Source organism: Sorangium sp. So ce363 (genome assembly GCF_051520435.1).
In the GTDB taxonomy this organism is placed as follows: Bacteria; Myxococcota_A; Polyangia; order Polyangiales; family Polyangiaceae; genus Sorangium; species Sorangium cellulosum_B.
The window spans coordinates 4,011,545-4,126,887 of sequence record NZ_CP150333.1 but is presented as its reverse complement, the minus strand read 5'-3'; the positions used below and the strand labels follow the sequence as shown (position 1 = coordinate 4,126,887).

Sequence of the window (115,343 nt, the reverse complement as noted above, 5' to 3'; positions counted from 1 at the left end):
CTTGAACATCACGGCGATGCTCGACCTGATGACGATCATCCTCGTCTTCTTGCTGAAGAGCGTGGGATCGTCGGCGGCATCCATCCCGCAGTCGAAGGACCTCACCCTGCCGAAGTCGGTGATGCAGGCCGAGCCCTCCCAGGAGGGCGTCGTCGTCATCGTCTCGAAGTCGCAGATCCTGGTCGGCGAGGATCCGACCCCGATCGTCATGCTGCCCAACCGCGAGCAGCTCGCGCAGTCGGGCGTCGACGCAAAGTACAAGCGCAGCGGGCCGAACGATCTCTACATCGTGCCGCTGGCGAACGCCCTGTCCCACGCGCGCGAGACGGACAAGGCCATTCGCGCAGCGAAAGGGCTCGATCCGTCGTCGTCGGAGGCGATCATCGTCGCCGACGCAACCACGCCGTACCGCCTCCTGATCGAGGTCCTGTTCACCCTGGGGCAGAGCGAGTTCGGCAAGTACCACCTGATGGTCCTGAGCGGCGGCCGCAAGCCGTAGCCCCCCTCCCCCGCCCTGCGGTGCCGGAAGGCCCCGCGAGGGCCACTCCGAGCGCCGCCATGGATCCACCCGTGCCCCCATGAGGGCGCGCTCCCCTGCGCGCCCTCATGGATCGGCCGGTGCTCCGCGACCGGCGCGCTCCCCCTGCGCGCCGCCGTTCTTTCAGTCCACCGCGAACAGCTCTTCCAGGTCGGCCTTGGTGAGCTTCTTCGCGCCGCCCGCGTCCTCGCTGAGGACGGAGGCGACGAGCTGACGCTTCTTGTCCTTGAGCAGCAGGATCTTCTCCTCGATCGTCCCCTCGGCGATGAGCCGATAGGCCGTCACCACCTTCGTCTGCCCGATGCGGTGGGCGCGGTCGGTGGCCTGCTGCTCGACCGCCGGGTTCCACCACGGATCGAAGTGGATGACCGTGTCGGCCGCGGTGAGGTTCAGGCCCGTGCCGCCCGCCTTGAGGCTGATGAGGAAGACCGGCACGCTCGGATCGTTCTGGAAGCGGTCGACGCGCTCCGCCCGGTCCTTCGTGGAGCCGTCGAGGTACTCGTAGGCGACACCATCCTCCTTCATCGCCTTCTCGATGAGCCTCAGCATCATCACGAACTGGCTGAAGACGAGGACCTTGTGCCCGCCCTCGACGGCGTTCGCGATGAGCTCCCGGACCGCGACGAGCTTGCCCGAGTCGTCGTCGCCGAACTCCCGCGGCAAGCCGAGCAGCCGCGGGTCGCAGGCCGCCTGCCGGAGGCGGGTGAGGCCGGCGAGGATCTGCAGCTGGCTCTTCGCCAGGCCGACGCGCTCGACCTCGCCGAGGACCTGCGCCCGCACCTCGCGCGCGACCTGCAGGTAGAGCGCCCGCTGCTCGCCGGTGAGATCGCAGATCTGATCCATCTCGATCTTCTCGGGAAGATCCTTGGCGACCTCCTGCTTCGTGCGGCGCAGGATGAACGGGTGGATGGCGGCGCGGAGCCGCTGCGCGGTCTTGTAGTCGCCCGCCTCGATCGGGCGCGAGAAGCGGGCCTCGAACTTGTCGAGCGAGCCGAGCAGGCCCGGCGAGACGAAGTCGAAGATGGACCAGATCTCCGAGAGCCGGTTCTCGATGGGCGTGCCCGTCAGCGCGAGCCGGCGCTTCGCGCGGAGCCGCTTGGCCGCCGCGGCGGTGGCGCTCATCGGGTTCTTGATGTGCTGCGCCTCGTCGAGGATGGCGTAGCTCAGGTCGAGCTGCGCGAGGAAATCCTCGTCGCGACGGAGGAGCGCATAGCTCGTGATCACCACCTCCGCGGCTTTCACCTCGTCGATCTGATCCTTGCGATCGGCGCCGTGCCAGAGGGCGACCGACAGCGACGGCGCGAACCGGGCGAGCTCGCGCTCCCAGTTCGTGACGACGCTCGTCGGGGCGACGATCAGCGCGCGCATGTGCTTCTCCTCCTGCTTGACGGCGAGCAGGAGGGCGAGCGTCTGGACCGTCTTGCCGAGGCCCATGTCGTCGGCGAGCACGCCGCCCGAGCCGATGTCATGGATGAACTTGAGCCACGAGAGGCCCGCCTCCTGGTAGGGACGGAGCGTCGCCTTCAGGTTCCTGGGCCGCTTGGTGCTGCCGATCTCGTCGATGTTGCTGAGCTTCTGGAACAGCTCGCGCGCGGAGGCGGTCACGCTCGATCCGCTCGCGTGCTGGAGGAGCTCGTGCACCCGCCCGGCCTGCGCGAGGGGCAGCCGGCCATTCTTGCCGGCCGCCATCATCAGCTCGACCTCGCGATCGAGCATCGCGCGCACGGCGTCGGGATCGAACGCGGCGAACGACCCATCCTCGAGGCGGACGTAGCGCTTGCCCTCGGCGAGACAGCGGCGCAGCTCGTCGCGATCGACGCCGATGCCCTCGCTCTCGAAGCTGAGCTTGACGTTCAGCCAGTCCATCCCCGAGGTGACCTTGGCGAACACGCCGATCGGCCTGCCGCGCACCTGCGTGTCGACGAGATCCTCGGGGACGAAGAGGTCCCAGTCGTCGGGGAGCTCGGCGAGCCCCTCGGTCCAGAAGGTGAGCGCCTGGTCGCCGTTCGCGATGAAGCCCTGGCCCGTCTCGTCCGGCTTGAGCCCGAGGGCGAGCAGCTTGCTCGCCGCCTCCTGCTGCGCGGCGATGTCCACGCGGATGCAGCGGGCGCGCTTCATCCCCTCCTCGGGCGGCTGCACGAGCACCGGGGGCGACATGCCGTCGGCGCGCACCGCGACCTCGGCGTCGCCGTAGGCCGCGGTCAGCGTGACGCGCGCCTCGATGAGCGAGCCGCCCGCGCGCATGCGGAACGTGGGCACGAGATCGACGACCTCGGCGATCTGATTCAGGTCGGGCAGCTCCGCGCCGACCTCGAGCGCGATCTTGGGCAGCCCCTGCATGATGATGCGGGCCAGCTCGCTCATCGGCTCGCCGATGGTCGGCGAGCGGAGCAGGCGGCGCATCGCCGCGGGGGAGACGCGCTTGTCGATGCGGCGCGCGAGCCCCTCCTGCGTGTCGATGTGCCAGCCCGGCCAGCCCTCGAACCACCCGCCCTGCAGCAGCGAGAAGCGGCGCTTGTCGTTCCCCCGCTCGAAGCTCGTCTTCACGATGATGGTGTCGCCGCCGACGGTCTCGAGATCGAAGCGCGGCCGCAGGCTGTCGTCGCCGAAGCGGAGCTGCATCAGGGCCGGCTCGAGCAGCACGCGCTGGCCCTCGAGCAGCGGGAGCAGCTCGGCCACGTCCTCGCCGCGGATGTCGACGGCTGGGTGGCGCGGGTTGCCGCTCTCGAACCGGGCGAGCAGCCGGAGCGCTTCGCGATCCGGCGTCGGATAGAGCGCCTGCCAGGCGAGCGCCGCAGAGGGCAGCACCGGGACGCGCGCCTCGGCGTCGAGGACGGTGACGGTCAGCGCCCCTTGCCGCACGTGGAGGCGGAATTCCACGCGCCGTGCCCCGGTGACGCCCTCGGGCGGAAGCCAGGCGCCGATCCCGGTCTGCTTGGCCGTCGCGTCCAGGATCGGCGCCGCGAGGGCGACGGATGAGCCCGGCGGCCCGTGGGTGCCGACGACGGTCGGGACGGGCGCCGACGGCGTGATCGCCAGGCGCCCGCGGCGGTCGCGACGGCGCACACGCTTCAGGGCGTCACCGCCGGCGTGGGCGGTCTGCGGGACGAGCGCCGGGATCGGCGGCTCGCGTCGCGGCTGCGCGCCGCGCGCCTGGTCGCGGATGCTGATGAGCAGCGCCGCGACGTGCTTGCAGTGCTGCCCAGCCTTCTGGAACGCCGGACAGGAACACTGCGACTGGATGCCATCGGGCGATAGCTCGACCTTGACCGGATACGGCTCGGAGTCGGCGGCGCGGACGGTGCCGCTCGCCATCGTCTCGTTGATGGAGATGTCCTCGACGACACGGCGGCGGAAGTACTCCAGCCCGCGGAGGAAGGTGCGGGCGCCAAGCAGCCTTCGCAGGCCACGATCGCTGAGGGTGGAGAGTGCGTCGGAGATCGGAGGCGGCACGTCGTGGGCTCGGGATACAGGTGCGGCGGTTATTCGCCGGGATGGGTCGGGTGAACGGGATCTCTTGGCAAATCCCGCTGGGTGAAGAACCGTCATCAGATGAAGAACGGCAAGAACACGATGATCACGGCGGGGAGCATCTTGATGAGCACGTGGATCGCGGGACCGGCCACATCCTTGAGCGGATCGCCGATCGTGTCGCCAACGACGGCGGCACCATAGGTGGGGTTGTCCGCCCGCGCCCCCGTCTCGTCGACAAGGTAGCGCCCACCGTGCGCGCCGGTCGCGATGTACTGCCTCGCATTGTCCCAGATCGCCCCGGTATTCCCCAAGAAGAGCGACCCGAGGACGCCTGCGACCGTCCCGGCCATGATCAAGGCCGCGACTGAATCGGCCGCGACCAGAGGATTATCTTCCGTCCTTGCAAAGCGCAAGGCAAGTCCCACGACGACGGGCACCACCGCGGAGACGAGGGCTGGCGCGATCATATGGCGCAGCGCGGCCCGAGAGACGATCTCGACGCAGGGCTCGTGGTCGCCGACGAAACCCGGCGGGCGGGCGCGGGCCTGGCGCCTCACCTCGTCGAGGACGCGTCGGCCAGCCTGGAGGACATTGCGAATGCAGCGGCCGGCCAGCCAGAAGACAAGCAGGATCCCCACCAGGGCGCCGAGATAGACCTCGGGCCGGTCGAGGCGCAGGACCATCGCGGTCGTCTCGCCGCGGATCGGCGCGCTCGACGTCAACGCGCGGCGCCGGGACTCATCGAGGTAGCCGGCGACGAGCAGCAGCGAGGCGAGCGCGGCCACGCCGGCCGTGTACGCCTTCGTGAGCGCCTTGGTCGTGTTGCCGACGGCATCGAGCACGAGGGTGCGGCCACGCACGTCCGGCCGCTCGCGGGCGACGGTCACGGCGACGATGCCGCCCGCGTTGTCCACGATGGGGCCGAACGCATCCATGGCGAGGACGTACCCCGCGGTGCCCAGCATCCCCATCGTCGCGACCGCTGTGCCGAACAGGCCCCCCCCGGCGAGCCCGGAGCGGGCGCCGAGCAGGTAGGAGCCGAAGGTGGCGCCGACGACGACCAGGAGCGGGGGAACCGAGCTCTCGAGACCGATGGCGAGCCCGCGCAGCACCGCCATCGCGGAGCCGCTGCGGGCCGCCTCGGCGAGCTCGCGCACCGGGCGGTGCCGCTGCTCGGTGTAGTACTGCGTGACGTGCAGCACGCCGATGCCGGTGACGATGCCGATCACGCCGCAGGCGAAGAAGATGACCCAGTGGGCGTCGAGCAGCCACTTGGCGGCCCCGGCGATGCCGACGGCGTGGAGGGTGGCCGTGACGTAGAGCCCCCGCACGAGCGCGTTGAAGGCGTCCTCGCGGTCGTCGGTCTTGACGACCATGACGCCGAAGAGCGTCGCGATGAGGCCGAACGCGCGGCTGACGAGCGGGAAGAGCACGACGGCGAGGGCGCTCGGGAGCCCGGCGTTGTTGCGGAAGAGCATCGCGCCGACCACCATGGCGCCCGCGCTCTCGGTGACGGTGGAGGCGAAGACGCCGGCCGCGCGCCCGGCGCAGTCGCCGACCGTATCACCTGCCAGGTCGACGATCGTGGCCGGGTTCTGGAGGTCGTCCTCGTCGAGCCCGACCTCCGCGCCGGCGAGGTCCGCGCCGAGGTCGGCCGCCTTGGAGAAGGTGCCGCCGCCGAGCTGCGCCATCAGGGCGGCGAAGGAGGCGCCGAGCGGGTAACCGGCGATGACCCAGGGGATGGTCGGGGCGAGCGCGAGCGCCTCGGCCGGCTCGGCGCCGAAGCCGCCACGGAACGCGAGGACCGCGGCGAACAGGCCTCCGAGGCCGAGGAGGCTCATGCTCGCGACGAAGAGTCCCGACACGGCGCCGCCACGGAGGGCGATCTGCAGGGCGAGATCGAGCGAGCGGCGGGCGCCACTCGCGGCGCGCACGCTGGTGCGGGGCGCGATCCAGGCGGCGACGCGGCCGGTCGCGACCGCGCTGGCGGCCCCGACCGCGAACGAGAGCGTCAGCCAGACACCGAGCTCCAGCGCTGGCACCGGGTTGTTCTCCCCGGTGCGCCGGAGGAGGCCGTAAGCGAGGAAGATGGCGCCTCCGAGCATCGCGGAGACCGCGCCGATCACGCTGCTCTGGCGGCGAAAGTACGCCTCCGCGACCCCCTGGATGATCGCGGCGATGCGCTGCATCTCGGGCTCGACCGCGGGGCGTGCGACGACCCAGCGAGCGAGGTAAGCCGCAAAGGCGAGCCCGAGCAGGCCGCCGCTGATGATGAGCGCAAGCTCCGTCATGACGGGCGGACCGGGCGCGCACCGTGGACGCGCTGCCTCGGCCGGTGAGGGATGATGCGGGTGATTGCCGCGGTGTCGACAAAGGCGCCGCAGGAACCCGCGCTGCAGCGGCGCACGCCTTCCCTACTCCGGCCAGGAGGGCCGCGCAAGCGAAGAAGACGCGCGCAGCGAGGTCATTTCAGGTCCTTCGCGTCGCGTCCGACCACGTGGTCCAGCCGGGTCTTGGCGACGAGCGCGCCGACACGCGCGTTGAGCTGCTGGAGCCGCGCGCGCGTCACCTCGCCCTCGGCGTCGACCACGTCGACGCTCGTGGCTCGCCCTGCCCGGAACAGCTCCGACCGGACGCGCATCGACTCCGTGGCCGCCGCGAGCTGGCGCTCTGCAGACTCGATGCTGCTCGCGGCCTTGCTCAGCTCGGAATACGCCGAGACCACCTCGAGGCGGAGGGCGTCGCGCAGCGCGGCCTTCTGCTCCGCGATCTGCGTGGTGCGGGCGTTCGCCTCGGCGGAAGCGCCCGCGGTGGTGAAGATGTCGTTGACGACCCACGTGGCGCGGACGCCGGCGGACCATGTCAGAGCGAACTTGTCCTGCGTCGGGAAGACACGCTGGTTGGGGTTCGCGTAGGTGAGATCGGCGAACCCATCCACGCGCGGAAAGTAGCCGGCCCTCGTGACCGCCTCGGCCTTCTCGAGCGAGTACTGCGTCTCGTCGAGCGCTCGGATCTCGAGGCGCTTCTGGAGCGCCTCCTGGACCAGCGCCGGGAGCGCCTCGGCGGGAGGCTTCGCGGGCGCGCTGCCCATCACGTCGATCCCCAGCGTGAGCGGCCTGTCCTGTGCGGCGCCGAGCGCGATCCGGATCTGGTCATCCGCGACCAGGAGCGCGGCTTGCGCCTCGTTGAGCACCTGCTCCGCGCCGGCCACCTGAGCCTCGAGCCGGAGCACGTCGGCGCGTGAGAGCAGACCCACCTCGAAAGTGCGGCGCGCGTCCTCGACGTGCGCCTTCGCCTGAGACACCGCCTCACCTGCGACGACGACCTGCCCCCTCACGCGGACCCAGTTGAAGAATGCGACCTTCGCGTCGGCCGCGGCCTGAAGCGTCTCCGCCTGGAGCTCGAGCTTCTTCGCGCTCTCCGCGTGGGACGCAGCCGCATATCCCTGGGAGATGCGGAACACGTAGTCCGAGATGGGGACGGCGAGATTCGCCGCGAGCGAAATGCTGTTGAGGGGCGCCGGAAAGGACAGCGAGGCTGCCCCCACCGGCTGACCGCCGCTGTCGACGACACACTGCCCTTGCACGCCAGGCGGACACGGACCGACCTGGATCAGCCCCGTGTTCTGCGCGCCGACGACGCCCCCGAGCCCTGCGCTCTCGACCTCAGACAGACGCGTGTACGTCGCCGTCAGGGTCACCCGCGGAAAGAAATTGACCATCGCCTGATCGACCTTGGCAGCGGCCGCGCGGAGATCGGCCTGCTTGGCGCGGAGCGACGCACGCGTCCGCAGCGCAGCCTTCGCGACGTCGTCCGGCGTCAGCCCTCCCGGCTGCGGCGCAAGCGCCGTGGCGAGCGGATCGGCCTTCGTCGCCGCCGGCTGAGCCGCAGCGACGGCCGCCCCCGGAGGCTGCGGTTGGCCCGCGGCAGGAGGCGCCGGGGTGGGCGGCGGGGTGACCGGCTGCGGAGCCGCCGGTCGGGGAGCGGCCGGCTGCCCCGCGGCCGGTGAGGCGATGAGCCCGAGGGCGAGCAGCCCGGCGAGCGTCGAAGCCAGCGAGATGCTGCGTCGAGACGAGGGTGCGGTGCTTTTCATGACCGGTGGGTCACTTATGGGCGGCGAGAGCACCCGTCAAGTCACAGGCGATCCCACGCATCGCGTCTCGGCGATCGCTCGCCTCGCCGTCTGGCGAAGGTGACCGGGAAGCCCGCGCTCTCAGCCCACGGCGCGCCTGCGCCCCCAGGCCCGCGTCATGCCGCGACCGCGACGGGAACCGTCCCGGGCCGCGCCGGACACGATGGTCTGGCGCGCTCGTCGTGCCGTGCCGCAATGGGCCACGACAGCAGGGACGTCATCACCGATGCGCAGCACGGGACCCTCGCCAGACACGCCATCCAACCCCCGCTCACGCTCGCTATGGACGGCAGGAATACGTCGCTCTCTCCGCGGCAACACGTATTGCCGCGCGCGATCGGATGGAAGAACATCGAATGAAGTGGCCGCCATCTTGCTTGGCGGCGGACCGGAGGCCCTCATGCATCGACTGCTTGCGTCGCGCCGCAGCTTCTCCCCGTTCCTCGCCATCCTTGTGATCGCATCACCCTTTGCCGCCTGCGCCCCGTGGGAGCTCGGTGAGGACGACACCCCCGACATCGGCGATCCTGGGAGCGTCGCGGTCGCGGCGGAGCCGCCGCCCGCCATCAGCGGCGGAACGCTCGCCGTGAGCAAGAGCGCCCTCCGGGCGGTGGCCGCGGATCCGGATCGCGACCGGGTGTGGATCGTCGATCTCCAGGCGCAGAAGCTGACCGCGGAGATCGCCCTGCAGAAGGGCGACGAGCCGGGCAGGGTCGTCGAGGACGACGCGGGTCGCTTCCACGTCGCGCTCCGCCGCGGCGGCGCGATCGTGACCGTCGACGCGGAGAGCGGGACGATCATCGACCGGCGCGACGTGTGCCCGGCCCCGCGGGGGGTCGCCTACGATGCGCAGACCGACGCGCTCCATGTCGCGTGCCTCGGCGGCGAGCTCGTCACGCTCCCGGCCGGTCCCGGCGCGGCGACGCGCCGCCTGAAGCTCGATCGCGACCTGCGCGACGTGGTCGTGGACGGGGACCGGCTCCTGGTCAGCAAGTTCCGGTCTGCCGAGCTGCTCACCATCGGGGCGGACGGCATCGTGATGGAGCAAAAGAAGCTCCCGAATTTCAACCTGTTCGGGCAGGAGTTCGCGCCGACCGTCGCCTGGCGGACGATCAAGCTGCCGACAGGCGGTATCGCGATGGTCCACCAGCGCGCCTTGATCGCGCCCGTCGAGATCGTGGAGGGGGGCTACAGCTCCGGCGGATGCGATGGGAGCGTCGTCCACGGCACGGTCTCGGAGGTCGGGACGCCCGACTCCGACGGCCAGCCGAACCTGGCCGCTGCCCTCCCCTCCGCGACCCTGCCGGTCGATGTCGCGGTGTCCGATGACGGTCTCTCGTATGCGGTCGTCGCGGCCGGCAGGAGCGAGATCCTCATGACCAGCCGCGCGAACTTGAACGTGACGATGGGTGCCCCCGAAGGAACGTGCGTCGAGGCGGAGCAGCGCGTGGTCGTGGAAGGCGAGCCCACGGCCGTCGCGTTCGCCGGCGGCTCCGTGGTGGTGCAGACCCGCGAGCCCGCGGGCATCCAGGTCCTCGGGGCTCCCAACACCGCCGGCAACCGCGTCGCCAAGGTCATCACGCTCCCCGGGGAGAGCCGCAGGGACACCGGCCACGAGATGTTCCACCGGAACACTGCCGGCCCGATGGCGTGTGCGTCGTGCCATCCGGAGGGAGGCGAGGACAGCCATACCTGGCACTTCAACCCCATCGGACCGCGGCGCACCCAGTTCGTCAGCGGCGGGATCCTCAACACGGCGCCGTTCCACTGGGACGGCGATATGTCGGGTATCGAAGCCATCATGGACGAGGTCTTCGAGCGGCGCATGGGCGGCATGCACCAGGGACCGCGCCGGGTGAAGGTCTTCGCCCGGTGGATCGACAGCCTCCCCGCTCCGCCGGTGTCGTCGGCGCCCGACGCAGAGGCCGTCGCGCGCGGCGAGGCCCTCTTCCACGACAAGGCCGTCGACTGCGCGAGCTGCCACGCGGGCGCTCAGCTCACGACCAACGACTCCTTCGACGTCGGTACGGGCAAGCCCTTCCAGGTGCCGTCGCTGGTCCGCATCGGCGCGCGCGCGCCGTTCATGCACGACGGATGCGCGCCGACGCTGAAGGACCGGTTCACCAACCCCGCCTGCGGTGGCGGCGACCGGCACGGCAAGACGTCCCAGCTCTCGGACGCCCAGCTCGACGATCTGGTCGCCTACCTCGAGACCCTCTGACCCCTTCCAGCGGGATTTTCCGCCGGTGAGCCCGCCCGATCGCGCCCCTTCACCGCGAATGATGTAACGAGCGCCGAGCCGCGATATGCTGGCGCGGCGTGAACGTCGCCGAAAAAGTCGCCACCCTCGAAGCGCTCCTCCACCGGGTGCAGCGGAACGCCGCTGCGCCTCGCACCCGGGCGCAGCTCGCGGCCTCCGCCGAGCTCGTCCCGCATCGCGGCGAGGCGCCCGGCGCCATCGCCAACGACACGGCGGGCGCGGCCTCGCCCGACCCCAGGTTCAGCTCGACGGAAACGTCGCCGGCGAATGAAGCACGGCCGGCAGCGGTCGCCTCGAGCGGACCGTCTGCGCCGCGCGCCATCGAGCCCGTCTTGGACGACGTCGGTGGCATCGACGCCTTCAGCCCGGCGGCCGCGCAGGCATCGCAGACCGCGGCGGCCAGCGCCGCGAAGCAGCCCGGAGCGGCCGCGAAGGCACCGCAGCAATCTCCGGCGAAGACGCCGCAACAGCCGCCGGTGAAGGCGGCCGCAGCGGCCACGCCCGCAGCGAGCGGGGTCAAGGCCGCGGCCGTCAAGCCGGCTGCGGCGACGCCGGCGCGCAACCCTGCGCCGCCTCCCAGCTCACCCGGGAAGCCGGTCGCGAGGCCCGCCGCCTCCATCGATCTCCCGCGGGCTGACGCCGGCCCCTCCGCCGGTGCTCAGGAGACCTTCCGCCCTCCCGCGGAGGCGGCCGAGCTGAAGCCGAGAGAGGCAGCCAGGACCGCGGCCAAGGTCACGGCGCCTGCGGCCAGGTCAGCTGCCCTGGGCAAGGACGCGCCCGGTGCAGGCCCGGCGATGCCCCCGGCCCGGGGCTCCAGCCCGCGCGCAGAGACGAAGCCGTTCTTCCCTCACGAGGACGTCGCTGCGCGGCCGAAGGTGGTGGAGGGCGACAGCGAGCTCTCGTTCGCAGGGCTCCTCCCCGACGAGCCGGAACCCGGCCAGAAGCCCGCTGCAGCGCTGAAGCTCCCGGCCGAGCGCAGGGCGGCGCCGGATGCCGCGGTGCCCGAGGCGCGCGCGGAGCGCAGATCCCTGCCTGACCGCGCGGAGGTACACGCCACGACCGCGTCGGCCGCCGCGGACGACGCCTCCACGCTCGAGGCGGTCACTGCCCGTGGGCCGTCCTCTTCTGGTGAGCCGGTCACCCCCAAGGCGCCGGATCCGATCGCCGCCGCCACGCGGCGCGCGATGGGGGAGCCTGCCACCGAGCGAGAGTTCAGCCGCGAGATGGTCGACGACGAGCCGACCGTGATCCGCGGCATGCTCGAGGACGAGCCCACCGTCATTCGTTCTCGCCCCGAGGGCCTCGAAGACGAGGAGACGGCGATCCGTTCCGCGCGGTCCGAAGCCCAGGCCGTCGCGCGCTCGGTCGCGGAAGAGACCGGCGATGCGTCGCCTGGAACGCTGTCCAGAGACGCGAGCGACGAAGCGGATCGCAGGTCCAGGCCGAAGGCGGCCGACCGCGACCTTCTCCCGAAGGTCATCACCAAGGACCCGCCCCTCCCGGCCGACAAGGACGTGAAGCCTTCCGACCACGTCACGACGCGGCCCGCCGCGGACGCCGGCATCACCGTGCGACCGCCGCCGCGCCCGCGCTCCCGCGTGGGCATCGTGATCGCCGCCGTGGCGCTCCTCGTGGGCGGCGCAGCGGTCGCGTACCGGCTCAGCGTGTCTGACCCCGAGCCCGCGCCCCTCCCCGACGTCGCCCCCGACACGTCTCCGGGAGCGACCCAGAGCGCGACCGCGCAGCCGCCGGCCACCGCGCCGACGCCGACCGCCGCGCCCACCGAGACGGCGCCCGCTGCACCGTCCGCGGCCGAGACCGCGACGCCGGCAGCGAGCGCTGCACCCGAAGCGAGCGCTGCGCCCGAGGCGAGCGCTGCGCCCGAGGCGAGCGCTGCGCCGGCCGCAGGCAAGGCGGAGGATCTGCCGCCGAGCCGGGGCCACCTGACGGTCAATTCGCCAGAGCGCGCGTCGGTGTATGTGAACGGCTCGCTCGCCGGAAGCACCGGAGAGACGCTCGACGTGCCTTGCGGGACGCGTTACGTGCGGCTCGGCAAGCTGACGACGGAGAAGACGTCGACCCCCGCGTGGCTCTCCGCCGGCCAGGCGGTCATCGTCGGTTGCCGCAAGCAAACGGTCGTGTCGATCACGCCCTCCGCGGCGAGCCCGACGCCCGACCGCCCCACGAAGCGGAAAGGCAGCCCCGCCGGCACCGCCACCCCGGACGGTGAGGGCGCTGCGCCCGCGCCCGCTGAAGAGACCGCGCCTGCGCCTGATCCCGCTCCGTAGAAACCCGCGCCCCCGGCCGGTCCGGTCGGGGCCTGCTCCCTAGGGGGCGCAACATGCCCCATGCAGAGGGGCAGGAGCGCGGTGCTAGGCTCCGCGCCCGATGGATTCCGAGACGACTCCCCTTCCCCACGAGGCCGGTGCCGCAGCTGGCGACGCGGCGTCGTCGGCGTCCGTCAGGGTAGCGAGCTCCGGCCCCTTCCCTCTGCGCAGCCCGGCAGGGGGAGCGCCCCTCGACGGCGTGGCAGAGACCGAGCCCAGCGCCCTCGCGACGATCGTTGCCAGCGCGCGGGCGGCGCAGATCGCCTGGGCGGAGGTCCCGATCAGGGAGCGCGCCGAGCTCATCGCGCGCGTCAAGAAGCGCCTGCTCGCGCGGGCCGAGGAGATCGCGACGCTCGTGCACCGCGAGTGCGGCAAGCCGATCGAGGAGGCCGCGCTCGCTGAAGTGCTCCCGAACGCGGATCTCATCGACTACTGGACCCGGTCCATCGAGGAGCTCCTCGACGACTCCCCCGTCGCGCTCGACCCGCTCGCCTACCCCGGCAAAGTCGGGCGCATCCAGAGGGATCCGCGCGGCGTCGTCGCGCTCATCACGCCCTGGAACTACCCTGTCGCGATCCCGCTGCGCACGATCGTGCCGGCGCTGCTCGCGGGCAACGCCGTCGTCTTCAAGCCGAGCGAGGTCACGCCGCGCTCCGGCGCGCTCGTCACTTCGCTGTTCGACGGGCTGCTCCCGGACGGCGTCCTCGCCGTCGCGCAGGGCGGCAGCGACGTCGGCGCCGCGCTCGTCGGGGCCGGCGTCGATCTCGTCGTCTTCACCGGCAGCGTCGCCACCGGCAAGAAGATCGCCGTCGCGTGCGCCGAGCGCCTCATCCCGACGTCCCTGGAGCTCGGCGGGAAGGACGGCGCCATCGTCCTCGGCGACTGCGATCTGGAGCGCGCCGCGCGCGGCGTCCTCTGGGGCGCCTTCACGAACGCCGGACAGAACTGCGCCTCCATCGAGCGCGTCTACGTCGAGCAGGCGATCGCGGACCGCTTCATCGCGCGCGTCATCGCGCTCACGGGGCAGCTCCGAGCCGGCATCGACGTCGGCGTGATGACGACGGCGCGGCAGGCGGAGATCGTGCGGCATCAGCTCGAGGCGGCCGTCGAGGGCGGGGCAGAGATCCTCGCCGGCGGCGCGCCGGAAGAGGGCTCGCTCGCCTTCCCACCGACGGTCCTCAAGGTGGAGCGAGAGGACACGCCGCTGCTCCGGGACGAAACCTTCGGCCCCGTTCTTCCCATCATCGTGGTGAAGGACGCCGAGGAGGCGATCGCGCGCACCAACGCGTCCCGCTTCGCGCTCACGACCAGCCTCTGGACCCGCGGCTACGAGCGGGCCCACGCGCTCGCGCGACGGCTGCGCTCCGGCGTGGTGACGATCAACAACCACGGCTTCACGGGCGCGCTCCCGGCCGCGCCGTGGACGGGGGCGGGAGACAGCGGCTACGGCGTCACGAGCAGCCCACACGCGCTCGCGGAGCTCACGCGGCCGCGCTTCTTGCTCGAGGACCGCAGCAGGGCGAAGAGCGAGCTGTGGTGGTACCCTTATACGCCCGCGCTCCGGACGGTCGCCTTCGCGATGGCGCGGGCGCGAGGTGGAGCCGGATGGTTCGGCCGCGTCAGCGCCCTCGTCGAGCTCGTCGCCGCGCTCGCGAGGCGCCTGCTCGGTCGCTGATCCTGAGACCCATCGAGCGAACGCATGCGCCCTCTGATCCTCCTCTCCAACGATGACGGCTACTCAGCGCCGGGTCTGACCGCGGTGCGGGACGAGCTCGCCCGGCACGCCGACGTGGTGGTGTGCGCCCCCGCGGTCAACCAGAGCGCGACGAGCCACTCCCTGAGCCTGCACCGCGTCCTCCGGCTGCTGGAGGCTGCGCCCGGCGTGTTCGCGGTCGACGGCACGCCCGCCGACTGCATCTACGTCGCCCTTCACGCCGGCACGCGCGTGCTGCCGCGGCGCCCCGATCTGGTCGTGTCGGGCATGAACCACGGGCTCAACCTGGGCGCCGACATCTTCTACTCGGGCACCGTGGCCGCCGCGCGCGAAGGAGCGCTCCGCGGCGTCCCCTCGATCGCGCTCTCCGCCGATGCAGGCGCGTCGCTCCCGGCCGCAGCGGCGCTCGGCGTCAAGCTCGCCCTCGCCCTCCACCGCGCCGCCGGGAAGGAGGGACGCCGGCCAGCGCCGCTGCTCAATGTCAACATCCCTGCGGGCAGCAGCTGGCCCGTGCGGGCCACGCGCATGGGCGCGCGCTTGTACACCGAAGAGGTGATCTTTCGCCGGGATCCGCGCGGGCACGAGTACCTCTGGATCGGCGGCGCGGGCGTACGCCACGACCTCGTCCCCGGCTCGGACACCGAGGCCTACGACGCAGGGGCCGTCAGCGTCACGCCGCTGACCCTCGACCTCTTCGCCGCGCAGCACGAGGGCATCGCAGGCCTCCTCGCCGCGGAGCTCAACGACGGCCACATCACCTGACGTAGCTCGCGTCGCGACGCGTGGAGCGCTTTCCGGCTCGAATGCGCTCGCCTACGCTCGGCGTCATGTTCAATCACGACGCCCTGCCCTCCGAGCACGCGCTCCGTTATCTCAAGGCGCACCTCCGGAGCGTCCCGGATTTTCCGAAGCCCGGGATCCTCTTCAAGGACATCACGCCGCTCCTCGCGGATCCGCGGGCGCTCCACATCACGCTGGATCTCCTGGCCCAGCGCTTCGTCGGCGAGCACGTCGACGTCGTGGTCGGCGTCGAGTCCCGGGGCTTCATCTTCGGCGGCGCGCTGTCGGCCCGGCTCAACGCCAGCTTCGTGCCCGTGCGCAAGCCAGGCAAGCTCCCGGCCGCGACCGATCGCGTGGCGTACGCGCTCGAATACGGCAAGGCAGAGCTCGAGATGCACAAGGGCTCGATCAGGCCGGGGGCCAGGGTCCTCATCGTGGACGACCTGCTCGCGACCGGCGGCACGGCCTCGGCCGCGGCCGAGCTCGCGCGCAAGCAGGGCGGCGAGGTCGCCGGCTTCGCCTTCGTCGTCGAGCTCGATTTCCTCGGCGGTCGTGCGCTCCTCGCGGAGCGCGCCGGCGACGCGGCGCCGGTCTTCTCGATCGTGCACTTCGCCGCGGGCGAGTGAGCGTTCACTCCTGGCCCACGCCGACCTGCAGCTTGCGCGCGACGGTGCGGCTCGCGGTCGTCGCCCGGGTCGGCCCGCCGACGGGGAACGTGATGACGACCGCGCCTGACCCGCCCTTGGTGATGCCCCCGCCGTGCGCCCCCACCAGCTTCCCCAGGCTCGCGGCATCGAGCGAGGCGCCAGCGCCGCGCAAGGCGTCGATCGGCCCCACCCCTGGCAGCGCGGCGAGCGCCCCTCGATCGACCGCCGACATCTCGGCGAAGAGTCCGGACGCATAGACGAGCGCCGTCGCCGCCGTGGCCGGATCCGAGCCGCGGAACCAGGCGCCGGCGTCGTGGTAGGGCAGGTGCGCGCAGCGCGCGTACAGGGCGCCCAGCGCCGCGGCGGCCGCGTCGGCCATGCGATCGCCGAGCGCGACGAAGCGCGCCCGGTGCGCGGGATCGAAGTATGCCCGCGCGTATCCGCCGGAGAAGCGCGCGGTGATCGCGCGCCACGACGGAGAGCGCCTTGCCTCCTCCGCATCGAACCCGGGGACGATCTCGACGGCCCCGTCGGTGATCGCGGCGAGCTCGGCGTCGGCGCCCGCCGTCAGCTTGCCCTGCGCGATGAGCGCGCCGAGCCCCACGGACTCGGCGGTCAGGGCTGCTGGTTCCCCGGCGCCGGCGGCGAGCTCCGCTGCAGCGGCGCCGCGCGGCATCGCCAGCCAGAGCTCGGCGACCCAGCCCGCGAGCTCGAAGGGCCCCATGGAAGCGCCGGCGTAGATCCGCTTGCGCGCGGCCTCGCAGGTGCGCGCGTTCCGCGCCGCATCCTCGCCGGCGGTCGTCTCCGGCTCTGTGGGCGAGGCGGCCGGCGCCTCTCGCGATCGGAGTATGCGCGACGCGAAGAGCGCGCCGACGACCACCAGCGCGAGCACGCCGACGGGGATCACGAGGTGCCGCGCTGGCCGGACCCGGGCGGCCGGCGCAGGCGGCGCGAGCGAGCTCACCGCGCGGTGCGCCTGAGCGAGCCGCCGCGCGATGTCGGACGCCTTACGCGTGCGCAGCTCTTGTGGCAGAAGCGGCCACTGCTCGACCAGCTGCTCCAGATCGATGGCCACGGGCGCACCGCGCCCACGCAGCGCGATCTGGCGTCCCTGCACGCTCACCGAGCCCGATGTTCCAAACAGGCCCAGGGCCTCCTGTACAGCCGCCTCGATCTCCCGCGCGCTGGGGTCGTCCACGATCGCAGGGTAGCCGGATTTGCCGCCGGCATGCCGCCGCTTCTTCACGCCGCCCGGCCGTCACGGTCGCAGGCGCGGGCGGCGATGGAAATGCCGCGGAGGGCCGGCGGACATGGCACATTCCCGCGCGTGCAGAAGACGCGCGTCTACCTGTCGCCGGGCATGTTCGGCTTCGCGACCCTCGCCTCCCTCGAGTATTTCGAGCACTTCATCCGCGCGATCGAGGAGCGGTTCCGCGATCGCGGCCGTATCGTCGAGATCCACGTCTGCGAGGTCCACCCGACGGCCTCCATCCTCCGCCGGGCGGCGAAGCTCGCCCGCCTCGTGGACGAGAGCGCCGGGGACGACGACGGCCCCATCCACATCGTAGGCCACTCGACCGGAGGCCTGGACGCTCGCCTCGTCGCTTCGCCGACGGCGCGGCTCCCCGGGAACGCTCACCGCCGGCTCGGCTGGACGAGCCGGCTGCGGTCCGTCACCACCATCAACACGCCTCATTTCGGCACCCCGCTCGCCGCCTTCTTCGCCACGGTGAGCGGCCAGCGCCTGCTCTACGCCGTCACCGCGCTGACGGTGGCCGGCCTCAAGCTCGGCGCGCCGCCGCTCGCGGCCGCGTCGGCGCTGGTCGCCGCGTTCGGCCGGGCGCAGCTCGGCTTCTTCGAGATCGAGCTCATCGATCGCGCGGTCGAGAGCTTCATCCGCGTGCTCGACGACGCCTCGAGCCGCGAGCTGCGCGCCTGGCTGAAGCTCTTGCGCGACGACCAGGGCGCCATCGTCCAGCTCATGCCCGAGGCGATGGATCTGCTCCACGCCGGCCTCGAGGACCGCGCGGGCTTGCGGTACCAGAGCGTCGCGACGTACGCGCCACGCAACGCCGTCCGCGACTGGGTATCGGCGCTCCGGTCGCCGTGGGGAGCGATGTCGGCTGCCATCTTCACCGCGCTGTCGAACATCACCGCCCGCCTGAACGAGCACTACCCTTGTCGCTCCCATGACGGCTCGATCGAGCAGAAGCTCGCGCGCGTGCTCGGCGAGCTGCCGCCGCCGGACGCCAACGACGGCGTGGTCCCGCTGGCCTCGCAGGTCTGGGGGGAGCTCATCTGGGCCGGCAAGGCCGACCACCTGGACATCGTCGGCCATTTTCCGGGCAAGGGCGGGCACATCGACTGGCTGGCGAGCGGAGCCCGCTTCAATCGCCTGCGCTTCGACGCGGTGCTCGACCGCATCGTGACCGGGATGGTGGCCGGCGAGCAGAGCGGCCTGACAGAGCATGCGGCGGCGCCGCCGCGCCCGCTCGCGGAGGCGCGCGCATCGGAGCGCAGCGTGGACGTGGGGCAGAGCAGCGCCTCGACGAGCTCGGGCGGCGAGCCCGCTGCGTGAGCCGCGGCGGCGCGGCGCGCGCGCTCGATCTGATCACGGCGGAGCTCGTCGAGTGCCGGCGCTGCCCGCGGCTCGTGGCGTGGCGCGAGGACGTCGCGCGAGAGAAGCGGCGCGCTTACCGGGACCAGACCTACTGGGGCCGCCCTGTGCCGGGCTTCGGCGATCCGGATGCGCCGCTCGTGATCGTCGGGCTCGCCCCGGCGGCGCACGGCGGGAACCGCACCGGCCGCATGTTCACGGGCGATCGATCGGGTGACTTCCTCTACGCGGCGCTCTATCGAGCGGGGCTCGCCTCGCAGCCGACGAGCACCTCGCGCGACGATGGGCTCTCGCTCCGGGGCGTGTTCATCACCGCCCCCTGCCGCTGCGCTCCCCCGGACAACAAGCCCACGATCGCCGAGCTCGCGGCGTGCCGCGGGTGGATCGACCGAGAGCTCGCGGCGCTGCATCGGGCGCGCGTCTACCTCGCGCTCGGCAAGATCGGCTATGACGCCGTCGGCGCGCTCGCCCGCTCGCGCGGCGCGTCCGCGGGGGATCGCGCGGAAGCTCACCCACGCCTCCCGCCGTTCGCGCACGGCGTGGAGGCGGCGATCCCCGATCCGCGCGGCGGCGCCAGGGCGGCGCTGCTCTTCGGCAGCTACCACGTCAGCCAGCAGAACACGCAGACGGGGCGGCTCACCGGCGACATGTTCGACGAGGTCCTGCGCCGCGCCGTCAGCGCGGCGGGGCTTCGCGCCCCCGAGCGATCCGGACGTTAGTCCTGCTTCGAGAGGAGCTTCTGCAGATCGCCCGACTGGAACATCTCCGTCAGGATGTCGGAGCCGCCGATGAACTTCCCGTCCACGTAGACCTGCGGGATCGTCGGCCACTGCGAGTAGTCCTTGATGCCTTGGCGCAGCGAGGGATCGGACAGCACGTTGACGTCCTTGAAGTCCACGCCGCACTTTTTCAGGATGTCGACGGCCCGCGCCGAGAACCCGCATTGCGGGAAGGTCTTGGTGCCCTTCATGAAGAGGACGACGCGGTTGCTCTCGACGGTATCCTTGATCGCCTGGTGGATGTCGCTCATGGCTCGTTCCTGATCTCCCGCCGCGAGCGGGATCGCCCATTGTTCAATCTACACAGAAGCGGCGCGTGACTGCCGGGCCGCACGCCGTGGCGTGCCGGCGGGGCTCGCGACGGGACCGCGCTGGGCTCGCCAAGCAGACCACGTGACCGCCCCGCCCCGCGCGGTTGTGAACGGGGTTTCTGGTGTCGCCCTCCGCCCGCGTCAACTGGGCTGGAGCGCCGCAGGGGTCAGATGGACGTCTGCAGGGACCAGTGTATCCTCGGGCGGGTGCGCTGACGGCTTGGTGCGTCTTCGCAAGGGACGGGGGCGGTAGGCGGCGCCGGCCAGGCTCAGCGCATCCATCGGGGGGCTCGATGGCCACGGCCGTGCGGGGACACGGCGGGCGATCGACACACCACGCGCGCCGGCCCGCGAACACGGAAACGTCGAACGCTGGTCGACAACGTGCTCCAGGACCTGTGTACCCACGCCGCGGCGATGCCGCTTTCCGCTCGCTGAACGCGCATCGTGCCATCTGCACCGCAGCGTCTGGCCTTGCGCCGCCAAGTCGTTGTAGAACACGCCCCCACCTCGGCCGTCTTACCGACCGTGACCAGCGGCGGTGAGCCGCCGCGGGTGCGGCGAGCGTCCCATTGTCGCGGCCTCACCCGCACAACCCTGAAGGAGCCTCGTATGCGCTTGCACGTCCTCATCCCAGCGGCCCTGCTCGGCCTCGCGCCCCTCGCCTGCGGCGGCAGCGACCCGGAGCCGAACAACCCGTCGCAGATGCAGAACCAGTACGGGGCGTCAACCCAGTACCCGCCCGGACAATACCCGCCCGGACAGTACGGTCAGCCCACCCAGCCGGGCCAGTACGGCCAACCCACCCAGCCGGGCCAGTACCCGCCGCCGGCCACCACGACCCCCACCCCGACGCAGACGACGCCGACCGCAACGGGCACGAGCACCGGCCAGGCGACCCCGATCGCGCCTGCCGCGGTCAGCGCAGCGACCCCGGTCCTCACCGCCATGGCGGCCTCCGAGGTCCAGGGCATGCAGCCGGAGGGCGGCGCGTTCGCCGGGCAGTTCCAGGACGGCCAGACGCTCGAACAGCCGTTCAATATCCAGCCGGGCAAGTGTTACTCGGTGATCGGCGTGGGCCTCGGCGTCCAGGAGCTCAACCTGCAGATCGTCGCGCAGCCCGCGCCGATGCTGCCGCCCGTGGTGCTCTCCCAGGACAACACCACGGGACCGAACGCCACGCTCGGTGGCAAAGGCTCTTGCTTCAAGAATCCGCTCCCCGTGGGAGGCCCCGCGAAGGCCGTCATGACCGTCCGGGGCAGCGGCCTCGCCGTCGCCCAGATCTACGTGAAGTAGTCGCGTCCCTGCGGGCCGGCGCCGTTTGCCTCACGCATCGAGGCGCGGCGCCACCGCTCGCGCCTCGGGCCCTCCGTCGTACGTTTGCCCCTCCACTGTTCGCCGGGGGAGATGCAAGGTACACTCCAAGGGTGAGCTTGCCTTGGAAGTACTCGGCTCCCTGGATCGCCATCGTCGGACTGGCGTCCTGCTCTTTTCGTATGGCCGATGAGTCGACGGGCGGCCCCGATATGCCCGGGGACGCCGCTCGACCCACCGTCCTGGCGTTCGAGGAGGAAGGTACGCTCCAGCTCGTGCCAGGGGAGCTGCGCACGGTCTGGGTCACGGGGCAACCGCCGGCGCCCTACGAGGTGAGCTTCACCCTCCTCGGCGAAGCTGCAGGTGCATGGGTCGACCGCACGACGGCCGTCGCGGACGAAAATGGCAGGGCCTCGGTTCAGCTCCACGCGTCGACCCTGGGAAGCACGTTTCGGCTCCGCGCCGCGACGAAGGGCGGGCCGTCCGCGGAGCTCGGAGTTTCGGTGAGCGCGGAGGGCTTCGGCACGCTCCGCGTCATCCCGGTCTACGAGGGGACGCGCGTCGCGAAGGACTGGACGGCGAGCGTCGTCGCGGAGGCCACCTGCGAGGAGATCGCAGCCGCTGCGCCCGAAGCACCCGTGGGCGCGCTCGTGGCGCACGGCGGTCCAGACGAACCGGTGGTCGTCGAGGGCGCGCCTGTAGGGCCGAGCCTTACCGTCGCTCTGCACAGCGGTCGGATCGTGTGGGGTTGCGTGAGCGAACGAGAGCTGCAGGCCGGCTCCGCGCGCGACGTCTGGGTCCCGATCAAGGACCTGCCGATCGATATGGCGGCGACGCGTCTCGACACGAAGCTGACTTTCGTGACGGCGGAGGGGCTGACCGCGATGCTCGAAGCAGCGACCGAGCAGCTGCTCGACGCATTCTTGCCTGCCGGCGCGGAAGCCGCGTCCCTGCTCGACGCCATGCAGCGCGCGGCGCCGCCGGACCAGGCGCGCGCGTTTGCCGCGCAGCGGATCGAGCGTGACTGGGACGCTGCAGCACAGGCGCACCTCGCCGCGCTCCCGCTCCCCCTGCGCGACAGGTGTCGTGGATGGGCGCGTACCGGGCTCGCGGGTACGCCGCTCGCGCTCGACGGCAAGCTGAGCGGCGTGGCAGACATGCAGGGACGCGCGCTCTTCGAGGCGAGCTGGCTCGGCAGCGTGACCTCTGACAACGCGAGCGTACCACCGGCACATTTCATGTCATGGACGGCGGATCCCGGCGACGTGCTCCGGCTCGCGGGGACGCTGACGTGGTCGCCAACCCGAACCATCGGCGGAGTGACCGGGCTCGGGGTCGCAGCGGAGGCGGCCGCGGAGTCCGTCCCCGCAGCGCTCGCCGCTGCTGCAGAGTGCCACGCGCTCGGCGAGCTGCTCGGCGGCTACTCCGACTGCACGAGCGACTGCATGGCGATGCTGTGCGCTGGCGGGCTCACGCTCCTGTGGCGCGCTGGAACCGAGGCATCGGAGACGGCCGGGATGATCGGCGAGATCGTCGTGAACGCTTCAGGCCCTGCGCAGCTCAACAGCTCCGCCGCGCCGATCGCATGGACGGCCGACTGGCTCGGGACCATCCGCTACGGAGAAGGCGAGGCGGTCGGCGTCGAGGGACGGGTGAACGCCGTTTCGCCGGAGGCCATCACCCACTAGCGGATCATCTGGCGGCGTCCTTCGGCTCGCAGCGCAACCGCCACCTCCGGCCCGTTGCGCGCTCGGTCGCAGCGAGCGGGATCGCGCTGGCGCCAACGTCGTTCTGCTTCTCGGGTGCCTTCGAGAAGGCGCCCTGCAGCCTCACCGCCATCGCCTCGACGCACGCGCTGCCTGGATCCAGGCGAAGCCGGAACTCGGCGCCGTCGACGGAGGGAGCGCTTCCGCCGACGTCGAAGCTCGGCGAGCCCTCCAGGCTCGTGTCGAGGAGCCAGCCGTCCTGACCCGGAGCGCAGCGCTCGAGCCGTATATCCGCGAGGTCCTTGCGGCCGAGCGGCACGGCCTCGCCGAGCGCGCCGGTCTCACGGTCGATCGGGAGCACGTGCCAGGAGCCGGCGCGCACGCCAGGGTCGGGAGCCGCCGAGATGAGCAGGCCGACGCCGCCGCCCAGCGCACGCCGGACCAGGCGCGGAGGATCCACGCCGTAGCCCGTGCGGCCAGGGCGATAATAGGTCGCAAGCTGCCGCGCGATCCCGAGGTCGGCGCGCCACAGCGCCACGACGTCATACGAGCCGCCGGGCGTCACGAAGAACCACGTCTCGCCGAGCCGCACGGCGCCGTTCGGAAACGGCCGGAGGAAATTGCCGGCGCGGCCTGCGCTGTCGCGCAACGGAAGGATCGGCAGCCCTTCAGAGGCTGCGAACAGGCTGCATCCGGCGCCCCGACACACGTGGGTCAGCGCGGCCCGTCCGCCAGGATCGAGGTACGCGCCCCAGGACGCCGCCCCCTGAGTCACCACCCCGAGCGCCTCAGCGGCCGACGCCTCATCCGACCAAGGCGAGGCGCTCACGCCGCTGGAACGCACCCCGCCATCCGGGTCGAAGCGATCGTCGAAGCGGAGGAGCCAGCGCCCGGCGCGCGCCCAGTCTGCGCCTCGCTTGCCCCATGCGTAGGCGCGCATCGTCACGATGTCGTACGGAGCCCCGTTATCGAGGCCGATCTCGTCCGCCCCACGCTTCGGCGGGGGCGTGTTGCGGAAAGGAGCCCACGGCGACGTCGGAATCTCCGTCGACGCCGAGCGCGTGACCGACGAGGCCGGGCGCGCTCCCTCGGCGCGCGCGGAAGGCGCGGCGGGAGGCTTGTCCGGCAGCGGTGGCGTCGAGGAGCCGAGGGCCTCGCAGCGCATCGCGATAGGGCTCCCCGCGCGGAGCGGCGTCTGGAGCACCGGCGGCGGCTTCGCCTCGGCGAGATCGTCCGGCAGCGCCGTCTTGCCCCAGCCGATCCGGATCCAGCCCCTGAAGACGCAGCCGACGGGGCCGCACGCGCGCGTCCTCGACGCCGCGGTGTCGTCGTCCCGCTCCGGCAGATCGAGCGAGCGCCAGGTCATGCCGCCGTCCGTCGACTCGGCGGCGCGCTCGCCTTCTCCGAGGGAGAACGCGAACCGCCCAGACAACAGCGCGCCCGTGCCGTCCTGGCGCGGCGCCCCCGCGGTCACCTTCCCGCTCTTCGCGTCGATCCGAACGCCCACGATCGGGCCGCCTGCCTCCACCCAGCCGCCGATGACGCCGGGCTCACGCTCCTCGAACCCTTCGATCCACATACCGCGCTGCAGATCGCGCGCGGTGCTGCGCGGCTTGGGCGGGAGGATCAGCGGGACGGTCGTGACGTCGCTCCCCTTGAGCAGCGTGAGCTGCCCCGACGCGTCCAGGCGAGGCGGCGAGAGGACGGCGATGCGGCCGTCGGACAGCGCGACGACGCGCTCGATGCCGACGTCTCGCGCGGGCGCGCGGACGTGGATCTCGCGGGTGCGCCCGTCGGCGGCGACGACGCAGTACGCACGCCCGGCGCGCACCGCGCTGTCTTCGCTGCAGGAGCCGCGGATCACCAGCGCGCCGTTGCCGCTCGCGACCACGAAGCGGGGCTCGTCGAAGCGCATCAGCCGGCGCATGCCGAGCGGCGGCTGGAAAGCGTACAGGGTCGTCGGCCCCTCGCGCTCGCCGCACACGAACCCGAACGACGCCCCCGCGCGGATCGCATGGCAGGCCGCCTCTCGCTCCGGATAGGCGTCGGGCGCGACGTCGATGACCGCCCCGTCGCGCAGCGAGACGCGCGCCAGGGCGCCGCCGCGAGCCACCACCGCGGTCGTGCTCGAGTCGGGCCACCCGTCCTCGACCGCGGCGCGGAGCGGGCGCCTCCCGAGAGGCCCCTGGGCGCGCGCCGGCGGCTCCAGCACGTCGTCGGAAGCATCCAGCGTGCGGTACGTCACGCCGCCGCGCGCATCGACCGCGTAGAGCCCGCTCGCGGTCATGACGGCAGGATCGCCGCCGACGACGGCGACAGAGGTCGGCCGCGCGTCGATCTCGACCTCACGCCAGGTGGCCCCGGCGTCGAACGTGACGAGCAGGCCGCGCAGATCGGCCTCGACCAGGGCGCGCCATCCGTCGGCGAACGCGATCTGACCGTACGTGCTCGCCGGTGGGAGCGGGCCGAGCGGCATCGCCGCGCCCGTCTGCGCGTCGATCGCGAGGAGCCGGTGGCTGTGCGAGAGCCGAGCGTAGAGGCGATCGAACCCCGCAAGGATCTCGTTCGCCTCCGACGGCAGCTGGACGAGCGGCTCGAGCGGGGCGAGCCACGCCTGGGCCCGCCAGAGCTGCGCGCTGCCGCGGTTCGAGGCGTGGAACAGGTACCCGCCACCCAGGCGCGTCGGCAGCTTGAGCGAGGTGACCTGACCTGACGGCAACAGGTCGGCGGCGCGCTCGAGCGATCCGTCGTCGTGCGCGACGACGCGCATGCGATCGATGAGCACCCGCTTGGCCCCCGCCTCGCTGGCCACCACGCCGCGCTCTCCGACGAGATCCGGGAGCAGCCGCGATGGAGTGACCATGGTCACGAGCGCCCCCTGCGAGGATCGCCCGCCCGGAGCCGGGCGCGACGCTTGCCCGGAAGCGCTGCGATCGCGCGACGCCGGTCCTCCGGAGGGCGCCATCGCCGCCTGTCCACCGCACCCTGCCGCGCTCGCGCAGAGGAGCAGCGCCATCGTGGAGCGCCGCGCCGCGCCCGGCATCCGCCGAGGAACCGGCGCGCGCAGCCGCCCGTCGGGCTCACTCATGACGGACGATGCTAGCGCGGCGGTCCAGGCGCCGCACCGTCCTTGCAGGCGCCCACGCCAAGGTTCAGCCGCGGCTCGCGTCGTGCGTGTCTGCAGCGGCTGGCTCACGCCGGTCGCGCATCGCACGCCCAGCGCCGGAGCAGCCGCTGCACGCGCGGCTCCGGCGACGAGGATCTCCGCTCACCGATCGGACGACGGCCGACGCGCGTTCACTTGCCCTTTGCGGAGCACTGCATCGCGCACATCAGATCGCCGACCGCGCACCCGCAGCCGCCGCGCTTCGCGGGGGCCGGAGCGGCCGGCGCCGGGGCGGCCGCAGCAGGCGACTGCTTGCCTGCGGTGCTGCCGCCGGTGCTCGGTCGCGACGGGGGCCTCGTGTTCGGACGCGCCCCTGCTGCCGTCGGCGTGGCGCTCGGCGCGGCGCTCGCGACCGGCTCTGCCGTCGCGGTCGCCGACGCCGTCGCCGACGCGGTGGGCGCCGGCGCCGGCGCCGTGTCGAGGGGCGCCGTCGTCGCCGGCGCGGCGGCCGTGGGCGGCGCGGTCTCGACCGCGGTGGGAACCGGCGTGCTGCCCCCGCCCTTCATCAGGAAGAATACACCTGCGATCGCGATGCCCGCGATCGCGATGCCCGCGGCGATGATCAACGGGGCGCGGTTCTTAGAAGGGGCCTCGCCGACGTTCGGCGGCGCGACCGACGGCGCTCGCGCCGTGGTCACGATCGGCGCGCTGAGCTGGAACAGGCCGCCATCGTTGGCGACGATGCTCGCGACGGGCGACGGCGCTCGGACGCCAGCTCCCGACGCGAGGGCCTTCAGGTCGATGAGGCCGGAATCGTCCGAGGCGCTGACGGCCGCCCGCGCCGGGGCCGGAGCGGCGGCCTTCGCCGTGAGGGCGCTCAGCGAGAACAGCATCGAGTTCTCGTCGCGCTGGCCAGGCGCGGCGCCGCTCTTGAAGAGCGGAGCGCTCGTGGCCACGTCGTCGGAGCTGGGTCGGTGCGCCTCGACGCCCGGGCTCGCGCCGAAGAGATCCTGCGTCGGACGCGCCGGATCGCGACGCACCGCCGCTGCTCGAGGAGCGGCCGCCGCGACCGACTCGACGCCCGGGGAGGTCTGCCCGAGGGCCGCTCCCCCGCTGGGCACCGACGTCGACTGCACCGGCGCCGCCTCCTGCGCGGCCACGGAGGCAGGAGCGCTGCCTGCATGCAGGGCCGCGACGATCGTGTCGATCTGGCCGAGCGGCTGCCAGTCGGCCATGCCGTCCGCCCAGACGTACGTCTCGGCGTTGATCACCCCCGACTGGTAGCTCGTGACGATCTCGGCCAGCGCCATCGAGCGCTGATCGCCGTCCGCCACGTTGACCAGGTACGTCGTCCCGTCATTCGGAACGCTCGTGCCGGAGACCGGATCGGCGAGCCCGCCGTTGGTCGTCACGCCCGAGCTGTTCACGAGGATCGTCGCGCCGCATTTGCGGCACTTGATCTTGACGGTTCTGCCTTGGACCTTCTCGTCCGAGACGGTGTATTTCGACTGACAGGACTGGCAGGTGATCTTCATTGGGGGCTGGCCCGCTGGGGTGTAGTGCCGGCGAGGCGTCGCGTAGAGTTTACCTTGATGCCGCGCCGGTGGCCCGCTCTCTGACGTGCCAGTCGCGCGTCTGATCTCGCAGCTCCGCTTTACGATAGCCGAGGTCGTCGTCCCTTCGTAAAGCACAAAGGGACGGACCTCCGACGGGACCGTTGTCGGGGTGCGGCGCAGCAGCGCGCAGGTCGGGCTCCGGAGTGCGACCAGCCGCCTGGCGGCGCGGCTCAGGCGCCCATCCGCGCGGGGAGGCGCCTCACACTCGACGCGCCCGCGCGACCCGTGATTGCTGCCGTACTGCGAACCTGCGGTGTGGCGGTGTGAGCTCGCGGCGCGGCGCGGTGAGGCCTCGCGGCGCAGAGCGGCAAGGAGGCTCCGTCAGGCGTCGCCGCGCGCGGAACCGAGCTCTTCCAGGGCGGGCTCGTCGGTGACGACCGGCACATCGTCGACCGGGTCTTGCGGCTCGGCGCTCTCGCTGTGCCCCTGGGCCTCGTGGCTCCCCACGTGCTCCCCGTACGCCTGCAGCTTCGAGTACAGGCCGCGGCGGCTGATCCCGAGCACGCGGGCGGCGCGCTGTTTGTTGCCGCGCACCGCCTCGAGGGTCAGAAGGATGAGCTTGCGCTCCGCGTCCGCCAGGCGCGTTCCGACCGGAAGGCGCAGCACGAGCGGGTGCTCGGCCGCTTCGCCGGCGTCCCGCGACGGCTCGGCCTCGTGCGTGCCCGCCTCCCCCGGCCTCCGCGGCATCGAGGCTGGGCCGATGGAGGACGGCACAGGCTGCGCGCCGACGTGCGACGGCACGGGCTCGGAGGGAACCACCAGGTCGGCGGCATGAACGATCGGCACCGAGAGCGGCTCGGCCGGCTCGGCGGGGACGACCGGCGCCGCCACCCTCGCCGACGGGATGCTGTCATAGGAACGCCGGCCCGAGCGCCGCTCGATCCGGCCCTGGCCGAGCTGGACGTCGTTGGCCGAGACCAGCTCGTTCGAGGCGAAGAGCGCCGTCTGCTCGATGACGTTGCGCAGCTCGCGGACGTTGCCCGGCCAGTCGTGCTCGGCCAGCCGCTCGACGGCGGCGTCCGAGAGGCGGCGGGCCGGGGTGCCGTAGCGCTTGGCGAACTTCAGCAGGAAGCGCTCGGCGATGGGCAGGACGTCCTCCCTGCGCTCGCGCAGCGGGGGCAGCGTCACCGTGAACACGTTGAGCCGGTAGTAGAGGTCCTCGCGGAAGACGCAGTCGTCGACGAGGTCGAGCAGGTCCTTGTTCGTGGCGGCGACGACGCGGACGTCGGCCTCGATCTCCTTGCGGCCGCCGACGCGCGTGAACCGGTACGTCTCGAGCACGCGGAGGAGGCTGACCTGCACGGCCGCGTCCATCGTGCCCACCTCGTCGAGGAAGACGGTGCCGCCCGCCGCCGCCTCGAACTTGCCCTCCGCGGCCGCGAACGCGCCGGTGAACGAGCCCTTCTCGTGGCCGAAGAGCTCGCTGCCGATGAGCTCGCGCGGGATCGCGCCCGTGTGGACCGGCACGAACGGGCCCGCGCGGCGGCGGCTCCGGTTGTGGATGGCGCGCGCGACGAGCTCCTTGCCCGTGCCGCTCTCGCCGACGATGAGCACCGGCGCCATCGTCGCGGCGACGCGATCGATGCGGGTGAATACCTCCCGCATCCGCGGCGAGCCGCCGATCATCCCCTCGAACACGAGCTGCCCATGGAGGGGATCGTCGTCGTCGAACTCGGTCGGCGGCGACGAGAGAAGCTCGCGCACGAGCAGCACGAGGCGCGCCGGGTCGAGCGGCTTCTGGAGGTAGTCGGCCGCTCCCAGCTTGAGCGCGTCGACGGCGCTCGTGATCGACGCCGCGCCGGTGACCATGACCACGTGGGGCGGCGGCGCCTTCGGCTCGGGCCCCTCGAGCTCGCCGGGCGAGAGCCGGCGCATCAGATCGACCCCCGTCATGCCCGGCAGGTTGAGATCCGTGACGAGCACGTCAGCCGGCGTCCGCTGGTGGATCTCGAGCGCTTGCTCGCCGCTCGACGCAACGACGACGTCGAGCCCTTCATGGCGCAGCACCGCCTCGAGGATGGCCGCCTGATCGGGCTCGTCCTCGACGAGGAGCACACGGCCGTGATGGCTGTGGCTCCGATGCGGCGAGCGCGCTTGTCCGCGCGGAATTGCAGCTGAAACTGCGTTCGGTCCCAAAGCTTCCCTCCCAGCTCGGCGGACGGACGGCTCGGCCCCGTGCGAGTTGAAACGTGCCGTTAAACTTGTACCTCGCGGGGGCCTCGTATCAACTCGGGAGTTGCCTCCTTCTCGAGTGCAAAGCCCCCCTCACATACCGTCCGCGACATGCCGTGCCTGCCCGACGGATGTGGCGCCCCTGGCTCACTGACTCCTGTGGTGACACGCCGCCGCGCGCATCACCAGCGCTCGATGATGCAGCATGCGATGCGATCGGCCAGCGCCATGCACGTAAGCATCGGATTCACTGCAGGACTTCCAGGAAAGATGCTCGTGTCAGCGACGTACACATTGTCCAGATCGTGGCAGCGCCCCTCCTCATCGACCACCCCGTCCCGCGGGCGCCTCGACATCCGCGCCGTACCGAAGGCGTGATTCGCCGCGGTGATCGTGTCGCGCCCGTCGAGCCGTTTGCTCTTCAGGATCTCGGCTTCTTTCGGCGACGTCAGCTCGTCGGGCACGCCGTGCAACCCGGGCAGTATCGACGAGGCCCCCGCCGCCCAGCAGATGTCGGACAAGATGCCGAGACCGCGCTGGATCTTCTCGACGTCGCGCGGCGCGTAGTCGAATCGCACATCAGGGTCCCAGCTGCCGCGCTTCGGACGCACCGTCCCGCGCGACTGCTCGGCTGCAATGATGACGTCGAACGGCGCCATCCGGTTGTATGTCCGGAGATGACGCTGGTAGTCGTGCCCGAGGCCGGGAAATCGCGCGGCGAGCACGGCCGGCGGTGACCAGAGGACCTCCAGCTTGATCCCTTGCTCGATGAAGTGGAGCGAGTGATAGCCCTGGGTCGCGCCCTCCCATGGATCGATGGGCTCCGGGAACACCGCCATGATGGCGAGCCCAGGGTGGAGCTGCAGCTCGTTGCCCACATGGCCGCTCGAGCCGGCGGCGCCGCTGCGGAGCAGGATGAGCGGGGTCGCCATGCAGCCGGCCGCGAGCACGACGAGCTCCGCCCGTATCTCGACGGGCGCCCCCTCGCGCCAGGTGAACGGCTCGATCGTGCGCCCGCGCATCCCGGCGGCGCGCCTGCCGGAGAGCAGCAGGTGCTCGGCGCGCACGCTTGTGAAGACGCGCGCGCCCGCCCGGATCGCGGCGGGGACGTACGACACGTCGGTCGACATCTTTGCGCGGTTGCGACACCCGGTGAAGCATTCGCCCGAGCCGCGGCAGCCGCGCACGTTGCGGTGGGTCGGCTCGCTCGACAGCCCCAGCGCGTCGCAGCCGCGCTTGAAGCGCAGGTTGCGCTCGCCCTGCACCTCCATCGGCGTGGGTGAGACGCCGAGCAGGCGCTCGACGCGATCGTAGTGGGGCAGCAGCGCGTCCAGGGTGAGCGAGGACGTGCCGGTCCGCTCTGCCCACTTGTCGAACACCCAGGCGGGCGAGCGCGCGCAGATGGCCGAGTTGACGACCGAGCCGCCCCCGAGCGCGATCGCCTGCATGGTCGGGATGAGCATGCGCCCGCGGGCGGCGCGCATCCCCCCCTCGCGCAGCGTGCGCGAGAGCGACTCGCCCGGCTCCTGGCGGAAATCCTCCACCCCGAACGGCGGCCCCTCCTCGACGAGGATCACGTCGCGTCCCGCCTCGGCGAGCTCCTTGGCGACGACCGCGCCGCCCGGCCCCGAGCCGACGACGAGCACCTCGCACGACGCCCGCACCTCGCCCTCGTAGTCGGCGAACACCTTCACCTGCGAGCGCGGCTCGTCGGGCGCGAGCGGCTCCACCGCGCCCCTCGATCGGAGCGTCGCCTCGGAGAGCGAGCGCCGCTCGCCGCGCTCGCGGCCCACGGCGCGAGGCGGCTCCGGGAAGACGGGGAGCTTCACGCCGTCACCCCCGGCGCGAGCGACGGGGGCGCCGCGGCGGCGGGCTCACCCGCCGCTCTCCCGGCGGCGCGACGCTCGAAGGGCGTGGCGCAGCAGGCAACGCCGATCGCGCCGGCGACCTTCTCGTTCGCGAGATACCCCATCGAGAGCATCGTCCGCAGCGAGAGGAACGTCACCCGCCGGAGGTAGATGCAGCTCTGCGCCATCGACGCGAGCACCGCGATGCGATCGGCCTGCGGGAGGCGCGTGAAGCGTGCGCGGCGCGGCCCGAAGACCCAGGGCGAGAGCTCGACGAAGTGGAACAGCAGCCGCATGTAAGGCCGGAGAGGCCGCGGTGTGCGCGCGACGTAGCGGTCCACGTACTCGACCAACCCGGCCTCCGTGCCGGAGACCGGGATCGGGCCCCCGGCCGGGAACAGGGCGTCAGCGCAGGCCGCCACGATGGCCCGCTCCTTCACGGACAGCGCGGAAGAGGGCGCACCGGGGGCCGACGCCCTGCGCACGAGGAAGACGGCGGCGAGGGCGAGCGCCGCCAGGACAACGACGGGACCGATCACGGGCAGGTGCGCAACGAGCTCGCTCATCACTCGACTCCTTCCTTGTCAGCACGGGAAGCCGTCGCCGTGGCTGCCTCGACAGCGTAGCCCTACAGTCAGAGTGCGCAATTTCGTTCGCACTGCGTCCGGGTGTTCGCACACCATCCTGTCCCGATTTACGCAGCTCGACGTTGTGGCTGTGACAATCGCGGTATGGTCGGCGCCCGATGAGCGACGAGCCCGTGACCGCAGTGGGGAGGAGCGAGGAGGTGGGACACGACGAGTCCATCGAAGGCGAGGAGCCGTCGGGAGCCGAGCGCCACACCTCGCCGGCGCGCGATCTTCGAACCTGGCTCGCTGGCGCTCCCCTCCCCGCCTCGCTGGAGCTCACGCTCGGGCTGCTCGCGCCGATGGTGATCACGATCGCGGCTGCGCTCCGCGTCGCGAGCTTCACGATCGACGACGCGTACATCTCGTTCCGGTACGCGGAGAACCTCGCGAACGGAAACGGGCTCGTTTACAACGTGGGCGAACGCGTCGAGGGCTACACGAACTTCCTCTGGACGGTGCTCCTCGCCGCGGCGGTGAAGCTCGGCGCGGCGCCGGCGGCGGCGTCGAAGGTGCTCGGCGCCGCCTGCGCCGCAGGTGCGCTCGTCCCGACCTACCTCCTCTCCCGGCGGCTGCGTCCGTTCTCGAACGTGCCCTGCCTCGCGACCTGGCTGCTCGCGATGAGCGTCCTCTTCTCCGGCTACGCGGTGTTCGGGCTGGAGACGCCGCTGTTCCTCCTGCTCACGCTCGCGGGGACCGAGCTCTTCTTCCGCGAAGAGGACGCCGCCAGCGACGACAGCGGCGCTCGGCCCGCGCTCGTCTTCTCATGGTTCCCCTGGTTCCCCTTGTCCGGCGCGGTGTTCGCGCTCGCCGCGCTCACCCGCCCGGAGGCGCCGCTGTTCCTCGGGCTGCTCGTCGTCTGGCACTCGGAGCAGGCGCTCTCGCGCCGGAGCGTGCTGCGCCTGGTCGCGTTCGCGCTCCCGGTCGCCGCGCACCTCGTGTGGCGGCACAGCTACTACGGCGCGTGGCTCCCGAACACGCTCGCCGCGAAGACGGGCGACTTCGCGCAGCAGATCCAGGGCGGGGGCGACTACGTCCGCAAGTACGCGCAGCACGCCGGCGCCTTCCTGTGGCTCGGGATCCTCTCGGTCGCCTCATCCATCGTCCACCGGCGCCGGAGCGGCCTCGCGATCGCGTCGATCGCGCTGCTGTTCGGCGTTTACGTCGTCGCGGTGGGCGGCGACTGGATGCCTTATTTCCGGTTCCTCGCGCCCGCGGAGCCGTTCGCGTTCCTGCTCGCCGACGACGCGGTCCGCGCGATCGCCGCGCGCCGCGAGCGCGTGGCGTCGCTCGCGATCGCGGCGTTCGGCGCGATCACGATCGCGACCCGCGCCGGCGAGCTCGTGCGGGCCCAGCGGAACCTCCTCGTCAACGACAAGGGCTTCTGGGACGACGCCGCAGGGCGCTCCGCGGAGTGGCTCGTCCAGAACGCGGAGCCTGGCCCCATCGCGCTCGCCGACATCGGCTACGTCGGTTACCGCACGGGCTTCCCGGTCGTGGACATGCTCGGGCTGCTCAGCCCCGAGGTCTCCCGCCTGCCGGGCGCGTACACGCACAAGGTCGGGGCCGGCTACACCGACGCGATCTTCGCGAAGAACCCGCGTTACTTCTTGCTCATCTCCTCCGGGATCGACTGCAAGACCCCGACGGTGCCCTCCTCCCGCGCCTCGTACGAGGACCCCAGGTTCAAGGCGGACTACAGGCTCCGCCAGGTCATCGCCCTCCGGAAGGGCGGCGCCTGGTGCATCTATGGGAAGGCGTCGTATCCCTGACGATCGCGCCGACGCAGCGCGCGCGTCGCCGGAGCGCGCGCCTCATCCCGCGCTTCGCCTCGCAGCCCCTTCGCGCCGCGCCTCACGTCCGCGCCGGCGCTCCTCCTCGCTCCGCTTCCGCGTCGGCCGCGCGGGCCGCCCAGAAGGCGCGCACGTCCTCGATACGGTCGGTCCGGCGTGCGTCGGGCAAGCTGTCGAGCAGCACGCGGCCGTAGCCGCGCGTGCGGATCCTGCGGTCCAGGATCGCGACGATGCCGCGATCGGTCCGCGCGCGGATCAGCCGGCCGAAGCCCTGCTTCAAGGTGATCGCGGCCTGCGGCACGCTGTAGGCGATGAACGGGTTGCCGCCGCCCTGCTCGATCGCCGTGCACCGGGCCGCGACGACGGGATCGGTCGGCACCGCGAACGGGAGCTTCTCGATGATCACGAGGCGCAGGGCCTCGCCGGGGACGTCCACCCCTTCCCAGAAGCTCATCGTCGCGACGAGCACCGCGTGCCGCTCTGCGCGGAAGCGGCGGAGCAGCGCGCCCTTCGGCGCGTCCCCCTGCACGAGCAGCGGAGCCTGCCGCCCCGGAGCGCTGCCGTTCGCCCGGGCGACCGCCGCGGCGCGCCCGAGCCGGACGCGGAGGGCCGCGGCGAGCGCGTTCATGGCGCGGATCGACGTGCAGAGGAGGAACGCGCCGCCGCCCGTGATGCCGATGAGCTCGGCCGCGCGATCGGCGGCCCGCTCGACGAACGCCGCGTCGGTCGCCTCGGGGAGGTCGCGCGGCGTGTAGAGCAGCGCGGCGGTCGGGTAGTCGAAGGGCGAAGGGACCTCGAGCTCGTCGACAGGGACCGACACGTCCTCGTCGAGGCCCATCCGCGAGCGGAGGAAGCGGAACCCCGCCCCGGCGGAGCCGCCCGTCGTCAGCGTGGCGCTCGTCAGCACCACGGCGCCGATCCGCTCGAAGACGTGCTCGCGCAGCATGTCCCCGAGATCGACCGGCGACGCGCCGAACGAGACGGCGCGGCCGCGAACCTCGACCCACGTGACCTGGTTCGTCGCGGGGTCGACGATCCGCGCCGCGTCGTCCCGCAGCTGCGCGGCGCGGTTGCCGACGAGCTGCACCGCCTCGCTGATCGCGTTCGCGCTCGCGTAGGCCGCGAGCGCCTCGAGGTGGTCGTCGAGGCGGTGGTACGCGTCGAGCAGCTCGCCGGACCAGGCGTCCCTGGCGAGCGGGCTCCGGGCTTCGCCGCGATCCCCGCTGCCGGCGGCGCCGCCCAGCGAGGCGAGCCGATCGAAGAGCGCGTCCGCGGACTCGCGCACCACGGCCGTGATCGCCGTCCCCTCGCCCCGCCCGAGGATGCGATCGGCGAGGCCCGACGCGATGAAGGCCCGGTCCGCGTCGCGCAGCATCGAGTCGACCCGCGCGCGAGAGACGCGGACGCCGAAGAAGCCCGTCGCGATGTCCTCGAGCTGGTGCGCCTCGTCGAAGATGACCGCGTCGTACGGCGGGAGCGCGCCGGCGCCGGCGAAGCCGCGGCGCGCTCCGGCGATCTTCAGCGCGAGATCCGCGAAGAAGAGGTGGTGGTTGACGACGAGGAGGCGCGCCGCCTCGCTGTCGCGCTTCATCCGCGTGACGAAGCACCTCTCGAAGTACTCGCACGAGGCGCCGAGGCGCGTCTCGCTGGACGACGCGACCTCTCGCCAGAGCGGATCCCCCTCGGCGAGGTGGGCGAGCTCCGCGACGTCGCCCATCTCGGTCTCCTGCGCCCACGCCTCGATCAGCGGCAGCGAGCGCCCCGCGATCCCGGCGCCCGCGCCAGGGCTGGTCCGGAGCTCGCTGAAGCGCCGCAGGCACAGGTAGTTGCCGAGCCCCTTCACCAGCGCCGCGCGCGGATCCAGCCGGAGGTGCTCGGCCACGAGCGGCAGGTCCTTCGTGTAGATCTGGTCCTCGAGCGCCTTCGTCGCGGTCGAGACGACGACCTTGCGACCGCTCAGTATCGCGGGCACCAGGTAGGCGAGCGTCTTGCCGGTCCCGGTGCCCGCCTCGCAGAGGAGGATGCGGTCCTCCGCGAGCGCCCGCTCGACGGCGCTCGCCATCGCCACCTGCCCCTGTCGGTCCTCGTACCCGTCCAGGCCACGCGCGAACGGGCCCGAGGGCCCGAGCAGGCTCGCGGCGCGGTCAAAGGGCATCGCGTACCGCTCAGCGCGGCAGGGCAGTCTTCTCCAGCGAGAGGGCGAACCCCACCTCGCTGACGGCGAGCTCGAGCGACGCCACGCGCTTCTCGAAGTGGACCTCGCACCACGTATCGAGCGTCCGCTCGGCGTCGCCGGGGTCGCGGACGTGGCGGAGGGCGGCCTCGGCCTCGGCGTAGCCACGCGCCACGGCAGGCTCGGCCATTCCGCGCGCCCGCTCGAAGAGCTGCTCGTCCGCCGCACCCGGGAAGTCGTTGCGCTGGGCGCGCACGACGAACCCGACCCGCAGCGGCTCGGCGCCCACGACGATCCCCGAGTCCATGAGGAGGTTCTCCCGCACCCGCTCCGCGACCTGCACGGCGTCGCCCCGGGTGCGGTAGACCTCGAATCCGGCCTGGAGCAGGGCCTTCTTTATCTCCGCGGGTGTCGGCATCTTCCGCTGGTTTCCGGCTACCCCCAGCTGTCAGCAGGAACATCCATCGCAAAATTGCGGGTGCCTCGTCAAGCCGACAGCGCCGACCACGTGTGGCGCTCTGGCGCGCCGGCGCGCTCCTGTGGGCTCAGGAGCTCGATCGCGGCGATCTCGAGGGGCCTCTTTCCAGGCCCCCCAGACCGTTGATGCCCTCCCGAGTCTCCAGACCATCGAGGAAACACACCCCGACGATCGATCCATCGGGCTCGTCCTGGACCCACATTATCCTACCCGGACGTGGGCTTCTGCCGTCGAGCCAGACCGTCAGCTCGGTACCGGGATCGAGTGAATTTTCTATCACCACCCTGAGCCCGCCGACGCTCACGTTCAGCGTCCAGCCGGCGACGGCGCGCTCGCCGGTCTCCAGGCGTACCCGTTCGCTCAGCTCGCGGCGTGGGCTCCTGCGACGGTTGGCCAGGAGCTCAGGTGGAATCTGGAGTGACGGGGGTGTGAGGGTTCTGCGTCGAATCACGAAAGAAAATTACAAGCACACGCCGTGCCCGGGGGACAGAATTGTGGACTCCGGTCGATATTCAGCATGGACGGGAGCTGCGTCCTGCGCGGTGCACGAGGATGCGCCCCCTACGGCGGCCGCTCAGTGCGCGTCGGCGTGGTCGGGCTGGTGGCCGGAGCCGTCGCTCGGTTCCTCGAAGACGGAGACGGGCTCGAGCAGGGACAGCTGCTCGCGCTTGATGCCTACGCCCTTGTCGGAGAAGAAGAGGTCGTTCTCCTGAAGCCGCGAACGCACACGGGCGATGAACAGGATAGGCATGCCCGCCTGCGTGTAACCGAGCTGCACGAGCGTGCCCTTCGGCCAGTTGCCGCCGTCGAACGCGAGCTCCTTGCGAAGCGTGTAGAACCCTTCGGCGGGGAGGCGCTGCAGGGAGTCTGCCCACGTCGTGCCCCGGAACGCGACGGCAGGGCCGTGGAAGTGCCAGCGGTTGTGGACGTTGTGGTCGGGCGTCGTGACCGTCGGCAGACCGTTGTCCGAGTGGTTGTGGAAGGAGACGAGGGTGCCAGCAGGCACCTTGTCCTCGTGTCCGGGGAGCGGCTTTGTCGTCAGGTAGAGGCCGCAATCAGGGAGCTGTGACTTCGAGCTTGCCATGGCATGTGCCCCTAGCCCCGCTCCCGACCGCCGTAAAGACACGCCGTCGACGCCGTGCTATGCCGCGCCAGGCCAAGGCGGGAGGCCGCTCGAAGAGCGAGCGGCGCACGCCCCGGGAGCGAGCCCTTCGTGAACAGACTGAGCCAAATCTTCGGCGCCGCCATCATCATCGCGATCGCCGTCGTCTTCATCGTCCAGTTCCGCCCGAGCACGGGGCCCGTGCAGTCGGCCGGGAGCACCTGTGCGGTCGAGGTCCGAGGCAGCTGCATCTCCTCGATCGACTTCAACGCGTCGAAGAACCTGCTCGCGATGCGGAGCGTCGACGAAAACCGCCTCCGGGCGATGGGTTACCGGCGGCTCACGGCGGAGGGGCTCTACGAGCGGTGGCTCCTCAACGAGGACGCGAAGCGCCTCGGGATCAGCGTCTCGGACGACGAGCTCACGAACGAGCTCGTGGCTGGCAGGGTGCATGTCTCGCTCCCGGCAGACAAGATCCGCCAGGTCGGTTACGCCCTCAGCCTCCGGGAAGACCTCACTCGCTACCTGGACGTCCGCAACCGGCAAACGAAGAAGTTCGACAGCAAGCAGTACGAGAAGCAAATCCGGAACATCACGAAGATGAGCCCCACGGACTTCCGCGATTACCAGCGGAAGGAGCTCATCGCCGCCAGGATGCGCGAGCTCATCCGGGCGCGGGTCCGGGTCGGCGAGAATGAGGCGTTCGAGCAGTTCTCGCGCGAGAAGTCCACCAGGACGCTCGCCTATGTGCGCTTCGACCGGCGCTTCTACAGCGATCTCATCGTGGACACGTCGGAGAAGGCGATCCAGGCCTGGGCCGACAACAACAAAGAAGAGCTCGACAAGGCCTGGGAGGGGCGGAAGGCGCAGTATCAGCCCGAGTGCCGCGTCGCCCGAGTCCTCGTGGTCGAGGTGAAGCCCGAGGAGGCCGAGCAGGGGCCGGAGGCGGGCAAGGCGTCCGCGAAGGCGCGGATCGAGGGCGCGGTCCAGCGCCTCAAGAAGGGCGAGAGCTTCGCCGACGTGGCCCGCAGCGCGAGCGACGATCCGAGCGCGGCGCGCGGCGGCGAGCTCGGATGCGTGGCCAAGGGGCGCCTGAGCAAGCCTGTCGAGGACAAGCTCTTCGAGATGAAGGCGGGCGATGTGTCGGACCTCATCGAGACCGAGGACGGCTTCCACGTGATCAAGCTCGAACAGATCGCGAAGGACGCCGAGGCCGAGAAGATCGGCCGGCAGGAGACGGCGCGCGATTTCTACATCGCCCACGAGTCGGAGCGGCTCGCGGCCGAGGCCGCGAAGCAGGTGCTCGCCGCCGCAGCGGGCGGCAAGTCGCTGGAGGACGCGCTCGCCGCGTACATGGCCCAGCTCACGCCGGCGAATTCGAAGGAGAAGGCAAGCGCGAAGGAGGGTGCCGCCGCGCCGGGCGCAAAGGCGGGCGGCGGGGCCGCCGCAGCGAAGCAGGACGGCAACAAGGACGCGGGCGCGAAGGAGGGTGGCCAGGCCGAGGCCGGGGAGGCGCGAGCTCCCTACACGATCGCGACGCACCCGAACCGGCCCACCGTCGAGACGAGCCTGCCGTTCAACGTCTCCGGCTCACCCGTCGCGGACGCGAAGGACAGCACCGAGGCCGCGCGCATCGCCTTCCAGCTCGACAAGCCGGGCGACCTGCCCAAGGACGTCGTGGCGCTGGCGAACGGTTATGCGGTGATCCAGCTCAAGGAGAAGACCTCTGCGAGCCAGGAGCAGTGGGACAAGGATCGCGAGTTCTACACGTCGGCGATGCGCGCCGCGAAGCAGAACGACGCGCTCATCGGGTACGTGCGCCGGCTGAAGTCGACGATCGGCAGCGAGGTGAAGTACGACCAGAACCTCCTGAAGGAGTCCAAGCCAGCCGAGGATGGCTCCGGCGAGCCGCCGCTGCCGCTCGAAGACGAGGGGGAATGACGTCGCTCCCGCTGCGTGACGCGCGCGACGTCGTCCTCTCGAACGGCCTCAAGGTCGTCCTCGTCCCGCAACCGCACGTCCACCGGGCGGTCGCCTCGCTCTACCTGCGCGTCGGCTCGCGGTTCGAGAGCCAGCAGAACAACGGGATCTCCCACTTCCTGGAGCACATGGTGTTCCGGGGGACGCCGACGCTGCCGACCGCGCACGCGCAGGCGCTCGCCTTCGAGCGCCTCGGAGGGACGCTCTACGCGGCGACCCACGTCGACCACGGCGTGATGAGCATCTCCGTGCCGCCGACGAACCTGGAGCCGGTGCTCGCCCTGCTCGGCGAGGTGGCCACGTCGCCTCGCTTCACCGCGATCGAGGTCGAGCGCGGCATCGTGCGCGAGGAGATCCTCGAGGACCTCGACGACGAGGGGCGCGACATCGACGCGGACAACAACGCGCGCGCGCTCATGTACGAGCGACACCCGCTCGGGTTCACGATCACGGGCGACATCGAGGCGCTCGATCGCTTCGACGAGCCGATGCTGCGCGCCCACCACGCCCGGCACTACACGACGGCGAACGCGGTGCTCTGCCTTGCGGGGCGGCTCGATCCCGAGGCGTGCGCGCGGGTCGCCGAGCGGCACTTCGGCGCCATGCCGCGCGGCGAGCAGGTGCCCGCCGCGCCGCCGCCCAACGGGCAGAAGAAGCCGAGGTTCCGCTTCATCGAGAACCAGTCGAGCCAGACCGATCTGCGGATCGCGTTCCGGGGCGTGAGCGAGCGCGATCCGCGCGAGCCCGCCGTGGAGATGCTGCTCCGCGTCCTCGACGACGGCATGTCGACGCGGCTGTACGAGCGGATCTGCGATCGGCTGGGCCTCTGCTACGACGTGTCGGGGATGTTCGAGGCCTACGAGGACGACGGGGTCGTCGACATCGCCGCGGGCGTCCAGCACGACCGCGCGACCGTGGTGGTCAGGGAGATCTTCGCGCTGCTCCGCGAGCTCGCCGAGGTCGGCCCGCGCGAGGACGAGCTCGCCAAGGCGCGGGACCGCCACCTCTGGTCGGTGGAGGCGATGCTCGACGACGCCGACGCGACCGCCGGCTTCCATGGGCTCGCCGCGCTCGCCGACATCACGCGCACCCCGGAGGCGCGGCACGAGGAGCTCGCGCGCGTCAGCGTCGCCGATGTGCGCGACGCCGCGCGCATGCTGTTCCGGCCAGAGCGCCTCACCGTGGTGGCCGTGGGCCTGCTCCGCTCCTCGGAAGAGGCGAAGCTGGAGAAGGCCGTCCGCTCGTTCGGTTGACGCAGCGCGAGCCAGGCGCCGCGGCGCACAACGACAGCGACGATCGCAGAGGAAGCGGAAGGAGCCCCGGAAGGAGGCGGCCGTTGAAGGCCGCCCCCCCGTGCGCATCGCTGGACACGGCTGCTCGCTGCACGGGAGCCTGCCCCGCCGCGCGAGCCGGGAGTGCCCGGGCACACATGTCAGTCGGGCTTTCGAGGCAAACCGAGCGCGTTCAGGGCCTTGCTCAAACTATTTGCATTAATGCGCATCAACACATATAGATAATCCATGGTCTCGGTCGCAGAGACGCCGGCTCAACCGGAGGAGGCGGTCGCGCGGTGCGAGCTGTACCGGCTGCTGGCGGATCCGGTGCGGGTGCGGCTCCTCGGCCTGGCCGCGGCGGAGGAGCTCGCCGTCGGAGAGCTGGCCGAGCTGCTCCGCGAGGGCCAGCCGAAGATCTCGCGCCACGCGGCCGCGCTCCGCGAGGCGGGGATCCTGCTCGCCAGGCGCCAGGGGACGTGGACGCTGCTCCGCCTGGATCCGCGGGCCACGACCGATCCCGTGATCGACGACGCGGTGCGCGCGGGCCAGCGCGCCTGCGCGGCGGACGGGACGCTCGCGCGCATCGAGGAGGTGCTGGCCGCGCGCGACGCCGAGACGCGCGAGTTCTTCGCGCGCGGCGGGCGGCCGTTGCGCTCGGGGCCGCCGGCCGAGCTCGCCGCCTACCTCGCGGCGCTCGCGCCGCTCCTGCCCCATCGGCGGCTGGCGGTCGACGCGGGCACCGGCGACGGGGCGCTGCTCGAGGTGTTGTCGCCCGTCTTCGATCGCGTCGTCGCGCTCGATCGCGCGAGCGCACAGCTGCAGCTCGCCGGGGAGCGCCTGCGGCGGCGCAGCCTCGAGAACGTCGAGCTGGTGTGCGGCGAGATCGACGGGCCCGAGGTGATCCGGGCCGTGGCGCGCGCGCTCGGCGGCGATCCTCCGGAGGCCGGCGAGGCCCTCTCCGGGGGCGCTGACGTTGTCTTCGCGGCGCGCGTGCTGCACCACGCGCCTCAGCCGGCGAAGGCGATGCGCGCGCTCGTCGAGCTCGCGCGCCCGGCCGCGCCCGGCCGCGGCGACGGCGCTCACGCCCGCGGGGGCGCGGTGTGCGTGCTCGATTACGAGGCGCACCACGATCAGGCCCTCCGGGAGCAGGAGGCGGACATCTGGCTCGGCTTCTCGCCGGGCGACCTCCGGGGCCTCGCCGAGGAGGCCGGGCTCTCCGGCGTCGAGCTCCGGCGGCTGCCGTCCGCATGGCAGGGCGAAGGCCCGGATCGACACCTGGTTTGGCAGCTGCTCGTCGGCTGGCGCGGCGCGCGCTCAAGCGCATTCACCGAAAAGGCAAAGGGACACCATGACTGCTGAGAAGAAGCTCTCCTACAAGGTCGCCGACATCACGCTCGCGGACTGGGGTCGCAAGGAGATCCGCATCGCCGAGAAGGAGATGCCCGGGCTGATGGCGCTCAGGGCGGAGTACGGCCCGACGCAGCCGCTCAAGGGCGCGCGCGTCGCCGGCTGCCTCCACATGACGATCCAGACCGCGGTGCTGATCGAGACGCTGGTGGCGCTCGGCGCGGAGGTCACCTGGACGAGCTGCAACATCTACTCGACGCAGGATCACGCCGCGGCGGCCATCGCGGCGGCCGGCATCCCGGTCTTCGCGTGGAAGGGCGAGACCCTCGAGGAGTACGACTGGTGCATCGAGCAGCAGCTCTACGCCTTCAAGGGCGGCAAGGGGCCCAACATGATCCTCGACGACGGCGGCGATCTCACGATCGTCGCCCACGAGAAGCACCCGGAGCTCTTCACCGGCGCCGACCCGATCCGCGGGCTCTCCGAGGAGACGACGACCGGCGTGCACCGGCTCTACGAGATGCACCGCGCGGGCAAGCTGAAGGTGCCCGCGATCAACGTCAACGACTCGGTGACCAAGAGCAAGTTCGACAACCTCTACGGTTGCCGCGAGTCGCTGGGCGACGGGATCAAGCGGGCCACCGACGTGATGTTCGCCGGCAAGGTCGCCGTCGTGTGCGGCTACGGCGACGTCGGCAAGGGGTGCGCGCAGTCGCTGCGCGGCCTGGGGGCGCGCGTGATCATCACCGAGATCGACCCGATCTGCGCGCTGCAGGCGGCGATGGAGGGCTACGAGGTGAAGCGCCTCGAGACCGTCGCGCCCGTCGGCGACATCTTCGTCACGGCGACCGGCTGCGCCGACGTCGTCCGGGCGGAGCACATGATCGCGATGAAGGACGAGGCGATCCTCTGCAACATCGGGCACTTCGACTCGGAGATCCAGATCGCGTGGCTCGAGAAGAACCCGGAGATCAAGGAGGAGAACATCAAGCCGCAGGTCGATCACTTCATCTTCCCGGACGGCAAGCGGCTCATCGTCCTCGCGCGCGGCCGGCTCGTGAACCTCGGATGCGCCACCGGCCACCCGTCGTTCGTGATGTCGACCTCGTTCTCCAACCAGGTCCTCGCGCAGATCGCCCTGTGGACCGAGAAGCACACGATCGGCGTCCACCTGCTGCCGAAAAAGCTCGACGAGAAGGTCGCGGCGCTGCACCTGCCGAAGCTCGGGGTCGAGCTGACCCAGCTCACGACGGAGCAGGCGAAATACCTGGGCGTCCCCGCCGAGGGCCCCTTCAAGGCCGAGAACTACCGCTACTGAGCGGCGGGCTTTCGGCGCCTCCGCCGCTGGGGTAGGCGGCCGATCGATGGATCCTCGCCACAGCAAGGACGAAGCCCAGCGCTACCTCGACACCTACGCCTCGACCTGGGGCGAGGATCTCGCCCTCCGCGTCTACACCTCCCGCCTGCTCGGCGCCGATCCGTCGCTCGTCCTCCACGGCGGCGGGAACACGAGCGTCAAGAGCACGGCCGTCGACCTGCTCGGCGATCGCGTCGAGGTGCTCTTCATCAAGGGCAGCGGGTGGGACCTCGCGACCATCGAGCCGCGCGGCTTCCCGGCGTGCCGCCTCGCGCCGCTCCAGCGCGCTTGCGCGCTGGAGGCGATGACCGACGAGCAGATGGTCGCGCTGCTGCGCGGCCAGATGCTGGATCCGGCGAGCCCGACGCCGTCGGTCGAGGCGCTGCTGCACGCGATCATCCCCGCGAAGTTCGTCGATCACACGCACGCGGACGCCGTGCTCGCGGTCATCGATCAGCCCGGCTCGGCCGAGGTCGTCCAGGCGATCTACGGGGACGGCGCGCTCTTCGTGCCGTACGTCATGCCGGGCTTCGCGCTCGCCCGCCGCGTCGCCGAGCTCGTCCGGGAGCGCCTCGCGCAAGGGGCGCTCCCGTCGCTGATGATCCTCGACAAGCACGGCGTCTTCACGTGGGGAGACACCGCCGAGGAGAGCTACACGCGCATGATCGACGCCGTGACGCGCGCCGAGCACTACATCGCCGAGCGCAGCGTGATCGTCTCGCACCCCACGGTCGTGGCGGATCCGGACCTCCGGGCCGCCATCGGGCCGGTCGTCCGCGGAGCGCTCGCCCGCGTGTCGGGGCGCCCCTGGGTCTGCACGCTCCGCACCGGCCTGGAGCTGCTCGCGTTCTGCGCGCGCGACGATCTGGCCAGGGTCTCGCAGATCGGCTGCGCCACGCCGGATCACGTCATCCGCACCAAGGCGCGGCCGCTCATCATCCACGGCCACGACATCACCGACACGGCGCGCTTCCGCGCGACCGTCGAGCAGGCCATCGCGAGGTACGTGGACGAGTACCACGAGTATTTCCGCCGCTCCTGCGCGGCGCGGGGCGTCGTCCGCGACGAGCTCGATCCGTTCCCACGTGTGCTGCTGTTCCCCGGGGCGGGCGCGCTGTGCGTTGGCGGCTCCCGCGCCGAGGCGGAGATCGTCGCGGACGTCTACGCCCATACCGTCTCCGTGATCGAGGCCGCCGAGGCGCTCGGTGGGTACCAGCCAGTCCCGGAGCTCGATCTCTTCGACATGGAGTACTGGAGCCTCGAGCAGGCGAAGTTGAAGCTCGGCGCAGGGCAGCGGGGCCCGCTCGATCGGCGGATCGCGCTGATCACGGGCGCCGCCTCGGGGATCGGCCACGCGACGGCGGCGGCGTTCCTCGCCGCGGGGGCGCACGTGGTGCTGGCCGATCGCGACGAGGAGTCGCTCGAGAAGGCCGCCGCCGAGCTCGGGGGCCGCTACCGCGGCCGCTGCATGAAGGTCGCCTGCGACGTGCGCAGCGAGGCGAGCGTGCACCGCGCGTTCGCGCAGAGCGCGGCGCACTTCGGCGGCGTCGACGTCGTCGTGTCGAACGCCGGCCGCGCGTTCTCTGGATCCCTCCACACGTCCGAGGGGCACGAGGCCCTGTGCGCGTCGCTCGAGCTGAACCTGCTCGGCCACCAGAACGTCGCCCGCGCGGCGGCGCGGGTGCTGCTCGCGCAGGGCTCAGGCGGCGCGATCCTGTTCAACGCGTCGAAGAGCGCGTTCAACCAGGGGCCCGATTTCGGTCCCTACGGCGTCGCCAAGGCGGCGCTCGTCTCGCTGATGCGCCAGTACGCGGTGGACCTCGGACCTCAGGGCATCCGGGCCAACGCCGTGAACGCCGACCGGATCCGCACCGCGCTCTTCGGCGCCGGCTTGCTGGAGGCGCGCGCCCGCGCCCGCAACGTCTCGGTCGACGACTACTTCCGCGACAACCTGCTCCGGCGCGAGACCACCGCGGCGGACGTGGCGCAGGCGTTCCTCTATCTCGCGACGGCCGAGGCCACGACGGGCTGCGTCGTGACCGTCGACGGCGGGAACGCCGCCGCTTTCCCCCGCTGAGCCGGTCGGCTCAGAGCCCCTACGCGCTCGCCCCGCCGCCGCCCTCGCCGAGCGCGGCTCCGTCGAGGGGCCTCTGGGCGTCGAGATGGATCTTCTTCCAGTCCCCGGAGCGGAACTTCCACACCATGGTCGCGGCGAGGAGGACCACGTAGACGACGCCGGCGCCCCAGATGCCCATCAGGCCGAAGCCGAGCGTGATGCCGAGCAGCCACGCCAGCGGCACGAGGCAGGTGAAGTGCAGGATGAGCTCCACGACCATCACGAACATCGTGTTGCCCGCGCCGAAGAGCGCCTGCGTGAGGATCATGCCGACCGCGACGAGCGGCGTGCAGATGCCCATGATCTGGAGCGGCCGGAGCGCCGCGGCCTGGACGAGCTCGCTGCTGCTGGCGAACGCGAGGATCTGCGGCGCGAAGATCGCCTCGAGCAGGCCGACGACGCCGAAGATCGCGAGCCCCAGCCGGACGCTGGTCCAGCCGAAGCGCGCGGCCTTGTCGCCGTCCTTCTCGCCGAGCGACTGCGCGACCAGCGTCGCCGTCGACGTGCCGAAGGCGAGGCAGGCGGTGAACGTGAGCTTCAGGATCCCGACGATCACCGTGGTCGCGGCGCCGTACACCGGCTCCGCGCGGCCGCCGGGACAGAGCGGCGAGACCACGCCCGCCGGCGCGACCTGGTCGAGCTTGCTGGCGATCGCGTAGAAGAGGGCGAAGCCCGTCATGATCGCGACGGTCGCGACGGCGCTCGGGATCGACAGCCTGAGGATGGACCAGACGAGCGGGGCCGACAGCTTGCTCGTGGCGAACGGGCGGTAGCGGCGCCGGTACTCCGGCAGGAGCGCGTACGCGAGCATGATCGCGAGGCCGACGTAGGTCGAGATGAAGCCGGCCATGCCCGCGCCGGCGATGCCGTACTTCGGGATGCCGAGCGAGGCGTTGCCGAAGATGAGCAGGAGGCAGAGCACGATGTTCAGCCCGTTCATCGCGAGGGCCGAGACCAGGTGGATGTGCGTCTTGCCGATCCCGTCGAAGAACGCCTTCAGCGCGAACGTCGCCGCCATCGACGTCACGCCGAGCAGGCGCCAGCCGAGGTAATCGAGCGCCGCCTGCCGCGCGTCCGGCACCTTGATGATGACGGACAGGATGTACGGCATCGTCAGGTACCCGATCGCGGAGAACACGACGCCGGCGACGATCGCGAAGAACAGGGCGTTGGCGAGGACCGCGCCAGCGTCCCCGGGGCGATTCTCGGCGAAGCGGCGCGCCGTGAACGCCTGCGTGCCGACCGAGATCGCGCTGAGCGAGCCGCCGAACAGCCACAGGACGATCAGCGACGGCAAGAGCGCCGCGTGCGCGTTCGATGACTCGGGGCACGGCAGGTGCGCGAAGAAGACGATGTCGACCTCGTTGACGATGCTCTGGGTGAGCATCGCCGCCACGGTCGGCAGCGCGAGCCGCAGGATGGCGCGATGGGGTGGGCCCGAAGTAACGGCGTTCGAACCCGGCGCGGACAAGGCGATCTGAGCCATCGCAGGCTGCGCGGTATACAACGCCGCAGCCCATGCGCGAGCGAAATGCGCCGCGCGACGCGCGGCTACTCCGCTTTCGCGACCCGGGACCGCCGCTTGTGACGGCGCCGCTTCGCTTCGCTGCGATCCTCGTGCGCCTCTTTCGCCGCAGTGTCAGCCTCGCCACGCGCGGGTGTCGGCGCGGCCGACTCGCGCGCCACGGACGAGGACGATCGCTCGCGCGCCTTCGGCTCGCGCTTCGCGACCTCGCGGGAGGCGCGATCCGCCGCGCCGCGCGCCGCAGGTTTGGCGGCCTTCGGCGCCGGCGCGCGCGCGGTCATCGCCGAGGAGCGCCGGGCGGACTCGTCCCTCGCAGGCGGCTTCGCCGCGTCGCTCTTCGCGATGGCGGCCTGCGCAGGCGACACGACCGCCGCAGGCTGCGCGGCTCCCTCTCGGGGCGCGGCGGCATCGGAGCCGGCGGCGGGCACAGCCGCGAGGGCCGAAGGCGTGGCGCTCCCCTGCCCTGCCGCGCTGGCCGCTGCGAGAGCTGCCGCGACGGACGCCGGCGCGTAGGAAGCTGCCGCGAGCGCGCCGCCCGCCGGCGCCTCCGCGGCTGCCGCCGGCGCCTCCGCGGCGATCGCCGGCGCCTCCGCGGCGATCGCCGGCGCCTCCGCGGCGATCGCCGGCGCCTCCGCGGCGATCGCCGGCGCGGCGGGCTGCGCCGCATCACCCGACGTCGCGGCCGCCTCGCCCGCAGCGCCGACGAGCGCAGCGACCGCGGGGACACGGGCCACCAGCTCGCGCCCCTTGCCGACGACCAGCACGCCCGCGAGCGTCATCGCGGCGGCGACCGCGGCGAACCCCAGCGCGCGGCGGCGGGTGCGCGCGCGAGCAGGTCGCCCCAGCGCCTCCAGGATGGCCGTTCGCATCTCGGCGGCGCTCTGGAAGCGGACGCTCGGGTGACGGGCCAGCGCGCGCATCACCAGATCGTCGACGAAGGTCGGGATCTGCCGGGTCGGCGCGCGCTCGCGGAGGCGCTCGGGGCTGCCCTTGATCTTCGCGTCGATCAGCGCGACGAGGCTCTGCTCGACGAACGGCAGGCGCCCCGTGAGCATCTCGTAGAGGACGCAGCCGAGCGCGTAGAGGTCGGCGCGCCCGTCGATGCGCCCCGACGCGGCCTGCTCGGGGGCCATGTACTCGGGCGTCCCGACGATCGCGACCGCGGCCCGGGCCGGCCCTTCGCCGGCGCCCGTCTCGTCCGCGACGCCATAGGCCTCGCCGCGATCCTCGGAGAGGCGCTTCGCGAGCCCGAAATCGAGCAGCTTCAGGCCGGCGTCCGCGAGGGAGAGCGCCCCCTCGGCGCCGCGCGGGCGCGTCATGAAGAGGTTCTCGGGCTTGATGTCCCGGTGGACGAGCCCCTCGGCGTGCGCGAGCTCGAGCGCGCTCAGCACCTTGGCGGCCATCGCGAGCGCGTCCCTCCAGTCGATCGCGCCGCCGCGGACGAGCAGGGCGTCGAGCGTCTCGCCCTCGAGGAGGTCCATGGCGCAGAACAGCCGGCCGTCCGCGGCCATGCCGAAATCGTGGACCTTCACGAGGTGCTCGTGGGAGAGGCGCGAGAGGACGCGGGCCTCGCGGCGGAAACGGCTCGCGATCAAGTCGGTCGCCGAGTGCTCCGCCGAGACGACCTTGAGCGCCACGCGGCGCCCCAGATCGACGTGCTCCGCCTCGTGGACGGTGCTGCTCGCGCCCGTCCCGATCTCGCGCAGCAGCCGGTAGCGCGTCCCGGGCAGCGTGCCGTCGTCCACGCGCTCGGCGGAGGCCATGGCCTCCGCGCGCGGGCTCACCGGCGTCACGGCCGTGGCGCGATGGGCCTTGGCGGCGGCGACGAGGGCCGCGAACTCGCCGCGCGAGCGCCCCGGCTCGCCAGGGAACAGGCGCTGCATCAGGTGCGCGGCCCGCGCGCGCACGCCGCGCTCGCCGCCGGGCAGGGCGACCGCCGCCCCGAGGAGCGCGGCGAGGTCGCGCGCGGCGGCGCGGCTCGACGGGTACCGGGCCTCGCGGTCGAAGGCCGTGAGCCGCCCGATGGCGGCGTCGAGCGCCGACGGGGCCCCGAGCGACAGCGCGATCGGCGGCGGGTCGTTCTGGTTGCGCGCGACCGCGGCCATGTGCGTCTGCGCGTCGCCCTGGAGGAACCGGCGCCCCGCGCACAGCTCCCAGAGCATGATCCCGAGCGCATAGAGATCGACCCGCGCGTCGCCCGGGTCGCCGTTGGCGACCTCCGGCGCGACGTAGCCCGGCTTCGCGAAGACGACGCCCGCGACCGTGTGGCAGCGCCGGTTCTGCCCGCGGGCGGTGCCGAAATCGATGATCTTCACGTCGCCGGCGAAGCCGAGCATCACGTTCTGCGGCGACAGATCGCGGTGGACGATGGCGAGCGCGGCGCCCGACGGGTCCCTGCGCTCGTGCACGTGGGCGAGCGCCTCGGCGATCATCGTCGCGATCGCGACCGCCTCCGCCCAGTCGAAGCGGTGCCCGAGCTGCACCGCGCGGGCCCGGACCTCGCCGAGGCTCCGGCCCTCGACGTGCTCGACCACCGCGTAAGGCTCCCCCGTCGCGGGGTCGACGTCCGCCTCGATGACCTGCGCGACACCGGAGTGCTGGAGCTGCGCCTGCACCCGCGCTTCGTCCAGGAAGCGGGCGATGTAGCTCGGATCGGACGCGTGCTCGCGACGGATGATCTTCACGACGACGGGGCGCTCCGCCCCTTCCAGCCCGGTCGTGGAGGCGAGGAACACCTCCCCCATGCCTCCCCGAGCGATGCGTCGCAGGAGCACGTAACGGCCGAGCGGCCGGGGAACATCGTCCGCAGCGAAGCCGCTCTTGGTGGGCTCGTGCGAGGGCGGAGGAACCGGGCGAGGCACGGTCGCGGAGGAGTTCGCCATGGAGCGAACCTACCGGATGTAGGACAAGGTGGGCCAAGTTCGCGCGAACCGCTGCGCGACGCGGAAACCGGCCGTGCTCCTGCTGGCGCGGGCCGCTCGAACCACCGTTTCGACACAGGGGATCTCCAACTTATCCACAGGGTTATCCACACCCTGTCGACAAGTGGCGTCCTCCGGGCGGTATCCTGGAGAAGCGTCGGGATCCGTCCAGGAAGACCCCGAAGTGCCGCGTTCCCGCGGGGATCCGGGCCATTGCTCTCCCTGCACGCCTCGGCTAATCCTTGACGAGGGATGTCGCGACACGCTGTCCAGCGCCTGATGACCGTGCTGACGTTCGCGTTGGCGCTGGTCCTGCCGCTGACAGCGCGCGCTGCGATCGTCCCGGTGTGCGAGGACGACCGGATGACGATCGTCGCCCCGCCGGACGAGCCGTCGTGCACCGTCTTGACCAGCGTCGACGGCGCGACGGGCGAGACGAGGGACGCGCCGATCTGCGATCCCCGCGGAGCTTCCTCGGTCGCTCCGCCCCGCACCCTCCCGATCACCGACGCGCGGATCGACGCGGCGCCAGGCTGCGCCAGGAGCGATGGCGGCCCGATGGTCGGGCCGAACTCGCGGCACCCCGGCCCTGTGAGCGAGCTCTCCAGCGCCCCGCAGCAGGCGTTGCTCCTTCCTGACCTCGTCCTCCCTGCCCCGTGCGCGCCGCTCTCGCTCTTCTCGTTCGCGGCGGTCTCCGGAGGACCGCGTCCCGGCATCGCGCAGGGCGTTTACCACCCGCCTCGATGAGGCGAGCTCGCCGGCAGCCCGCACCCGCTCGCGCCGCGTGGTCTCTCGTGGACCGCAGCTCTCGGCGCGAGGGCGGCGCTGCCGCGAGGTCCGGAGCGCTTGCCGGTCTGACCCGAGCCTCCTAGGCGCTGGTCCGGTCCCACGTCGCGCAGGCTCGCCCTCTCGAGGTGACGTGCCAGCCGCGCCCGAGGCCGGTCGCTGGCGCCGGCGTGAGGGGTCGAGAGCGGCCCTGGCGCTCCGCCGGGGGCTGCGCCGCGCGCACGCGGCGACGGCTCCCTTGGCCCGGGGTGGTTCGCCGCCCCGGGAGCTCACGATTGGCGATCTTGTCGCGGGCGCTGCACCCGGTGCCGCGCCCGCGTTGAAGGAGGGGCCCGCCTGGCGGAGCCCCACCACGTTGAGAGAGGAAACATCATGAACAAGGGAACAGCCATCGTCGGCTTTCTTCTCTGCTTCATCGCAGGGATGGGGCTGATGTGGAGCATCGATCGGAGCGCCGGCTCGCGCGGGCATGAGATCTCGGCGGCCGTCGAGGATGGTCAGCCGTGGACCGACGAGGACGCGGCGGTCCCGGTGTCGTCGAAGGACCCCATGTGGGGCACGCGGGCGGCGCCGGTGACGATGGTCGTCTTCAGCGACTTCGAGTGTCCGTTCTGCAGCAAGGTCGAGACGACGATCAACCAGCTCAAGGACAAGTACGGTCCGGAGAAGCTGCGCATCATCTGGAAGAACAACCCGCTGCCCTTCCACAAGAACGCGCGCCCGGCGTCGCTCGCGGCCGAGACCGTGTTCCGCCTCGGCGGCTCGAAGGCGTTCTGGAAGTTCCACGAGCTCGCCTTCCAGAACCAGAAGAGCCTCACGCCCGAGAACTTCGAGAAGTGGGCCGGCGACGCCGGCGTCGACAGGGCGAAGTTCAAGGCGGCGTTCGATCGGCAGGAGTACATGGCCAAGATCGACGCCGACATGGCGGTCGGCAAGAGCTCGGGCGTCACCGGCACGCCCGCCTCGATCATCAACGGCGTGTTCCTGAGCGGCGCTCAGCCGATCGACAAGTTCACGTCCGTCATCGACGAGCAGCTCAAGGCCGCGCAGACGGCGGTCGCCGCCGGGACCAAGCCCGACAAGGTGTACGCGAAGCTCGCCGCGGAGAACAAGGCGAAGGCGCCGCCGCAGAAGGACCGCGAGCGCCCGCAGGAGGACGACAAGACCGTCTGGAAGGTGCCCGTCGGCGACGCCCCCGCGAAGGGTCCGGCCACCGCGCTGGTCACCATCGTCGAGTGGTCCGACTTCCAGTGCCCGTTCTGCTCCAAGGTCGTCCCGACCCTCGACGAGATCCTCACGACCTACGGGGACAAGGTCCGGTTCGTCTGGAAGAACAACCCGCTCCCGTTCCACCAGCGCGCCGAACCCGCGGCTGAGCTCGCCATGGAGGCCCGCGCGCAGAAGGGCGAGAAGGGCTTCTGGGACGCGTACTACCTGCTCTGGAAGAACCAGCAGAAGCTCAGCGACGACGACCTGCTCGGCTACGCCAAGGAGCTCGGGCTCGACGTCGAGAAGGTGAAGGCCGCGATCGCCACCAAGAAGTTCGGCGCGTCCATCGCCGCCGATCAGGAGCTCGCGGACGACCTGCAGGCGTCCGGGACCCCGCACTTCTTCATCAATGGCCGCCGGCTCGTCGGCGCGCAGCCGATCGACAAGTTCAAGACGATCATCGACGAGGAGATCAAGAAGTCGGAGGCGCTGCTCGCCAAGGGCGTCGCCGCCAAGGACCTCTACGCCGAGATCATCAAGGACGGCAAGGAGCCGCCGCCGCCCGAGCGCAAGGAGGTCTCCGCGCCGGCGCCGAACAGCCCGTGGAAGGGCGGCGAGAAGGCCAAGGTCGTGATGCAGGTCTTCTCGGACTTCGAGTGCCCGTTCTGCAAGCGCGTCGAGGACACGGTCTCCCAGATCTCGAAGACCTACGGCGACAAGCTGAAGATCGTGTGGCGCCACCGGCCGCTGCCGATGCACAAAAACGCGCCGCTCGCGTCCGAGGCCGCGCAGGAGGCCTACACGCAGAAGGGCAACGCCGGGTTCTGGGCGTACCACGAGGTGCTCTTCAAGAATCAGGGGCAGCCGGACGCCTTCTCGCGCGCCTCGCTCGAGAAGTACGCCGAGGAGCAGGGCCTCGACATGACGAAGTTCAAGAAGGCGCTCGACGCGAACACCCACAAGGCGTTCGTGGACTCCGAGAACTCCGTGGCGGACAAGGCGGGGATCAGCGGGACGCCGGCGTTCGTCGTGAACGGCTACTTCATCAGCGGCGCGCAGCCGTTCTCGAAGTTCAAGAAGCTCATCGACAAGGCCATGAAGGAGGCCGGCGAGACCGCGCCTGCCGGGCTGCCCGTCAAGAAGCCGGCGCCCGCCACGCAGCCGGCCGCCGCCCCCGCCGCGCCGAAGTGAACCGCCGCTGCGCGGTTCGCTCTCTCCCCTTCCCCTGACCCTCCCTGATCCCACCCGACGGGCGGCTCCCGCTGAGCGGCTGAGCCGCCCGCCTCCCCGCGCGACGCGGGCTCAATCTCCTTCTGCGCGCGTCGCCCGTGAGGCGTCGGCGCGCCGCTCCCACGAGAGGCGGCGCCGCGAGCCGCCCGCCCGCCGCCACCCGCTCCGTGGTTGCGGCCTCAGCCGGTGGTGCGAAACCGTGAGCGCCCCTCGGAGATCCACCACGCGCGGTAGCGCTCCTGGGCGGCCTCCCGCTCCTGCCGCGGCAGGTCCTCGTAGTAGCCGAAGTACTCCTTGGTGACGCCCTTCAGCTCGTCGATCGCCGCGCGGCGGATGGCAGGCTTCTCGTGCGTGAGCGCGTCGATGATCCACTCGATGCGATGGCGCTCGCCGTTCCTCGACCACCACGACAGCCACCTGCGCGCCTCTCGGCCGTGATCGTCCCGCGTGATGACGACCAGCGCCCGCGCCGCCGCCTCGACGATCGCCTCGTGAGGATCGGTGAGCGCGCTGATGAGCGCCGGCACGCTGGCTCCGGAGCGGATCTCGGACATCGTCTCGATGGCCGCGAGCCGCCGCGCGGACGCCTCCTCGCGGTCGCGCGCAATGTGATCGAGCCCCTGCAGGATGGGGCCGCCCGCAGGCGGCGCCGCGATGAGCGAGGCGGCCGACTGGATCGCGATCCGCCGCACGGCGATGCTGTCGTCGAAGAGCCGTGGGAGCAGCGCGTTGGCGGCCTCCGGGTACGTCAGCTCGCCGAGCACGTGCGTGGCCCACAGGCGCACCTCGGGATCGGGCGAGGCGCTCCGCACGGTCATGAAGGGCAGCGCCGGGCGCCGGATCGCGACGATGAGCTCGAGCAGCGGCCCGCACTGGGAGGCGGGGGGCACGGTGGCGACGATCGCGGCGCCCTCCGGGCCGGCGAGCTGCTCACGGAAGCGCTGACGATCGACCCGGAGCGGACCGGGAAACCGCGCGGCGACGATTGAGATCGCCGTGTCGCCGTTGCGCACGAGCTCGGCGAACGCCCTCGCGCCGGCCTCGCCGCCCGCGAGGACATGTTGAAGGAGCGAGTTGTATTCCGCGCGCAAGTCGCCGGCCGGCGACGGCGAGACCGCGGCGCGCCGCTCGGACGGGGGCCTCGCGTACGCCGTGGCGCTCTCGACGGCAACAGGCGTACGGCGGCGCCATGAGGGCCGCCCCGCGGCCGGCGCCGGCCCGAGCTCCCGGTGCTCTTCTGCGCCCGGCGTGATCGAGCTGTCGAGCATCCACGGAGGCCGTGAGTACCGCTTCGTCCGCGCCTCTTCCGGCTCGCCGAGATCGAGGTCCTCCGACGCCGAAGGGACCGGCGCCGCAGGGATCTCGAGGTCGGGGATCTCGTCGATGATCGCCGGCGCCGACGACGCCGCGGCGCGCGGCGCAGGCAGCGGCGTGACCGTCGGCATCATCGGCGCTGTGACCGCCGGCATCATCGGCGGCGTGACCGCCGGCATCATCGGCGCCGTGACGGCCGTGCCGGACACGACGTCCGCGTCCACCTCGAGGCCCGAACGGAACTGCGGCTCGGAGCCCATGCGCTGCGCGTGCTGCGTCGGGGCCGGCGGGATCGTCGAGCTGAAGGCCATCGCATGCGCGACACCTTCGTCCGGCCGCACGGGCTCGGTCTCCACGCCGGTGCCGCGAAGGCCGAAGGCCCGCGCGACGGCGTCGATCCCAGAAGCGCCGTCCTCCGTGGTCCAGCCGCCCTGCGGCCGCACGGCTTGCGGCGCGACGTCGGAGGAGCCGGCGGGCGGGGGCTCTCCCGCGTCGCGGTCTGCATCCGCCGCAGGCAGCTGCGCGCCCGCGGCGGCGACATGCGCGTCCGCGCGGACCATGCTGCTCAGCTCCATGAGCGCGGCGCGGGTGCGCAGGGAGAGCGGTCCCTCCGTGGCCTGCTCGTCCATCGGCGCAGCGGCGTCCTCCGAACGCGCGGCGGCGTCCTCCGGAGGCACGGGCGCGGGATGCTGCGGCGCGGGCGCCTTCTGCTGAGGCGTGACGGCCTCGTGGGGCGCTGGGCCGTCGCTTTGCTGGGCTCCGCCGCTGCGGTTCTGCTTCTTCCGCAGGATGAGCCGCTCCAGCACCGTCGCCGCGATGCCGGCGAGCGCGATGAGGTCTCCGATGCTCGAGAGCTCGACCGAGGTGGCGCCGTCGTCGCCGTAGACGAGCGCTACGACGCGGCCGCGCACGACGATCGGGACGACCGCCACGGCGGCCGCATGGACCTTCCTGCCGAGCTCGCGCTGGAGCTCGGCGTCAGGCGCGCTGCCGGCGACGGCGGTGACGACCGGCGCGCGGAGCGCGCGCGCCCTGGCGAGGGCGCTCGGACGTTCGAAGGGCACGGCGATCTTCGTGACGCGCTCGCGCTCGGCGCCTGGACCTGAAGCGTTGCGGCCTTCAGCGCGCTCGCCGTGCACCGTGAACAGGACCGTGTACTCGAAGTACTGTTGAGCGAAGTCGAAGAGGACGCCGAGCACCTCTTCGCTCGATCCGACGGCGGCGAGCGCCTGCTCGGCCATGGCCAGCGTGAAGGGGCCCTTCCGCCTCTGCGAAGCGGATGCAGACCGTCCCGCCTCGCGCATGGCGACCTTCGCCGCCGGTGCGCTCGAGGAGAGCTCGCGTCGCTCCGCCGGAGTTGCCGCAGGTGCCGACGCCGCGGGTGCCGGCGCCGCAGGCGCTGACGGCACGGGTACCGGCGCCTCAGGTGTCGATACTGCGGGTACCGATGCCGCCGTTGTCGACGCCGTGGATGCGGATCCGTGGGGCTGCTGCTGGAGCGCCGCAGCGGCTCGCGGCAGCGGCTCTTGCTGAGGCCGGTGTGCAGCAGAGGCCCGCTTCAGCCAGCCCGTCAGGAGCTGAGTGCCTGGCACTGGCGAACGCACGCCGGACAGCGCCGGCGCCGGCGAGGCCGCTGCTGTTGCCGCCGGCTCCGGGATTTCGACCGGCGGCCCCGGGGCTTCCACGCGCGGCGACGTGCGCACGGCCTCCGATGGCGCCAGCAGCGAAAGGTTCGGCGCGAGCTGCTCGGAGCGCGGCGTCGGCACTGCCGGCTCGATCGCCGGCTCTTCCTGCAACGCGGCCGCCTGGCGGGTATGCGCGGCCGCCTCACCAGGAGCTGGCGCGGCGCGCTGTGAAGCGACCGCCTCGACCCGAGGCATGTGCGCCTCGGGATAGCGGAGCGAGGAGAGATCGAGCGGATACGCAGCGACGACCGTCGGCTCGTCATCCATCTCGTGGAGCGGCGGCTTCCTCGGCGTGGGAACCGCCTCGTTGAGCGCGACGTCCGCGACGACCGTGTCCTCGTCGTAGATAGAGGTCAGCGATTCGACCGTCGGTGCATCCTCGATGCTGGGTCGCTTTTGCTGGGTCTCAGCGGCATCCTCGGGCTCATCGACGCTGGCCAGCGTAGCCGCCTCGACTCCTGGAGGCGACGTGGGGCGGACGCCTGCAGGTGAATCCGCATCGGCGCCAGGGGGCGAGGCGGCAACGAGCTCGGCCGATGGATCCGCGACGACCTCGGCGGGCGAACTCGTGTCGATCTGCGCGGACGAGCTGGCGTCGACCGCCGCGTGTGGAGCCGCGTCGGTGCCGGCAGGTGAGGCGGGCGGCGGCGCCGCCGTCGGCGGGACCGCAGCGGCGACCGCAGGGCCAGGCTGGTTCGCCAGGTTCGACGCGCTCGACTCGTTGGGGCTCGGCTCGGCGCGCGCGTCGAGCTGCTTCACCAGCCGCGACAACCGCCGCTCCAGGGCCACGCCGTAGTGCTCGGCGAGCGCCTGGCGGATGCGCACCAGCGGCGCGGCGAGCTGCCGCAGGCTGACCCCCAGCGCGAAGCTCAGCTCCTCCGCCACGGGCAACGCGAGGGGCTCTGCCGTGGCGATGACGAGCGTCGCCTCGCGCTGCGGGGCTCCCGTCGCTGCCACGTCGAGGCCCGCGCGTACGTCGAGGGGGAACACGCGGTGCTGGACCGCGAGATCGACGGGGATCGTCCGGAGCACCTCGGGCGACGCGGGCCGCAGCCGGCCCACGGCGGGCGGGAGCCCGAGGCTCTCCGCGAGCAGCGCCGTGAGCTCTCGCTCACGCACCGCACCCAGCTCCAGCACATTCGTGGCGAGATCGCCGCCGTGGAGCACTTGGCGGGCGATCGCCTCCTCGACCACCCGCATCGAGGTAACCCCATGCTGCACGAGGAGAGAGCTCAGCGTCGGCATCGAGGCGCATTCATCGGTGGGCGGTGGAAGTTGGAGCACGCTCGCGACGTGCGACCCCGTCCATCCTAGACGAAGTCTTCATCGGACACGATCCGCGCGTTGCGAGCCCAGGGCGGGATCTCATCCGTCATCGCCGCTCGCGTTCGCCGCGCGGCCGCGACCCGTCGTTTCGGGCGAGCCGGGGGGAGAGCCCCGCCGAACGCCGCCGAGAGAGCACGTGAATCGCAGCCCCGTCGCGGAGAGCCCCGAGGCCGGCTCCGTCGAGCCGCCGTCCGCGCGCTCGGACGACGGCTCCACGGTCAGCCCGCCCCCGTGCGCACCGAGGATGCCACGCGCGATCGCGAGCCCGAGGCCCAGCCGCTCTCGACGGCGCGGCGCGACAGGGTCGGCGGGGATCGCCCCCCGCTCGCCGAACGGATCGAGCAGCCGGGCGAGCGGCTCGGGCGCGACGGGGCCGGCCTCGTCGATGACGGTCACCACCGCCTCACCGCCGGAGATCGAGACACGCATCTGCACGGGGCGATCGCGCGAGCGCAGGATGGCGAAGCCGAGCACGTACTCGATCGCCACCCGGAGCAGCTCCGGATCCCCCTCCACGGGCGCGCCCCCGTCGGGCTCGGCATCGAACGAGATGCGCACGCCACGCGCGGTGGCCGCTTCCTCGAGATGCCCCGCCGCGCGGCGGGCGAGCTCGCCAGCATCGCACGAGGCGATCGCCATGGGACGGCTCGCGTCCGCGCGGAGCCAGATGGAGTTGTCGAACTCGTCGAGCAGCCGCTTCAGCCGCTCGCCCGCACCGCGCACGCGCTCCAGCATGTCCCGCGGCGCCGCCCCGAGGTCCTTCTGGTAACGCAGGAGATAGTGGACCCCCGCCAGCATGGTCGCCAGCTCGCCCCGAAGATCGTGGCCCACACGCGCGAAGAACTCGTCATCCATCCACATAAACGCCTGCTCCGAATATGCAGCAGCGCGGACCGCGAGCATCAGACGAGCAAGCCAACTGTCGTCGGGGCTGCCCCGAAACAGCGGTCGCCGGAGGCTGGGGGTGAACCGCGCAGAGACCCCCATCTGCGCTGGACAGTTGATGGTTGCGGATAAGCGACCTGGGCACAAGGTGTACCTGGGGTTCAGGTTCCGCCTCCACCAGCGCGGGGGGGCCTTTCCAGAAACGCCGGCGGGAGGCCGTTGCTCTCCTTCCATGGTTCCATGGTCATGCTTCCGCGCATCAGCGCATCGAAGCCCGAGCACCTGGGGAGCGCTGTCAGCCGAGCCACGAGCGGGGGAGCATGTCCGAGGCAGAGCGCAGAGAGTTCACCGAGCATCACGACGAGCAGGGAGACGAGGATACCCTGGTGATCGAGCGGCGGCGCCGGGTCCTCATCGTCGATGATGATCCCGATTTCCTCGTCATGGCGGAGGCGGCGCTCGCTGCGCACGGCTTCCTGGTAGAGCGGGCCGCCGGCGGGTTGCGTGGCGTGTTCCTCGCGACGCAGGACGTGCCGGATGTGATCCTGTGTGACCTGAGGATGCCCGGCATCGACGGCTTCGTCGTCGCCGAGGCGCTGCGCGCCGATCCGGCGACCCAGCACGTCGCCATCTTCGCGTGCACTGGCCGGCGCGATCTCGAGGCCCGCGCCGCCCTCAACGCCTCGGCGTTCGACGGTGTGCTCGTGAAGCCGGTCGACTGGGACAGCGCCGCTCGTTTGCTCCACGAGATCGTCGGCGTCCGCCGACCCTACGGACCTACCTAGGCCACGTCAGGAGCAACCTGAAACCCCTTCAGGGCAAATGCAGGATAACCCCTGCGCGGGAGGGGAAATGCCCGGCATTATGCCCGCAATCAGGTATACAAACATGACGTGACCCGAGCGGATCGCCCCCCTACATGACCCTGCGTGAGAGGCCGGGCGAGCGATGCCGGAGCCCCTTACGACCGATCGGGCGGCGCGGCGCGCCGAGGAATGGAAAGGTTCACTGGGATGGAAGTGAAGTCTGATGACAACGCGGTCTCGCCGCTCGTCCTGGTCGTGGACGACTTCCAGGACAACCGGGAGATGTTCGCGGAGTACTTGTCTTTCTCCGGGTTCCGCGTGGCCGAGGCGGCGACGGGGCGCGAGGCGCTCGACCGCGCCTTCGAGCTGATCCCGGACCTCATCCTGATGGACCTCTCGCTCCCCGAGATCGACGGCTGGGAGGCGACGCGCCACCTCAAGAGCGATCCTCGCACCATGAGGATCCCCATCGTCGCCCTCACAGGTCACACGCTCGCGGGGCACTCGCGCGAGGCGAAGGACGCGGGGTGCGACGCCTTCCTGACGAAGCCGTGTCTGCCGGACACGCTCGTGCTCGAGATTCGCCGCCTCCTGTCGCGCGGCAGCGCGTCATCGCAGCCGGAAAGCGCGCCCTGACGCGCCGCGAATCCCCTCTCCACGGAATCGACGAAACCTACACAGCGCTCGCGAGATCCGCGAGGCGCGAGACCGCGGCGAGACCGCGGCGAGACCGCGGCGAGACCGCGAATAGCGCACCTGCGCTCCCGCGCTGCCAGGACTTGACTGCGGCACCACCTGACTATTCTCGGTGCGGTCTTTCTGGCTAACTGAGGGCTTGAGAGGCACAAGGGGACAAGAATGGCGGGGGTGACGAGAAAAAAAGCCGGGAAGAACGCAACGGACGGCGCGGACACAGCGCACGGCCGCACGCTCCGCGGGCGCACCACGGCGGCGCCCCTGCGCGCTCCGAAGCGGGGCTCGACGTCCGCTGCGGCGAGCGGGCCTCGATCCGCGGGACCGGCGACCCTGCGCGCCAGGGCGCCCAGGCGATCGAAGGCGGACGCGGAGCGGCTCGCCCCGCGGGGCGACGCGGCCAAGCGCGAGCGCATTATCGAGGAGCAGCGCCAGCTCCTCGAGCGCCGCGCGGAGGCGGCAGAGCGCATCCTGCGCGAGACCGTATCCACCATCTCTCACGACCTCAGGAACTCGTTGAGCGTGATCGTCGTGAGCGCCCGCATGCTGATGCGATCCGTCCCTCAGGAGGGCCCGGGTAGGCGGCAGCTCGAGGCGATCACCCGCGCAGCGGACGAGATCAACCAGCTCGCGCAGGACCTGGTCGACGCCATGAGCATCGAGAGCGGCTCGCTGAAGGTCGGCAAAGGCGCGCACGAGGTCGAGCCGATCCTCGACAAGGCGATCGAGCTCGTGGCGCCCACGGTCGCGCTGAAGCCGCTCGAGATCGCGAAGGAGCTACCGCACGAGCTGCCGCCCATCGCGTGCGATCGGGAGCGCATCGTCCAGGTCATCGCCACCCTGCTCGGCAACGCCATGCGCTTCACGCCGAAGGGCGGACGCATCACGGTGCGCGCCGAGCCGTCGGGCACCGACGCGCGATTCTCGATCTCCGATACAGGACCTGGCATCTCCCCGGATCAGCAACCGCTGCTCTTCGCCCGCCACGCGCCCCCTCGAAGGCCCATGGGACAAGGGATGGGGCTCGCGGCGTTCGTCACCAAGGGCATCGTGGAGGCCCACGGCGGTACGATCTGGGTCGAGAGCTCGCCCGGCCAGGGCAGCACGTTCTTCTTCACCATCCCCGCCGCCGGGCTCTCGGTGCGCACAGCCACCTGAAGGGCACGAGAGTCACCGGGGCGCGCCCCGAACGCTGCGCGCGATCAGGCGGGCTCCCCCCCTGACACGGAGCGCGCGCAGCGGGTGCGCGCGGCGTCAGGCCGGTCCGAGCGCCGAGAGCCAGCGGCGGAGGATCGTGCGACCCTCGGACAGCTTTCGAAGCGACGACCACTCGTTGCGCTGGTGCGCCTGGGCGTTCTCGCCGGGGCCGAAGTTGACCGCAGGCACTCCGAGCTCCGCGAAGCGGGCCACGTCGGTCCACGCCTGCTTCGGCTCGACCGCGGCGACGCCCGCCTCGCGCAGCGCGACGACGAGCGGGTGCGACGCGTGCGGCGGCGCCGAAGGGCTGAGGTCGCGCCAGGCGATCTCGGCGCGGCCGTCCACGAGCGCCTCGATGGTCCGCTGCGCCTCCTGGATCGACGTCCCAGGCGGGAAGCGGTGGTTCAGGTTCATCGTGAACTCGTCCGGAACGACGTTCCGCCCGCGCCCGCCCTGCGCCATCGTCGCCGTCGTCACGGCTCGGTAGACGAAGCCGTCGATCTCGACCTCGCGCGGCGCGAGCGCGGCGAGCTCGCACAGGAGCGGGCCTGCCTTGTAGATGGCGTTCTCCCCTTGCCACGGCCGCGCGCTGTGCGCCGTCCGCCCGCGGAACGTCAGCCCCGCGTGGAGCGACCCGCTCGCGCCGAGGCTCAGCCGGTTGTCGCTCGGCTCGAGGCACACCGCGAGATCGAGCGCGCGGAGGTCCGGCTCGCGCTCGATGACCAGCGCGAGCTCGTTCTCCAGGTACGGGCCCTCCTCCCGCGCGTAGAACACGAGCGTCAGATCCACGCCCGCGATCGCCTCCCGCTCGCCCTCGACGAGGTCGAGCATCAGCGCGAGCCCTGACTTCATGTCGCTCGCGCCGGGGCCGTAGAGGCGATCCCCCTCGATCCGCGGCGGCCCGTCGTGCGAGGTGCGCACCACGTCGAGGTGCCCGGCCAGCGCGATCTTCGGGCCGCCCGTGCCCTGCGTCACCTGCACGACGAGCGAGTCGCCGTGGCGGCGCACCGGCGCGGCGAGCCGAGCCCGACCGAGCCGCTCCGCCACCGCGCAGCACAGCTCCTGCTCTTCGCCCGTGGGCGACGGGACGGAGCAGAGCCAGAGCAGCGTGTCCGCGAGATCGGCCGCGGCCGCCGCGGCCGCGTCGGAGCGCGCGCTCACACCGGCACCGCGAAATCTCGCAGCGCCGCGTTCAGCGACACCTTGCGATCCGTCGCCTCGCTCCGCTTGCCGATGATGAGCGCGCAGGGGATCGAGAACTCCCCTGCGGGGAAGCGCTTCGGCCGCGTTCCCGGGATCACCACGCTGCGCGCGGGCACCCGGCCGCGGTGCTCGACGACCTCCGGCCCCGTGACGTCCAGGATCGCCGTCGACGCGGTGAGCACCACGCCGGCGCCGAGCACCGCCTCCTCCTCGACCACGACGCCCTCCACGACGATCACGCGGGAGCCCACGAAGACGCCGTCCTCGATGATCACCGGCCGCGCCCCCGGCGGCTCGAGCACCCCGCCGATGCCGACGCCCCCGGCGAGGTGCACCCCTCGCCCGATCTGCGCGCAGCTGCCGACCGTCGCCCAGGTGTCGACCATCGACCCCGAGCCGACCCACGCGCCGATGTTCACGTAGCCGGGCATCACGATCGCGCCCTGCTCGAGGAACGCGCCGTAGCGCACCGTCCCCGGCGGGACGACGCGCACGCCCGCCTTGTCGAGGCCGCGCTTGAGCGGGATCTTGTCGTGGAACTCGAAGGGGCCGACCTCCATCACGCTCATGCCGCGGAGCGAGAAGTAGAGCAGGATCGCCTCCTTGATCCACGCGTGCGTCACCCACCTGTGCGGGGCGCCCTCGCCGGTGGACGCCGCGCCTTCGCCGCCCGCCTGCGCGGTCTTGTCGGGTTCGGCGACGCGGAGCAGGCCTTGATCGAGACACTCGATCGTGCGGAGGACCGCGGCCTCGTGCGCGGGCGAGCGGAGGAGCTCGCGGTCGCGGAACGCCGCCTCAACGAGGGACTTCATGGATTCTTCGGTGGCCATGGCGCCGCCTTTAGCACGGCCGAGCCAGCACCGGCACCGGGGTCAGAACGTCATGGTGACGACGCGCCCGCCCGTCCCTTCGACGAGCTCGATGCGCGCGCGGCGCGCGACGACGCGGGCCACGGCGGCCGCCCGCTCGCCGCCGTCGCGCAGCACCACGTCGAGGGCGACCGCCGGCGCGCCCTCGCGCGGGCCGCGCTCGGCGATGCGCACCATCGAGCGCCCGTCCGAGAGGCGAGACACGGTGAGGTGCGGGCTCGCCACGCCCGCGGCGCTGACCATGCCGACCGCGAGCTCCATGAGCCCGCTCACGGCGCGCACGTCGCCCTCCACCTCGTTGGCGCGGCCATCGGAGGAGGCGATCGAGATGCCGACCACGGGCCGCCCCTCGGCCGGGGCGGCGCTCCAGTTGCGGAGCACGTCGATGAGATCGAGCGGCGTCGGGCGCAGCTCGAGGGTCGCGATCACGAGCTCGGACAGGCGAAGCGCGCCGCTCAGCTCCCGGGCAGTCCTGCGCACCGACGCCTCGAGCCCGAGGCGCTGCCGCGCGTCGATGCCGCGCTCGGAGCCGCCGCGATCCGCGCGGCCGCGGCCAGAGCCGCGCGGCGGCGAGGCGCCCGCCGCCGCGCGGGACAGCTCGTCCGTGAGGCGCGCGACCTCGACGCCCGCGTGGCCGAGGACCGCGCAGGCGGCGTCGGCCGCCGCGGCGTCGGCCGCCGCGGCGGAGTCTGTCTCGACGAAGCCGTCGCGGACCGCCGCGGACAGGCTGTCGAGGGCAACGACGAGCGCCGCGCACCCCTCGCACACCTCCGGCAGCGCGAGCGCGACCCCGCGCGGCCCGACGCGGCGCGAGCCGAGCAGGTGCGCGAAGCTCTCGATGCCTGCCGCGCCGTCCCGCGCCGCGCCGAGCGCAGCCGCGAGCCGCTCGCCGAGCATCAGGCCGTCGCGCTCGGGGCGACCTCGTAACCCGCGAAGAAGTAGGCGATCTCCCGCGCGGCGGTCGCCGGTTTGTCGGACCCGTGGACCGCGTTCTCGCCCACGTTCGCCCCGTAGAGCTTGCGGATCGTCCCCGCCGCCGCCTTGGCCGGGTCCGTCGCGCCGATGACCTCGCGGTACTTCGCCACCGCGTCCTCGCGCTCGAGCGCCATCACCAGGATGGGGCTGCGCGACATGAACGTCACGAGCTCGTCGAAGAAGCCGCGCCCCCGGTGCTCCGCGTAGAAGCCCTCGGCCTCCGCGCGGGTAAGCTGGATGCGCTTCATCGCTTTGACCGTGAAGCCCTCCTGCTCGAGGCGGGCGACGATCGCGCCGGCCGTGTTCTTTTCCATCGCATCAGGCTTGATGATTGAGAGAGTTCGCTCGAGGGCCATGGGCGGCCCAGTTAGGCGAAAACGCCGAGCGTTGCAAGCGCCACGCATTCCGTCCTGGGAGTCCGCCGCCCGCCTCGCTGCACGATCCGCCGCCCGGCCGCGCTTCCGTCATCGCTGTCCATCCCGCCGCACCGCTCCAGGCTGCTCTCCCGGCCGCGCCCCCGGATCGGCCGCGTCCGATCCGCCCGACGTCTGTCTCGCCTCTCCGCGCTCTCCTCGCGCTCGCGCTCCACCTCGTCCTTGTCGCAATTCCGTCTCGCGAGGGCGACGCGCGACACGCGCGATCGCCATCAAGCTGTCACAATGCGCTGCTACATACATCCGCCATGCCGAGCCATGTGCTCATCGTGGAGGACGAGCGCGACCTGCAGCGCGTTCTCACCTACAATTTCCGTCAGGCCGGGTTCGATGTGGTGTCCGCCGGGAGCGGAGAGACCGCGCTCCGGGCGGTCAAGGAGGAGCGGTTCGATCTCGTCCTGCTCGACCTGATGCTCCCGGACATGTCGGGCACGGAGATCTGCCGCCGCCTCAAGCAGAACCCGCAGACCTCGGCGGTGCCCGTCATCATGGTCACGGCCAAGGGCGAGGAGATCGACCGGATCGTCGGCTTCGAGCTCGGGGCCGACGACTACGTCGTCAAGCCGTTCAGCGTGCGCGAGCTCATCCTGCGCGCCCGGGCGATCCTCAAGCGCTCGGAGAGCCCGGCGTCGGCGCCGGAGAAGTTCGACTTCGGCATCTTGCGGGTCGACCGCGCCGCGCACCGGGCCTGGGTTCAGGAGGCCGAGATCGCGCTGACCGCGCTCGAGTTCCGCCTGCTCATGATGCTCTACGATCGCCGCGGGCGCGTGCTGTCGCGCGATCTCCTGCTCGACGAGGTGTGGGGCTCGCACGTCGACGTGACCGCGCGCAACGTGGACACCCACGTGAAGCGCGTCCGCGAGAAGCTCGGGGCGGCGGGCGATTACATCGAGACCGTGCGCGGCGTCGGCTACCGGTTCCGCGCCGAGCCCGAGGTCGCCTAGAGGGCCCATGCGCTTGCCGAGGGGGCTGGGCATCGGCGCGAAGCTCGCGGCGGGGACGGTGCTCGCCCTCCTCGTCGCTGGCGTCCCGATCGAGCGCCTCGCCGCGCGCGATATGGAAGCGGCGCTGCTCGCGGAGCATAGCCCGCGCGCCGCCGTCGACGCCGCCCTGCTTCGCTCGCGGCGCGCCCTGCTGCTCGGCATGGGCGCCGTGATCGTCGTCGCCGTCTCGGTCGGCGCCGCCACGGCCTTCTTCGTCACGCGCCCGATCCGGAGGCTGACCCGCTTCGCGCAGGCGATGTCCGAGGGCGACCTGTCGACGCGCGCCCCGCTGCGCGGCTCGGGCGAGCTCCGCCAGCTCGCGCGCGCGCTGAACCACCTGACGAGCGAGCTCTCCCGCTCGACCGCCGAGGTCCGGACGGAGCGCGCCCTGCTCGCGGGCATCCTCGACGGGATGAGCGAGGGCGTCCTCGTGCTCGATCGCGACGGGAGGATCCTCCTCGCCAACCGCGCGCTCCGCGCGATGGCCTCCCTCGGCGAGGACGCGCTCGGTCGATCGGTCATCGAGTCGATCCGCAACGCGCGGCTCACCGAGGCGATCCAGCTCGCCGGCAAGCGGGACGAGCCGGTCGACGTCGAGGTCGAGCTCGGGCGGACGCTGCCGAGGCGGCTGCTCGTGCGCGTGTCGCGCCGGAAGGGCCCGGAGCGGCTCGGGCACGATGAGCGCGAGGCCCTCGCCGCGTGGGGCGCGGATCACGACGGCGCGTCCGCCGAGCCGGGGCTCATCGCGGTGTTCCACGACGTCACCGACCTCCGCCGGCTGGAGACAATCCGGACCGACTTCGTCGCCAACGTGTCCCACGAGCTGCGCACCCCGGTCACCGCGATCAGCACCGCCGCCGAGACGCTGCAGCTCGGCGCGCTGAAGGACCCCGACGAGGCCGCCGAGTTCGTCGACGTGATCGATCGGCACGCGAAGCGCCTCCGCCACCTCGTCGACGACCTGCTCGACCTCTCCAAGATCGAGGCGAAGAACTTCCGCCTCGCGCTGTCGGAGCTCGACATCGCCCCCGCTATCGAGCACGTCACGCAGCTGCTCGCCGAGGCGGCGCGCCGGCGCAGGGTCACGCTGACAGTCGACGCCTCCGCGCTCCCGCCCGTTCGGTGCGACCGCCGCGCGCTCGAGCAGGTGCTCATGAACCTGCTCGACAACGCCATCAAGTACGCGGGCGAGGGAGCTCACGTCACGGTGAAGGCGCGCTCGGCCGATCAGCAGGTGACGCTCGCCGTCGCCGACGATGGCCCCGGTATTCCGCCTCACCACCTGGGCCGCATCTTCGAGCGGTTCTACCGGGTCGACGCCGGCCGCTCACGCGATCTGGGCGGCACCGGTCTCGGCCTCGCCATCGTGAAGCACCTGGTCGAGCTGATGAACGGCTCGATCGAGGTCGAGAGCGCCATCGGCCGCGGCACCCAGTTCACCGTCCGCCTGGCGCGCGCCGGGTGATCCACGCGAACCACGCAAAGCCAGGAAAGCGCGGTGCTCGCTGTTCCACCTTGCCGTCACGGAGCTGTCACAAACCTCGACTACGCCTTGCTGTGCATGGCTCGAATTCTGCTCACCCTGGCGATGTTCCTCCTGACCGCGGCGTGCGGTCGCTCCGATGCCCCCCAAGAAACCGGCTCTCTCCCCGGCGCGAAGAAGGACACCGCGCCGCAGCCGACCGCTGACGGGGACATCACCTTGACGGGCGCGGGTGCGACGTTCCCGTACCCTCTCTACACGAAGTGGATCGCTGAGTTCCAGAAGGCCAACTCCAAGGTCAAGATCAACTACCAGTCCATCGGCTCCGGGGGTGGGATCCGGCAGATCACCGAGCGGACCGTCGACTTCGGCGCCTCCGATGCGCCGATGAACGAGGAGCAGCTCGGGAAGGCCGCCGGCCTCCTTCACCTGCCGACGTGCCTGGGCGCGGTCGTGCTGACCTACAACCTCGAGGGTGTCGCGTCTGGCCTGAAGCTCACGCCGGAGGCGGCCGCGCACATCTTCCTGGGCAAGATCAAGAAGTGGAACGATCCGGCCCTCCAGAAGGAGAACCCGGACGTGAAGCTCCCCGACAAGGAGATCGCGACGGTCCACCGCTCGGACGGCAGCGGAACGACCAAGATCTTCGTCGATTACCTGAGCGCGGTCAGCCCGGAGTGGAAGAGCGGACCAGGGACCGGGACAAGCGTCAACTGGCCTGGCGGCCTCGGCGCCAAGGGCAACGACGGCGTCTCCGCCCTCATCACGAGCACGCCCGCCTCGATCGGCTACATCGAGCTCGCGTACGCGATGCAGAACAAGCTCACGTTCGCCTCGCTCAAGAACAAGAGCGGGAAGTTCATCACCCCGTCGCTGGAGAGCACGACCGCCGCAGGCGCCGGCGCCGCCGCCAAGATGCCGGACGACCTCCGGATCTCGCTCGTGAATGCCGAGGGCGAGGACGCATACCCCATCGCCGGCTTCACGTACCTCCTTGTGTACCAGGAGCAGAAGGACCTCGCGAAGGGCAAGGTGCTCTCCAACTTCATCAAGTGGGCGATGCAAGACGGCCAGAAGTTCACGAACGACCTCCATTACGCCCCGCTGCCCGCGGCGGTCGTCGAGAAGGTCAACAAGAAGCTCGCCGCGTTGGTCGGCCCTGACGGCAAGCCCCTGCTCGTCCCATGACCCCAGGAATGCGCGTCAGCCGCGCGAACGGCGCCCCGCCGTGCGCGGCTGGCGTGCGCGCAGGAGCGCAGGATAGGTCCATGAGCACCGTAGAAGTCCCGATGCAACAAGCCGCCTCGCCCGCGCCACAGAGCGATGCGCCACATGGCGCGCGCGGAGCAGATCGAGCGTTCCGCGCCATCCTGACGATGTTCGGCCTGACGGTGCTCGCGGTGCCAGCGCTGATGGTGCTGGAGCTCATCCGATCGTCGCGGCTCGCCATCGACAAGTTCGGGCTGGGGTTCCTCGGCGGGACCGTGTGGGACCCTGCGCGCGAGGAGTTCGGCGCGCTCCCGTTCGTCTACGGCACGGTCGTCACATCGCTGATCGCCGTCGTGATCGCCGTCCCCGTCTCGCTCGGTCTCGCGATCTTCCTGTCGGATCTGGCCCCCCACCGGATCCGCAAGCCGCTCGGGTTCATGGTCGAGCTCCTCGCGGCGATCCCGAGCGTCGTCTACGGCTTCTGGGGCATCGCCGTGCTCCGCCCCTGGCTCCGGGACACCGTCGAGCCGGTCATCATCAAGTACTTCGGCTACATCCCCCTCTTCGAGGGCCCGCCGCTCGGCTTCGGCATGTTCGCCGCAGGCGTCATCCTCGCCATCATGATCGTCCCCACGATCACGTCGGTGTCGCGCGAGGTGATGCAGGCGGTGCCCCAGCTGCACCGCGAGGCGGCGGTCGGCCTCGGCGCGTGCGCGTGGGACACGATCCGCTACGCGGTCCTCCCCTCGGCGCGCTCGGGCATCATCGGGGCCATCATCCTCGGTCTGAACCGGGCGCTCGGCGAGACGATGGCCGTCACGATGATGATCGGCAACGTCCCGAAGGTGAGCGCGTCGATCTTCCACCCCGGCTATTCGATGGCGAGCGTCATCGCCAACGAGTTCGTCGAGGCGACCAGCGACATGTACGTATCGGCGCTGTCCAAGATCGCGCTGCTCCTCTTCGGGGTCGCCCTCCTCCTCAACCTCTTCGCCCGGTGGCTCGTGAGCTCGACCAAGAGCAAGCTGGAGAAGCGCGCATGAACAGCGACACCCCTGTCCCCGTGGCGAGCCCCACGAGCGCCCCCCGGCGCACGCTGCTCGAGCCCGCGCCCGGCGAGACGCTGCGCCGCGTACGCAGCTACTTCTTCGAAGGGCTCTGCGTGTCGAGCGCCGTCGTCGTCCTGGTCCCGCTGTTTCTGATCTTCGTCTACGTCGTCAGCAAAGGCCTTAGCGGGCTGTCCCTCGACTTCTTCACCCAGCTGCCGAAGCCCGTCGGCGACGAGCGGAGCGGCATGGGCAACGCGGTCGTCGGCACGCTCATCCTCGTCGCCATCGGCTGCGGCATCGGGTTGCCGACGGGCATCCTCGCCGGCATCTACCTGGCCGAGATCGGGCGCGGCAAGCTCGCTGCCGCCATCCGGTTCATCGCCGACGTGCTCGGCGGCGTCCCCTCGATCACCATCGGCGTGTTCGTCTACGCCCTCGTCGTGGTCACGATGAAGCGCTTCTCGGCGCTCGCGGGCGGCATCGCGCTCGCGATCGTGATGCTCCCGACGGTGACCCGCACGACGGAGGAGCTGCTCAAGCTGGTGCCCGCCCACCTCCGCGAGGCGTCGCTCGCCCTCGGCGTGCCGGAGTGGCGCACGAGCCTCCTCGTCGTGCTCCGGACCGCCTCGCCCGGGATCGGCACCGGCGTGATGCTCGCCGTGGCCCGCATCGCCGGCGAGACCGCGCCGGTGCTCCTCACCGCGCTCGGCTCATCGTACTGGAGCTTCGCCATCGACCGCCCCATCGCCTCGCTGCCGGTGCAGATCTGGCGGAACGCTACTTCGCCCTACCCGAAATGGCAGCAAGAGGCGTGGACCGGCGCCCTGGTGCTGATCGTCATCGTCTTCCTCCTGAACTTGCTCGCGCGTATCGCCACGTCGCGAAGCGTCAAGGCGCGCTAAAGGCACTCGATGAGCTCGTTTGACTCACTGCACAACAAAGTACGGTCCGGGGAACGTCGCAGCGGGCTCGACACGGACGGCATCGACAGCCGCTCCATGGAGCCAGAGGACGAGGCGCCGCCAGCCAAGATCAGCGTCACGCGGCTCAACGCCTATTTTCATAAGTTCCACGCCATCCACGACATCACGCTGAACATCCCCGACGGCCAGGTCACGGCGGTCATCGGCCCGTCCGGGTGCGGGAAGTCGACGTTCCTGCGCTGTCTCAACCGGATGCACGAGCAGGTGCCCGGGGCCTCGGCGAAGGGCTCCGTCATGATCGACGGCGTGAACATCTATGACAAAGCCGTCGACCCGGTGCGGCTGCGGCGCCGCGTCGGCATGGTGTTCCAGAAACCCAACCCGTTTCCAACGATGTCCATCCGCGAGAACGTCCTCGCCGGACACAAGCTGAACGGCATCTCCGTCAAGGATCCCACAGGCCTCGTCGAGAAGTGCCTGCGCCAGGTGGCGCTCTGGGACGAGGTGAAGGACAAGCTCGATCAGTCCGGGCTATCCCTCTCGGGCGGCCAGCAGCAGCGGCTCTGCATCGCCCGCGTCCTCGCGGTGGAGCCGGAGGTGATCCTGCTCGACGAGCCGTGCTCGGCGCTCGATCCCATCGCGACCGCGCGCGTCGAGGAGCTCATCGACGAGCTGAAAGAGCGATATACTTGCGTGCTCGTAACACACAACATGCAGCAGGCCGCGCGGTGCTCTGACTATACCGCCTTCTTCTACATGGGGGACTTGGTGGAGTTCGACAGGACCCAGACGATCTTCACCAACCCCAAGGAGAGCAAGACGGAAGACTACGTCACCGGGAAGTTCGGCTGATGGAAGCGGGGGATAGAATCATGCCGACGTCGCACACGAGCAAGGTCTACGAGCACGAGCTACGCACGCTTCGCGAGAAGCTGCTGCTCATGGGCAGCCTCGTCGAGGAGATGATCCAGAAAGGCTCGACCGCGCTCACGACGCGCGACACGGGCCTCGCCAAGGCGACGATCCGGCTCGATCGCCGGATCAACCGCCTCGAGTGCGAGGTCGACGAGCTCTGTATGAGGATCCTCGCGACGCGCCAGCCCGTCGCGTCCGACCTGCGCTTCGTCACCACGGCGCTCAAGATCGTCACCGATCTGGAGCGGGTCGGCGATCTCGTGGTGAACGTCTGCGAGCGCGTGCAGGAGCTCAACGAGGAGCCGCCGCTCGCGCCGGTGGCGGATCTGCAAGGCCTCGCGGACGAGGCGATCGAGGTGGTGCACGAGGCGCTGGACGCGCTGGTCGCCCGCGACTGCGAGCGAGCGAACCAGCTGCTCACGCGCGATGACGTGATCGACGAGCACTACGCCCGCATCTTCCAGGAGGTGCTCCTCGTCATGAGCCGCGACCCGAGCACGGTGTACAGGGCCACACGCATCCAGTCGATCGCCAAGTACCTGGAGCGCATCGCCGATCACGCGATGAACATCGCCGAGTCGGTCGTCTTCCTCGTCAAGGGGACGGACATCCGGCACCACAACCGCCTGAAGGAGAACGACCCGCTCTCCTCGCCTCCGCCGGCCGGGCTTCGCCTGCGCTAGGCGCCAGCGCCGCCCGGCCGGCGCCTGCGCTAGGCGCCAGCGCTGGCCGGAGGCGCCGTCCCACCGTGGCCGTGGGGCTCCTCGTCGCCGTGCGTGTGCCCGTGGGGCACCTCGTGCCCGTGCTCGCCGGCGCAGCGGGCGTCCTCCCATCCGACCCAGTAGGGGCCGTCCGGCCCGTGCTCACGCTTCCAGATCGGCAGGCGCTCCTTGATGCGGTCGATGAGCAGGCGGCACCCGCGGAATGCCTCTCCCCGGTGCGGCGCGCTCGCGGCGCAGGCGACGGCGACATCGCCGACGTGGAGCGCGCCTACCCGGTGCGTCGCGGCGACGCGCACGCCAGGGAGCTCTGCGGCGATCTCCGACAGGATCCGCTCGAGCTCGGCCTCGGCCATCGTCCCGTAGGCCTCGTACTCCAGCAGCGTGACCGAACGGCCCTCGTTGACGTCGCGCACCACGCCCAGGAACGTGGCGATGCCGCCCGCGCCAGGGTGAGACACCGCGGCGATGAGCTCGTCGAGACCGAGCGGCTCGGCGCGGATCCGGCTCACGGCGCGCTCCGCTGGAAATGGCCGGAGCGGCCCCCGCTCTTCTCGAGGAGCTTGATGTCCGAGATCACCATCTCGCGATCGATCCCCTTAAGCATGTCGTAGATCGTCAAGCACGCGGCGCTCACCGCGACCATGGCCTCCATCTCGACCCCTGTGCGATCCACCGCCTCCGCGGCGGCGGTCACCCGGATCGTCGCGGAGGGCTCGTCCACGTCGAGCGAGACCGAGACGTGCGTGAGCGCGATGCCGTGGCAGAGCGGGATGAGCTCCGGCGTGCGCTTCGCCGCCATGATCCCGGCGATCCGCGCCGCGGCCAGCACGTCGCCCTTCGGGGCGTCGTCGCGCGCGACCCGGGCGATCGTCTCGGGGCGCATCATGACGGCGCCGGACGCGACCGCGCGGCGGTGCGTGACGGGCTTGCCTTCGACAGGCACCATGCGGGCCTCGCCGCTCGGAGAGAGGTGAGTCGAGAGCGCTTCGCCCTCGCCGGGTCGATCAGGGGTTCGCGGCATCGCCCCGGAATCTGACACGGCAGCCGTGAGGACCGGAAGCCGAACGTGATCCGGTCCCGCACGGATCCGCCCGCTCCGTCAGCCGCCGATCGCGCGGATCGACACCGCGGAGGCCGTCTCTTCGGTGCAGCCCTTCCAGACCTTGCCGTCCGGCTTGAGGCGCCACGCCTCGTCCAGGCGCAGGCGGATCGCCGCGTGATCGCCGAGCTTCGCCTCGCGCGAGGCGTCGACGCCATCGTCGGTGGCGAGGCACGGCCGGAGCACGCCCGTCGAGGAGACGCGCAGGCGATCACAGCTCTCGCAGAACGTGTCGCTGGTGCCCGTGATGAAGCCCACGCGGAGCGACGGGTCGCGGCGAGCGCGGACGTACCTGGCCGGGCCGAGGCCGGGCTCGGCGGCCGCCTCCTCCGGGAGGAGGTGCTCGGCGAGGCGCGCCCTCATCTCGGCCGCGGTGACGAGGTGCTTGCCGACGAGCCGAGCGCCCTCGGCGATCGGCATCACCTCGAGGAAGCGCGGCACCATCCGGCGCTCCCAGGCCCACAGCGCGAGCCGCTCGATCTCGTCGTCGTTCACGCCGCGGAGGACCACCGTGTTCAGCTTGATCGGCGAGAAGCCCGCCGCGATCGCGGCGTCGATGCCGTCGAGCACCCGGGCGAGCTCGCCGCCCCGGGTCATCTCGCCGAAGCGCCCGGGATCGAGGGTGTCGATCGAGACGTTCAGCCGGTGCAGCCCGGCGGCGCGCAGCGCCCCGGCGAGCCGCGCGAGCTGCGACGCGTTCGTCGTGAGGGCCAGATCCTCGAAGCCGAGCGCGGCGAGGCACCCGACGATCGACACGATCTCGGGGTGGAGCAGCGGCTCGCCGCCGGTCAGGCGCACCCGCCGGACGCCGGCGTCGCGCAGCGCCTCGAACATGGTGCGCCAGGCGGCCGTCATGAGCTTGCCGTCGGCGTAGCCGTCGTGCCGCGACGGGCGGCAGTAGGTACACGCGAAGTCGCACCGATCCGTGACCGAGATGCGCGCGCTCCGCGGCGCGGGCCCCGCGTGCTCGCCAGCTGCCTCGCGGGCGCCGTCGCGGTACGGGATCACGGCGGCGCGTCGGCCAGCGTCTCCGCCGCCGACGAGCGGCAGCGATCGCCGCCGCTGAGCCGATGCGTCGCCCGCATTGCGCGCAGGATCGAGGCCGCCGATAGAAGAAGCCATGGCGCGTCCCTCTCGGGTCCTCTCGCTAGCCGCCCGCCACCGGCGGGATCAGCGCGACCTCGTCACCGAAACCTACAGGATCGCTCGGCGTCGCATAGACGCCGTTCACCGCCACCCGGATGGATCCCTTGTAGGGGCCGAGCCCCGGATAACGAGCACAGACGTGCTCCAGGAGCTCCGCTGCGGTGCAGGGGCCAGCCAGCGGCAGCGCCACTTCTCCGGTACCCAGCACATCCCTCGCGCCAGCGAATGCAAGCACGCGTACCGCTGCATCCATCACCGCAACCTAGCATCGCTCCGCGGACCCGACACGACGAACTGCCGCCGAGCGACCTCGGGCCGCCCAGGCGCCTGGGCCCTGGCCCCTGGCCCCTGGCTCCTGGCCCCTGGCCCCTGGCGAGATTCGAGTCTACCGAGCCCGGCCGGCACGGCTATCATCGGGCGGCTCACCGTCATGTCGGAAGAAGGCTTTTTACCGGGCACGATCCTGGCCGGTCGCTATCAGGTCCGCCGAGAGCTGGGCCGCGGCGGCATGGGGGTCGTCTATCTCTGCCGCGATCTCGTGATCGACGAGCGCGTGGCCGTGAAGCTGCTCGACCGGCCAGGCGCGGCGGCCCGCCCCGAGGACGCCTGGTGGTTCCAGGAGGAAGCCCGGGCGCTCGCCGGGCTCTCCCATCCGGCGCTCGTCAAGGCCCGCGACTTCGGGGCGCTCACCAACGGGACGCCGTACCTCGTGATGGACGCCGTCCCAGGTCGATCGCTCCACGAGTGGCTCTACCTCGCGCGGCTCGAGGACCCGCTGCCCTGGCCGATCATCTGGAGCGTCATCGACCAGGTGCTCGGCGCGCTGGCTCACGCGCACGCGCGCGGCGTGATCCACGGGGATCTGAAGCCGTCCAACGTCCTCGTCGATCTGCAGCACGGGGGCGAGCCGCCGCTCGTGCACGTGCTCGACCTCGGGCTGGCCTGGCTCATCCAGGACCGGGTCGATCACCGGCTCGACGGCTCCAGGGAGAGCGAACCCACGGTGCGCTGGGGCGCGGGCACCCCAGGCTGGATGGCGCCCGAGCAGATCCGCTTCGCGGCGCCCCACGTCGGACCGCCGACGGACCTCTACGCGCTCGGCTGCATCCTCTACGCCCTGCTCGCCGGCGGCGAGGTCTACGACGGCAACAACGACGAGCTCCTCCAGCAGCACCGGAGCGCGTCGATCCCGGACCTGCCGCTCCCCCCGCCGGTGCCGGGCGACGTCGCGAAGTTCGCGAAGCGGCTGCTCGCGAAGCGGCCCTGGCACCGCTTCGACTTCGCGGGCGACGCGCGGCGGGTGTGGAAGCGGTTCGAACCGCGCAACAACGCGAACGTGACCGCGACGCCGCTGCCGATCGCCCTCCTGACGAGCGGCCGTCTGCCCCCGAGCCGCAAGGAGTTGCTCACGCCCGAGCTCATCGAGCCTCCAGACGACGACCCGCCGCCCTCCGTGACGACCACCGGGCTGCTCGCGCTCCGGCCGAGCCCGTTCGTCGCGCGGACCGGGGAGCGGGCGCGGCTCATGGAGGTCGTGGCCGAGATGGTCGACGCGCCGAAGGCGATGCACCGGTTCGTCCTGCTCGCGGGCGAGGCCGGCGTCGGCAAGAGCCGGCTGGCCGAGTGGCTCTGCGAGGAGGTCCACGAGCGGGCGCTCATGGTGCCGCTCCGCGCGCGCTACCGGCGCATCGCGGCGCCGCTCGACGGCGTGCTCGGCGCGGTGACCCAGCACTACCGGCTGGAGCGGGCCGAGCGCGAGATCGTCGAGAAGGTGCTGATGAACCTCTGGGAGGTCCCGCCCGAGGACGAGGTCGGCAAGACGTGGGTCGCGGCGACCGCCGAGTGGATCAAGCCGTCGCCCCCGGGGAGCGAGGCGGTCGGCCCGACGGGGAAGCGCTTCCGCCTGGATCGCCCCGAGCTCCGCTGGCTGATCATCCGCAAGACGCTGGAGAGGATCGGCCGGGACCGGCCGGTGCTGCTCTGGCTCGACGACCTGCACTACGCCTCGTCGACGACGTTCGAGGGGCTCCTCACGCTCCACCGCGACGCGCCGAACCTGGGCCTGCTCGTCGTGGCGACCGTCAGGAGCGAGGCGGTCGAGTGCGATCCGGTGGCGGCGAGGCGGATCGAGGGGGCGCTCGCGGCCTACGTCGGGGAGCGGCTCGACGTCGCCCCGCTGAACCCCACGCAGACGCACGCGCTGCTCCGGGAGACGCTTCCGCTCGACGACGCGGCGGCCGAGGCGGCGACGGCCCGCAGCAAGGGGAACCCGCTCTTCGCGCTGCAGCTGCTGCACGCGTGGGCGGGCGGCGGGCACCTCCAGCTCCGCGCGGGCAAGTACTTCGTGCCGAGGGCGTCGATGGCCGTGCAGGCGGCGACGACCGCCGACCTCTGGGAAGAGCGCCTCGCGGCGCTGCCCGAGGAGCTCCGCACCGGCGCGCGCGCCGCCGCCGCGCTCGGCGGCGACATCCGGCGCGAGATCCTGCGCGCGCTGCTCACCTCGCTCGATATCTCGGCGGACCGGGCGCTCGCGTCCATGCAGCGCGCCCAGATCCTCCTCGCCGTGGGCGATCGCCTGCGCTGGCCGCACGCGCTGCTCCAGGAGCACCTCCTCTCGCAGCTCTTCCTCGAGCCGGACGCGGCCCGCGTGTTCCGCGCCGCCGCCGACGCGCTCGGGGCGCACCCGGCCGCGTCGAGCCGCCGAATCCTCCGGCACCGGGTCGTCAGCCTCCTGCGCGCCGGCGACACCGACGAGGCCGCGGCGCTCATGCACGCGCACGTGGCGGCGCACTGGCAGAGCTCGCGCGACATCGCGGCGACGCTCCGCGATCTCGCCGTGCTCGACGGCAAGCTGCCCGGGGGGAGCGACTCGCGCCCGGGCCTCCGGGGCGGGGTGGACGCGCGGCCCGTGCTGACGGGGACGCGCCTCGGGACGCAGCTGCGCTTCCGCGGCGAGGCGCTGCGGCTGGCGGGGAGGCTCGACGAGGCGCGGCGCGACGCGGAGGACGCGCGGCGCATCTTCGAGCAAGCCGGCGACCGCGAGAACCAGGCGCACTGCCTGCGCCTGCTCGGGCACATCGCGTCGGACCTCGGCGCGGAGGCGCAGGGCCGGCGGCTCGTGGCGCGGGCGCACGCGATCTTCGACGAGATCGGCCACGGCCACGGGCAGGCGCAGTGCGAGGTGCTGCTCGGCGAGATCGACTACCTGCTCGGCGAGCACGCGCGGGCGCGGGCGGTGCTCGCGTCCGGGGCGTCGAGGTTCATGGAGGTCGGCGATCGGCTCGGCCGAGCGCAGTGCCTGCTGCTGCAGAGCATGGTCGAGCAGGCCGGGGCGACCTCGGAGGCGGCGCGCGCGCTGCTCACGACCGCGCACGCCGATTTCGACGCCATCGGCTACCGGCTCGGGCTCGCGCAGTGCGACCTCGCGCTGTCGCACTCGGACCACCGCGCCGGCAACTTCGAGGCGGCGCGCTCGGGCGCGCTCGCGGCGCGGCAGAGCTTCCGCGACGTCGCGAACCCGCGCGGCGAGGCCGGGTGCGAGCGCCTGCTCTCGATGGTGGCCCTCGACGCGGGCGCGCCGGAGCTCGCCGAGGAGCACGCGCTCGCCGCCGGCAGGCTCTTCGAGCGGCTCGGGGATCCGTGGGGCCTGGTGGAGGCGCGGCTGCTCTTCGCGCAGATCGCGCTCCACCGCGGGGAGGCGGAGCTCGCTCGCGAGCACCTGATGGCGTGCGAGGCGGTGGCGCTCGCGGAGGCGGAGCCCCGGCAGCACCGGCACCTGACGCTCGCCTGGCTCGCGTACCACGAGGGGCGCTTCCACGAGGCGGCGCGCGAGCTCGACGCGGCGCGCGCGGCCTTCAAGGACAGCCGCACCGGAGACCACACGCCGCAGCTCCTCGAGCGCTTCGCGCGGATGGGCTGGCCCAAGCCGGCGGGGGCGCGGATCAGCGGCTGGATGCGCACCCTCGAGAACACCTGAGGCGGAGTCCGGAGACGGGGAGCGCCCGCGCACGGCAACTCCCCTCCACGAGAGCTTTCCAAGGGGATCAGAGGCCGTCGATAGCTGACGTTCTCACGAGCTGCGTCGCCGAGCGGGTCTCACCCGCACAGGAGACGGGTCCAGATCGGCGTTTTCGGCGCGCAGGCGCACTCCCGTGCGCTGAGCACCGAAAACGCCGAGATGGGCCCGTATCCGAAGCGGGTGAGCCCCGCTCAAAGAGGGAGCCAGAAGTCGGGACCGAAGAGTCGGCGCGCGTCCTCGATGGTGCGGAGGGCACGCGGTAGATCGAGCTTCGCCTGGTGCTCGGCCAGCTGCACGACGTAGGGGATCCAGAGCGGCCTGCAGACGACGAGCGCGGCGAGGTGGAACTCCGCCTCCTCGGTCTGGCCGAGATCCATCGCTACACGCGCCAGGAGGCTGTGCACCGGGACGGGCGACCCGAGCGGCGCGATGGCCGTGGCGCAGCGCCGCACGCTCTCCGCGGCCTCCTCGCTGGGGTGCCGCCGGAACTCCTGGAACGTCTCCTCGAGCTCGTGCTCGTCGCTCACCTGCTCCGGCAAGTGCTGCGCGACGAGCGCCTTCCAGTGATCGACGAACGGCAGATCGGCGAGGGCGCTCGAGCTGTCGGCGTGGGCAAGGAGCATATCGGCCTCCTTCCAGTCGCCAGCCTCTCGGGCGAACTCGAGCCCCGAGACGACCCGAGCCTCTTCGTGGAGCCCAGGCTCCTTCGTCAGGAGCCAGCGCTGCCAGTAGAGCGCGCCCCGGAAGGCCACGCGCGCGAGCGGCTCTTTGTCGTCCGCACGCATCTGCAGCGCCATGTCCAGGAGCGCACCCTTGTGCCGCTGCACGTCGTCGACGACGAGGCTCGCTGGCCAAGCACAGAGCCCGCACGCCTCGGAGATCATCGCACCCCCCTCGCACCGCGCGAGAGCTGCCTGCCGACAGGCAGCGCAGAAGGAACCCCCCGCGATACAGACCAACGCTACCACGGCGCCCGCAGCAGGCGAGAGGTCGTCGCCAGCGGGTGGCAGGCAGACAACATCGACGAAGGCAACAGCGCTCGAATGCCACCGCCCGAGCGGCCTGCACCGGACGGATCCCGGACCAGGAGACGACGACAACAACCCCCCGCGCCGAGCCGCGCGCGGGCTCATGGACCTCGATCTCCACCGAGGCTTCCTGCACAATGCGCCGCTGGCGGCAGCGGCAGAGAGGGGGTGTCGGCGGCCGCTCGAGGTGCTGATTGGCGATCGAGATCGAGAGGACAACGCGGCGGCACGGCGCTCCTGACCCCCTGCGGCGCCCACGATGAGCCAGCCTGATCTGCACCGCGCCGCATTCGAGGCGGCCGAAGACGCGATCCTCCTCCTGGAGAACGGCCGCGTGATCGACGCCAACCCGAGCGCGATCCGGCTGCTCGCCGGATCCGCGGACGGCCTCGTCGGACGGGAGCTCGCGGACCTCGCGCCGCTCCTGCAGCCCGACGGACAGGCCTCCGCCGAACGCCTCGCGCAGCGGCTCGACGCGGCGGGCCGGGGCGAGCCGCAGCGGTTTCGGTGGCTCTACCGGCGCCCGGGCGGGGACTTCATCCAGGCCGACACGCAGATCGCGCGGCTCGCCCTCGCTGACCGCGCAGGGCCGATCCTGCGCGCGGTCGTGCGCGAAGAGGACAAGGAGCAGCGGCGGCTCTACGCGCTCGCCGTCGACATGCTCGGCGCCGCGACGCTCGACGGGCGGTTCAAGGAGCTCAGCCCCTCGTGGGAGCGCACGCTCGGGTTCAGCCGCCAGGAGCTGATGGCGCGGCCCTACCTCGAGTTCATCCACCCCGAGGACAAGGCGCGCACCCTCTCGGAGACAGACACGTTCTCGACGGGCGCGCAGACGATCACCTACGAGAACCGCTTCCTCTGCAAGGACGGCTCGTACCGGTGGCTCGAGTGGAACGCGATGCTCGCGCTCGACGAGGGGCTCGTCTACTTCGTCGCCCGCGACGTCACGCGGCGCAAGACCGCCGAGATCTCGCTCCGTGAGTCCGAGGAGAAGCTGCGGGCGCTGTACGACGGCATCCCGCACTACCTGGTCGTCGTCGACAAGGGCGCGCGCATCGTCTCGGTGAACCGGCCGTATCCCGGGGTCCGGGAGGAGAGCATCGTCGGCCGGAGCCTCTACGATTTCACGTCGCCGGAGTACCACGACACGGTGAGGGAGGCGCTCCAGACGGTGCTCCGGGAGGGAGGCCGCGCGAGCTACGAGGTGGTCGGCCTCGGGGTGAACGGCGGGCGGGCGTGGTACGCGAACCACGTCAGCGCGATCCGGGGGGTGGACGAGGTCACGAACGCGCTCATCGTGGGGGAGAACATCACCGAGCGCCGGCGCGCCGAGGAGCAGCGCCGGGAGAGCGAGGCGCGCTTCCACGCGGCCGTCGAGGCCAGCATGGACGCGTTCCTCACGCTGGCCTCCCGCCGCGACAACAGCGAGGAGATCGCCGACTTCGTGATCACGGGGCTCAACGCGCGCGCCGCGACGATGCTGTCGTCGATGCCGCGCGAGCAGCTCCTCGGTCAGCGCCTCTCGGAGCTCGTCCACTCGGTCGAGGCCGGCGTCCTCCGCGAGAGGTGCCTGCGCGGCCTCCGGAAGGGGGCGCCGATCGAGGAGGAGATCCGCCTGCCCGCGCCGAACGCCCAGGCGTCGCGCCCGAGCGTCTGGGTGCACCACCAGATCGTGCCGATCCAGGGCGGCGTCGCCGTGACGATGCGGGACACCACCGAGCGCAAGCGGCTCGAAGATCAGCTGCGCCAGTCGATCGAGCGCCTCGAGGTGTACGCCGAGGAGCTGGAAGGCAAGAACCGGATGCTCGCCGCGGAGAACGCCGAACGCGAGCGGACCGCGAGCATCCTGCGCCAGCAGCAGGAGGCGATCCGCGCGCTGTCGACGCCGATCATCCAGGCGTGGGAGGGCGTCCTCGTGCTGCCGATCATCGGCGTGCTCGACCGCGTCCGGGCCACGGACGTCATGGAGAAGCTGCTCGGGGAGATCGTCCGCACGCAGGCCCACTTCGCCGTGCTCGATCTGACCGGCGTGGAGGACGTGGACACGCCGACGGTCGACCACCTGTTCCAGGTGGCCCGGGCCGCGAGCCTGCTCGGCAGCCGCTGCCTCGTCTCCGGGATCTCCCCCGGGGTCGCGCAGGCCATCGTGACGCTCGGCAGCGACGCGCGGACGCTCGAGACCTTCGGCGCGCTGGAGGACGCCCTGCGCCACGCGCTGGTCGTGTCCGGCGCCCGGCTGCCGAGCGCGCGCGGCAAGGCGCGGTAGCGGCGGCCTCCCTACGCGTCGTCGGCCGCGAGCTCGTCGTGGAGCTCCCGGGCGCGCGCCGCGTGGCGCACCGCCGCGGCGCCCTCGCCCATCGCGGCGGCGTGCGCCGCGGCGCGGTCGTACGCCGCCGCGGCCGCCCGCAGATCGCCGCCCCGCTCGTAGTGATGGGCGAGCAGGGCGGCCCCCTCGTCGCGCGCCTCCACGTTCGACGCGCGGTGCTCGATCCAGTCGGCGACGAGCAGGTGGATCCGCCGGCGGATCTTGAGGCTCAGCATCTCGTAGGCGACCTCGCACGTCGCCTGCTCCACGAACACGTACTCGCGCTCGCCGGGGAACGACGCGGGGGAGCGGAGCCGGATCAGCTGGCGCTCGCAGAGGCGCGCGAGCAGCTCGGCGGTGGACGCGCTGCCCCCGTGGCGCACCGAGAACGGCGGATCGAGATCCTGGAGCTCCGCGAGGATGCGCTCGCTCGACATCGGCGAGCGCGCCTGCGGGGCGTCGTTCCGGAGCCGCTCGACCGCGCCCTCCCAGAAGGTCCGGCCGACGACCGCCGCCTGCGCGAGGAGGCCGCGCGCGCCTTCGTCCAGGCGGTCGAGGCGCGCCTGGACCACGCCGTGCACCGCCGGCGGCAGGCTCAGCGCGCCGAGCGCGTCGTCACGGACGTGCCACGCGCCGTCCTGGGCCTCGATGGCGCCGGCGTCCACGAGGAGGTGGAGGGTCTCCTCCACGGTTCGCGGGTTGCCCTCGGAGCGCTCGGCGATCGCGCGCACGAGCTCGTGGTCGAGCGCGGAGGCGCCGCGGAGCCGATCCCGGATCATCTCCTCCGCGTGCCGCCGCGCGAGCGGCGACGCGTCGACGCGGACGTACGCTTCCTTCCCGACGCCCCAGTCCGGGCGGCGCTCGTAGAGCTCGGGGCGCGCGGTGCACACCATGCAGAGCGGCAGCCCCTCGGCGTGCGCCACGAGCTCCTCGACGAGGTCGAGCGTCGCGTCGTCGGCCCACTGCAGGTCGTCGCACACGATCACCATCGGCGTCCGCTCGAGCGCGAAGGCGACGAGGAGCGCGAGCGCGGAGGCGATCCGGCGCCTCGCCAGCACGCTGCCGCGCGCCGCGGCCTCGAGGAGCCCGGCGGGCGCAGGCCGCGCGCCAAGGATGGCCGCCAGCCGGGCGAGGATCTCCTCGAGGTCGCTGCCCCCGCTCGGCCTCGACAGCGAGGGGGACGGATCGAGCTCGTCGTCGTCCTCGTACCGCGCCGCCCCGGCTCCCCTGCGCCCGCTGACGGTCGAGCTGATCGGCCCTCGGAGCGGGACGGACGACGCGCGGGTCACGATAGGCGATGCGCCCCCGAGCGCGGCGGCCCTGGTCCCCGCGCCGGCGGCCTCCCGCTCGGCGCGGACGCGGGCGCGCGCGGCGCGCAGCCGGATCCAGCGCAGGCCGCGGCGCAGCTTGCGCAGGATGACCTGGGCCGGATCGGCCTCGTGGATCCCGAACCAGCGGCGGAGCAGCGCGCCGGCCAGGCCATAGCTCGAATCCTGCGCGAGCGCCGAGCACTGCGCCGACAGGACGAGCAGCCCCCCGGGCGGCGCGAGCGCGTACCCTCGCTCCGAGGAGGGCGCGCCGCCTCCGGCGCCGCCGTCGCGGAGGCCCGCCAAGAGCTCTGCGAGCATCCGCGTCCGTCCCACGCCGGGCGCGCCGACCAGCGTGATGAGGCGCGGCCGCCGCTCGTGGAAGGCGGTCTCGACGAGATCACACAGGCGCTGCATCTCCGCGCCGCGCCCGACGAGGCGCGTCGAGAGCCCATGGAAATCGGGCGGCACGAACGCGTGGTGGAGCGGCGCCTCGCCGAGCACCCGGTAGATCGGCGGCGCCGCGCCGTGCGCGGTGGACGCCGGCGGCGCCCGGACCGCGCCGGCGCTCGCGCCCGCGTCGATCGGCTCGACGTGGAAGCGCCCGAGGACGAGGCGGTGGGTGTCGCGGCCGATCACGATCGCGCCGCGCGGCGCGAGCTGCTGCAGGTGCCCCGCGCCGTCGACCGCGTCGCCGATGACGGCGAGATCTTGCCGCGCCGAGCCCCCGACGCCGACGAAGGCCCGCCCCGTCGCGATCCCGAACCGCGCCGAGAGGCGGACCGATCGCGCAGCGCGCGGCAGCGTGAGGCGCGGGATCGCGGCCTGCGCGCCGAGCGCCGCGACGATCGCTCGCTCGGCGTCGCTGTCCGTCGAGCGAGGGACGCCGAAGACCGCCATGACGCGTCCGCCGATCGGCCGCTCGACGATCCCGTGCATCTGCTCGACGTGCTCCGCGAGCACCTGATAACAGCGGTCGACGACGTCCTTGACGTCCTCGGGATCGAGCCGCGACGAGAGCGCGGTCGCCTCGGACAGATCGGCGAACAGGACGGTGCAGACCCGGTGCTCACCGCCCTCGAACGGCAGCGCGGCCCGGGTCCGCGGCGAGCCGCGATCGGAGCTCACGCTCCCCCTCATCCCGCTGCTGTCCGGCGCCCGCCACGGCGTCGACGACGGCGGCAGCGACGGCGGCGGGACGGACAGCGCCGGCGGCGGCGGCAGCGGCGGCAGGTGGACGGCGGCGAGGTCGAGCAGCCCGTCATCCGCGTCGTCGTTCGCGTCGCCCGGGCCGAAGGCGGGCGCGCGCAGGGTGTCGCGCGCCACGACGACGACGCTGGAGCGGTGGGCGGCCTCCAGGGCGGCCCACATCTCGCCGAGGTTGTGGAAGCGCTGCGAGGGGTTGATCGCGAGCGCGCGGCCGAGGACCGCCTCGACGTCGGCGTTCGCGTTCACCCCGCGGGCGCGGAAGCTCGGCCGGATCGCCTCGTCGCTCGAGGCGACGAAGAGCTGGATGACGTCGCCGCCCGAGAGGGCGGGCTGACCGCTCGCGACCTCGACGAGGATGAGGGCCATCGCATAGACGTCGGTCCAGGGCCCTGTCGCGCCGAACCGCGGGCTGAACTGCTCCGGGGCGCCGTACTGCGGCGTGAAGGCGCGGAACGTTCGTCCCGTCTGGACGAGCGCCTCCGCGAACGTCGGCGTCTCGGAGAAGACCTTGGCGAGCCCGAAGTCGAGCACCTTCATGCGGTCGCCGAGCAGGAACAGGTTGGCCGGCTTGACGTCGCGGTGAGACACGTTCTCGTCGTGGGCGACGGCGAGGGCGGAGGCGACGGGCGCGAGGAGCCGGATCGCGTCGCCGAGGCTCCTCGGCGGGAGCTTCTCGGCGCTGCGGCGCTTGAGATCCTGCTCGAGCGTCTCGCCCTCCAGCCACTCCATGACGATGTACGGCGTCCATGGCCCCTTCGGAGCAGCGGCGGCGCCGATGTCGAGCGCCTGGACGATGCCCATCGTCCGGCGTGAGAGCTGGTGGAGCAGGCGCGCCTCCTCGCGGAACTTGGCGAGGAAACCGTCCTGCTGGTCAGGGCTTAGACCCGCGGGGATCTTGAGACATTTGACGGCGACCGGCGAATCGAAGCCGAGGTGCCGGGCCCGGTAAACGACGCCGAACGCTCCCTCGCCCGCCAGCGCCTCGACGGCGAACTGGCCGTCGATGATCGACCCCACCCAGCCGAACGGGTCGCTGGCCTGCATCGTTGCCTAGGCTACCTGTTGCGCCGAACCCCGAGCAAGAGAAGCAACGGCCGCGGCGAGGGGATGTGCGAGGCGGGGCGCGCGTGGGGCCCCGCCGAACTCGCGGCTCCAAGGAGGAAAAAGGGCCATGACGGCCGCAGCGGGCGACTGGCATGGAGCCATCTCCGCTGGCCGGGTAACGGAGGCAGGAGAAGCGAGCTCGACAGCACCGCTCCCCCTACATGCGCGCCATGGAGGTGAGCAGCCGCCCGGCGGCGCAAACGCGCCGCGCTCAACGCAAGTTCGCCATCGCGATGACCTGTCGGCCCAGGACACCAACCATATAAGAGAGACGTTCGCCCAGCAGCCCAGGACTCCTGCCCAGCAACCGGAGGAGATCCGATAGCAAATCAAGCGCAGCCGCTCCCGGCCATTCTGCCAACGAACGCTACGCGCTCCCCGCGCTGCCGGACGCGCGCCGCATCGCTTCGCCGTCGACCGCCGCGGACGGCGGCGCCATCCTGAACGCATGAACTTCCTGCTTCATCGCCACCTCGCCGCGCGCGACCTCGGCTCGGCCGCCGCGGGTGCGGCGGCGATGCTCCCGGACCTCTGGCGCATGGCCGACCGGCGCGTCAGGCCCTCCCGCGCGCCCGATCGCCCCGCCGCCCCGCCGCCCCGCCTCGCCGAGGTGCTGGCCGGCATCGACCACCACGTCGCCGTCGACCGCTGGTTCCACGCCGCCCCCGTCTTCGTGGAGGGCGAACGCCGCCTCGCCGCCGCGTTGCGCGCCGCCTCGCTCGGCGCGCCGCGGCTCGCGCTCTTCGCCCACGTGCTCTGGGAGATGTGCCTCGACGGCGCGCTCGTCCGCAGGATCGGCCTCGCGCCCCTCCTCGACGACCTCCGCGCCGGCCTCGAGGCCATCGACGGCGCCCCGACCGAGACCGCCGCCTCGATCCACCACTTCCAGCAGCGCGCCCCCTCCCCCGCCGGCGCCCTCGCCGATCGCGCCGCCTTCGAGTCGCGGCTCCGTCGCATCTGCGACGAACTCACCCGCGGCCCCTGGATCGCCGGCTACCAGGACGGCGCCGGCCTCGTTCTTCGCCTCTCAGGCGTGCGCGCGCGCTTCGGCATGCCCCCCTTCACCCCGGACCAGCACGCCCGCCTGGCCGCGCTCCTCGACGCCCTCGCCGCCTCCGCAGACGAGGCGCTGATCGACCTCATCCACACCGCGCCCATGCACTGAAGCGCCCCCTCGTCCCTCATTCATCCATGAATGACGACGCCCGCCTCACTCACTCGTGGACGATGATTGTGGTTCCTTCGCCCAGCTCCTCGCCTGTGTTGATCGCGTGCCATCCGGGCGGCACCGGGGGATCGGTCCACAGGAACAGCCGGTGGGCGTCGATGGGCGCCAGGTTGATGCAGCCGTGGCTGCGCGGCGTGCCGAAGACGTCGTGCCAGTACGCTGCGTGGAGCGCGTAGCCGCTCGCGAAGTACTGGATGTACGGCACGTCCTTGAGGGCGTAGGTCCCCTCGCCTCGGCGCCGCGTCACGCCGTACTCCCCGTCGCCCTTCCGGGGGACCACCTTCTCGCCTGCCGCGGGCTTCGCCGCCGCGCTCGCGCCGGGCTTCTTCGAGGCGCGCTCCTTCGAGGAGCCGCCCTTCTCCGGCTTCGCGCCGCGCGAGGCCGACGGCGCGTCGGCGGTCGTCTCCGCGCGGCCGCCGACGCTCGACGACTCGTTCGAGTCCATCGTCGCCGTGATGTGCTTGTTGCGGATGCGGAAGACGCCGCGCACCGTCGCGGTCGTGGTCTTGGGATCGGCCACCCCGGCCTGGCCGGTCGAGACCAGCGTGGCGTAGACCGGGCGCTTGCCCTCCCAGAGGACCAGCGTCTGGTGCGTGATCGACACCTCGATCCACTTCTCGCCCTTCTCGGCGGCCTCCGGCCACGCCGACGGCGCGACCGCGATCCCGACGTCCAGCTGGCTCACGTACCGCTGGTCCCGGGTGCGGTAGTACTTCACGCCCTCGATCCGGCGCATCCTGCCGGTCAGCGGGACGATGTCCCGGAACGGCAGCTCCTTGCCCGGCGTCGCCTTGTCGCCCTGGATCTGGACGTCGCGAGCGCCCCGCGCGCGGACGAAGGCGAGCGGCAGCGTGAGCGCATCGGTCAGCTCGACGCCGTGCCAGGGAGAGCCGGTGTCGGGCTTGATCTTCGTCGCAGGCGCGAGCCGCAGATCGGTCGTGATCGCGAAACGCCGGCTCAGCGCCTCCGGTCCGGTCGCGAACGATCCGATCAGCGACAGCCCGGTGAAGCGCCGCGCGCGATCGGCGAAGACCGCGTAGTCCGGGACCTTGAAGTCGCTGATGTTGCGGATGAGGCGCTTGCCGCCCTCGAGCCAGAACGGGATCGGGTCGCTGTCCCCTTCCCCGCCGAGCAGCGCGCCCTCGCCGAGCTCGAGCGAGTTCTTCCCCAGGCCGAGCTCGCCGAGCTGCTTGCCCGGAAGCGGCACGCCGCGCGCGTCGATCGCCACGTCGTTCGCGCCGAGGATGACCCGCTGCACGGTCGCCTTGTTCTCCTCGAACCACGACAGGTGCTCGTCGAGCTTGAACTCCGATTTGCGCTGCTCCTCGGCGGTGGGGACGCGCAGGTAGAGCGGCAGCACCGCGCGGACGAAGGCGTACCGGTACGGGAGCGCGGTCCTCAGGTTCGGCCCGGGGCCGGCGGCCTTGAGGATCGGGTCGTTCAGGTCGAGCGTCGCCTCCTCACCCACGCAGAGATAGCCGCTGGGCTCGATCGCGTACCAGCCGCCCGGACAGCCCGCGGTGCCGGCGGGCTCGGCGGAGCGGGGCACCCTGGAGCCGACGCGCAGGTACCCGAGCTTCTTCGACGTGTCGCGCGGCTCCTTGTAGACGGTCGCCACGAAGGCCGTCACGCCGAGCAGCGGCTTGTCGCTCGGCGGCCACGCGGGCGCCGCGAGCTCCGCGGGCGCGGCCTGCCCGTCGATCGCCGCGAGCTCCGCGGGGGCCGCGTCGGCGCCCGCAGGGGCCGCGGCCCCCGCGTCCGCCGGGACGTCCGCGGGCTTGCGACAGCCGCACGCCGCCGCCGTGAGCGCCGCGAGGTGCGCGAGACAGAGAGCGAGGCGCGCCGCGCGCCGCGCGCCGCGAGGCTTCCCGGAGGACAGCAGGGCGCCCATGCGGGCGTACTTGCCAAAATCGGCGCGCGACGAAAAGCCCAAAACACGCGGCGGGCGCGCGCCGGCGCTGGTTCCTCGGGGCTCCGCCCCGAACCCCGGCGCCCGCTCCGCGGCCGCTCTGGTTGCGCGCGTCAGCAATCCCTGGCGGGATTTCCGGCGCGCGCAACTAGGCCAAGAGGCCGGGCAACACCCCCGTGCAGTAGGCGGGGTTGCCGAACGTCGACACGTCCACGCCCATCGCGTTGCACAGCGCGACGAGCAGGTTGTTGTGGGGATCGCCGGCATAGCGCAAAAATCTTCCAGTCCTGAGCGCCCCGCCGGCGCCCCCCGCGATCACGTACGGCATGTCGCGCCGCGAGTGGCTCTGCCCCTCCGAGATGTCCGTGCACCACAGGACGAGCGTGTTGTCGAGGAGCGTGCCCGTGCCCTCCTGGACGGCGTCGAGCCTCTCGAGCAGGTACGCGAGCTGCTCCGCCTGCCAGCGCCCGATGTCGACGAGCTGCTGCTGCTTTTCCGCGTCGCCGATGTTCGAGTGCGAGAGCGCGTGGTGCGTCTCCGACTGGCCGAGCCACGTGAACACCTTGCCCGCCTGGGTCGCGCTCCACTGGATGGACGCGACCCGCGTGAGATCGCACGCGAGCGCCATGGCGAGCAGGTCGGTCTGCAGCCTCCCGATCGCGGGGAAGTTGTCGTTCGCGTAGACGTCGAGCGGCTCGCCCAGCGCCGGCAAGGCGCACGCGCCGCCGAGGAGCGCCGGCACGTCGAGCCGCTGCTCGATGTCGTTCAGCGCGTCGAGGTGCTGCTCCAGCTTCCGCCGGTCCTCGCCCCCCAGCTCGCGCGCGAGGGCGCCGTAGTCCTCCATGACGCCGCCGAGCACCCGGCGGCGCAGGACGCGCCGCCGCGCGAGCTCCGCCGGATCGGCGCTGAGGTCCAGGAACAGCCGGTCGAACGCCGCGCGCGGATCGTCCTCGGGCGGGACCGGCTGGCCCGGGCCGAGGTAGGAGAGGCGCGACGAGACGTTGGCGTACTGGACCTGGACGCCGAGCTCGAGCGACGAGAGCTTCGTGCGATCCCCGAGCCTCGCGGCGAGGAACTGGTCGACCGAGATGCCCCCGCCCCAGCCGACCCGCGCGGCCGGGTTGCAGGCGTACGGGAACAGGGTGCCCTCCTGGAGCTCCGTGCCCGTGAGCGCCTGGCCGATGCCCTGCTGGTGAGAGTCGCCCGGCCCGTGGTAGGCGGACTCCATGTCGATGCCCTCGACGACGAGCAGCTTGTCCCGGTAGGGAGAGAGCGGCGCGAGGATCTCTCCGAGCTCGAACGACGTCTCGGTCCCGGTCGGCTGCCAGGCCTCCTTCACCGTGCCGAGGCCGGTGAAGAAGACGACGAAGCGCTTCGGGAAATCGACGGCGCTCGCCGATCCGGCCATGGCGTCGAGGAAGGGGAGCGCGAGGGCGAGCCCGCCGGCCCCGCGCAGAAAGGCGCGGCGATCGAGGCGCTCCCTCGACGCCCGGCGCTGTGCGGCGCCGCTCACGGCGCACCCCCTGCGTCCCGCGCCGCGCGGCGGTAGCGGAACGCGTCCGTCTGGGTCAGCGCCACGAGCAGCGCCTTGATGTTGTACCCGCTCTCTGCGAACGCCGCCTGGATCTGGCGCATGCTGCACTCGTCCTCCGCCTGCTCGGCGCGGCCGTAGCCGAAGCGGAACCACTGCGTCGCGACGCACTGGCGCACATCGTCGCTCTCCGCGAGGCGGTGCGCGAGCTCCACCGCCCCGTCGAAGGGCCCATCGACATCCCGGCTCGCCACGATCTCGCCGCTCGCGTCGACCGGGACGCCCTGGTCGACCTCGCGGTAGAGGCCGATCCCGTCGTAGCGCTCGAACCCGAAGCCGATCGGATCCATGAGCCGGTGGCAGCCAGCGCAGCCCGGGTCCTCCGCGTGCTGCTCGAACTGCCGGCGGGTCGGGATCCCTTCCCGCACCGGCGGCGGCTGGATGTCCACGTCGGGCGGCGGCGGCGGCAGGATCTGGCAGAGCAGCCGCTCCCGGACGAACTTGCCGCGGTGGACGGGCGAGGACTGATCCGGCTTCGCGAGCACCGCGAGCACGCTGGCGTGGGTGAGGAAGCCGGCGCGCTGCGCTGGGTCGAGCGGCACGACCGAGAGCTCGCCGGGCGCCCCCGCGCCGCCCGCCGCTCCCAGCCCGTAGAACGCGCGGAGCTCGGCGTTCATCAGTGAGTAGGGCGCCGTCAGCAGGGTCGCCACGTCGCCGGCGCCGTCCTCGAACACGACGTGATCGAGGAACGCCTCGGTCTCCGCCCGGAGGAGCGCCGGGAGCCCGGCGTGGAAGCCGGGGTAGACCGCCGGATCCTTGGTGAGGGTGTCGATGTTCGAGAGCTGCAGCCATTGCGCGTGGAAGTTCGCGACGGCGGCGCGGGCGCGCGGATCCTCGAGCATGCGGCGGGCCTGCGCGGCGATCTGCTCCGCGGAGCGGAGCTCCCCCGCGTCGGCCGCTGCGAACAGCGCGTCATCGGGCATCGAGCTCCAGAGCACGTACGAGAGCCGCGAGGCGATCTCGTGGTCCGAGAGCGCCACCACGCCCTCGCCGGCCGGATCCGGCATGCCGTGCTCGACGCGGTAAAGGAAGTGCGGCGACTGGAGCAGCGCCTGGATCACGAGCTCGACGCCGGCCGAGAAGCCGTGCTCGTCGTTCCCGAAGGCGAAGAGCCGCGCGAGCCGCTCGCTCTCCGCGGGCGCGAGGGGCCGGCGGAACGCGCGCTTGCCGAGGCGCTCGATGAGCTCCGCGGCGCACGCGTCGGGCCCCTGCACCGCCGGGTCGCACCCCGGAAGGAGCTTCCCGAGATCCTTCGCGGCCCGCGCCGCGATCGCCTCGGAGGCCTTCATGAGCTGCTCGGCGAGGAGCTGCGTGACCCCGAGCGCCGCCGCCTGGTTGTTGAACCCGAGCGCCTCCTCCTCGACCACGAAGGCGTCGGCCGGCGCGCTGTCGTCGCCGAGGAGATCGCGGATCGTGTTATTGTACTCGAAGCGCGTCATCCGCCGGAGCGGCGACGCGCCCGGCCGGATCTCCGCACAGCGCGGCGCCTCGCCTTCCGCTCCTCCCGCGGCCCCACCGCCGCGCCCGCCGGAGCAGGCGGCGGCCGTCGCCACGACGATCGCAAGCCCGAGAGAGCCGCCGGGGCCGCGCGCCGCGCGGCGGTGCCGTCCTCTTGACCGATCCATCTGCCCTCTCCCCTGGGGGACGCGCTGGCCTGCGATGCGGTGCGTTGCGGCGCTGCGCATCGAGCAACGACATGTCTCACGTCGCGGGGGCCCGTCAAGGTGCCAAGGAAGACGAGGCTCGGTGAGCCCCGCGAGTCCGATTGCAGCGGAGTCTCATAGCTACACTGCGCGTCATCAGAAATGTCGCTCCGCCCCCTCGAAAGACGCTGGATCCAGCCGCGACATCGCCTGTAGGCTCGCGCGCGTGCAAGCTTCGTTTGACGCCGCTGCCGGCAAAAGGCCCGCGCGGAAGCCGACCAGGTTCACAACGCTGTCCCTCTCTTTGAGCCTCTGCGGGAGGATCCTCCTCGGGCTCTCCGCCGCGACGGTCACGACGTTCGCGCTCTCGCCCATCGCGCTCGCCGCCCCCAAGGGGTCGAAGTCGATCGCGATCCACATCGAGGGGCCGAACGCGGACGATATCCGCGAAGACATCGTGTCCCTCGTCCCGGAGACGCTGAAGGTCGTGGACGACGACGCCTTCTCGAAGTCGCTGCGCAGCGCCGGCCAGACCAAGCCGGTGGGCGACGCGCTGGTGATGAAGGCCCAGCGGAAGAAGGCCATCGACCGCATCCGCAAGGCGGGCAAGGCCGCGAAGGCCGAGGGTGTGATCTACGGCGTCTCGCGGACGAACAAGAAGAAGAAGAAAGAGGTCTACCTCGTCTACGTCGACGAGAACGCCGGCGACCTCGCGGTGGACAGCGCGGTGCCGCTGGGCGGCTCGCGGGACGACCGCAAGAAGGCGCTGGAAGAGCTGCTCGGCCCGACGCTCTCGCAGATCGCGCCGGCGGCCGCCGCGGCCGACGAGGACACGCCGAAGGACGGCGGCGACGAGGGCGACGGCGAGAAGGACGGCGACGGCGACGGCGACGGCGACGAGAAGAGCAGCGACGACGGCGACAAGGGCGGCGACGACGGCGACAAGGGCGGGAAGCGCAAGCCCCACGACCCCCGCTCGGCGCTCTTCTCGATCGAGGCCGGCGTCGAGTTTGCCGGCCGCTGGTTCGACTACTCCGATCCGGTCACGCAGAACCTCCGGCCCTACGACGTCTTCGGTCAGCCCGCGCTGTCGATCTCCGGCGAGGTGTACCCGCTCGCGTCGACGGACATCCCGGTGCTCAAGGGCCTCGGCATCACCGCGGGGTTCATGATGGCGCCCGGCCTCAACTCGGCGGTGGGCGACGGCGACCCGATCGGCACGACCTACCAGCGCATCAACCTGGGGCTGCGGGAGCGGCTGTCGATCGGCGAGTCGTCCGTGCTCGGCATCTCCGCCGGGCTCCGGCTCCTGACCTTCGAGGTCGACGCGGCGGAGGCCCTGGCCAGTACGGTGCCGAACGTCTCCTACACGCTGATCCGGGCCGGCCTCGACGCGCGGGTGCCGGTCGGCCCGGTCGCGCTGGCGCTCGGCGCCGACTACCTCTTCCCGCTCTCGTCTGGCCCGGTCTACGATCGGTTCGCCGGGGCGAGCGTGCAGGGCATCGGCGCGATGGCCGGGGTGCTCGTACCCGTCACGACCGGCGTCGAGGCGCGGCTCCTCGTCGAGTACGCGCGGTTCTTCTCGTCGTTCGAGCCCGCGATCGGCGACCGGTACGTCGCCGGCGGGGCGATCGACCAGTACCTTGGGGTGCGGCTCGCCGGAGCCTACGTTTACTGAGCGAGAGAGAGAGGTAGCACGTGACGTACATCGCTTTCCTTGGCGGGCGCACCGCGCTCGCCGCCGCCGTGTTGAGCGGCGCCGCGTTCATCATCAGCTGCGCGGGGACCCTAGAGGACAAGGACCAGTACCTCGCCGGCGGCGACGGGCCTGGCGGCGGAAACGGCCAGGGCACCGGCGCGACCACCGGCGGCGGCGGCGACCCCGCGACCACCAGCGGCGGCGGCGACCCTACGACCACCACCGGCGGCGACGCCGCGACCACCAGCGGCGGCGACGCCGCGACCACCAGCGCGAGCAGCGGCGGTGGGGCCGGATGCGCTGAAGCGCAGGCGCTGGTGATGGCAAAGTGCGCCACCGCGGGCTGCCACGATGGGCAAGCGAACCTTGGGGGCCTCGATCTGACGACGGGCTGGGAGACCAGGGTCGCGGGCCAGGCGTCCGATTGCGGCGGCGAAGCCACGGTGGTCGTTCCGGGCGACCCGGACGCCAGCTTGATGTACCTGAAGGTCACGGACGCCCCGCCGTGCGACAACCGGATGCCGCTCGGCCCGACGCTCAGCGCCGACGAGATGAAGTGTCTCTACGACTACATCGCGGCGCTCCCGCCCTGAGGTAGCGAAGAAGCGTCTGGCCGCGGCAGCGGCGCGGGCGGCGCGGTCGTCCCCTCGATGAGACCGCCTCGTTGGCGTCCCCGTGACCAGACGCTACGCTCGCCGCGATGCTGCGCCGGCGCTCGTTCTGGATCGCCGCGGCCGCCGTCGCCTACACCGCCTTCGCCGCGCTCCGGGCGTCCGGCGGCCACGGGCCCGCGTGGCTCGCCTTGCTCGGGCTGCCGGTGTTGCTCGCGCTTGGCCTCCGCTGGGTAGAGCGGCCGCCGCGGGGAGAGGACCGGATCGAGCCGGCGGCCCGCCGCGCGGCCGCCGTCTGCCTCACCGGCGCCGCGATGCTCGCCGCCGCGCGGAGCGGCCCCGCCGGGCTCGCGCTGATCGCGCTCGGCAACCTCGGCGCGGCGGCCGCGGCGATGGCCGCCCTGGTCGGGCTCGCGCGTATCGCGGGCCTCGGTGGTCTCCTCGAGCCTCCGCCGAGCACGCGGCGCCTCGACGCGGCGGCGTTCGCCTCGCTCTTCTGGACCGTGGCGGTCGCCCTGCCCGCCGTCTCCGCGGTGGCGCCCGAGCGCGCGGCGGATCTCGATCCGCTGCTCGTCCACTACGCCACCTCCGCCGCGTCGCTCGGCTCGCTCACGGTGACGCTCGTGGCGATCGCGCGCGTCCGCATCGCGCGGCGGCTCGAGCTCGGCGTGGCCGACCGGGTCGAGGCCGCGCTGCTGCTCACGGCGACCGCGCTGGCGGTCGGCCTCGCGGCGGCCTTCGTCGGCGTCGCGCCCCCCGAGTCGATCCTGCCGGTCACGAGCGCCGTCGCGGCGGTCTGCGTCGCGCTCTGCACCGTGGCCGCGGACGCGGCGCAGGTCTCGCGCGCGCTCCGCGGCACGCTCGCCGTCGCGACGCTCGCGACCCCGCCGGCGCTGCTCGCGGTCTACGCCGTGCACCAGGCGCCGCGCGGCGATCTCGGGCTCCGCGGCGCGCCGCAGTCCTCCGTCGGCGTCGCCGTGTTCGGCGCGTGCGCGCTCTGCGCGCTCGCGGGGCTCGCGGCGCCGGTGCTCGCGCGCCGGTTCGCGCCGGAGGGGGCGCGCTGGCTCGGGGCCTTCGACGCCGCGACGCGCGCGGCGATGAACCCGGAGCCGGAGGCGGCGCTCGAGGCGGCGCTCTCCGCGCTGCGCGAGGCGTCGGACGCCGGCGTCGCCGGGCAGGCCCCGCCGGCGCTCTACCTGCTCTCGCCGCCCGAGCGGGTGACCGTCGATCGCGCCGGCTATGCGCACACCGAGCCGGCGGAGGTGCCGGCGCGCCTCATCGAGCTCGCCCAGATCGAGCCGGAGCGCGTCCTGCGCGTCGAGGCCGCCGAGGCCGTCGAGGTCCGGCGGCCGGAGGTGCGCCCGCTGCTCGCCTGGCTCGCGGAGCGCGACGTCGGCGTGGTCGCCCTTGTGAACGACGCGGAGGGCCCGATCGGGGCCCTCGCCATCCCGCGGGCCCGGCGCGCGTCGCCGATGACGCTGGAGGAGGTGAGCGGCCTGCGCGCGGTCGCCGACCGGCTCGGGGCGGTGATCGCGGTGTCGGCGATGCTGTCGGGGTCGCGCGGCCGCGAGGTCGCCGCCCGCCGCGAGGCGGAGGAGCGCGCGCGCGAGGTGAGCCGGCTCGAGCGCGCCGTGGCGCAGGGCGCGGGGCGGTTCCGCGCGATCGCGGCGCTGCTCGCGCGGCCGGCGCGGGCCGCCGCCTATAGCCCCGCCGCCCGCGCGGCGCTCGAGCAGCTGGAGCGGCTCGGCGTGGCCGGCGGCCCGGTCACGCTGCTGACGGCGCCCGGGATCGACGCGGTGGCGTGGGGCGCGGTCGTCCACCTGACCTCACCGCGCGCGGGCGGCCCGCTGGCGATCGTCGACGGCGCGGCGCCCGTCCCCGAGGGGTTCGCGCAGGCGTTCGCGCAGGCGCGGGGCGCTGCGCCGGCGCGCGACGAGGCGGCTGCGATCGAGGGCTCCGCGGAGACGCCTAGCGCGCTCGCGCTGTGGCGCGATCCGGACAGCTCGCCCATCGAGGCGGCGCGTGGGGGCACGCTGCTCGTGCTCGACGCCCAGGCCTTGCCGTCCGAGGTGCAGAGCTACCTCGGCGCGGCGCTGCCGGACGACGTGGGGCTCGTCGTGGCGGTGCCTCAGACCGTGGACGCGCTCGCGGCGACCGGTCAGCTGAGCGAGCGGCTCGCGGACCGGCTCGGCGACCGGGCCGTCGCGCTGCCCTCGCTGTCGTCCCGCGCCGAGGATCTCCGTGCGCTCGCGCTGGATCACCTCGCGCGCATCGGCGTCCGCCTGCGGGGCCGGCCGTTCGGCCTGGATCTGCGCGCGCTGCAGGCGGTGCTCGACCACCCGTGGCCCGGCAACGACGCCGAGATGGGCGCGGTCCTGCTCCGCGCGGCGCTCGTGGCCAAGGGCGACGTCATCGGCGAGAAGGATCTCGCGGCGATCGGCTTCGCCCCGCCGCCCGAGCCCGCCAGCGGGGCGGACAGCGCCCGCGGCGAGGCGCGCCGCGCCCGGCGGCGGCGCGCGGACCCGAGGGGGTAGGCTACGCCTCGGGCGGGGCCCGCCGCGCTGCCCTGGGTGGCACGCCGGGGCGGAGCTGCGCGGGCTGCAGCATGCCCTTCCGGAGGAAGTGATCGAACATGTGCTGGCAGCTGGGACAGGGGTCCACGGGATCGCCGGCGTCGAAGTACCTGGACGCCGCTGCCTGGATCGCGATGCCGGCGTCGGGGATCTCGCGCAGCGCCCGTCGCGTCCCTGCTTCGTCCAGGGTGCCGGGCCGGAGCGCGTGCTGCCGCTCCCATGAAGCAAGGTAATCGCTGAGCGCCGCGGGCGCCGAGCACCGTCCTGGCTCCAAGGGAATGCGCGCCGGCTCTCCCCTGGAGAGCGCGTCGATCCAGCCGCGGTACCACGCGGTGAAGCTGTCGTGGGTCGGGACGACGCCGAGGCCTGCCGCGCGCAGATCCGCCCAGACGCTGCCGGCGCGCGGGCCGCGGATCACGAGCACGGAGAAGTAGCCGCAGCCCATGTGCGCGAGCGCGACGGTCCCGCGGACGACCTCGTCGGACTGGAGCGCGGCGCGCTGGGGGGCGGTCAGCGTCCGTGGATCGGGCCGGTACGCCCTCGTGTGGGGGAATTCGCCGGTGAGGCTCTCGATCTGTCCAGGGCCGTCGAGCGGCAGGAGCCCGTGGTACGGGCCGGCGCCGGAGCTGCCGACGCGGGTCAGAAAGGCGGCGTAGTCGGCGGGGATGCGTGCGCCGCACGACGCCTCGATGCGCTCGATGTCTCGCCGGGTGAGCGGCGGGTGGAGCCGGTATCCGTGCTCGCGTGCGCCGAAGCGGTTCAGCCACGGATCGTGATCGCGGTGGAGGTGGTCGAGCGCCTCGGCGGCGCCCGCGACGAAGCCCTCGACGACCGCGACGGGAGCGGGATGGTGGAGCCCCTCGGCGCGCAGGCGCTCGAGCGACCACGCGGCGGCGGCGCTCGCCGGGTGCGCCCTGGCGTAGGCCGCGAGCCTGTCGTACGCGGAGGCGTCGCCGTCGCGCGCGGCGCGGTGGTAGGCGTGGATCGGGAAGGCGGTCGGGTGCGCCGGCTGCGCCTCGAGGACGGCCTCGAGGTGGCGCAGGCCCTCGTCGGTGCGGCCGGCCTCGCAGAGCATGGCGCCGAGGTCGCAGCGGGCCGATACGTCCGCGGTATCGAGGCGAGCGGCGGCCTCGAACGCGCCGCGGGCGGCGTCGATCTCGCCGCGCTCGCGGAGCGCGTAGGCCAGGCTCACGGCGGTCGCGAACGTCGGATCGAGCTCGAACGCCCGGCGGGCGAGCTGCACGGCGTCGTCGAGGCGGCCGAGCTTGCGGAGGATCATCCCGGACACCCAGGCGACCTGCGCGTGGTCCGGGTGGCTCGCGCGGAGCGCGTCGAGGACGGGCAGCGTCTTTTCCAGGGCGCCGCGGGCCTTCGTGTCGGGGCGCTCCGCGGGGTAGCGACTGAGGAGCTTCACGAGGCGGTAGACCGCGGCGTCGACCTCCATGCGCGCCACGTTCTTCGGCGTGAGCTCCGGGGCGCCCTGTCGCGGCGTGGGTTTCTGCTTGCGCCGCCCGGTCCTGGACATGGCGGGACGGTAGCCTGCCCCCGCGGGCGCACCAAGGAGCGGCGGAGGCCCGCAGGGATCGCGCGCCGCCGGGGAGATCGGCCGTTGATGCCTCCGGGATCGCGGTCCGCTCGGGCGAGCTCTCGCGGATCCCGGAGCGGGCCGCCGGCGGGGGCGCCCGCCGGCATGCACCGCCGCGTGGGGGGACGCCCGCCGGCATGCACCGCCGCGTGGGGGGACGCCCGGCGGCATGCACCGCCGCGTGGGGGGACGCCCGCCGGCGTGCACCGCCGCGTGGGGGGACGCCCGCCGGCATGCACCGCCGCGTGGGGGGACGCCCGCCGGCGTGCACCGCCGCGTGGGGGGACCGCCGCGGGCGGCGTCGAGGAACCGCCGGCGGGTTGCGGTCGGCACACCCGTCGCCGAGCATGCCCGCATGGCGCGAACGGCCCCGTTTCCGAATGCGGCGGTGATCCCCGGCATGAACCCCGGCGTCTTCATCCTTGGCGGCGGCGGGGGCGGCGGAGGCGGTAACGGTCGCGGCGGAAACGGCCGCGGAGACGGCCAGGGCGGCGACGGGAAGAACGGCGGCAACGGCGCGCGTGGCGGCGGCAAGGACGCTGGCAGCTGCGGGCCGGGCAGCGGCGGCGGCTGCCCCAACCCCACACATGGCAGCGGCGGCGGCACGCACGCGGGCGATCCGGTCGACCCGATCACCGGGCGCGTCTACACGGTGGCGGTCGTCGACCTCGCGCTGCCCGGCCCGATCCCCCTCGTGATCAAGCGCAGCTACAGCTCCGCGCTCGTCGAGGAAGACTGCGGCCTCGGCTTCGGCTGGACGCACTCGCTCGCGTGGCAGGTCGAGGAGCGGCGCCGCGGCCTGCGGGTGCTGGAGCCGCACGCGGCGGCGACGGAGTTGCCGCGGAGGCTCGATCAGGGCGAGTCGGCGCGGCTGCCGTGCGGGGTGCTGACGCGGTATCCCTGGGGCTACGCGCTCGCGGCCGAGGGGCTTTCGTACCTGTTCGCGGAGCCGCGCGGCAGCCGCTGGCTGCTGAGCCGGATCGTCGATGCCCATGACAACGCCATCGCCCTCGCCTACGAGGACGGCCGCCTCGTGCAGGTCATCGACAGCGTGGGCCGTGTGGTGCGCGTGCGGCGGCACGGCGACGGGCACATCGCCGCCTTCGAGGTGAAGAACGCCTTCGCACACGGTCGATGGGAGACGCGGCGGCAATACGCGTTCGACGCGCGCGGCGACCTCGTCGCGGCCGAGGACGCCGCGGGGCACGCGCACCGCTTCGCGTACGACAAGGACCATCGCCTGGTGCGGCGAGAGGAGCCCGGCGGGCTCGTGGCGGAGTTTCGCTACAAGGACAGCCGCTGCATCGAGGCGTGGTGTCACCGCGAGGGCAACGACGCGCTCGACGACGGCGTGCCGGGGACCTTGAGCGACGGTTCGCCGGCGAAGGGATTCCTGCACGTCAAGGTCGACCATCATGACGGCGTGCTCACGGAGGTGATCACCTCGCGCGCCATCCGGCGGGTCGACGGCAACGCGTTCGGCAGGCTCGACAGGATGGTCTGGGGCGCCGGCGGCGTTCACACCTTCCGGTACGACGACGACACCGCCGCGCTGCGCGAGCACCGGGACGCGCTCGGGCAGGTCTTCCGCTGGGAGCGCGACGCCGAGGGGCGGCTCCTGGCCGAGGTCGATCCAGCGGCGAACAGGACCGCCTACGAGCACGACGCGCGCGGGCTCGTCTCGGCCATGACCGACGCGCTCGGCGGCACCGCGCGCTACGAGCGCGACGCGCGCGGCGATGTGGTGGCCGTCTATGACGACATGGGGTTCGTCGTCGGATTCGCCTACGACGCGCGGCCTGCTGGCCGGCGCGACCCTGCCGAACGGCGGTGAGACGCGCATGGAGTACGACGCGCTCGCTAACCGCATCCGCGTCGTCGAGCCCGACGGCGCCGAGCGGCGCATCCGCTACGACTTCCTCGGCCGGATGATGGGTTTCGTGGACGAGCGCGGGCACGAGACCCGCTTCGCGTACGACGCCTGCGGCAGGCTCGCGGCCGTGTTCGGGCCGAGCGGCCCGGAGCCGCTCGGGATCGAGGGGAGCCTCAAGCCGTACGCGTATGTCGACGATCACCCGATGGATTGGGTAGATGTCGACGGGCTCCTTCGCTGCGTGATCACCCGCCGCAACGGCACACAGGTCGTGCGGAGCAGCGGAGGCAGCGAGGAATCAATCCACCCCGCGGTCGCAGCGGCCTTGCCCCGGACGAACGCTCGGCAACCAGGCGATCCAAGACCGCCGGAAGGCTGCGCCGAACCGCAAGCCCTCTCCGACCACATCAGGGACTGGGAACGCCGGACCGGCCGCTCATGCGCCCCTGGAGATCGCAACTGGCAAAGGAATCTCAAGAGCGCGCTCGGCGAGGTCGACACCATCCGCTCGGAAACCGGATCGAACGACGCTGTGCCGGCGTGCCCGAACTGCTCTCAGCTCATTCCGCGACTCTGGACGATGGCTGGACGACCACCGCCGCGCGGACGCGTGATCGGTGGAGGCACAAACGCGAGCCAGGGCTATGCATCCCATCCGACCAGCCACCTCAGCCGGCCAAACGCACACGGTGCCATGAATCTGGGAACTTGGAACGTAGAAAACGGCCTGTTTTCGAGGCGACGATGACCTCCCGCAAGGCGTTCCTCCGTGGCTTCGACACCATCAAGCTGCCGGCGAGCCTCGCGCTGCGGCTCGACCGCCGCGACGAACACATCGAGTTGCGCATCGACGGCGTCCGCGTCACAGAGCGCCCGGTCGGGCGGGGTAGCCGGGTGTCGTTCGATCGGAGCTTCACCAGGGCGTACATCGCAGAAATCGTATTCGAGCACCGCCTCGCCAAGCTCCGCGCCGAGGGGTTCGCCGCTGGCGGTCAAGCCGCCACGAGCGCGCCCCCCGACGAAGATATGCTCGCCGCAGCTCACCAGATCGGCGCACAGATCGAGCGACGCGGCGATCCGATGGGAACGCTGATCGCATTCCAGGTCGAGCAGTTGCGTCACGATGGAGCCGACGCACGCGCCCTGGTGCACGAGCTCCTCGACTCGACAAAGGAGATGACCTTCGGCCCGATCCCTGAGTTCGGCGAGCCATGTGCGTGCATCGACGACGGCCAAGGTGGCCTCCTCGGCTGGGTCCATGACGAGGACGCTGCCACCCTCGATGAGGAGCTCCGACCGGAGCTCGAGTTCATCGGCCGCGACGCACTCGGCTTCTCACCGAATGCCCCCGACGTCTCGCTCGGCGTTGTCGGCCTGCACCGCTTGCGTCGACTTCTGGCAAGCCCTGCCGGGCGCTCACTCCGGTCTCTTCGCCTCATGACCTTCGGCGCGCTCGGCCCCTTCCTCGATCTGCTCAACGCGCACGGGCGCGCGTCGCTGGTCGCGTCGCTCGTCGCTCGCGGGTCCAGTCCAGCCATCGGCGCCGCGCTGCCCGGCCTCCTGGGGCTGGGCGCGCCGGAGCGGAGCCTCGCGACGTTGCTCTCTCAGCCCGCGCCGACGCTGCGCTACCTGACGGTATTTCGCGGAGACGACGACGTGCGAGGAGCCCTCGCGCCGCTCGGCCCCGGGAAGCTCCCGGCGCTCCAACACCTCGGGCTCTGGTATCGCCCCACGCGCCCCGAAGGGCTCCGTGTGCTCGCAGCACACCCCCTCGTCCAACGACTTCAGTCGCTCGAGATCTGGTCGACGGATGACGCCAGGAAGCTTCCGTTCGAGGAGCTCCTCGCACTGCGCCCGGCCCTCTCTCACCTCGCGCGGCTCCTCCTCGGAGGACAACTCGTCCCTTCTCAAATCCGGGAACGGTTCGCCAGTTGGCCCGCCGTCGAATTTGTGAGTCACGACCGCCGTGAGGTGATCGCGCTCGACATCGCCACCCTGGGCTGGGCGCGGGCGCTCCGGTGATTCCATGCCGGGCTCTTCAGAGGTAAAAGCGCACGCGCCTCACGCCGGCCCCAACACGGTGCCCTCACCCGGGCGGCCAGCGAGAGAGCGCGATGGGTCGCGAGGCCGGTCAGTAGAAGCGGTAACCGAGGCTCGCCGGCGCCGCGAACACCCAGCCGTCGAGGCCCTTCATGACCGTCGGCGAGACGCTCAGCAGGAGCGCGCCCGACGTCCAGCCCGCGCTCGGAAGGTCCGCGAGCACCAGGGACACATCGACGCTCCCGCCGAACGCGAGCGTCTCCACGAGCGCGCTCTCGGGGAGGCTGCCCTCGCGCGCGTTCACGGCGGCCTCGCTCCGACCGTAGTTGAGGTGGACCACCTCGGAGGGGATCTCCCCCTTGATCCCGGTGACCTTCGCCTCCTGCCCCACCGGGCCCACGAGCCCCGAAAGGCCGAGCCAGACGCGCCCGAAGCGCATCGAGATGGAGGGGCCGCCGACAACGAGATAACCGCCGCCGAACCGGTAGCCGCCCAGCACACGCGCGCCAAGGTGCAGATCCTCGGAGAGCGCAAACCCGATGAACGCCTCCCCGCCGGCAAACGGCCCGATCGCCGGATCGAAGCTGGCATGGCAGACCTCATCGTCGCAGGGCGCGATGAGCTCACCCTCCGGGATGTTGTAGCTGTACGAGTACGCGCTCAGATCGCCGAAGCTGCCGGAGTCCATCAGGCCGATCAACGCGCCGCCGGTCACCCCGGCCTGGATCACGAAGCTCCCGGTGTGCCTCGGCGAGGATCCAGCGCTCGGCTCCGGCTCCTCGGCTGCAGCAGGTGCCGCAGGCGGCGCATCGGTCTCCGGCCCCGCAGCAGCCTTCCCCGGCGCCGCAGCGCCCTTCCCCGGCCCCGCGGCGCCCTTCCCCGGCGCCGCAGCGCCCTTTCCGGCCTCCGCCGCAGCCGCGCCCTTCCCCGGCCCCGCGGCGCCCTTCCCCGGCCCCGCGGCGCCGTCCCCGGACCCCGCGCTCCCCTTCTCCGGCGCCGCTGACGCCGCCGCCGGCGCGGGCGCTTCCGCCGCGGGCGCAGGCTGCGCAGCGGCCGAGGCATCCTTGGCGAGCGCCGGCACCGCCACCGTCTTCCGCTCGCCCCGCTTGATCGTGACCGAGTGCTCCCACGGCTTTCTGCCAGGGGCGCTCGCGCGCACCTTGTGCTGGCCAGGATCGATCGGCCTCGCCTGACCCCAGAGCGCGCCGTCGACCGGCGCCCCATCCAGCATCACCTCGAGCCCCTCGATCGCGGCCGCCCGCGGCACGCTCAGCGTCAGCCGGGGGAGCGACAGCTCCAGCTTCGCTCCCCTCGCCTTCGCGTCGGCCTCCAGGCGCTTGTTGCCCTCCTTGCGGGCCGCTGCGCCGAGATCGATGTACTCGGACCACGCCGTCGCGACCTTGCCCTGCTTCTCGTGGCACATCGCCAGCGCGAGGAGCGTCGCCGACCTCGGGCTCAGCCTGTAGCTCTCCTCGAGCTTCGGGCAGGCCTCCGCGACCTTGCCCTTCTTCATCAGGCTCTTGCCCTCGTCGAGCAGCGCCTCCGCCTGCGCGAACGCGACGCCCGGGCTCACCGCGAGCGCGAGCGCGAACGCGACGCCGGCAAGGCGCGCGCAGGAGCGCCCGGCGCGCGGCAACGCATCGAGGCAGGAGCCGCGGCGCCGCGCGCGCCAGAGGGAAGCAAGCAACTTGTCGGAAGTCTCAGCGTCTTGCCGGTTCAAACGGTTCGTCGCTCCCAGGGCGATGCCCGTGAGGTGATGTCGAAGGCGCAGATGCAAGGACGGCGCGCCTCTCCAAGGAGGACGGAGCGTACCACGCCCCGTTTGAACCGAGCAAAGCCGCGCGCGGTGCGTCGCGATGACAGGACGGGCGCGTGGCAGGCGCGGGTCAGCCGGCCGCAGAGCGCTCGTCGAGCAGCTTGATGCCGGCGGCGACCTCGCTGGCGAACGACTCGGCGAGCGCCCGGGCCTGGCCGAACCGCGGCGGGACCTCCCGGGCGGCGCGGGCGAGCGCCGCGACGGCGAGGTCGTGGGGCTGGCGCACGAGGACGCGGTACGCGAGGCTCCGGCCAGGAGGCGTGGCGACGACCGCGAGCGTCGAGGCCGACCACGCGAACGGCGGATCCTTCCGCGCGGCGGTGGCGAGATCCGTGAGCGGCGTGCGCGTCATCCAGAGGGAGAGCGCCTCGGCGAAGTCCGGCGGGGCGAGCCCCGGGACGCCGTGGCCCATGTCCGCGAGGCCGACGCGCCGGGTCTCGACCTGGACGCCGCGCAGCTGCCGCCACCGGAGCAGCCGCGGGGGCGGGCGCTGGCCGCGGAAGCTCGCGCGGCCCGTCCACCAGGCGACGAGCGCGTCCGTGCGAAAGCAGTCGAGCACCCGCGCGAACGTCGCGTGCCGCGAGAGCGCGGACCCGACGTCCGCCGGCGCGGGCACGAGCTCGCAGAGGTCGCGCACGCTCGCGAGAAGGCGGGGATAGCGGCTGCGCGTGAGCACGCCGGCGAGCTCGTGGTTCGTGAGCTGGAGCAGGTCGTTCAGCGCGGCGAGGAGCGCCCACTCGGCCGCGCCGAGCTCCGGGAGCACGTCGATCGGGGCGATGAGGCGGGCGACGCGGACGCGGACCAGATCGATGCGCGAGCCGAGGTCGCGATCGATCGCCGGCGCGCCGTCGCCGAGGAGGAGCGCGAGCCGGACGCCGAAGGGGCGCACCGGGCGCAGAGGGCCGCCGAGGACGAGCGGGGCGAGCACGTTCGCCTGGAGCTCGGAGAGCCGCTCGGCGATCGCTTCAGGCTGGGTCATTGGGGCGTCCGGCCAGGGCCCGGCGGCAGCGCCCTCGGCTCGGCCAGCGCCTCGGACGGGGCGAGATCGCGCAGCGGCCGGATGCCGACACCGCCGAGCACGACCTCGGGCAGCTCGGTGGCCAGCGCCGCCGTGAGGCCCGCGGACGACACGGCCACCGCCGACCATTGCTGGGCCTCGAGCAGCGCCGTCTCGAGGGGGACGAACGCCTCCTCCGGCACGCCGATCGCCCCCCCGTCGCGCCCGATGAACAGCGCCTGCCCGGCGGGGGCGCCCAGCGCGCGGAACAGCACGCCGGGCGCGACCGCAGGGACCGCGTCGTACCCGGCAGGGATGTAGAGGCCCGGATGGACCTCCCGGAAGAACTCGCCGACCGGGATCCCCTCGATGCCTGTGGGGTGCCGGAGGAACGCGCCTGCCGCGGTGAAGGCGATGCGGGCGCGGCGCAGGGTCTCGGGGCCGAGCGCGTAGGCGACGTGCCGCAGGAGCGGCATCTCCTGCGGCCGGATCCACGACGCCGTGACCGACCGCCACGGCTCGGAGCTCGGGACGAGGCGGAGCGAGAGCACGACCGACGCGGGGCGCTGCGCGTCGCCCTCCGCCACCTTCGCCGCGACGGGCTCGCGGCCGAGCTCCACCCGGGCGAACGCCGCGACGTCGCCCATCGCCGGAAGCTTCGCGATCTCCAGCGCCTCGCGGCCCCCGCCCCGGAAGAGCACGAGGCCCGCCTCGCCGAACACCGGGCAGGCGCGGAGGTTGACCGGGTGGCGGAACCCCACCTCCACCGCCGCGCCCGGCGCGACCGGGACGAAATACCCGAGCCCCGGCGTGCTCGTGAGCAGCGGGACCATCCGGGCAGGGATGGCCGGCACGCGGAAGAGGTACCGGAGCACCGGGGCGTCATCGAAGCTCGACTCCGGCGGCCACTCGCACAGGCCGACCTCGGCCTCGACGCTGCTCCGGGAGAAGTAGCGGATCAGCGCCGGGCCGAGCCCCGACTCCGCGAGCAGCCAGCGCGGGCCCGGGTCCTTCCCGGCGGACGGATCGAGGTGCGGCTCGAGCCGGAGCAGCAGCGTGCGCACGTCGACGCGCCGCTCGACCTCGTACGTCTGCGAGAAGGCGTTGTGGTAGAGCGAGAGCGCCGCGTCGCTGGGCAGGATCTGCGGGACGTCGTACCCGAACGGCGCGGCCGCGTCGCGGTACTGGACGAAGTGCCGGCTCGTGCCGGTGAAGCTGTAGCCGCCCGCGAGCCGCGCGATCTCGGCAACACGGTCGAGCCGATCGCTGCTCTCGGCCGCGAACAGGAGGGTGACCTCCCGCGCTCCCAGCTTCGAGCGCACGATCTCGACGACGAGCGAGCGGAGGATGTCCGCGAGCGAGCCCTGCCGCGTGTAGAGCGCCAGGAAGGCGACGAGCCGATCGATCGACGGCAGGAGGACGAGCCCCTTGGCGCCGAGCGCGACCCCCTTGGCGTCGAGCCCGAGGCCGGGCGTGCGCAGCCGGGTCTGGTGAACGGCGACGCGATCGAGCATCGAAATGGCTCCCGCCGCTCGAACCTGACGTGATTGACGTGACCGACGTGACCGACGTGACGTTGAAGGAGCAGCGGAGCCGACGACCGTAGGAGGAGCCGCCGGATCCGTCAAGAGAGCCCCGCCGCGCGCGCACCACGACGTCTCCGGCCGGATCGCCGCGTCCGCGGCGCTGCCGGGTTCCCGTGACCGCGACACTGGAACTGCCATGAGCGACGGCGTAGTCTCTTTCGCGAATGCGCCCTGTCGGAACACCGCAGGCCCACGCGGCCCGGCGCCATGAGATCGCCTCTCCGCTGCGCCGGACCCCCCCGGCGCCCATCCCTCGGACCACGTCGGCTGGCGCATGAGCTCCGCGCGCATCGAGTCCGCACGGCCGCTCGTCGCAGGCCGGTTCCACATCGAGCACGAGGTCGGGCGCGGCGGGATCGGCACCGTGCACCGCGCCTTCGACGTGCAGACAGAGCGGTACGTCGCGCTGAAGATCATCACGGCGGTCGGCGTCGACGCCGAGGGCCAGGCCCGGCTCTCCCGCGAGGGGCAGATCCTCTCCGAGCTCGATCACCCGGGGATCGTGAGGGTCGTTGCGTTCGGGACGCTCGAGGCGAGCGCGGTCGACGCGGAGGGGCGGCGGATCGAGGAGGGCGCGACCTTCATCGCGATGGAGTGGCTCGACGGCGAGGACCTGGCGGCGCGCCAGAAGCGCTCCCCGCTCTCGCTGCGCGAGGGGATCGAGGTCGGGCGGCAGGTCGCGAGCGCGCTCGCGGCCGCGCACGCCGCGGGCGTCGTCCACCGCGACATCAAGCCGTCCAACATCCTCCTCCTGCGCGGCTCGCCGGACGCCCCGCTCCGCACCAAGCTCGTGGACTTCGGCGTCGCGGCGTCGAAGGAGCTCGTGCTCACGACGGACGCGGGCGGCCTCGTCGGCACGCCGGCGTACATCTCGCCGGAGCAGGCGCGCGGCGACGCGACGGTGGACGCGCGCAGCGACCTCTACTCGCTCGGCGCGACGCTGTTCGAGCTGGTCGCCGGCCGGCCCCCGCACATGGGGCCGACCTCGATCGCGACCCTCGTCCGCCTGGCGACGACGCCCGCGCCGCGCCTCTCGGAGTTCCTGCTCGACGTGGTCCCGGCGCTCGACGACCTGATCCACGCGCTCCTGCTCGCCGACCGGGAGCTCCGGCCGAGCTCGGCGCGCGAGGTGGCGGACAGGCTCGCGGCGCTCGCCGACGAGCCGTACCTGCCCACCCCGTCGCCGCTGCGCGTGAGCGACAACCCGCCGGGCGCGATGGGGACGCGCCTCGTGACCACGATCGTGGCGCTGCACGTGGCCACCGGCGAGGAGCGGCAGCGGGAGCTCGAAGCGCTGCGCCGCCGCGGGGCCGACGCGCTGCCGCTCGGCACGGACTCGATCGCCGCCCACCTCGGCGTGCGGCAGGCCCACGGCGACGAGGCGTCCCGCGCCCTCGAGCTCGGGCTCGCGCTCGGCGGCCGCGGCGGCCGCGTCGGCGTCGCCTCCGGCCGCATGCGCGTCGACAGGACGCGCGCGGCCGGCGAGGTCGTCGACCGCGCGGTCGCGCTCGCGCGCGAGGCGGGCCTCGGCAGGGTCCTCGCCGACGCCACCACGGTGGAGCTGTCTCGCGGGCGCTTCATGGGCGAGCCCCTGGAGAGCGGCGCCGTGCGGGTGCTCGCGCGCGCGCCGAAGCGGCCCGACGCGCAGACGCCGTTCGTGGGGCGGGACGCCGAGCTCATCACGACCGTCGCGGCGTTCGAGCGCTGCGTGGAGGACGGGACGCCGGTCGTGATGAGCATCTCGGGGCCGCCGGGGATCGGCAAGAGCCGGCTCGCGCGCGAGTTCGTCGCCCGCATCGTGGATCGACCGGATCCGCCGCGGCTCATCCAGCTGCGCTGCGAGTCGTTCGGCCGCGCGCAGGCGCTCGGCGTCGCCACGGACGCGCTGCGGGTCCTCATGGGCCTGCCGAAGGGCGCGTCGCTGGAGCAGGCCGAGGACGCGGTGCGCGCGCGGCGGCCGCTCCACGGCGACGGCGGGCTCCTCGCGCGCCTGCTGGCGAACCAGCCGTTCCCCGACGGCGTCGACCTGCGCGGCGCGCGCGACGCGCTCTACCTCTCGATGACCGACATCGCCGTCGACGCGGCGTCGAGCGAGCCGTGCGCGCTGCTCGTCGAGGACGCGCAGTGGGCCGACCCGGAGAGCGTCGCGTGGCTCGATCACCTCCTCGGGCGGGCGACCGGGAGGGCGCTGTTCATCCTGCTCATGGTGCGCCCCGCGTTCTGGCGCGACCAGGGCCAGCGCTTCGCCGGCCGCGACCACGTGCGCGTGGAGCTGCGCCCCATCGCGCGCCGGGCCACGCGCGAGATCGCGCGGGCGGTCTTCAGCGCAGCCGCGGCCACGCGGCCGTTCGAGGAGGCCACGCTCGACCGCGTCGCGCAGCAGGCGGCCGGCTCGCCGCTCTTCGCCGAGGAGCTCGCGCGGGTCATCGCTTCAGGCAAGGACGCCGCCACGGCGCCGACCATCGAGGCGGCCATCCAGGTGAGCCTCGACGCGCTCGACGAGCCCACCCGGGAGGCGGTGGTGCGCATGAGCGTCTTCGGCCTGTCGGTGTGGGACGTGGGCCTCGCCGAGGTCGGGGTGGCAGAGCCCGCGACGGCGCTGAAGAAGCTCATCGCCGCGGAGCTCCTCGTCGCGCAGCCCGCGTCGCGCTTTCCGGCCGCGCGCGAGTTCCTGTTCAAGCACGCGCTCGTCCGCGACGTCGCGTACGCCTCCGTCGGCGACGAGCTCCGCAAGAGGCTGCACGCAGCCGCGGCGCGCTGGCTCGATCGGCTCGGCGAGGACAGCGCGACGGTGGCGCAGCACTTCGACCTCGGCGGCGAGCACGAGGAGGCCGCGATCCGCTGGGAGGCCGCCGCGCGGCGCGCCCTGGCGACGAACTCGCTCCGCGACGCGGTCACCATGGCCGATCGCGCGCTCGTGTTCTCCCCCGACAAGCCGACGGCGTTCGCGCGCGCGGTCCTCCTCGAGGAGGCGTACTCGCGGCTCGACGCGCGCTCGCCCGAGCGCGACTCGGCGATCCGGGCGATGTGGGAGAACGTCTTCGACGAGGCGAGCGAGCTGCGCACGCTGACGGCCCGCGCGCGCTACGACCACGCGTGCGGCTCGGGGATCGACCTGGAGGAGCGGCTGACGGCGCTGCGCGACCGCGCCCGGTCGATCGATCTCGTCGAGGAGGAGGCGCAGTGCTCGGCGACGCTGGCGCAGGTCCACGCGTTCGCCGGGCAGCTGGCGATGGCCGAGCAGGAGGCCGCGCACCTGCTCGACCTCGCGGCGCGGCGGAACCTCGTCTGGGCGGCGGTCGACGCCTGGCAGACGCGCGCGGTCGCCCACCAGACCCGCGGCGAGCCGGCCGCCGCGCTGGGGGCGCGCCGGAACGCGGCGCGGGCCGCGCGCCGCGCCGGGCTGCAGGAGCGCGAGGCGATGCTGACGATGAACGTCGGCTTCGCGCTGACGACCATCGGCGCCCGGGAAGAGGCGCTCCAGGAGATCGAGGGGGGCATCGCCAGGGCGCAGGCGATCGGCAGCTCCGGGGCGGCGCGGCACGGGCAGATGATCCTGCTCTGCTGGGCGGCGACGTTCGGCCCCGAGCCCCGGCTCGACGCCGTGCTCGCGGAGCCGCGCGCGAGCGCGGACGAGGCCGCGGGGAGCATGTGGGTCGTGCGCGACCGCGTGACGCTCGGCATCCTGTTCTACCGGGGCTGCGAGCTCTTGCGCCTCGAGTCGTCGGGCCTGGCGCGGGCGCGCTCGCTGCTGAAGAAGGCCACCGACGCGTACCGCGTCACGGACAACCGCGACGTCCTGCCCGTGGCGCTCGGGTTCTGCGCCGAGGCGGAGCGCCGCTTCGGCGACGCCGAGCAGGCCCGCGAGATCGCGCGGGAGGCGGCGGCCCTGGTCGAGGCGGGCGCGCCGAGCCTGCTCAACGAGGCGCCGATCTACCTCGCGCTCCACGACGCCTGCGTGGATATGGGCGATCTGGAGGGCGCGCGGGCCGCGATGGAGCGCGCGATGCCCCCGCTCCTGCGCCGGCTGAAGGGCCTCGAGGGGACGCCCTACGCCAGCTCGTTCCTGCTCAACCTGCCGCAGAACTCGGCGCTGCTCGCGGCCGCCGAGGCCTACGGCTGCGTGCCGCCGGAGCTCGAGGTGATGCTGAGCGGCCGGCCGTAACGCCCCGCGCGGCGCTCCGACGCCCTCTCGCGCGGCCTCCGGCGGTTACGCCGAGCCCACGGCGCTGCCGGTCACTTCCGAGGCGCGGTGCCGCCGCCTGCCTTGGGGGACGTCGACGGCACCTGGCGGAGGTTGATGGTCAGCACCTCGTCGCGCGTGAACACCACGAAGCGCGCCTCCGGGGTGTACCCGTCGGCGGTGACCCGGATGCGGTGCCCGGTGCCATCCCGGCTGAACCTCGCGAAGAACGGGTTGCTGGGGAGCTCCACGTCGTCGAGGTAGATCTTCGCGTCCAGCGGCGTGGCGATGATCCGGAGCTCGACGAGGTTGGCGACCGGGGGCGCGTAGGTCGGAGGAGAAGGGGTCGTGGCCTCGCCCCCCCTGGTCTCCGCAGGAACATCGCCCTCCGGCGGGGTCGTCGTGGGGCGGAGCGCGAGGACCGCCCACGCGCCGCCGATCAGCAGCACCGAGAGCACGGCGATCCCCGCGCTCCAGAGCGCCTTTCGCCGGGTCGACTTGGTGTTGGCGACCATGATCGTGGGGATCGTCTGGCGGTTCGAGATGCTGTCCTCGCGCGACGGGTCGTCGCCCAGCATCTGGTCCCCGACCGGCGCGGAGAACTGCTGCGACATCTGCGAGAGCGGCATGCGCTGAGACCACGGCACGGCGCCGCGCTCCTCGAGCACGGGCAGGATCTCGAACTCCTCCCCGCCCTCGGCCGCGCCGGCGTGGAGCCGCCCCAGCTGGTCGCTGATCGCGGACCTCACCTCGGCGCGGCGGTGCGCGAAGGTCTCACCGATGAGGCGACCGATCTCGGCCGAGGAGGGGCGGCGGCCCATCGTCGCCAGGTACGCCTCGACGTCGTCACGCATCTGGGCCGCCGTCGCGTACCGCTCCTCGGGCGCCATCGCGAGCGCGCGCGAGCAGATCCGCTCGAGGGCGTCAGGCGCCGCGGGCCACCGCTCGCGCAGCTTCGGGATCTCGCCGAACGTGAGCCGCTGGAGGATCTGCACGTCGGAGAGATCCCCCCAGAAGCGCTCGCCCACGACGAGCTCCCAGAAGATGAGGCCCATCGAGAAGATGTCCGCGCGGCGATCGACCATCGTCGCGAGGGCCTGCTCCGGCGCCATGTACCGGATCTTCCCCTTCACGACGCCGGTGCTGGTGTCCGCGTCCCGCGTCGCCCACTTCGCGATGCCGAAGTCGACGACCTTCGCCTGCCCGTCGTAGGTGACGAAGATGTTGTGCGGGCTGATGTCGCGGTGGACCACATGGAGCGGCTGACCGTTGAAATCCATGAGGTCGTGCGCGTAGTGGAGCCCGGCGAGCGCGTCGGCGAGGATCGCCAGGTAGACCGCGCGGTGACGCGACGGGTCGATCTTCCTGCAGATCCGATCGAGCGAGTGCCCTTCCAGGTACTCCATCACGATGTAGTACTGTTCGTCGATCTGGCCGCACTCGTACGTCTGCACGACGTTCGGGTGGTTCAGCCGCGCGGCGAGCCTCGCCTCGTCGAGGAACATCGCGTTGACCTCGGGCTCGGTCGCGATCCCCGGCTTGAGCCGCTTGATCACGACCAGCTTCTCGAACCCGAGCGGGCCGCGATGCGCAGCGAGGAAGACCTCGGCCATCCCTCCCTGCCCAAGCTTTGCGATCAGCCTGTATCTCCCGAAGCCTCTCGCGGACTGCACGGGGAGCCGGACGATCATCGATGACGAGGTCACAGCACCTGATCGTTCGTAAGGATTGCTGACTCGTCAAGCAGACTCATGGAGATGTGCATCCCTCCGGCACAGCGGAGCCCCGGGGCGAGGAGCGCGCGCGCGCTCCCCTGAATGCCCCGGGTGCTCCGGTTATTGGGGTGAATTCCGCTACTTAGGCCCTGCTGCCGCGCGGGATCACCCCTCGCCGATGGCGATCCCGAGCGCCTGACGCAGCGCGAAATACTGATCGCTCGTCGAGAAGACGATCAGCTCCTTGAGCCTGTCCTGGGGCGGGAGATCCCCGGGCTGCTGCGGCTCGGCGGCGATGATCTTCTTCGCGATCTCGAGATCGCCCGAGAGGAGCAGGCCGGTGCGCGCCGCGGTGATGTCGACGCACTGGACCCACCGCTTGATGTTGGCCTTCGCGCCCTCCGCAAGGAACTTCTTGACCACCATGCGGAGCCCCTCGAGCTGCATCGGCTGCATGAACCCGCGGAGCGTCTGCGCGGTCGCCGTGATCTGCTTCTCGATGTCCGGCGGGACCGACGTGTCGGGCGCGACGAGCTTGATCCCGGCGAAGAGGAGCACCGTCAGCTCGGTGACCGTCGGGAACAGCGTCTTGATGTAGTGCTCGCCGCGGTACATCGCGAGGTGCTTGCCGACGATGAACGTGAGCTCCTGCGGCGAGAACCCGGTCAGCACGGTCTGACCCGCGACGGACGCCGGCTGCTCGTTCGCCACCGCGACGAGCGCGCCGGGCACGTCGCTCCGCACGTAGAGCCGCGGCGCCGGCAGGCCGAGGACGTTGGCCGCCCACCCGAAGGTCCGGGCGAACGTCACCGTCGAGGTCGCCGGATCCTGCAGGAAGCGCTGATCGAGGACCGGCAGCTCACGGCGCTGCTTGAGCGTCTCGATCTTCGCCCTGAGCGCGGCCCCCGCGATCATCTCGAAGATCTTGCCGACGTAGAGGTTCTCCTCCTCGTGGAACAGGTTCCTGATCCACTGCTCGTTGTCGAGCCGGCTCTTCGCCTGGATGAGCCCCTGCGGGCGGTAGTCCTCGAAGTACTGCTGCTCGTCGGGATCGGCCTTGCGGAGGAACGACAGCGCCGCCGCGACGCACCAGGCCTGGTCGTAGCGCTTGCTGTCCACGTACAGGCGGTAGAGCCGCTTGTACGGGTCGATCTTCATCGGATCGATCTTGACCATCGCCTGGAACTCGCCGGTCGCCAGATCGAACTGCTCCGACTGCTCATAGAGCTCCGCGAGGATCAGGTGCTCCGTCGCGTCCTCGGGCTTGAGCCGCGACGCCATGCGGAACGTCTCGAGGGCGGCCGTCCTGTCGCCGAGCCGATCGCGGTAGATGAGCCCGAGCGCGTGCCAGAGGCTGTACTCGAGGTCCGTGTTCCCCTTGCCGGCGACCCTGTGCAGCATCTTGCGGTACGCCCGCTCGAGCTGCTTCCACTCCTTCTGCGCCGTGAGGATCTTGTTGATGCGCTCGAAGGCCTCGAGGGAGTGCGGGTTCAGGTCCAGCGTGTCGTTGAACAGCTCCACCGCGCGCGCCGGGTCGTCCAGCTTGTCGCGGTAGATCTGCGCCATCGTGTAAAGGTAACGGCTCTTCCGATCCGGCTGCGGCTCCAGCTCCGCGATGCGCTGGAGGCAGTCCACCATCCGCTCCCACTGCCCCGTGCGCTGGTAGAGCTGGAGCAGCTTGTGGAGCAGCACGTGGTTCTGCGGCTCCAGGTCGAGCGCCTCCTCCAGGGCCTCCACGCCCTTCGGGATGTTGTTCTCCTTGTCGACCCAGATGTCGCCGATGTCGTTCAACATCTTGAACCGCTCGGGGCCGTCCATGATGTTGTCGAGGATCAGCCGCTTGTAGTGGCAGACCTGCTTCCAGTCCTTGAGCGCGTCGTAGACGGCGACCATCGCCTCGAGCGTCGGCCGGTGCGCGGGATCGGCCCCGAGCGCCTTCTCGAAGTTGTTGACCGCCTGCTTCGACTGCCCCTGCGCCTGCTTGATGCAGCCGAGCTTGTAGTAGACGGTCGCGCGCTCCTCGGTCTCGGCCTCGTCGAGGCTGGTGAGCACCTTCTGGTAGTTCGTCAGCGCGCTCGCCCAATCGCCGAGCTTGAAGCTGACGTCCGCCAGGCCCCGGATCGTCTCCTGGTCGGTCAGATCGAGGTTGTGCGCGGCCGTGTACGCCTTGAGCGAGGCGTCGTCCTTGCCGAGCCGATCGAGGACCCGCCCGAAGGTCCGCTGCAGCCGGTGCTGCTCTGACCTATCGCGCTTGCCGCTCTTCCTGACGAGCATCTCCGCGAGCGGCTCGGCCTGGGCCCACCGCTCCGTGGAGACGTACTCGTTGAGGAGCGGCATCGCGGCGTCCTCGTTGTCGGGATCGCTCTGGAGCGCCATCTCGTACGCCTGCACCGCGAGCGCGTGCTCGCCGAGCATGTCGTCCCGGAGCTTGCCGAGCTCGACGAGCAGCCGCGCCTTGGCGCGGGGCGCGTCGGTGTTCATCTGCTCCTGATCGAGGTAACGCGCCGCCCGGTCCCAGTCGGCCGCGTCGATCGCGATCACCCGCAGCGCCGCCAGCGTCGGCACGTGCGACGGATCGAGATCGAGCGCCATCTCGAAGCGCTCCTGGGCCTGGACCCGCTCGCCGAGCTTCTCGTCGAGCTGCCGGCCGATCCGGAAGTACATCTCGACGCGCTGCTTGCCGTCGGCCGTCAGGTCGGCGACGCGCGTCATGTACTCGATGGCCTTCGCCGAGTTGTCCTGCTTCTCGTAGAGCTTCGCCAGCGCCTCCAGGGCCGGGATGTGCGTGTCCTGGATGTCGACGATGTTCAGGTACGCGTCGATCGCGCGGTCGAGGTCCTCGATCTCCTCTGCGTAGACCTTGGCCGTGTGGGACCAGAGCTCGATCTTCTTCTGCCGATCCTCCGCCGCGTTGATGTGGCGATCGTAGGTGTTGATGAGATCGTGCCACTGGCGGAGCCGGCGATAGCAGCGCTCCAGGGCCTCGAGCGCGGGCTCGTGGCTCGGGTCGATCTCGACCACCTGCTCGAGGCGCGCGGCCGACAGATCGGGCTTCAGGAACTGCGCCTCCTGGAGGGTCGCGATCTTCATCAGCACGTCGATGCGCTCGCGCTCCGTGGTGACCACGTCGAGCTGCATCTCGAGGACGCG

General features: G+C 72.2%; 75 protein-coding genes (2 of these 75 running past the window's edge). 38 read left to right on the top strand and 37 right to left on the bottom strand.

Annotated elements, in window-relative coordinates; all coding sequences use genetic code 11:
- Positions 1-499: the 3' portion of an ExbD/TolR family protein gene (locus tag WMF12_RS15725; RefSeq protein ID WP_437746464.1), read on the top strand. The gene continues 110 nt to the left of window position 1, outside the view; 499 of the gene's 609 nt are visible here — the last part of the coding sequence; the start codon falls outside the window, past its left edge; the stop codon is at positions 497-499.
- 162 nt (positions 500-661) lie between these two features.
- Here the strand turns inward: WMF12_RS15725 and WMF12_RS15720 are convergent, their stop codons facing one another.
- The 3 genes from WMF12_RS15720 to WMF12_RS15710 form a co-directional block, all read right to left on the bottom strand.
- Positions 662-4,087: an SNF2-related protein gene (locus WMF12_RS15720; RefSeq protein WP_437872341.1), complete on the bottom strand. Its 3,426-nt coding sequence runs from the start codon at positions 4,085-4,087 to the stop codon at positions 662-664.
- A complete protein-coding gene (locus WMF12_RS15715; protein WP_437746462.1) occupies positions 4,087-6,303 on the bottom strand; it encodes a sodium-translocating pyrophosphatase in 2,217 nt (738 codons plus the stop codon). The genes WMF12_RS15720 and WMF12_RS15715 overlap by 1 nt, the downstream gene beginning before the upstream one ends.
- A gap of 173 nt (positions 6,304-6,476) precedes the next feature.
- The gene (locus WMF12_RS15710) at positions 6,477-8,105 is read right to left on the bottom strand and encodes a TolC family protein (protein ID WP_437872340.1); all 1,629 of its coding nucleotides are present in this window, start codon (positions 8,103-8,105) and stop codon (positions 6,477-6,479) included.
- 439 nt (positions 8,106-8,544) lie between these two features.
- On the opposite strand from WMF12_RS15710, the gene WMF12_RS15705 reads away from it, so the two are divergent.
- From WMF12_RS15705 to WMF12_RS15685, 5 genes are all read left to right on the top strand, one after another.
- Positions 8,545-10,365 carry a c-type cytochrome gene (locus WMF12_RS15705; RefSeq protein ID WP_437872339.1) on the top strand — a complete coding sequence of 607 codons (1,821 nt, stop codon included), beginning with the start codon at positions 8,545-8,547 and terminating at the stop codon, positions 10,363-10,365.
- 98 nt (positions 10,366-10,463) lie between these two features.
- Positions 10,464-12,692 carry a hypothetical protein gene (locus tag WMF12_RS15700; protein ID WP_437872338.1) on the top strand — a complete coding sequence of 743 codons (2,229 nt, stop codon included), beginning with the start codon at positions 10,464-10,466 and terminating at the stop codon, positions 12,690-12,692.
- 100 nt (positions 12,693-12,792) lie between these two features.
- Positions 12,793-14,406 (top strand): aldehyde dehydrogenase family protein, encoded by a 1,614-nt coding sequence (locus tag WMF12_RS15695; protein ID WP_437872337.1) that lies wholly within the window; start codon positions 12,793-12,795, stop codon positions 14,404-14,406.
- A gap of 24 nt (positions 14,407-14,430) precedes the next feature.
- Complete coding sequence (surE, locus tag WMF12_RS15690) at positions 14,431-15,207, top strand: 5'/3'-nucleotidase SurE (RefSeq protein ID WP_437768164.1); 777 nt, start codon at positions 14,431-14,433, stop codon at positions 15,205-15,207.
- 41 nt (positions 15,208-15,248) lie between these two features.
- Positions 15,249-15,851: an adenine phosphoribosyltransferase gene (locus WMF12_RS15685; protein ID WP_437872336.1), complete on the top strand. Its 603-nt coding sequence runs from the start codon at positions 15,249-15,251 to the stop codon at positions 15,849-15,851.
- A 4-nt stretch (positions 15,852-15,855) separates the two neighbouring features.
- Here the strand turns inward: WMF12_RS15685 and WMF12_RS15680 are convergent, their stop codons facing one another.
- Positions 15,856-17,070, bottom strand: coding sequence for a hypothetical protein (locus WMF12_RS15680; protein ID WP_437872335.1), 1,215 nt, complete (start codon positions 17,068-17,070; stop codon positions 15,856-15,858).
- Between the two features lie 129 nt (positions 17,071-17,199).
- Here WMF12_RS15680 and WMF12_RS15675 point away from each other — a divergent pair, with 129 nt between their 5' ends.
- Both WMF12_RS15675 and WMF12_RS15670 read left to right on the top strand, forming a co-directional pair.
- Entirely contained in the window at positions 17,200-18,450 is a 1,251-nt protein-coding gene (locus WMF12_RS15675; RefSeq protein WP_437872334.1) for an esterase/lipase family protein, read from the top strand.
- Positions 18,447-19,208, top strand: a complete 762-nt coding sequence (locus WMF12_RS15670; protein ID WP_437872333.1) for a uracil-DNA glycosylase — start codon at positions 18,447-18,449, stop codon at positions 19,206-19,208. Before WMF12_RS15675 ends, WMF12_RS15670 begins: the two co-directional genes overlap by 4 nt.
- Here the strand turns inward: WMF12_RS15670 and grxD are convergent.
- Positions 19,205-19,519: a Grx4 family monothiol glutaredoxin gene (gene grxD, locus WMF12_RS15665; RefSeq protein ID WP_437536647.1), complete on the bottom strand. Its 315-nt coding sequence runs from the start codon at positions 19,517-19,519 to the stop codon at positions 19,205-19,207. The genes WMF12_RS15670 and grxD overlap by 4 nt on opposite strands.
- Positions 19,520-20,191: 672 nt before the next feature.
- Here grxD and WMF12_RS15660 point away from each other — a divergent pair.
- The gene (locus WMF12_RS15660) at positions 20,192-20,875 is read left to right on the top strand and encodes a hypothetical protein (RefSeq protein ID WP_437872332.1); all 684 of its coding nucleotides are present in this window, start codon (positions 20,192-20,194) and stop codon (positions 20,873-20,875) included.
- A 131-nt stretch (positions 20,876-21,006) separates the two neighbouring features.
- Positions 21,007-22,581 (top strand): hypothetical protein, encoded by a 1,575-nt coding sequence (locus WMF12_RS15655; protein WP_437872331.1) that lies wholly within the window; start codon positions 21,007-21,009, stop codon positions 22,579-22,581.
- Between the two features lie 4 nt (positions 22,582-22,585).
- On the opposite strand, the gene WMF12_RS15650 is transcribed toward WMF12_RS15655, so the two are convergent.
- The 5 genes from WMF12_RS15650 to WMF12_RS15630 all read right to left on the bottom strand — a co-directional run bounded on the left by WMF12_RS15650 (position 22,586) and on the right by WMF12_RS15630 (position 31,906).
- A complete protein-coding gene (locus WMF12_RS15650) occupies positions 22,586-25,687 on the bottom strand; it encodes a hypothetical protein (protein WP_437872330.1) in 3,102 nt (1,033 codons plus the stop codon).
- 209 nt (positions 25,688-25,896) lie between these two features.
- Positions 25,897-27,240, bottom strand: a complete 1,344-nt coding sequence (locus tag WMF12_RS15645; protein ID WP_437872329.1) for a zinc-ribbon domain-containing protein — start codon at positions 27,238-27,240, stop codon at positions 25,897-25,899.
- A 402-nt stretch (positions 27,241-27,642) separates the two neighbouring features.
- Entirely contained in the window at positions 27,643-29,376 is a 1,734-nt protein-coding gene (locus tag WMF12_RS15640; RefSeq protein WP_437872328.1) for a sigma-54-dependent transcriptional regulator, read from the bottom strand.
- A gap of 299 nt (positions 29,377-29,675) precedes the next feature.
- On the bottom strand, positions 29,676-31,322 hold the full coding sequence (locus tag WMF12_RS15635) for a GMC family oxidoreductase N-terminal domain-containing protein (protein ID WP_437872327.1): 1,647 nt from the start codon (positions 31,320-31,322) through the stop codon (positions 29,676-29,678).
- Positions 31,319-31,906 (bottom strand): gluconate 2-dehydrogenase subunit 3 family protein, encoded by a 588-nt coding sequence (locus WMF12_RS15630; protein WP_437872326.1) that lies wholly within the window; start codon positions 31,904-31,906, stop codon positions 31,319-31,321. Before WMF12_RS15630 ends, WMF12_RS15635 begins: the two co-directional genes overlap by 4 nt.
- Positions 31,907-32,085: 179 nt before the next feature.
- Between WMF12_RS15630 and WMF12_RS15625 the strand changes: the two genes are divergently transcribed.
- Positions 32,086-33,738, top strand: a complete 1,653-nt coding sequence (locus WMF12_RS15625) for a hypothetical protein (protein ID WP_437872325.1) — start codon at positions 32,086-32,088, stop codon at positions 33,736-33,738.
- Between the two features lie 82 nt (positions 33,739-33,820).
- Here WMF12_RS15625 and WMF12_RS15620 read toward each other — a convergent pair whose 3' ends face one another.
- The 4 genes from WMF12_RS15620 to WMF12_RS15605 all read right to left on the bottom strand — a co-directional run bounded on the left by WMF12_RS15620 (position 33,821) and on the right by WMF12_RS15605 (position 37,494).
- Positions 33,821-35,914, bottom strand: coding sequence for an ATP-dependent DNA helicase (locus tag WMF12_RS15620; protein ID WP_437746444.1), 2,094 nt, complete (start codon positions 35,912-35,914; stop codon positions 33,821-33,823).
- A gap of 10 nt (positions 35,915-35,924) precedes the next feature.
- Entirely contained in the window at positions 35,925-36,350 is a 426-nt protein-coding gene (locus WMF12_RS15615) for a hypothetical protein (protein ID WP_437746443.1), read from the bottom strand.
- A gap of 127 nt (positions 36,351-36,477) precedes the next feature.
- Positions 36,478-36,861, bottom strand: a complete 384-nt coding sequence (locus WMF12_RS15610; RefSeq protein ID WP_437872324.1) for a PilZ domain-containing protein — start codon at positions 36,859-36,861, stop codon at positions 36,478-36,480.
- A gap of 123 nt (positions 36,862-36,984) precedes the next feature.
- The gene (locus WMF12_RS15605) at positions 36,985-37,494 is read right to left on the bottom strand and encodes a hypothetical protein (protein WP_272098187.1); all 510 of its coding nucleotides are present in this window, start codon (positions 37,492-37,494) and stop codon (positions 36,985-36,987) included.
- A 129-nt stretch (positions 37,495-37,623) separates the two neighbouring features.
- On the opposite strand from WMF12_RS15605, the gene WMF12_RS15600 reads away from it, so the two are divergent.
- The 5 genes from WMF12_RS15600 (at position 37,624) to WMF12_RS15580 (ending at position 45,547) form a co-directional block, all read left to right on the top strand.
- Complete coding sequence (locus WMF12_RS15600; protein WP_437872323.1) at positions 37,624-39,453, top strand: peptidylprolyl isomerase; 1,830 nt, start codon at positions 37,624-37,626, stop codon at positions 39,451-39,453.
- Entirely contained in the window at positions 39,450-40,745 is a 1,296-nt protein-coding gene (locus WMF12_RS15595) for a M16 family metallopeptidase (RefSeq protein WP_437746440.1), read from the top strand. The genes WMF12_RS15600 and WMF12_RS15595 overlap by 4 nt, the downstream gene beginning before the upstream one ends.
- Before the next feature lie 267 nt (positions 40,746-41,012).
- Positions 41,013-42,125 (top strand): ArsR/SmtB family transcription factor, encoded by a 1,113-nt coding sequence (locus tag WMF12_RS15590; RefSeq protein ID WP_437872322.1) that lies wholly within the window; start codon positions 41,013-41,015, stop codon positions 42,123-42,125.
- Positions 42,115-43,431: an adenosylhomocysteinase gene (ahcY, locus tag WMF12_RS15585; RefSeq protein ID WP_437872321.1), complete on the top strand. Its 1,317-nt coding sequence runs from the start codon at positions 42,115-42,117 to the stop codon at positions 43,429-43,431. The genes WMF12_RS15590 and ahcY overlap by 11 nt, the downstream gene beginning before the upstream one ends.
- Positions 43,432-43,477: 46 nt before the next feature.
- Entirely contained in the window at positions 43,478-45,547 is a 2,070-nt protein-coding gene (locus WMF12_RS15580) for a bifunctional aldolase/short-chain dehydrogenase (protein ID WP_437872320.1), read from the top strand.
- Positions 45,548-45,566: 19 nt separating this feature from the next.
- Here the strand turns inward: WMF12_RS15580 and WMF12_RS15575 are convergent, their stop codons facing one another.
- Together WMF12_RS15575 and WMF12_RS15570 are read right to left on the bottom strand one after the other, a co-directional pair.
- A complete protein-coding gene (locus WMF12_RS15575) occupies positions 45,567-47,072 on the bottom strand; it encodes an MATE family efflux transporter (RefSeq protein WP_437872319.1) in 1,506 nt (501 codons plus the stop codon).
- A 65-nt stretch (positions 47,073-47,137) separates the two neighbouring features.
- Positions 47,138-49,993 (bottom strand): protein kinase domain-containing protein, encoded by a 2,856-nt coding sequence (locus WMF12_RS15570; RefSeq protein ID WP_437872318.1) that lies wholly within the window; start codon positions 49,991-49,993, stop codon positions 47,138-47,140.
- A gap of 291 nt (positions 49,994-50,284) precedes the next feature.
- On the opposite strand from WMF12_RS15570, the gene WMF12_RS15565 reads away from it, so the two are divergent.
- Together WMF12_RS15565 and WMF12_RS15560 are read left to right on the top strand one after the other, a co-directional pair.
- A complete protein-coding gene (locus tag WMF12_RS15565; RefSeq protein ID WP_437872317.1) occupies positions 50,285-50,779 on the top strand; it encodes a hypothetical protein in 495 nt (164 codons plus the stop codon).
- Between the two features lie 411 nt (positions 50,780-51,190).
- A complete protein-coding gene (locus tag WMF12_RS15560; RefSeq protein WP_437872316.1) occupies positions 51,191-53,218 on the top strand; it encodes a DsbA family protein in 2,028 nt (675 codons plus the stop codon).
- A gap of 218 nt (positions 53,219-53,436) precedes the next feature.
- Here the strand turns inward: WMF12_RS15560 and WMF12_RS15555 are convergent, their stop codons facing one another.
- Together WMF12_RS15555 and WMF12_RS15550 are read right to left on the bottom strand one after the other, a co-directional pair.
- Complete coding sequence (locus WMF12_RS15555; protein ID WP_437872315.1) at positions 53,437-57,501, bottom strand: hypothetical protein; 4,065 nt, start codon at positions 57,499-57,501, stop codon at positions 53,437-53,439.
- A 120-nt stretch (positions 57,502-57,621) separates the two neighbouring features.
- Entirely contained in the window at positions 57,622-58,443 is an 822-nt protein-coding gene (locus tag WMF12_RS15550; RefSeq protein ID WP_437872314.1) for a sensor histidine kinase, read from the bottom strand.
- Positions 58,444-58,787: 344 nt separating this feature from the next.
- Between WMF12_RS15550 and WMF12_RS15545 the strand changes: the two genes are divergently transcribed.
- The 3 genes from WMF12_RS15545 (at position 58,788) to WMF12_RS15535 (ending at position 61,124) form a co-directional block, all read left to right on the top strand.
- The gene (locus WMF12_RS15545; RefSeq protein WP_012235586.1) at positions 58,788-59,252 is read left to right on the top strand and encodes a response regulator; all 465 of its coding nucleotides are present in this window, start codon (positions 58,788-58,790) and stop codon (positions 59,250-59,252) included.
- 228 nt (positions 59,253-59,480) lie between these two features.
- Positions 59,481-59,909 (top strand): response regulator, encoded by a 429-nt coding sequence (locus WMF12_RS15540; protein ID WP_012235585.1) that lies wholly within the window; start codon positions 59,481-59,483, stop codon positions 59,907-59,909.
- A 222-nt stretch (positions 59,910-60,131) separates the two neighbouring features.
- On the top strand, positions 60,132-61,124 hold the full coding sequence (locus WMF12_RS15535) for a sensor histidine kinase (protein WP_437872313.1): 993 nt from the start codon (positions 60,132-60,134) through the stop codon (positions 61,122-61,124).
- Between the two features lie 96 nt (positions 61,125-61,220).
- On the opposite strand, the gene dapE is transcribed toward WMF12_RS15535, so the two are convergent.
- Genes dapE through ndk form a run of 4 tightly spaced genes read right to left on the bottom strand, consistent with a single transcriptional unit; the run spans position 61,221 to position 64,566 of the window.
- Positions 61,221-62,324: a succinyl-diaminopimelate desuccinylase gene (gene dapE, locus WMF12_RS15530; RefSeq protein WP_437872312.1), complete on the bottom strand. Its 1,104-nt coding sequence runs from the start codon at positions 62,322-62,324 to the stop codon at positions 61,221-61,223.
- Entirely contained in the window at positions 62,321-63,196 is an 876-nt protein-coding gene (locus tag WMF12_RS15525; RefSeq protein ID WP_012235582.1) for a 2,3,4,5-tetrahydropyridine-2,6-dicarboxylate N-succinyltransferase, read from the bottom strand. The genes dapE and WMF12_RS15525 overlap by 4 nt, the downstream gene beginning before the upstream one ends.
- 42 nt (positions 63,197-63,238) lie before the next feature.
- A complete protein-coding gene (locus WMF12_RS15520) occupies positions 63,239-64,132 on the bottom strand; it encodes a hypothetical protein (RefSeq protein ID WP_437872311.1) in 894 nt (297 codons plus the stop codon).
- A complete protein-coding gene (gene ndk / locus WMF12_RS15515; protein WP_437746426.1) occupies positions 64,132-64,566 on the bottom strand; it encodes a nucleoside-diphosphate kinase in 435 nt (144 codons plus the stop codon). The genes WMF12_RS15520 and ndk overlap by 1 nt, the downstream gene beginning before the upstream one ends.
- Before the next feature lie 326 nt (positions 64,567-64,892).
- On the opposite strand from ndk, the gene WMF12_RS15510 reads away from it, so the two are divergent.
- The 7 genes from WMF12_RS15510 to phoU all read left to right on the top strand — a co-directional run bounded on the left by WMF12_RS15510 (position 64,893) and on the right by phoU (position 71,889).
- Entirely contained in the window at positions 64,893-65,588 is a 696-nt protein-coding gene (locus WMF12_RS15510) for a response regulator (protein WP_012235579.1), read from the top strand.
- Positions 65,589-65,595: 7 nt separating this feature from the next.
- Positions 65,596-67,092, top strand: coding sequence for an ATP-binding protein (locus tag WMF12_RS15505; protein WP_437746425.1), 1,497 nt, complete (start codon positions 65,596-65,598; stop codon positions 67,090-67,092).
- Between the two features lie 96 nt (positions 67,093-67,188).
- The gene (pstS, locus tag WMF12_RS15500; RefSeq protein WP_437872310.1) at positions 67,189-68,298 is read left to right on the top strand and encodes a phosphate ABC transporter substrate-binding protein PstS; all 1,110 of its coding nucleotides are present in this window, start codon (positions 67,189-67,191) and stop codon (positions 68,296-68,298) included.
- Positions 68,299-68,378: 80 nt separating this feature from the next.
- Positions 68,379-69,362 (top strand): phosphate ABC transporter permease subunit PstC, encoded by a 984-nt coding sequence (pstC, locus tag WMF12_RS15495; RefSeq protein WP_437872309.1) that lies wholly within the window; start codon positions 68,379-68,381, stop codon positions 69,360-69,362.
- On the top strand, positions 69,359-70,270 hold the full coding sequence (gene pstA, locus WMF12_RS15490) for a phosphate ABC transporter permease PstA (RefSeq protein WP_012235575.1): 912 nt from the start codon (positions 69,359-69,361) through the stop codon (positions 70,268-70,270). The genes pstC and pstA overlap by 4 nt, the downstream gene beginning before the upstream one ends.
- 9 nt (positions 70,271-70,279) lie before the next feature.
- Positions 70,280-71,143: a phosphate ABC transporter ATP-binding protein PstB gene (gene pstB, locus WMF12_RS15485; RefSeq protein ID WP_437872308.1), complete on the top strand. Its 864-nt coding sequence runs from the start codon at positions 70,280-70,282 to the stop codon at positions 71,141-71,143.
- 20 nt (positions 71,144-71,163) lie between these two features.
- On the top strand, positions 71,164-71,889 hold the full coding sequence (gene phoU / locus WMF12_RS15480) for a phosphate signaling complex protein PhoU (protein ID WP_044964959.1): 726 nt from the start codon (positions 71,164-71,166) through the stop codon (positions 71,887-71,889).
- 29 nt (positions 71,890-71,918) lie between these two features.
- Here phoU and WMF12_RS15475 read toward each other — a convergent pair whose 3' ends face one another.
- From WMF12_RS15475 to WMF12_RS15460, 4 genes are all read right to left on the bottom strand, one after another.
- Entirely contained in the window at positions 71,919-72,437 is a 519-nt protein-coding gene (locus WMF12_RS15475; RefSeq protein WP_437872307.1) for a molybdenum cofactor biosynthesis protein MoaE, read from the bottom strand.
- Positions 72,434-72,949, bottom strand: a complete 516-nt coding sequence (moaC, locus tag WMF12_RS15470; RefSeq protein ID WP_044964956.1) for a cyclic pyranopterin monophosphate synthase MoaC — start codon at positions 72,947-72,949, stop codon at positions 72,434-72,436. Before moaC ends, WMF12_RS15475 begins: the two co-directional genes overlap by 4 nt.
- A gap of 78 nt (positions 72,950-73,027) precedes the next feature.
- Positions 73,028-74,149 carry a GTP 3',8-cyclase MoaA gene (moaA, locus tag WMF12_RS15465; protein ID WP_437872306.1) on the bottom strand — a complete coding sequence of 374 codons (1,122 nt, stop codon included), beginning with the start codon at positions 74,147-74,149 and terminating at the stop codon, positions 73,028-73,030.
- A gap of 25 nt (positions 74,150-74,174) precedes the next feature.
- The gene (locus tag WMF12_RS15460; protein WP_276597196.1) at positions 74,175-74,426 is read right to left on the bottom strand and encodes a MoaD/ThiS family protein; all 252 of its coding nucleotides are present in this window, start codon (positions 74,424-74,426) and stop codon (positions 74,175-74,177) included.
- Positions 74,427-74,603: 177 nt separating this feature from the next.
- On the opposite strand from WMF12_RS15460, the gene WMF12_RS15455 reads away from it, so the two are divergent.
- Positions 74,604-78,149 (top strand): protein kinase domain-containing protein, encoded by a 3,546-nt coding sequence (locus WMF12_RS15455; protein ID WP_437872305.1) that lies wholly within the window; start codon positions 74,604-74,606, stop codon positions 78,147-78,149.
- A 233-nt stretch (positions 78,150-78,382) separates the two neighbouring features.
- Here WMF12_RS15455 and WMF12_RS15450 read toward each other — a convergent pair whose 3' ends face one another.
- Positions 78,383-79,075 (bottom strand): hypothetical protein, encoded by a 693-nt coding sequence (locus WMF12_RS15450; protein ID WP_437746417.1) that lies wholly within the window; start codon positions 79,073-79,075, stop codon positions 78,383-78,385.
- A 403-nt stretch (positions 79,076-79,478) separates the two neighbouring features.
- Between WMF12_RS15450 and WMF12_RS15445 the strand changes: the two genes are divergently transcribed.
- A complete protein-coding gene (locus WMF12_RS15445; RefSeq protein ID WP_437872304.1) occupies positions 79,479-81,485 on the top strand; it encodes a PAS domain S-box protein in 2,007 nt (668 codons plus the stop codon).
- Between the two features lie 11 nt (positions 81,486-81,496).
- Here the strand turns inward: WMF12_RS15445 and WMF12_RS15440 are convergent, their stop codons facing one another.
- On the bottom strand, positions 81,497-85,084 hold the full coding sequence (locus WMF12_RS15440; RefSeq protein ID WP_437872303.1) for a protein kinase domain-containing protein: 3,588 nt from the start codon (positions 85,082-85,084) through the stop codon (positions 81,497-81,499).
- A 508-nt stretch (positions 85,085-85,592) separates the two neighbouring features.
- On the opposite strand from WMF12_RS15440, the gene WMF12_RS15435 reads away from it, so the two are divergent.
- Positions 85,593-86,309: a hypothetical protein gene (locus WMF12_RS15435; protein ID WP_437872302.1), complete on the top strand. Its 717-nt coding sequence runs from the start codon at positions 85,593-85,595 to the stop codon at positions 86,307-86,309.
- Between the two features lie 49 nt (positions 86,310-86,358).
- On the opposite strand, the gene WMF12_RS15430 is transcribed toward WMF12_RS15435, so the two are convergent.
- The 3 genes from WMF12_RS15430 to WMF12_RS15420 all read right to left on the bottom strand — a co-directional run bounded on the left by WMF12_RS15430 (position 86,359) and on the right by WMF12_RS15420 (position 91,497).
- Complete coding sequence (locus WMF12_RS15430) at positions 86,359-88,263, bottom strand: L,D-transpeptidase (RefSeq protein ID WP_437872301.1); 1,905 nt, start codon at positions 88,261-88,263, stop codon at positions 86,359-86,361.
- Positions 88,264-88,429: 166 nt separating this feature from the next.
- Positions 88,430-89,794 carry a DUF1552 domain-containing protein gene (locus WMF12_RS15425; RefSeq protein WP_437872300.1) on the bottom strand — a complete coding sequence of 455 codons (1,365 nt, stop codon included), beginning with the start codon at positions 89,792-89,794 and terminating at the stop codon, positions 88,430-88,432.
- Complete coding sequence (locus WMF12_RS15420; protein WP_437872299.1) at positions 89,791-91,497, bottom strand: DUF1592 domain-containing protein; 1,707 nt, start codon at positions 91,495-91,497, stop codon at positions 89,791-89,793. The genes WMF12_RS15425 and WMF12_RS15420 overlap by 4 nt, the downstream gene beginning before the upstream one ends.
- A gap of 322 nt (positions 91,498-91,819) precedes the next feature.
- Here WMF12_RS15420 and WMF12_RS15415 point away from each other — a divergent pair, with 322 nt between their 5' ends.
- From WMF12_RS15415 to WMF12_RS15405, 3 genes are all read left to right on the top strand, one after another.
- Complete coding sequence (locus tag WMF12_RS15415) at positions 91,820-93,193, top strand: hypothetical protein (protein WP_437872298.1); 1,374 nt, start codon at positions 91,820-91,822, stop codon at positions 93,191-93,193.
- 20 nt (positions 93,194-93,213) lie between these two features.
- Positions 93,214-93,807 carry a hypothetical protein gene (locus WMF12_RS15410; RefSeq protein ID WP_437746409.1) on the top strand — a complete coding sequence of 198 codons (594 nt, stop codon included), beginning with the start codon at positions 93,214-93,216 and terminating at the stop codon, positions 93,805-93,807.
- Between the two features lie 107 nt (positions 93,808-93,914).
- A complete protein-coding gene (locus WMF12_RS15405) occupies positions 93,915-96,359 on the top strand; it encodes a hypothetical protein (protein ID WP_437872297.1) in 2,445 nt (814 codons plus the stop codon).
- Position 96,360: 1 nt separating this feature from the next.
- On the opposite strand, the gene WMF12_RS15400 is transcribed toward WMF12_RS15405, so the two are convergent.
- Complete coding sequence (locus WMF12_RS15400; RefSeq protein ID WP_437872296.1) at positions 96,361-97,923, bottom strand: tetratricopeptide repeat protein; 1,563 nt, start codon at positions 97,921-97,923, stop codon at positions 96,361-96,363.
- Between the two features lie 415 nt (positions 97,924-98,338).
- Here WMF12_RS15400 and WMF12_RS15395 point away from each other — a divergent pair, with 415 nt between their 5' ends.
- Genes WMF12_RS15395 through WMF12_RS15385 form a run of 3 tightly spaced genes read left to right on the top strand, consistent with a single transcriptional unit; the run spans position 98,339 to position 101,878 of the window.
- On the top strand, positions 98,339-99,817 hold the full coding sequence (locus WMF12_RS15395; protein WP_437872295.1) for a DUF6531 domain-containing protein: 1,479 nt from the start codon (positions 98,339-98,341) through the stop codon (positions 99,815-99,817).
- Positions 99,738-100,604, top strand: a complete 867-nt coding sequence (locus WMF12_RS15390; protein ID WP_437872294.1) for a YwqJ-related putative deaminase — start codon at positions 99,738-99,740, stop codon at positions 100,602-100,604. Before WMF12_RS15395 ends, WMF12_RS15390 begins: the two co-directional genes overlap by 80 nt.
- Positions 100,601-101,878, top strand: a complete 1,278-nt coding sequence (locus WMF12_RS15385) for a hypothetical protein (protein ID WP_437872293.1) — start codon at positions 100,601-100,603, stop codon at positions 101,876-101,878. The genes WMF12_RS15390 and WMF12_RS15385 overlap by 4 nt, the downstream gene beginning before the upstream one ends.
- A 109-nt stretch (positions 101,879-101,987) precedes the next feature.
- On the opposite strand, the gene WMF12_RS15380 is transcribed toward WMF12_RS15385, so the two are convergent.
- The 3 genes from WMF12_RS15380 to WMF12_RS15370 form a co-directional block, all read right to left on the bottom strand.
- Positions 101,988-103,583 carry a tetratricopeptide repeat protein gene (locus WMF12_RS15380; RefSeq protein WP_437872292.1) on the bottom strand — a complete coding sequence of 532 codons (1,596 nt, stop codon included), beginning with the start codon at positions 103,581-103,583 and terminating at the stop codon, positions 101,988-101,990.
- 199 nt (positions 103,584-103,782) lie between these two features.
- On the bottom strand, positions 103,783-104,691 hold the full coding sequence (locus WMF12_RS15375) for a hypothetical protein (RefSeq protein WP_437746403.1): 909 nt from the start codon (positions 104,689-104,691) through the stop codon (positions 103,783-103,785).
- Positions 104,688-106,223 carry a hypothetical protein gene (locus WMF12_RS15370; protein ID WP_437872291.1) on the bottom strand — a complete coding sequence of 512 codons (1,536 nt, stop codon included), beginning with the start codon at positions 106,221-106,223 and terminating at the stop codon, positions 104,688-104,690. Before WMF12_RS15370 ends, WMF12_RS15375 begins: the two co-directional genes overlap by 4 nt.
- Before the next feature lie 346 nt (positions 106,224-106,569).
- Between WMF12_RS15370 and WMF12_RS15365 the strand changes: the two genes are divergently transcribed.
- Positions 106,570-110,460 (top strand): serine/threonine-protein kinase, encoded by a 3,891-nt coding sequence (locus tag WMF12_RS15365; protein ID WP_437746401.1) that lies wholly within the window; start codon positions 106,570-106,572, stop codon positions 110,458-110,460.
- Positions 110,461-110,531: 71 nt separating this feature from the next.
- Here WMF12_RS15365 and WMF12_RS15360 read toward each other — a convergent pair whose 3' ends face one another.
- Together WMF12_RS15360 and WMF12_RS15355 are read right to left on the bottom strand one after the other, a co-directional pair.
- Positions 110,532-112,169: a protein kinase domain-containing protein gene (locus WMF12_RS15360; RefSeq protein WP_437873856.1), complete on the bottom strand. Its 1,638-nt coding sequence runs from the start codon at positions 112,167-112,169 to the stop codon at positions 110,532-110,534.
- Positions 112,170-112,358: 189 nt separating this feature from the next.
- Positions 112,359-115,343, bottom strand: the 3' end of a protein-coding gene (locus WMF12_RS15355; RefSeq protein ID WP_437872290.1) for a tetratricopeptide repeat protein. 8,544 nt of this gene lie beyond the right edge of the window; the window shows 2,985 of its 11,529 coding nt (coding positions 8,545-11,529); its start codon lies off the right edge, out of view; its stop codon occupies positions 112,359-112,361.

Bases quoted from the DNA above. Each gene is read 5' to 3' on its own strand.
- WMF12_RS15715 (WP_437746462.1), bottom strand. From the start codon at position 6,303: ATGACGGAGCTTGCGCTCATCATCAGCGGCGGCCTGCTCGGGCTCGCC.
- WMF12_RS15630 (WP_437872326.1), bottom strand. From the start codon at position 31,906: ATGAGCGAGCTCGTTGCGCACCTGCCCGTGATCGGTCCCGTCGTTGTC.
- WMF12_RS15570 (WP_437872318.1), bottom strand. From the start codon at position 49,993: ATGGCGAACTCCTCCGCGACCGTGCCTCGCCCGGTTCCTCCGCCCTCG.
- surE (WP_437768164.1), top strand. From the start codon at position 14,431: ATGCGCCCTCTGATCCTCCTCTCCAACGATGACGGCTACTCAGCGCCG.
- WMF12_RS15650 (WP_437872330.1), bottom strand. From the start codon at position 25,687: ATGAGTGAGCCCGACGGGCGGCTGCGCGCGCCGGTTCCTCGGCGGATG.
- WMF12_RS15595 (WP_437746440.1), top strand. From the start codon at position 39,450: ATGACGTCGCTCCCGCTGCGTGACGCGCGCGACGTCGTCCTCTCGAAC.
- grxD (WP_437536647.1), bottom strand. From the start codon at position 19,519: ATGAGCGACATCCACCAGGCGATCAAGGATACCGTCGAGAGCAACCGC.
- WMF12_RS15590 (WP_437872322.1), top strand. From the start codon at position 41,013: ATGGTCTCGGTCGCAGAGACGCCGGCTCAACCGGAGGAGGCGGTCGCG.
- WMF12_RS15550 (WP_437872314.1), bottom strand. From the start codon at position 58,443: ATGTGGATGGATGACGAGTTCTTCGCGCGTGTGGGCCACGATCTTCGG.
- WMF12_RS15625 (WP_437872325.1), top strand. From the start codon at position 32,086: ATGAGCGACGAGCCCGTGACCGCAGTGGGGAGGAGCGAGGAGGTGGGA.
- moaA (WP_437872306.1), bottom strand. From the start codon at position 74,149: ATGGCTTCTTCTATCGGCGGCCTCGATCCTGCGCGCAATGCGGGCGAC.
- moaC (WP_044964956.1), bottom strand. From the start codon at position 72,949: ATGCCGCGAACCCCTGATCGACCCGGCGAGGGCGAAGCGCTCTCGACT.
- WMF12_RS15720 (WP_437872341.1), bottom strand. From the start codon at position 4,087: ATGACGGTTCTTCACCCAGCGGGATTTGCCAAGAGATCCCGTTCACCC.
- WMF12_RS15685 (WP_437872336.1), top strand. From the start codon at position 15,249: ATGCGCTCGCCTACGCTCGGCGTCATGTTCAATCACGACGCCCTGCCC.
- WMF12_RS15540 (WP_012235585.1), top strand. From the start codon at position 59,481: ATGGAAGTGAAGTCTGATGACAACGCGGTCTCGCCGCTCGTCCTGGTC.
- WMF12_RS15405 (WP_437872297.1), top strand. From the start codon at position 93,915: ATGCTGCGCCGGCGCTCGTTCTGGATCGCCGCGGCCGCCGTCGCCTAC.
- WMF12_RS15620 (WP_437746444.1), bottom strand. From the start codon at position 35,914: ATGCCCTTTGACCGCGCCGCGAGCCTGCTCGGGCCCTCGGGCCCGTTC.
- WMF12_RS15525 (WP_012235582.1), bottom strand. From the start codon at position 63,196: ATGGCCACCGAAGAATCCATGAAGTCCCTCGTTGAGGCGGCGTTCCGC.
- phoU (WP_044964959.1), top strand. From the start codon at position 71,164: ATGCCGACGTCGCACACGAGCAAGGTCTACGAGCACGAGCTACGCACG.
- WMF12_RS15430 (WP_437872301.1), bottom strand. From the start codon at position 88,263: ATGGGCGCCCTGCTGTCCTCCGGGAAGCCTCGCGGCGCGCGGCGCGCG.
- WMF12_RS15395 (WP_437872295.1), top strand. From the start codon at position 98,339: ATGGCGCGAACGGCCCCGTTTCCGAATGCGGCGGTGATCCCCGGCATG.
- pstA (WP_012235575.1), top strand. From the start codon at position 69,359: ATGAACAGCGACACCCCTGTCCCCGTGGCGAGCCCCACGAGCGCCCCC.
- ahcY (WP_437872321.1), top strand. From the start codon at position 42,115: ATGACTGCTGAGAAGAAGCTCTCCTACAAGGTCGCCGACATCACGCTC.
- WMF12_RS15505 (WP_437746425.1), top strand. From the start codon at position 65,596: ATGCGCTTGCCGAGGGGGCTGGGCATCGGCGCGAAGCTCGCGGCGGGG.
- WMF12_RS15645 (WP_437872329.1), bottom strand. From the start codon at position 27,240: ATGAAGATCACCTGCCAGTCCTGTCAGTCGAAATACACCGTCTCGGAC.
- WMF12_RS15560 (WP_437872316.1), top strand. From the start codon at position 51,191: ATGAACAAGGGAACAGCCATCGTCGGCTTTCTTCTCTGCTTCATCGCA.
- pstC (WP_437872309.1), top strand. From the start codon at position 68,379: ATGAGCACCGTAGAAGTCCCGATGCAACAAGCCGCCTCGCCCGCGCCA.
- WMF12_RS15535 (WP_437872313.1), top strand. From the start codon at position 60,132: ATGGCGGGGGTGACGAGAAAAAAAGCCGGGAAGAACGCAACGGACGGC.
- WMF12_RS15455 (WP_437872305.1), top strand. From the start codon at position 74,604: ATGTCGGAAGAAGGCTTTTTACCGGGCACGATCCTGGCCGGTCGCTAT.
- WMF12_RS15510 (WP_012235579.1), top strand. From the start codon at position 64,893: ATGCCGAGCCATGTGCTCATCGTGGAGGACGAGCGCGACCTGCAGCGC.
- WMF12_RS15445 (WP_437872304.1), top strand. From the start codon at position 79,479: ATGAGCCAGCCTGATCTGCACCGCGCCGCATTCGAGGCGGCCGAAGAC.
- pstB (WP_437872308.1), top strand. From the start codon at position 70,280: ATGAGCTCGTTTGACTCACTGCACAACAAAGTACGGTCCGGGGAACGT.
- WMF12_RS15360 (WP_437873856.1), bottom strand. From the start codon at position 112,169: ATGATCGTCCGGCTCCCCGTGCAGTCCGCGAGAGGCTTCGGGAGATAC.
- WMF12_RS15375 (WP_437746403.1), bottom strand. From the start codon at position 104,691: ATGACCCAGCCTGAAGCGATCGCCGAGCGGCTCTCCGAGCTCCAGGCG.
- WMF12_RS15420 (WP_437872299.1), bottom strand. From the start codon at position 91,497: ATGGATCGGTCAAGAGGACGGCACCGCCGCGCGGCGCGCGGCCCCGGC.
- WMF12_RS15450 (WP_437746417.1), bottom strand. From the start codon at position 79,075: ATGATCTCCGAGGCGTGCGGGCTCTGTGCTTGGCCAGCGAGCCTCGTC.
- WMF12_RS15695 (WP_437872337.1), top strand. From the start codon at position 12,793: ATGGATTCCGAGACGACTCCCCTTCCCCACGAGGCCGGTGCCGCAGCT.
- WMF12_RS15460 (WP_276597196.1), bottom strand. From the start codon at position 74,426: ATGGATGCAGCGGTACGCGTGCTTGCATTCGCTGGCGCGAGGGATGTG.
- WMF12_RS15575 (WP_437872319.1), bottom strand. From the start codon at position 47,072: ATGGCTCAGATCGCCTTGTCCGCGCCGGGTTCGAACGCCGTTACTTCG.
- ndk (WP_437746426.1), bottom strand. From the start codon at position 64,566: ATGGCCCTCGAGCGAACTCTCTCAATCATCAAGCCTGATGCGATGGAA.
- WMF12_RS15435 (WP_437872302.1), top strand. From the start codon at position 85,593: ATGAACTTCCTGCTTCATCGCCACCTCGCCGCGCGCGACCTCGGCTCG.
- WMF12_RS15400 (WP_437872296.1), bottom strand. From the start codon at position 97,923: ATGTCCAGGACCGGGCGGCGCAAGCAGAAACCCACGCCGCGACAGGGC.
- WMF12_RS15370 (WP_437872291.1), bottom strand. From the start codon at position 106,223: ATGCTCGATCGCGTCGCCGTTCACCAGACCCGGCTGCGCACGCCCGGC.
- WMF12_RS15385 (WP_437872293.1), top strand. From the start codon at position 100,601: ATGACCTCCCGCAAGGCGTTCCTCCGTGGCTTCGACACCATCAAGCTG.
- WMF12_RS15565 (WP_437872317.1), top strand. From the start codon at position 50,285: ATGTCGCGACACGCTGTCCAGCGCCTGATGACCGTGCTGACGTTCGCG.
- WMF12_RS15365 (WP_437746401.1), top strand. From the start codon at position 106,570: ATGAGCTCCGCGCGCATCGAGTCCGCACGGCCGCTCGTCGCAGGCCGG.
- WMF12_RS15390 (WP_437872294.1), top strand. From the start codon at position 99,738: ATGACGACATGGGGTTCGTCGTCGGATTCGCCTACGACGCGCGGCCTG.
- WMF12_RS15580 (WP_437872320.1), top strand. From the start codon at position 43,478: ATGGATCCTCGCCACAGCAAGGACGAAGCCCAGCGCTACCTCGACACC.
- WMF12_RS15615 (WP_437746443.1), bottom strand. From the start codon at position 36,350: ATGCCGACACCCGCGGAGATAAAGAAGGCCCTGCTCCAGGCCGGATTC.
- pstS (WP_437872310.1), top strand. From the start codon at position 67,189: ATGGCTCGAATTCTGCTCACCCTGGCGATGTTCCTCCTGACCGCGGCG.
- WMF12_RS15660 (WP_437872332.1), top strand. From the start codon at position 20,192: ATGCGCTTGCACGTCCTCATCCCAGCGGCCCTGCTCGGCCTCGCGCCC.
- WMF12_RS15605 (WP_272098187.1), bottom strand. From the start codon at position 37,494: ATGGCAAGCTCGAAGTCACAGCTCCCTGATTGCGGCCTCTACCTGACG.
- WMF12_RS15705 (WP_437872339.1), top strand. From the start codon at position 8,545: ATGCATCGACTGCTTGCGTCGCGCCGCAGCTTCTCCCCGTTCCTCGCC.
- WMF12_RS15710 (WP_437872340.1), bottom strand. From the start codon at position 8,105: ATGAAAAGCACCGCACCCTCGTCTCGACGCAGCATCTCGCTGGCTTCG.
- WMF12_RS15545 (WP_012235586.1), top strand. From the start codon at position 58,788: ATGTCCGAGGCAGAGCGCAGAGAGTTCACCGAGCATCACGACGAGCAG.
- WMF12_RS15440 (WP_437872303.1), bottom strand. From the start codon at position 85,084: ATGCAGGCCAGCGACCCGTTCGGCTGGGTGGGGTCGATCATCGACGGC.
- WMF12_RS15520 (WP_437872311.1), bottom strand. From the start codon at position 64,132: ATGCTCGGCGAGCGGCTCGCGGCTGCGCTCGGCGCGGCGCGGGACGGC.
- WMF12_RS15555 (WP_437872315.1), bottom strand. From the start codon at position 57,501: ATGCCGACGCTGAGCTCTCTCCTCGTGCAGCATGGGGTTACCTCGATG.